Source organism: Roseateles violae (assembly GCF_030410485.1).
Taxonomy (GTDB): domain Bacteria; phylum Pseudomonadota; class Gammaproteobacteria; order Burkholderiales; family Burkholderiaceae_C; genus Roseateles_D; species Roseateles_D violae.
Map to the genome: position 1 here is coordinate 545,028 of NZ_JAUHHC010000004.1, position 110,824 is coordinate 655,851.

Annotated in this window: 106 protein-coding genes, 1 tRNA gene and 1 pseudogene (2 of these 108 only partly in view); 38 read left to right on the top strand and 70 right to left on the bottom strand. The window is 68.0% G+C overall.

What is annotated here, in order from left to right:
- The 6 genes in view from QWJ38_RS16920 to QWJ38_RS16945 are tightly spaced (at most 1 nt apart) and all read right to left on the bottom strand, a layout consistent with a single transcriptional unit that may run on beyond the window.
- On the bottom strand, window positions 1-62 hold the beginning of the coding sequence (locus tag QWJ38_RS16920) for an AMP-binding protein (RefSeq protein WP_290360276.1). It extends 1,561 nt beyond the left edge of the window; only the first 62 of its 1,623 coding nucleotides appear in the window; the start codon lies at window positions 60-62; its stop codon lies off the left edge, out of view.
- Window positions 59-1,198 (bottom strand): acyl-CoA dehydrogenase family protein, encoded by a 1,140-nt coding sequence (locus tag QWJ38_RS16925; protein WP_290360277.1) that lies wholly within the window; start codon window positions 1,196-1,198, stop codon window positions 59-61. The genes QWJ38_RS16920 and QWJ38_RS16925 overlap by 4 nt, the downstream gene beginning before the upstream one ends.
- 1 nt (window position 1,199) lies before the next feature.
- Window positions 1,200-2,039 carry an enoyl-CoA hydratase family protein gene (locus QWJ38_RS16930; protein ID WP_290360278.1) on the bottom strand — a complete coding sequence of 280 codons (840 nt, stop codon included), beginning with the start codon at window positions 2,037-2,039 and terminating at the stop codon, window positions 1,200-1,202.
- On the bottom strand, window positions 2,039-2,512 hold the full coding sequence (locus QWJ38_RS16935) for a MarR family winged helix-turn-helix transcriptional regulator (RefSeq protein ID WP_290360279.1): 474 nt from the start codon (window positions 2,510-2,512) through the stop codon (window positions 2,039-2,041). Before QWJ38_RS16935 ends, QWJ38_RS16930 begins: the two co-directional genes overlap by 1 nt.
- The gene (locus QWJ38_RS16940; RefSeq protein ID WP_290360280.1) at window positions 2,509-3,273 is read right to left on the bottom strand and encodes an SDR family NAD(P)-dependent oxidoreductase; all 765 of its coding nucleotides are present in this window, start codon (window positions 3,271-3,273) and stop codon (window positions 2,509-2,511) included. The genes QWJ38_RS16935 and QWJ38_RS16940 overlap by 4 nt, the downstream gene beginning before the upstream one ends.
- Window positions 3,270-5,603, bottom strand: coding sequence for a bifunctional salicylyl-CoA 5-hydroxylase/oxidoreductase (locus tag QWJ38_RS16945; RefSeq protein ID WP_290360281.1), 2,334 nt, complete (start codon window positions 5,601-5,603; stop codon window positions 3,270-3,272). Before QWJ38_RS16945 ends, QWJ38_RS16940 begins: the two co-directional genes overlap by 4 nt.
- Window positions 5,604-5,787: 184 nt before the next feature.
- On the opposite strand from QWJ38_RS16945, the gene kynB reads away from it, so the two are divergent.
- The 5 genes from kynB to QWJ38_RS16970 all read left to right on the top strand — a co-directional run bounded on the left by kynB (window position 5,788) and on the right by QWJ38_RS16970 (window position 10,847).
- Window positions 5,788-6,411 carry an arylformamidase gene (kynB, locus tag QWJ38_RS16950; protein ID WP_290360282.1) on the top strand — a complete coding sequence of 208 codons (624 nt, stop codon included), beginning with the start codon at window positions 5,788-5,790 and terminating at the stop codon, window positions 6,409-6,411.
- Between the two features lie 13 nt (window positions 6,412-6,424).
- Window positions 6,425-7,723: a kynureninase gene (gene kynU / locus QWJ38_RS16955; RefSeq protein WP_290360283.1), complete on the top strand. Its 1,299-nt coding sequence runs from the start codon at window positions 6,425-6,427 to the stop codon at window positions 7,721-7,723.
- Entirely contained in the window at window positions 7,720-8,574 is an 855-nt protein-coding gene (gene kynA / locus QWJ38_RS16960; protein ID WP_290360284.1) for a tryptophan 2,3-dioxygenase, read from the top strand. The genes kynU and kynA overlap by 4 nt, the downstream gene beginning before the upstream one ends.
- A 53-nt stretch (window positions 8,575-8,627) precedes the next feature.
- The gene (locus tag QWJ38_RS16965) at window positions 8,628-10,445 is read left to right on the top strand and encodes an aminopeptidase P family protein (protein WP_290360285.1); all 1,818 of its coding nucleotides are present in this window, start codon (window positions 8,628-8,630) and stop codon (window positions 10,443-10,445) included.
- Between the two features lie 165 nt (window positions 10,446-10,610).
- Window positions 10,611-10,847, top strand: a complete 237-nt coding sequence (locus QWJ38_RS16970) for a hypothetical protein (protein ID WP_290360286.1) — start codon at window positions 10,611-10,613, stop codon at window positions 10,845-10,847.
- Between the two features lie 15 nt (window positions 10,848-10,862).
- Here QWJ38_RS16970 and QWJ38_RS16975 read toward each other — a convergent pair whose 3' ends face one another.
- The 6 genes from QWJ38_RS16975 to QWJ38_RS17000 all read right to left on the bottom strand — a co-directional run bounded on the left by QWJ38_RS16975 (window position 10,863) and on the right by QWJ38_RS17000 (window position 16,102).
- Window positions 10,863-11,666 carry a LytR/AlgR family response regulator transcription factor gene (locus tag QWJ38_RS16975; protein ID WP_290360287.1) on the bottom strand — a complete coding sequence of 268 codons (804 nt, stop codon included), beginning with the start codon at window positions 11,664-11,666 and terminating at the stop codon, window positions 10,863-10,865.
- Between the two features lie 5 nt (window positions 11,667-11,671).
- Complete coding sequence (locus tag QWJ38_RS16980; RefSeq protein ID WP_290360288.1) at window positions 11,672-12,775, bottom strand: sensor histidine kinase; 1,104 nt, start codon at window positions 12,773-12,775, stop codon at window positions 11,672-11,674.
- Window positions 12,776-12,882: 107 nt separating this feature from the next.
- Window positions 12,883-13,131, bottom strand: a complete 249-nt coding sequence (locus QWJ38_RS16985) for a hypothetical protein (protein ID WP_290360289.1) — start codon at window positions 13,129-13,131, stop codon at window positions 12,883-12,885.
- Between the two features lie 100 nt (window positions 13,132-13,231).
- Complete coding sequence (locus QWJ38_RS16990) at window positions 13,232-14,020, bottom strand: SDR family oxidoreductase (protein WP_290360290.1); 789 nt, start codon at window positions 14,018-14,020, stop codon at window positions 13,232-13,234.
- 4 nt (window positions 14,021-14,024) lie between these two features.
- Complete coding sequence (locus tag QWJ38_RS16995; protein WP_290360291.1) at window positions 14,025-14,918, bottom strand: DMT family transporter; 894 nt, start codon at window positions 14,916-14,918, stop codon at window positions 14,025-14,027.
- A gap of 68 nt (window positions 14,919-14,986) precedes the next feature.
- Complete coding sequence (locus tag QWJ38_RS17000; protein WP_290360292.1) at window positions 14,987-16,102, bottom strand: ABC transporter substrate-binding protein; 1,116 nt, start codon at window positions 16,100-16,102, stop codon at window positions 14,987-14,989.
- Between the two features lie 344 nt (window positions 16,103-16,446).
- Here QWJ38_RS17000 and QWJ38_RS17005 point away from each other — a divergent pair, with 344 nt between their 5' ends.
- The 4 genes from QWJ38_RS17005 (at window position 16,447) to QWJ38_RS17020 (ending at window position 21,232) form a co-directional block, all read left to right on the top strand.
- The gene (locus QWJ38_RS17005; RefSeq protein ID WP_290360293.1) at window positions 16,447-17,496 is read left to right on the top strand and encodes a GGDEF domain-containing protein; all 1,050 of its coding nucleotides are present in this window, start codon (window positions 16,447-16,449) and stop codon (window positions 17,494-17,496) included.
- 107 nt (window positions 17,497-17,603) lie between these two features.
- Window positions 17,604-19,178 (top strand): sensor histidine kinase, encoded by a 1,575-nt coding sequence (locus QWJ38_RS17010; RefSeq protein WP_290360294.1) that lies wholly within the window; start codon window positions 17,604-17,606, stop codon window positions 19,176-19,178.
- Window positions 19,179-19,346: 168 nt separating this feature from the next.
- Window positions 19,347-19,919: a hypothetical protein gene (locus QWJ38_RS17015; protein ID WP_290360295.1), complete on the top strand. Its 573-nt coding sequence runs from the start codon at window positions 19,347-19,349 to the stop codon at window positions 19,917-19,919.
- Complete coding sequence (locus QWJ38_RS17020) at window positions 19,916-21,232, top strand: N-acetylmuramidase domain-containing protein (protein ID WP_290360296.1); 1,317 nt, start codon at window positions 19,916-19,918, stop codon at window positions 21,230-21,232. The genes QWJ38_RS17015 and QWJ38_RS17020 overlap by 4 nt, the downstream gene beginning before the upstream one ends.
- A 67-nt stretch (window positions 21,233-21,299) precedes the next feature.
- On the opposite strand, the gene QWJ38_RS17025 is transcribed toward QWJ38_RS17020, so the two are convergent.
- The 8 genes from QWJ38_RS17025 to QWJ38_RS17060 all read right to left on the bottom strand — a co-directional run bounded on the left by QWJ38_RS17025 (window position 21,300) and on the right by QWJ38_RS17060 (window position 26,662).
- Complete coding sequence (locus QWJ38_RS17025; protein WP_290360297.1) at window positions 21,300-21,479, bottom strand: hypothetical protein; 180 nt, start codon at window positions 21,477-21,479, stop codon at window positions 21,300-21,302.
- A 138-nt stretch (window positions 21,480-21,617) separates the two neighbouring features.
- Entirely contained in the window at window positions 21,618-23,285 is a 1,668-nt protein-coding gene (locus QWJ38_RS17030) for an MFS transporter (protein WP_290360298.1), read from the bottom strand.
- Window positions 23,286-23,494: 209 nt separating this feature from the next.
- Window positions 23,495-24,151 (bottom strand): 2-hydroxychromene-2-carboxylate isomerase, encoded by a 657-nt coding sequence (locus tag QWJ38_RS17035; protein ID WP_290360299.1) that lies wholly within the window; start codon window positions 24,149-24,151, stop codon window positions 23,495-23,497.
- A 30-nt stretch (window positions 24,152-24,181) separates the two neighbouring features.
- The gene (locus tag QWJ38_RS17040) at window positions 24,182-24,430 is read right to left on the bottom strand and encodes a DUF1289 domain-containing protein (protein ID WP_434063991.1); all 249 of its coding nucleotides are present in this window, start codon (window positions 24,428-24,430) and stop codon (window positions 24,182-24,184) included.
- Window positions 24,427-24,951 (bottom strand): YbaK/EbsC family protein, encoded by a 525-nt coding sequence (locus QWJ38_RS17045; RefSeq protein ID WP_290360300.1) that lies wholly within the window; start codon window positions 24,949-24,951, stop codon window positions 24,427-24,429. Before QWJ38_RS17045 ends, QWJ38_RS17040 begins: the two co-directional genes overlap by 4 nt.
- Entirely contained in the window at window positions 24,948-25,442 is a 495-nt protein-coding gene (locus QWJ38_RS17050; protein ID WP_290360301.1) for a LysE family translocator, read from the bottom strand. The genes QWJ38_RS17045 and QWJ38_RS17050 overlap by 4 nt, the downstream gene beginning before the upstream one ends.
- Window positions 25,443-25,576: 134 nt before the next feature.
- On the bottom strand, window positions 25,577-25,984 hold the full coding sequence (locus QWJ38_RS17055) for a VOC family protein (RefSeq protein ID WP_290360302.1): 408 nt from the start codon (window positions 25,982-25,984) through the stop codon (window positions 25,577-25,579).
- 3 nt (window positions 25,985-25,987) lie between these two features.
- The gene (locus tag QWJ38_RS17060; protein WP_290360303.1) at window positions 25,988-26,662 is read right to left on the bottom strand and encodes a TetR/AcrR family transcriptional regulator; all 675 of its coding nucleotides are present in this window, start codon (window positions 26,660-26,662) and stop codon (window positions 25,988-25,990) included.
- A 151-nt stretch (window positions 26,663-26,813) separates the two neighbouring features.
- Here QWJ38_RS17060 and QWJ38_RS17065 point away from each other — a divergent pair, with 151 nt between their 5' ends.
- The 5 genes from QWJ38_RS17065 to QWJ38_RS17085 all read left to right on the top strand — a co-directional run bounded on the left by QWJ38_RS17065 (window position 26,814) and on the right by QWJ38_RS17085 (window position 33,710).
- Entirely contained in the window at window positions 26,814-28,151 is a 1,338-nt protein-coding gene (locus QWJ38_RS17065) for an NAD(P)-dependent oxidoreductase (RefSeq protein ID WP_290360304.1), read from the top strand.
- Window positions 28,152-28,153: 2 nt separating this feature from the next.
- Window positions 28,154-29,458: an NAD-dependent dihydropyrimidine dehydrogenase subunit PreA gene (gene preA, locus QWJ38_RS17070; RefSeq protein WP_290360305.1), complete on the top strand. Its 1,305-nt coding sequence runs from the start codon at window positions 28,154-28,156 to the stop codon at window positions 29,456-29,458.
- A gap of 73 nt (window positions 29,459-29,531) precedes the next feature.
- Window positions 29,532-30,977, top strand: coding sequence for an NCS1 family nucleobase:cation symporter-1 (locus QWJ38_RS17075; protein ID WP_290360306.1), 1,446 nt, complete (start codon window positions 29,532-29,534; stop codon window positions 30,975-30,977).
- Window positions 30,978-30,981: 4 nt separating this feature from the next.
- Window positions 30,982-32,439: a dihydropyrimidinase gene (gene hydA, locus QWJ38_RS17080; protein ID WP_290360307.1), complete on the top strand. Its 1,458-nt coding sequence runs from the start codon at window positions 30,982-30,984 to the stop codon at window positions 32,437-32,439.
- A gap of 11 nt (window positions 32,440-32,450) precedes the next feature.
- Entirely contained in the window at window positions 32,451-33,710 is a 1,260-nt protein-coding gene (locus QWJ38_RS17085; protein WP_290360308.1) for a Zn-dependent hydrolase, read from the top strand.
- A 27-nt stretch (window positions 33,711-33,737) separates the two neighbouring features.
- Here the strand turns inward: QWJ38_RS17085 and QWJ38_RS17090 are convergent, their stop codons facing one another.
- The 4 genes from QWJ38_RS17090 to QWJ38_RS17105 all read right to left on the bottom strand — a co-directional run bounded on the left by QWJ38_RS17090 (window position 33,738) and on the right by QWJ38_RS17105 (window position 36,413).
- Window positions 33,738-34,160 (bottom strand): hypothetical protein, encoded by a 423-nt coding sequence (locus QWJ38_RS17090; protein ID WP_341850505.1) that lies wholly within the window; start codon window positions 34,158-34,160, stop codon window positions 33,738-33,740.
- Between the two features lie 62 nt (window positions 34,161-34,222).
- A complete protein-coding gene (locus QWJ38_RS17095; protein ID WP_290360309.1) occupies window positions 34,223-34,732 on the bottom strand; it encodes a hypothetical protein in 510 nt (169 codons plus the stop codon).
- A 176-nt stretch (window positions 34,733-34,908) separates the two neighbouring features.
- Window positions 34,909-35,490, bottom strand: coding sequence for a M15 family metallopeptidase (locus QWJ38_RS17100; RefSeq protein ID WP_290360310.1), 582 nt, complete (start codon window positions 35,488-35,490; stop codon window positions 34,909-34,911).
- A 2-nt stretch (window positions 35,491-35,492) separates the two neighbouring features.
- The gene (locus tag QWJ38_RS17105) at window positions 35,493-36,413 is read right to left on the bottom strand and encodes a DUF6265 family protein (RefSeq protein ID WP_290360311.1); all 921 of its coding nucleotides are present in this window, start codon (window positions 36,411-36,413) and stop codon (window positions 35,493-35,495) included.
- 112 nt (window positions 36,414-36,525) lie between these two features.
- On the opposite strand from QWJ38_RS17105, the gene QWJ38_RS17110 reads away from it, so the two are divergent.
- Window positions 36,526-37,317 (top strand): ParB N-terminal domain-containing protein, encoded by a 792-nt coding sequence (locus tag QWJ38_RS17110; protein ID WP_290360312.1) that lies wholly within the window; start codon window positions 36,526-36,528, stop codon window positions 37,315-37,317.
- Here the strand turns inward: QWJ38_RS17110 and QWJ38_RS17115 are convergent.
- Genes QWJ38_RS17115 through QWJ38_RS17125 form a run of 3 tightly spaced genes read right to left on the bottom strand, consistent with a single transcriptional unit; the run spans window position 37,314 to window position 39,168 of the window.
- The gene (locus tag QWJ38_RS17115; RefSeq protein ID WP_290360313.1) at window positions 37,314-37,736 is read right to left on the bottom strand and encodes an acyl-CoA thioesterase; all 423 of its coding nucleotides are present in this window, start codon (window positions 37,734-37,736) and stop codon (window positions 37,314-37,316) included. The genes QWJ38_RS17110 and QWJ38_RS17115 overlap by 4 nt on opposite strands.
- Window positions 37,733-38,386 carry a YceH family protein gene (locus QWJ38_RS17120; protein ID WP_290360314.1) on the bottom strand — a complete coding sequence of 218 codons (654 nt, stop codon included), beginning with the start codon at window positions 38,384-38,386 and terminating at the stop codon, window positions 37,733-37,735. Before QWJ38_RS17120 ends, QWJ38_RS17115 begins: the two co-directional genes overlap by 4 nt.
- Window positions 38,386-39,168 carry an SDR family oxidoreductase gene (locus QWJ38_RS17125; RefSeq protein ID WP_290360315.1) on the bottom strand — a complete coding sequence of 261 codons (783 nt, stop codon included), beginning with the start codon at window positions 39,166-39,168 and terminating at the stop codon, window positions 38,386-38,388. Before QWJ38_RS17125 ends, QWJ38_RS17120 begins: the two co-directional genes overlap by 1 nt.
- A gap of 257 nt (window positions 39,169-39,425) precedes the next feature.
- On the opposite strand from QWJ38_RS17125, the gene QWJ38_RS17130 reads away from it, so the two are divergent.
- From QWJ38_RS17130 to QWJ38_RS17140, 3 genes are all read left to right on the top strand, one after another.
- Window positions 39,426-41,114, top strand: coding sequence for an electron transfer flavoprotein-ubiquinone oxidoreductase (locus QWJ38_RS17130; protein ID WP_290360316.1), 1,689 nt, complete (start codon window positions 39,426-39,428; stop codon window positions 41,112-41,114).
- A gap of 235 nt (window positions 41,115-41,349) precedes the next feature.
- Entirely contained in the window at window positions 41,350-43,050 is a 1,701-nt protein-coding gene (locus QWJ38_RS17135) for a diguanylate cyclase (protein ID WP_290360317.1), read from the top strand.
- A 120-nt stretch (window positions 43,051-43,170) separates the two neighbouring features.
- Window positions 43,171-43,392, top strand: a complete 222-nt coding sequence (locus QWJ38_RS17140) for a hypothetical protein (protein ID WP_290360318.1) — start codon at window positions 43,171-43,173, stop codon at window positions 43,390-43,392.
- Between the two features lie 163 nt (window positions 43,393-43,555).
- Here QWJ38_RS17140 and QWJ38_RS17145 read toward each other — a convergent pair.
- From QWJ38_RS17145 to cysS, 6 genes are all read right to left on the bottom strand, one after another.
- Window positions 43,556-43,648, bottom strand: a tRNA-Ser gene (locus QWJ38_RS17145).
- Between the two features lie 57 nt (window positions 43,649-43,705).
- On the bottom strand, window positions 43,706-44,977 hold the full coding sequence (locus tag QWJ38_RS17150; RefSeq protein WP_290360319.1) for an aspartate kinase: 1,272 nt from the start codon (window positions 44,975-44,977) through the stop codon (window positions 43,706-43,708).
- Between the two features lie 100 nt (window positions 44,978-45,077).
- Window positions 45,078-46,358: a tRNA lysidine(34) synthetase TilS gene (tilS, locus tag QWJ38_RS17155; protein ID WP_290360320.1), complete on the bottom strand. Its 1,281-nt coding sequence runs from the start codon at window positions 46,356-46,358 to the stop codon at window positions 45,078-45,080.
- Window positions 46,359-46,368: 10 nt separating this feature from the next.
- The gene (locus tag QWJ38_RS17160) at window positions 46,369-47,340 is read right to left on the bottom strand and encodes an acetyl-CoA carboxylase carboxyltransferase subunit alpha (protein WP_290360321.1); all 972 of its coding nucleotides are present in this window, start codon (window positions 47,338-47,340) and stop codon (window positions 46,369-46,371) included.
- A 51-nt stretch (window positions 47,341-47,391) separates the two neighbouring features.
- Window positions 47,392-48,045 carry a DNA-3-methyladenine glycosylase family protein gene (locus QWJ38_RS17165; protein ID WP_290360322.1) on the bottom strand — a complete coding sequence of 218 codons (654 nt, stop codon included), beginning with the start codon at window positions 48,043-48,045 and terminating at the stop codon, window positions 47,392-47,394.
- Between the two features lies 1 nt (window position 48,046).
- On the bottom strand, window positions 48,047-49,426 hold the full coding sequence (gene cysS / locus QWJ38_RS17170; protein ID WP_290360323.1) for a cysteine--tRNA ligase: 1,380 nt from the start codon (window positions 49,424-49,426) through the stop codon (window positions 48,047-48,049).
- A 230-nt stretch (window positions 49,427-49,656) separates the two neighbouring features.
- On the opposite strand from cysS, the gene QWJ38_RS17175 reads away from it, so the two are divergent.
- From QWJ38_RS17175 to QWJ38_RS17195, 5 genes are read left to right on the top strand one after another with little or no spacing between them, the layout of a single operon-like run.
- Entirely contained in the window at window positions 49,657-50,163 is a 507-nt protein-coding gene (locus QWJ38_RS17175; protein WP_290360324.1) for a tetratricopeptide repeat protein, read from the top strand.
- A gap of 54 nt (window positions 50,164-50,217) precedes the next feature.
- Window positions 50,218-50,790: a peptidylprolyl isomerase gene (locus QWJ38_RS17180; RefSeq protein ID WP_290360325.1), complete on the top strand. Its 573-nt coding sequence runs from the start codon at window positions 50,218-50,220 to the stop codon at window positions 50,788-50,790.
- Complete coding sequence (locus QWJ38_RS17185; protein WP_290360326.1) at window positions 50,787-51,293, top strand: peptidylprolyl isomerase; 507 nt, start codon at window positions 50,787-50,789, stop codon at window positions 51,291-51,293. Before QWJ38_RS17180 ends, QWJ38_RS17185 begins: the two co-directional genes overlap by 4 nt.
- Window positions 51,283-52,074, top strand: a complete 792-nt coding sequence (locus QWJ38_RS17190) for a UDP-2,3-diacylglucosamine diphosphatase (RefSeq protein WP_290360327.1) — start codon at window positions 51,283-51,285, stop codon at window positions 52,072-52,074. The genes QWJ38_RS17185 and QWJ38_RS17190 overlap by 11 nt, the downstream gene beginning before the upstream one ends.
- A 3-nt stretch (window positions 52,075-52,077) precedes the next feature.
- Window positions 52,078-52,836: a M90 family metallopeptidase gene (locus QWJ38_RS17195; protein WP_290360328.1), complete on the top strand. Its 759-nt coding sequence runs from the start codon at window positions 52,078-52,080 to the stop codon at window positions 52,834-52,836.
- Window positions 52,837-52,839: 3 nt separating this feature from the next.
- Here QWJ38_RS17195 and clpA read toward each other — a convergent pair whose 3' ends face one another.
- On the bottom strand, window positions 52,840-55,164 hold the full coding sequence (clpA, locus tag QWJ38_RS17200; RefSeq protein ID WP_290360329.1) for an ATP-dependent Clp protease ATP-binding subunit ClpA: 2,325 nt from the start codon (window positions 55,162-55,164) through the stop codon (window positions 52,840-52,842).
- Window positions 55,161-55,517 carry an ATP-dependent Clp protease adapter ClpS gene (clpS, locus tag QWJ38_RS17205; RefSeq protein ID WP_290360330.1) on the bottom strand — a complete coding sequence of 119 codons (357 nt, stop codon included), beginning with the start codon at window positions 55,515-55,517 and terminating at the stop codon, window positions 55,161-55,163. Before clpS ends, clpA begins: the two co-directional genes overlap by 4 nt.
- 245 nt (window positions 55,518-55,762) lie before the next feature.
- Between clpS and QWJ38_RS17210 the strand changes: the two genes are divergently transcribed.
- A complete protein-coding gene (locus tag QWJ38_RS17210; RefSeq protein ID WP_290360331.1) occupies window positions 55,763-56,020 on the top strand; it encodes a cold shock domain-containing protein in 258 nt (85 codons plus the stop codon).
- A 370-nt stretch (window positions 56,021-56,390) separates the two neighbouring features.
- Here the strand turns inward: QWJ38_RS17210 and icd are convergent, their stop codons facing one another.
- From icd to QWJ38_RS17265, 11 genes and pseudogenes are all read right to left on the bottom strand, one after another.
- A complete protein-coding gene (icd, locus tag QWJ38_RS17215) occupies window positions 56,391-57,644 on the bottom strand; it encodes an NADP-dependent isocitrate dehydrogenase (RefSeq protein ID WP_290360332.1) in 1,254 nt (417 codons plus the stop codon).
- Between the two features lie 84 nt (window positions 57,645-57,728).
- Window positions 57,729-58,430, bottom strand: coding sequence for a sulfite exporter TauE/SafE family protein (locus tag QWJ38_RS17220; protein WP_290360333.1), 702 nt, complete (start codon window positions 58,428-58,430; stop codon window positions 57,729-57,731).
- 19 nt (window positions 58,431-58,449) lie between these two features.
- Window positions 58,450-58,755: a hypothetical protein gene (locus tag QWJ38_RS17225; RefSeq protein ID WP_290360334.1), complete on the bottom strand. Its 306-nt coding sequence runs from the start codon at window positions 58,753-58,755 to the stop codon at window positions 58,450-58,452.
- Window positions 58,752-58,991 (bottom strand): hypothetical protein, encoded by a 240-nt coding sequence (locus tag QWJ38_RS17230; RefSeq protein WP_290360335.1) that lies wholly within the window; start codon window positions 58,989-58,991, stop codon window positions 58,752-58,754. The genes QWJ38_RS17225 and QWJ38_RS17230 overlap by 4 nt, the downstream gene beginning before the upstream one ends.
- 31 nt (window positions 58,992-59,022) lie before the next feature.
- Window positions 59,023-60,462: a cytochrome c oxidase accessory protein CcoG gene (gene ccoG, locus QWJ38_RS17235; protein WP_290360336.1), complete on the bottom strand. Its 1,440-nt coding sequence runs from the start codon at window positions 60,460-60,462 to the stop codon at window positions 59,023-59,025.
- Window positions 60,452-61,378 (bottom strand): cytochrome-c oxidase, cbb3-type subunit III, encoded by a 927-nt coding sequence (gene ccoP / locus QWJ38_RS17240; protein WP_290360337.1) that lies wholly within the window; start codon window positions 61,376-61,378, stop codon window positions 60,452-60,454. The genes ccoG and ccoP overlap by 11 nt, the downstream gene beginning before the upstream one ends.
- Window positions 61,375-61,533 carry a cbb3-type cytochrome oxidase subunit 3 gene (locus QWJ38_RS17245; RefSeq protein ID WP_290360338.1) on the bottom strand — a complete coding sequence of 53 codons (159 nt, stop codon included), beginning with the start codon at window positions 61,531-61,533 and terminating at the stop codon, window positions 61,375-61,377. Before QWJ38_RS17245 ends, ccoP begins: the two co-directional genes overlap by 4 nt.
- 11 nt (window positions 61,534-61,544) lie before the next feature.
- Entirely contained in the window at window positions 61,545-62,168 is a 624-nt protein-coding gene (gene ccoO, locus QWJ38_RS17250; RefSeq protein WP_290360339.1) for a cytochrome-c oxidase, cbb3-type subunit II, read from the bottom strand.
- Window positions 62,169-62,180: 12 nt separating this feature from the next.
- Window positions 62,181-63,620 (bottom strand): cytochrome-c oxidase, cbb3-type subunit I, encoded by a 1,440-nt coding sequence (ccoN, locus tag QWJ38_RS17255; protein ID WP_290360340.1) that lies wholly within the window; start codon window positions 63,618-63,620, stop codon window positions 62,181-62,183.
- Window positions 63,621-63,715: 95 nt separating this feature from the next.
- Window positions 63,716-63,850: pseudogene (ccoS, locus tag QWJ38_RS17260) on the bottom strand (cbb3-type cytochrome oxidase assembly protein CcoS); the annotation flags it as partial.
- Between the two features lies 1 nt (window position 63,851).
- Window positions 63,852-66,080, bottom strand: coding sequence for a heavy metal translocating P-type ATPase (locus tag QWJ38_RS17265; RefSeq protein ID WP_290360341.1), 2,229 nt, complete (start codon window positions 66,078-66,080; stop codon window positions 63,852-63,854).
- A gap of 52 nt (window positions 66,081-66,132) precedes the next feature.
- Here QWJ38_RS17265 and QWJ38_RS17270 point away from each other — a divergent pair, with 52 nt between their 5' ends.
- Window positions 66,133-66,597 (top strand): DUF192 domain-containing protein, encoded by a 465-nt coding sequence (locus tag QWJ38_RS17270; RefSeq protein ID WP_434063992.1) that lies wholly within the window; start codon window positions 66,133-66,135, stop codon window positions 66,595-66,597.
- A gap of 61 nt (window positions 66,598-66,658) precedes the next feature.
- On the opposite strand, the gene QWJ38_RS17275 is transcribed toward QWJ38_RS17270, so the two are convergent.
- Window positions 66,659-67,240: a superoxide dismutase gene (locus QWJ38_RS17275; protein ID WP_290360343.1), complete on the bottom strand. Its 582-nt coding sequence runs from the start codon at window positions 67,238-67,240 to the stop codon at window positions 66,659-66,661.
- Window positions 67,241-67,307: 67 nt separating this feature from the next.
- Entirely contained in the window at window positions 67,308-68,612 is a 1,305-nt protein-coding gene (xseA, locus tag QWJ38_RS17280; RefSeq protein WP_290360421.1) for an exodeoxyribonuclease VII large subunit, read from the bottom strand.
- A gap of 362 nt (window positions 68,613-68,974) precedes the next feature.
- On the opposite strand from xseA, the gene QWJ38_RS17285 reads away from it, so the two are divergent.
- From QWJ38_RS17285 to QWJ38_RS17315, 7 genes are all read left to right on the top strand, one after another.
- Complete coding sequence (locus tag QWJ38_RS17285; protein WP_290360344.1) at window positions 68,975-69,595, top strand: MotA/TolQ/ExbB proton channel family protein; 621 nt, start codon at window positions 68,975-68,977, stop codon at window positions 69,593-69,595.
- 10 nt (window positions 69,596-69,605) lie between these two features.
- The gene (locus tag QWJ38_RS17290; RefSeq protein WP_290360345.1) at window positions 69,606-70,025 is read left to right on the top strand and encodes an ExbD/TolR family protein; all 420 of its coding nucleotides are present in this window, start codon (window positions 69,606-69,608) and stop codon (window positions 70,023-70,025) included.
- Entirely contained in the window at window positions 70,025-71,038 is a 1,014-nt protein-coding gene (lpxK, locus tag QWJ38_RS17295) for a tetraacyldisaccharide 4'-kinase (RefSeq protein ID WP_290360346.1), read from the top strand. The genes QWJ38_RS17290 and lpxK overlap by 1 nt, the downstream gene beginning before the upstream one ends.
- Before the next feature lie 10 nt (window positions 71,039-71,048).
- Window positions 71,049-71,246 carry a Trm112 family protein gene (locus QWJ38_RS17300; protein WP_290360347.1) on the top strand — a complete coding sequence of 66 codons (198 nt, stop codon included), beginning with the start codon at window positions 71,049-71,051 and terminating at the stop codon, window positions 71,244-71,246.
- On the top strand, window positions 71,243-71,995 hold the full coding sequence (gene kdsB / locus QWJ38_RS17305; protein ID WP_290360348.1) for a 3-deoxy-manno-octulosonate cytidylyltransferase: 753 nt from the start codon (window positions 71,243-71,245) through the stop codon (window positions 71,993-71,995). The genes QWJ38_RS17300 and kdsB overlap by 4 nt, the downstream gene beginning before the upstream one ends.
- A gap of 125 nt (window positions 71,996-72,120) precedes the next feature.
- The gene (adk, locus tag QWJ38_RS17310) at window positions 72,121-72,774 is read left to right on the top strand and encodes an adenylate kinase (RefSeq protein ID WP_290360349.1); all 654 of its coding nucleotides are present in this window, start codon (window positions 72,121-72,123) and stop codon (window positions 72,772-72,774) included.
- Between the two features lie 99 nt (window positions 72,775-72,873).
- Window positions 72,874-73,632 carry a 3-hydroxyacyl-CoA dehydrogenase gene (locus QWJ38_RS17315; protein ID WP_290360350.1) on the top strand — a complete coding sequence of 253 codons (759 nt, stop codon included), beginning with the start codon at window positions 72,874-72,876 and terminating at the stop codon, window positions 73,630-73,632.
- Window positions 73,633-73,875: 243 nt separating this feature from the next.
- On the opposite strand, the gene QWJ38_RS17320 is transcribed toward QWJ38_RS17315, so the two are convergent.
- The 13 genes from QWJ38_RS17320 to tadA all read right to left on the bottom strand — a co-directional run bounded on the left by QWJ38_RS17320 (window position 73,876) and on the right by tadA (window position 90,382).
- Window positions 73,876-75,132, bottom strand: coding sequence for a hypothetical protein (locus tag QWJ38_RS17320; protein WP_290360351.1), 1,257 nt, complete (start codon window positions 75,130-75,132; stop codon window positions 73,876-73,878).
- A gap of 71 nt (window positions 75,133-75,203) precedes the next feature.
- Entirely contained in the window at window positions 75,204-75,632 is a 429-nt protein-coding gene (locus tag QWJ38_RS17325; RefSeq protein ID WP_290360352.1) for an ExbD/TolR family protein, read from the bottom strand.
- Between the two features lie 15 nt (window positions 75,633-75,647).
- Window positions 75,648-76,076 carry an ExbD/TolR family protein gene (locus tag QWJ38_RS17330; RefSeq protein ID WP_290360353.1) on the bottom strand — a complete coding sequence of 143 codons (429 nt, stop codon included), beginning with the start codon at window positions 76,074-76,076 and terminating at the stop codon, window positions 75,648-75,650.
- Window positions 76,077-76,101: 25 nt separating this feature from the next.
- Window positions 76,102-76,938, bottom strand: a complete 837-nt coding sequence (locus QWJ38_RS17335; protein ID WP_290360354.1) for a MotA/TolQ/ExbB proton channel family protein — start codon at window positions 76,936-76,938, stop codon at window positions 76,102-76,104.
- Window positions 76,939-77,034: 96 nt separating this feature from the next.
- Window positions 77,035-77,682: an energy transducer TonB gene (locus QWJ38_RS17340; protein ID WP_290360355.1), complete on the bottom strand. Its 648-nt coding sequence runs from the start codon at window positions 77,680-77,682 to the stop codon at window positions 77,035-77,037.
- A gap of 556 nt (window positions 77,683-78,238) precedes the next feature.
- The gene (locus QWJ38_RS17345) at window positions 78,239-78,940 is read right to left on the bottom strand and encodes a 2OG-Fe(II) oxygenase (protein WP_290360356.1); all 702 of its coding nucleotides are present in this window, start codon (window positions 78,938-78,940) and stop codon (window positions 78,239-78,241) included.
- Window positions 78,941-79,040: 100 nt separating this feature from the next.
- Window positions 79,041-81,746 carry a TonB-dependent receptor gene (locus tag QWJ38_RS17350; protein WP_290360357.1) on the bottom strand — a complete coding sequence of 902 codons (2,706 nt, stop codon included), beginning with the start codon at window positions 81,744-81,746 and terminating at the stop codon, window positions 79,041-79,043.
- Between the two features lie 392 nt (window positions 81,747-82,138).
- A complete protein-coding gene (locus tag QWJ38_RS17355) occupies window positions 82,139-83,977 on the bottom strand; it encodes an ABC transporter ATP-binding protein (protein ID WP_290360358.1) in 1,839 nt (612 codons plus the stop codon).
- Complete coding sequence (locus QWJ38_RS17360; RefSeq protein WP_290360359.1) at window positions 83,977-85,431, bottom strand: ABC transporter permease; 1,455 nt, start codon at window positions 85,429-85,431, stop codon at window positions 83,977-83,979. The genes QWJ38_RS17355 and QWJ38_RS17360 overlap by 1 nt, the downstream gene beginning before the upstream one ends.
- A 10-nt stretch (window positions 85,432-85,441) precedes the next feature.
- Window positions 85,442-86,425 (bottom strand): ABC transporter permease, encoded by a 984-nt coding sequence (locus QWJ38_RS17365; protein WP_290360360.1) that lies wholly within the window; start codon window positions 86,423-86,425, stop codon window positions 85,442-85,444.
- Between the two features lie 13 nt (window positions 86,426-86,438).
- Window positions 86,439-88,679, bottom strand: coding sequence for an ABC transporter substrate-binding protein (locus QWJ38_RS17370; protein WP_434063993.1), 2,241 nt, complete (start codon window positions 88,677-88,679; stop codon window positions 86,439-86,441).
- Between the two features lie 147 nt (window positions 88,680-88,826).
- Window positions 88,827-89,801 (bottom strand): LD-carboxypeptidase, encoded by a 975-nt coding sequence (locus QWJ38_RS17375; protein WP_290360361.1) that lies wholly within the window; start codon window positions 89,799-89,801, stop codon window positions 88,827-88,829.
- Window positions 89,798-90,382, bottom strand: a complete 585-nt coding sequence (gene tadA / locus QWJ38_RS17380; RefSeq protein WP_290360362.1) for a tRNA adenosine(34) deaminase TadA — start codon at window positions 90,380-90,382, stop codon at window positions 89,798-89,800. Before tadA ends, QWJ38_RS17375 begins: the two co-directional genes overlap by 4 nt.
- Before the next feature lie 64 nt (window positions 90,383-90,446).
- Here tadA and QWJ38_RS17385 point away from each other — a divergent pair, with 64 nt between their 5' ends.
- Entirely contained in the window at window positions 90,447-91,484 is a 1,038-nt protein-coding gene (locus QWJ38_RS17385) for a DUF72 domain-containing protein (RefSeq protein ID WP_290360363.1), read from the top strand.
- Here QWJ38_RS17385 and QWJ38_RS17390 read toward each other — a convergent pair.
- From QWJ38_RS17390 to QWJ38_RS17410, 5 genes are read right to left on the bottom strand one after another with little or no spacing between them, the layout of a single operon-like run.
- On the bottom strand, window positions 91,475-91,690 hold the full coding sequence (locus QWJ38_RS17390) for a hypothetical protein (protein WP_290360364.1): 216 nt from the start codon (window positions 91,688-91,690) through the stop codon (window positions 91,475-91,477). The genes QWJ38_RS17385 and QWJ38_RS17390 overlap by 10 nt on opposite strands.
- 30 nt (window positions 91,691-91,720) lie before the next feature.
- Window positions 91,721-92,284, bottom strand: coding sequence for a 2'-5' RNA ligase family protein (locus QWJ38_RS17395; protein ID WP_290360365.1), 564 nt, complete (start codon window positions 92,282-92,284; stop codon window positions 91,721-91,723).
- A 9-nt stretch (window positions 92,285-92,293) separates the two neighbouring features.
- Window positions 92,294-93,433: a PepSY-associated TM helix domain-containing protein gene (locus tag QWJ38_RS17400; RefSeq protein WP_290360366.1), complete on the bottom strand. Its 1,140-nt coding sequence runs from the start codon at window positions 93,431-93,433 to the stop codon at window positions 92,294-92,296.
- Between the two features lie 7 nt (window positions 93,434-93,440).
- A complete protein-coding gene (locus QWJ38_RS17405; RefSeq protein WP_290360367.1) occupies window positions 93,441-95,630 on the bottom strand; it encodes a TonB-dependent receptor in 2,190 nt (729 codons plus the stop codon).
- Between the two features lie 9 nt (window positions 95,631-95,639).
- Window positions 95,640-95,891, bottom strand: coding sequence for a hypothetical protein (locus QWJ38_RS17410; protein WP_290360368.1), 252 nt, complete (start codon window positions 95,889-95,891; stop codon window positions 95,640-95,642).
- 153 nt (window positions 95,892-96,044) lie between these two features.
- Between QWJ38_RS17410 and QWJ38_RS17415 the strand changes: the two genes are divergently transcribed.
- Window positions 96,045-97,739, top strand: a complete 1,695-nt coding sequence (locus QWJ38_RS17415; protein WP_290360369.1) for a Na+/H+ antiporter — start codon at window positions 96,045-96,047, stop codon at window positions 97,737-97,739.
- 70 nt (window positions 97,740-97,809) lie between these two features.
- Here QWJ38_RS17415 and QWJ38_RS17420 read toward each other — a convergent pair whose 3' ends face one another.
- Window positions 97,810-100,047: an NADP-dependent isocitrate dehydrogenase gene (locus tag QWJ38_RS17420; protein WP_290360370.1), complete on the bottom strand. Its 2,238-nt coding sequence runs from the start codon at window positions 100,045-100,047 to the stop codon at window positions 97,810-97,812.
- A gap of 267 nt (window positions 100,048-100,314) precedes the next feature.
- Between QWJ38_RS17420 and pepF the strand changes: the two genes are divergently transcribed.
- Both pepF and QWJ38_RS17430 read left to right on the top strand, forming a co-directional pair.
- Entirely contained in the window at window positions 100,315-102,213 is a 1,899-nt protein-coding gene (gene pepF / locus QWJ38_RS17425) for an oligoendopeptidase F (protein WP_290360371.1), read from the top strand.
- Between the two features lie 105 nt (window positions 102,214-102,318).
- Window positions 102,319-103,692: a caspase family protein gene (locus tag QWJ38_RS17430; RefSeq protein ID WP_290360372.1), complete on the top strand. Its 1,374-nt coding sequence runs from the start codon at window positions 102,319-102,321 to the stop codon at window positions 103,690-103,692.
- 35 nt (window positions 103,693-103,727) lie between these two features.
- On the opposite strand, the gene guaA is transcribed toward QWJ38_RS17430, so the two are convergent.
- From guaA to guaB, 3 genes are all read right to left on the bottom strand, one after another.
- Window positions 103,728-105,335, bottom strand: a complete 1,608-nt coding sequence (gene guaA / locus QWJ38_RS17435) for a glutamine-hydrolyzing GMP synthase (protein ID WP_290360373.1) — start codon at window positions 105,333-105,335, stop codon at window positions 103,728-103,730.
- A 4-nt stretch (window positions 105,336-105,339) separates the two neighbouring features.
- The gene (locus QWJ38_RS17440; RefSeq protein ID WP_290360374.1) at window positions 105,340-106,620 is read right to left on the bottom strand and encodes an MFS transporter; all 1,281 of its coding nucleotides are present in this window, start codon (window positions 106,618-106,620) and stop codon (window positions 105,340-105,342) included.
- A gap of 63 nt (window positions 106,621-106,683) precedes the next feature.
- Window positions 106,684-108,156, bottom strand: a complete 1,473-nt coding sequence (guaB, locus tag QWJ38_RS17445; RefSeq protein ID WP_290360375.1) for an IMP dehydrogenase — start codon at window positions 108,154-108,156, stop codon at window positions 106,684-106,686.
- An 84-nt stretch (window positions 108,157-108,240) separates the two neighbouring features.
- Here guaB and QWJ38_RS17450 point away from each other — a divergent pair, with 84 nt between their 5' ends.
- Entirely contained in the window at window positions 108,241-108,780 is a 540-nt protein-coding gene (locus tag QWJ38_RS17450) for a DUF4124 domain-containing protein (protein WP_290360376.1), read from the top strand.
- Between the two features lie 138 nt (window positions 108,781-108,918).
- Window positions 108,919-110,824, top strand: the 5' portion of a protein-coding gene (locus QWJ38_RS17455) for a M13 family metallopeptidase (RefSeq protein WP_290360377.1). Its footprint extends 131 nt past the window's final position; 1,906 of the gene's 2,037 nt are visible here — the first part of the coding sequence; its start codon is at window positions 108,919-108,921; the stop codon falls past the right edge of the window.

Here is a 110,824-nt window from a genome sequence, read left to right on the forward strand (position 1 = left end):
CGCGGCGGCAGATGGTCGTTGGCGAAGCTGTCGACATGGGCACTGCTGCTGGATGGACTCATTTGAGAAGATCCCGACCGATAATCAGTTGCTGAACCTCGCTGGCGCCCTCGTAGATGCGCAGCGCGCGGATCTCGCGGTACAGCGATTCGACGATTTCGCCGCTCCTCACACCGCGGCCGCCATGCAGCTGCACGGCCGCGTCGATGACCTGCTGCGCGCCCTCCGTCGCCATCAGCTTGGCCATCGCCGCCTCGCGCGTGACGCCGCGGCCCTGGTCGCGCTGCCAGGCGGCGCGGTAGACCAAGAGCGCCGAGCTGTCGACCGTGCAGGCCATATCGGCCAGCTTGGCCTGGGAAAGCGGCAGCTCGGCAAGGGTCGCGCCGAACATCCTGCGGCTCTTGGCCTGCTTCAGGCCCTCTTCGAGCGCGCGGCGGGCGAAGCCCAAGGCTGCGGCGGCGACCGAGGTGCGGAACACGTCCAGCGTGCGCATCGCCACCTTGAAGCCCTCGCCGGGCGCGCCGATCATCTGGCTCTTGGGCACGCGGCAGTTGCTGAAGCGCAGCCGGGCCAAGGGATGCGGCGCGATCACATCGATGCGCTCGGCGATCTCGAAGCCGGGCAGTCCGGCATCGACGATGAAGGCGCTGATGCCGCGCGAGCCAGGCGCTTCTCCCGTGCGAGCGAACAGCACATAGAAGTCCGCGATGCCACCGTTGGAAATCCAAGTTTTCTCGCCATTCAGCAGATAGCCGTCACCGTCCTCGGTGGCGCTGCACTGCATCGCCGCCACGTCCGAGCCGGCCTCGGGCTCCGACAGCGCGAAGGCCGCCAGCGCCTCGCCGCGTGCCACGCGCGGCAGATAGCGCTCGCGCTGCGCCGGCGTGCCCATCAGCGAAATCGCGCCGGAGCCGAGACCCTGCATCGCAAAGGCGAAATCGGCCAGGCCGTTGTAGCGCGCCAGCGTCTCGCGCAGGATGCAGATCGCGCGGGTGTCGATGCTGTCGCCCTCGCCGCCGGCGATCGCATGGCGCAGCCAGCCGGCCGCGCCGAGCGCCCTGACCAGGGCCTTGCACTCGGCATCGATATCGTCGCCGTGGCCCTGTGCCAGATGCTCGGCACACCAGGCATCCAGGCTCGCCGCCAGTTCGCGATGCCGGTCTTCGAAGAACGGCCATTCAAGGTGCGTGCCGTGCATCTCAGTCTCCCTTGAACTCGGGTCGCTGCTTCGCCACGAAGGCGTGGTAGGCCCGATGGAAGTCCTGCGTCATCATGCAGATCGCCTGGGCCTGGGCCTCGGCCTCGATCGCCTCGTCCACGCCCATATTCCATTCCTGGTGCAGCATCTTCTTGGTCATCGCGTGGCCGAAGCCGGGGCCGGTGGCGATCTCGCTGGCCCAGCCGACGCTGGCCTCCAGCAAGGCCTCGGGTTCGGCCAGTCGGTTGAAGAAGCCCCAGGCCAGGCCCTCATCGCCGCCGAGACTGCGGCCGCTGTAGAGCAGATCGGAGGCGCGGCCCTGGCCGACGATGCGCGGCAGGATGGCGCAGGCACCCATATCGCAGCCGGCGAGTCCCACGCGGGTGAACAGGAAGGCCGTCTTCGAGCGCGCGGTGCCGACGCGCAGGTCCGAGGCCATCGCGATGATGGCGCCGGCGCCGGCGCAGACGCCGTCGATCGCCGCGATCACCGGCTGGGGGCAGGCCCGCATGGCCTTGACCAGGTCGCCGGTCATGCGGGTGAAGGCCAGCAGGTCCGGCATGCTCATCTGGGTGAGCGGGCCGATGATCTCGTGCACGTCGCCGCCGGAGCAGAAATTGCCGCCCGCGCCCTGCACGACGATGGCACGCACCTCCTCCACATAGCTGAGCCGGCGGAACAGATCGCGCAGCTCGGCATAGGACTCGAAGGTCAAGGGGTTCTTGCGCTCGGGCCGGTTCAGCGTGATCAGGCCCACGGCGCCGCGCTGCTCCCAGCTGAAATGCGTGGCCTGGTAGCCGGCCAGGCTTTGGCGGTTGCCCGCCTCCAGATGCTTGTCCATCAGCTTCTCGTCCTTTGGTGATTCTTCAGCACGGCCAGCAAGTCGTAGACCTGGGCCTTCTGCTCGGCGCTCCAGCCGGCCAGCAGCTCGATCACCCATTGCTCGTGGGTGACCGCCATCTTCTTGAACTGGCGCTTGCCGGCCGCCGTCAGCTTGACGGTGAAGGAGCGGCGGTCGCTCGGATGCGCCTCGCGCACGACCAGGCCCTCCGCCTCCAACTGGTCGGTGATGCCAGTGACATTGCCGCCGGTGACCATCAGGCGTTGCGAAAGCTCCCGCATCGTCAAGCCCTCGGGCGTGCGCTCCAACTGCGCCAGCAGGTCGAAGCGCGGCAAGGTCGTGTCGAATTCCTGGCGCAGGCGGCTGCGGATCTGCGTCTCGACCCGCGTCGTGCAGGCCAGCAGGCGCAGCCAGAGCTTGACCGCCTGGTGGTGGTCGTCGACCACGCGCGATTCCAGGTCCACATCGCTCATCGTTGTGTCTCCCCGCCGCAGACGGCGATCGCCTGGCCGTTGACGGCCGCGCTGCCGCGCTGCACCAGCCAGAGCACGCTGTTTGCCACCTCCTGCGGCTGCACCAGCCGGCCCTGCGGATTGGCGGCGGCGAACTGGCCCAAAGCCTCTTCGGCGCTGCGGCCGGTCTTGGCGACCAGGGTCTCGATCGAGCGCTCGATGATCTCGGTCTCGGTATAGCCGGGGCAGACCGCGTTGACGGTGACGCCCTTCTTCGCCAGCTCCAGCGCCATCGCGCGGGTCAGGCCCAGCACCCCATGCTTGGCCGCGCAATAGGCAGCCACATAGGCATAACCGGTCAGCGCCGCCGTGCTGGCGACATTGACGATGCGGCCGAAGCCGCGCTGGGCCATGCCGGCGGCCACCTCGCGCGAGCAAAGAAAAGTGCCGGTCAGATTGACCTGCAGCATGCGCTGCCAGAGCGCCAGCGAGGTCTTGCCCAGCGGCGCCGTCTCGACCTGGCCGGCGTTGTTGACCAGGATGTCGACCGCTCCGATCGCCGCGAAGGCACTTTGCACGCTGGCCTCGTCGCCGACGTCGCAGGCCTGGATACTCGCGGCATCACCGAGCCGCCGCTGCTGCGCCTGCAGCCGCTCCAGGCTGCGGCCCATCAGCGTGACGTGGGCGCCATCGGCAATCAGCGCCTCGGCAATCGCCGCGCCGATGCCGCTGCCGCCGCCGGTGACGACCGCATGCAGGCCGCTCAGCTTCGACCCGCTCATACGCCCAGCGCCTTGTTCGCCTGCTCGGCCGCCGCAACATTGCCGGCGCGCTGGCGCTCGAACTCGCGCTCGAGCTGGCTCTTGCCCGACAGGTACTGCCTTGGCCATTCGAGGCCCTGCGGACCGGCATAACCGATGCGCGCGGCCTCGCTCAAGGTCCAGGCCGGGTTGGCCAGATGCGGGCGGGCGATCGCGCAGAGATCGGCGCGGCCGGCGGCGATGATGCTATTGACATGGTCGGCCTCGGAGATCGCGCCGACGGCAATCGTCGCGATGCCGACGCGGTTGCGGATCGACTCCGAGAACGGCGTCTGCCACATGCGGCCGTAGACCGGCTTCTGCGCCTTGCTGACCTGGCCCGAGGACACGTCGATCAGGTCGGCACCGGCGGCCTTGAAGGCAGCGGCGATCTCGACCGCGTCTTCCGGCGTGGTGCCGCCAGCCACCCAGTCGTGTGCCGAGATCCGCACCGACAGCGGCCGCTCGGCCGGCCAGGCGGCGCGCATCGCGCGGAAGATTTCGAGCGGGTAACGCAGCCGGTTCTCCAGCGAACCACCGTACTCGTCCTCGCGCCGGTTCGTCAGCGGCGAGATGAAGCTGGAGAGCAGATAGCCGTGCGCGCAGTGCAGCTCCAGCCAGTCGAAGCCGGCCTCGGCCGCGCGCCGCGTCGCGGCGACGAAATCGTCCCGCACGCGGTCCATGTCCGCACGATCCATGGGCTTGGGCGTCTGGCTGACGCCGTCCAGATAGGGCTGGGCCGAGGCGGCCAGCAGCGGCCAGTTGCCGGCCGCCAGCGGCTGGTCTTCACCGCCGCCGTCCCAGGGCACGCGGGTCGAGCCCTTGGGCCCGGCATGGCCCAGCTGCAGCGCGATCTTGGCGCTGCTGTTTGCGTGGACGAAGTCGACGATGCGGGTCCATCCCTGCTGCTGCGCCTCGTTCCACAGCCCCGGGCAGCCGGGCGTGATGCGTGCATCGGGCGAGGGGCAAGTCATCTCGGCAAACACCAGACCGGCGCCGCCCAGCGCCCGTGCGCCCAGATGCGCGAGGTGATAGTCGGCCGGCAGGCCGTCCGCGCAGCTGTACTGCGCCATCGGCGAGACCACGACCCGGTTTTTTAACGTCACACCGCGCAGCTTGAACGGCGTGAACATCGGCGGCACGGCCTTGTCGCCACCGGCCAGCCATTGCTCGAAGGCCTCGACATAGGCGCGGTCGCGCAGGCGCAGGTTCTCGTGCGAGATCCGCTGCGAGCGGGTCAGGAGCGAATAGGCGAACTGCTCGGGCGCCAGGCGGGCGTGGCGCTCGACGTTCTCGAACCATTCGGTCGAGTTGCGCGCGGCGTTCTGGATGCGCAGCACATCGATGGCACGCGTCGCCTGGTAGCGCTGTAGCGCGCCATCCAGGTCGCCGGGCATGGCCGCGATGTCCTGCGCCAGCGCGATCGCGTCCTCCAGCGCCAGCTTGGTGCCGGAGCCGATCGAGAAATGCGCGGTATGCGCCGCATCGCCCATCAGCACGACCGGGATGCCGCGCTCGTTGCGGTGCACCCAGTTCTTGCAGACCACGCGCGGGAAGCGGATCCATTGCGCCGAGCCGCGCAGATGCGCGGCGTTGGACACCAGCTTGTGACCGTCCAGCACCTTGGCGAAGAGCTTTTCGCAGAAGGCGATGCCCTCCTCCTTGCTCATCTGCTCGAGGCCGGCGGCCTGCCAGACCGCCTCGGGCGTCTCGACGATGAAGGTCGAGGTCTGCTCGTCGAAGCGGTAGGCATGGGCCTGGAACCAGCCCCATTCGGTTTGCTGGAAATCGAAGGTGAAGGCCTCGAACAGCTTGGACGTGCCCAGCCAGACGAAGCGGCAGTTCCGCAGGTCGATGTCCGGCTGGTATGTGGCCTGGTATTTGCCGCGCAGCCGGCTGTTCAGGCCATCGGCGGCGATGATCAGATCGGCGGCTATGTCGGCGTCATCCTCGACATTGCACTCGTAGCGCAGCCGGACGCCCAGTTCGGCGCAGCGCGCCTGCAGGATGTTCAAGAGCTTCATCCGGCCGATGCCGCAGAAGCCATGGCCGCCCGAGCGCAGCGTGCGTCCATTGATGTGGACCTCAATGTCGTCCCAGTGCTTGAAGGCGTCGAGGATCTCCTCGGCCGTCTGCGGGTCGGCCTCCCGCAGCGCGGACAGCGTCTGGTCGGAAAAGACCACGCCCCAGCCGAAGGTATCGCCGGGCCGGTTGCGCTCCAGTACCGAGACCTCGTGCGCCGGGTTCTGCTTCTTCATTAGAAGGGCGAAATACAGGCCCGCCGGGCCGCCGCCGATACAGCTGATACGCATGCTCGTTCACTCCGCGTTTGCAGCCAACTTTAGGCATTGATATTTTAGATGTCAATCATTTTTCTTTTGTGCCAAACTCGGGCTTTCCCGCGTTTTCTCCAACCGCTGTAGCTGTTGGGATTAACCGACACCACGGGGTTTTGAGCGCTGCTAAGGTTCGGCCCGCTGTTGATAAGGAGTCCCCATGACACGGCTTTGGGACATCTCCCCCACCGTCTCGCCCGCCTCGCCGATCTTTCCCGGCGACGAGCCCTTCTCGCTGCGCTGGACCGCGCGGCTGTCGCCCGAATGCCCGGTCAATCTGAGCGCGATCACGATGTCGCCCCATGTCGGCGCCCATGCCGACGCGCCGCTGCACTACGGCAATGACCAGCCGAGCACGGCGGAGGTCGATCTGCAGGCCTATCTGGGCCCCTGCCGGGTCATCCACGCGATCGGCTGCGGCCCGCTGATCAAGATCGAGCATCTGCAACATGCCGAGGCGAATCTGCCGGAGAGAGTGCTGGTGCGCTGCTGCGAGCGGGCCGACGAGACCTGGAACCCCGACTTCACCGCCTATGCACCGGAGACGGTCGAATGGCTGGCCGCGCGCGGCGTCAAGCTGATCGGCCTGGACACCCCCTCGGTCGACCCGGCGACGAGCAAGAGCCTGGATAGCCACCAGCAGCTCTTGCGCCTGAACCTGCGCGTGCTGGAGAACCTGGTGCTCGACGAGGTGCCCGAAGGCGATTTTGAGTTGATCGCGCTGCCGCTGAAGCTGGCCGGGGCCTGCGCCTCGCCCGTGCGCGCGGTGCTGCGCTCGCTGTGATGGAGAGAAACGCATGAAGACAAGAGACGACTATCTGGCGCTCGACGCGGCCGACCCGCTGCGCGGCCTGAGAGAGCAGTTCAGCCTGCCCGCCGGGGTGATCTATCTGGACGGCAACTCGCTGGGCGTGCTGCCGAAGGCCACCGCCGCTCGCGTGCAGGACGTGATCACCCGCGAATGGGGCGGCGACCTGATCAAGGCCTGGAACACGGCCGACTGGATGCACCTGCCCGAGCGCGTCGGCGACAAGATCGCCCGCCTGGTCGGCGCGGCGCCGGGCGAGCTGGTCGTCGCCGACTCGACCTCGCTGAACCTCTACAAGGTGCTGGCCGCGGCGATTCGCATCGCCCAACAGGACGCGCCGCAGCGCAAGCTCATCGTCTCCGAGCGCAGTAACTTCCCCACCGACCTCTATATCGCCGAAAGCCTTTGCCAGCAGCATGGCTTCAGCCTGAAGCTGGTCGACAGCGTCGAGGAGATCCCCGCCACGCTGAATGCCGAGCTGGCCGTGCTGATGCTGACCGAGGTCAATTACCGCACCGGCTACAAGCACGATATGGCGGCGCTGACCGCCGCCGCGCAGGCGGCCGGCGCGCTGACCGTCTGGGACCTGGCGCATTCGGCCGGCGCGGTGCCGGTCGACCTGAAGGGCGCGAATGCCGATTTCGCCATCGGCTGCGGCTACAAATACCTGAACGGCGGCCCCGGTGCGCCCGCCTTCGTCTGGGTTCACCCGCGCCATACCGATAGCTTCTGGCAGCCGCTCTCCGGTTGGATGGGCCATGCCGCGCCCTTCGAGTTCACGCCCAGCTACCAGCCGGCGCCGGGCATCCGCCGTTATGTCTGCGGCACGCCCTCGGTGATCGGGGCCTCGGCGCTGGAATGCGGCGTCGACACCGTGCTGGCGGCCGAGGCCCATGGCGGCATGGCCGCGCTGCGCGAGAAGTCGCTGGCGCTGACCGAGGCCTTCGCGGCGCTGGCCGAGGCCCGCTGCGGCGAGTACGGCGTCTACGTCGTGTCGCCGCGCGAGCCGGCACGGCGCGGTAGCCAGGTCTGCCTGGCGCTCAAGAGCCCGCTGCAGGAGGCCGGCTATGCGGTCGTGCAGGCGCTGATCGCGCGCGGCGTGATCGGCGACTTCCGCGCCGGCGATCCCGCGCGGCTGGATCAGGTGCCGCACATCCTGCGCTTCGGCTTCACGCCGCTGTACATCGGCTTCGTCGAGGTCTGGGACGCGGTCGAGCATCTTCGCCAGGTGCTGGCCAGCGGCGAATGGCAAGAGCCCCGTTTCAACACCAAGGGAGCAGTGACATGAGCGGCTGTCCGGTGAACCATGGGGAGAACATCGTCCAGGAAGAAGGCGCCCAGCTCGACTTCTCCAAGGACATGAGCTACGGCGACTACCTGAAGCTCGACCAGGTGCTCAGCGCCCAGCATCCGCTCTCGCCCGAGCACAACGAGATGCTCTTCATCGTCCAGCACCAGACCTCGGAGCTGTGGATGAAGCTGATGCTGCACGAGCTGCAGGCAGCGGTGGCCAACGTGGCGGCCGACCGCCTGCCCGAGGCCTTCAAGATGCTGGCCCGGGTGTCCAGGATCATGGAACAGCTGGTCCATGCCTGGGATGTGCTGGGCACGATGACGCCGCCCGAGTACACGGCCATCCGCCCCTATCTGTCGAACAGCAGCGGCTTCCAGAGCGCGCAGTACCGCCGCATCGAGTTCATGCTCGGCAACAAGAACGCCGCGATGCTCAAGCCCCATGCGCACCGGCCCGACCTGCTGGCCCAGGTCGAGGAGGCCTACCGCGCGCCCTCGCTCTACGACGAGGCGCTGCGCCTGATCGCGCGCCGCGGCATCACGGTGCCGCAAGCCGCGCTGGAACGCGACTGGACCCTGCCCTATGCCGCCGACGAGGGCGTCAAGGCCGCCTGGCTGGAGGTCTACCGGGCGCCCGAGAAGCATTGGGACCTCTACCAGATGGCCGAGGAACTGGTCGATCTGGAGGACGCCTTCCGGCTCTGGCGCTTCCGGCATGTGACGACGGTCGAGCGGGTGATCGGCTTTAAGCGGGGCACTGGCGGCACCGGCGGCGTCAGCTATCTGCGCAAGATGCTCGATGTGGTGCTTTTCCCCGAACTCTGGACCCTGCGGACCGAGCTTTAAAATCCCGCCATACCGCCATCCGGGCTGCCACAAGCGGCCGTACCAGGACCCTCATGGACACTCGCACCTCCACCATCGCCCTGCGCATCGAGCGCCTTCGTGACGCGCTGCGCGCAGCCGGCGCCCATGCCGCCCTGGTGCCCTCGGCCGATCCGCATCTGTCCGAATACCTGCCGCAGCGCTGGCAGGGCCGCCAGTGGCTGTCCGGCTTCACCGGCTCGATGGCAACCCTGGTCGTGACGCTGGACCGGGCCGCCCTGTTTGCCGACAGCCGCTACTGGGCCCAGGCCGAGAAGGAATTGGCCGGCACCGGCATCGAGCTGGTCAAGATCCCGACCGGCGCGGCCACCCACTACATCGAGTGGATCGCCGCCCAGCTGAAGGCCGGCGAGGCGCTGGCGATCGACGGCCAGGTGCTGAGCCTGGCGCTGGCCGGCGCCCTGCGCGCGGCGATGGAGCGCGCCGGCATCGCCCTGCGCACCGATGTCGACGTGGTGCAGTCGGCCTGGGACGGCCGTCCCGGCCTGCCCACGGCCGCCATCTACGAACACCTGCCGCCGCAGGCCACGATCAGCCGCGCCGAGAAGCTGGCCGATGTGCGCGCCGCCATGGCCCGCGCCGGCGCCAGCCACCATTTCATCTCGACCGTCGACGATGTCGCCTGGCTCTTGAACCTGCGCGGCGCCGATGTCGACTACAACCCGGTCTTCCTGGCCCATGTGCTGCTGGATGCGAAGAAAGTGACCCTGTTCGTCGCCGCCGGCAAGGTCTCGGCCGAGCTGCAGGCGCGGCTGGTGCTGGATGGCGTGCAGCTGGCCGACTATGCCCAGGCCCCGCAGGCCCTGGCCGCGCTGCCGGCCGATGCGGTGCTGCTGCTGGACCCCAAGCGCGTCACCCTGGGCCTGCGCGAGGCGGTGGCCAACACCGTGCGCGTGGTCGAGCAGATCAACCCCAGCACCCTGGCCAAGAGCCGCAAGACCGCTGCCGAGGCCCAGCATGTGCGCGAGGCCATGGTGCAGGACGGCGTCGCCATGTGCGAGTTCTATGCCTGGTTCGAGGCGGCCCTGGCCCGCGGCGAGGCAATGAGCGAGCTCACCATCGACGAGAAGCTCAGCGCCGAGCGCGCCAAGCGCCCCGGCTACGTCGGCCTGTCCTTCCCCGTCATCGCCGGCTTCAATGCCAATGGCGCGATGCCGCATTACCGCGCATCGCCCGAGTCCTTCGCCCAGATCGAGGGCGACGGCCTCTTGCTGATCGACTCCGGCGCGCAATACCTGGGCGGCACGACCGACATCACCCGCGTCTGGCCGATCGGCCAGGTCAATGCCCAGCAAAAGCGCGATTACACGCTGGTGCTGAAGGGCATGATCGGCCTGTCGGTGGCGGTCTTCCCGCGCGGCACCCTGAGCCCGATGCTGGACGCGCTGGCCCGCCTGCCGCTGTGGCAGCAGGGCCTGGACTACGGCCACGGCACCGGCCACGGCGTCGGCTACTTCATGAATGTGCACGAGGGCCCGCAAAGCATTTCCAAGGCCGTGCCCGAGGCGACGATGGCGATGGAGCCGGGCATGATCACCTCCAACGAGCCAGGTCTTTACCGCCCGGGCCAATGGGGCGTTCGGATCGAGAACCTGGTCTTGAACGTGCCGCTGGACACGCCGGAAAAGGGCCAGTTCGGCGAGATGCTGGCCTTCGAGACCTTGACCCTGTGCCCGATCGACACGCGTTGCATCGACACCCGCCTGCTGCGCGCGGACGAGCTCGCCTGGCTGAACGACTACCACGCCACCGTGCGCGCCCGCCTCGCTCCGCTGGTCGAGGGTGCGGCGCTGGCCTGGCTGATCGAGCGTACCGAGCCGCTGGCCGCCTGAGCCCGCGACCGGGCTTGCGACGAAGCGACGGAAAGCGCGGTCGAGCGGCGCTTTTCGTGCCCCGGGCCGGCTGGAAGCGCCGACCACCGACGCCTAGACTTTGCTCAGGTACCGGTGCTGTCTGCCGGTGCCGGCAAAGCCGGCCATGCGCCGCAGGAGGCCCTCATGAACAGCCACCGCTTGCTCTCGCTGATCCACCCGTCGCGCGCCCGGACCAGCGACTCGATGGGCCTGCTGCACCGCTTCTCCGACAGCGTGCTGCACACGACCCTGATGCTGGCCCTGGTCCTGCTCGGCGCGCTGGCGCTGTACAAGATCATCGACACGATCACCCTGACCATCTGGCAGCTGGAACCGGTCGTCGTCACCGGCCAGGCCAAGGCCCCGCAGCCGCGCCGCTGAGACGGTTGCCGCCGGTCACATCTGCCTGAACAGGTGCAGATAGCTGCGGCTGACCGGCAGCGACTCGCTGCGGCCGCGCAGATGCAGGTCGGCCGTCTCGTTGGGCCCGCGCGTCAGATGGCTGACCGCGCGCAGATTGACGGCCACCGAGCGGTGGACCTGGACAAAATACTGCGGGTCCAGCTGCTCGATCAGTTCGCGCAAGGGGGTGCGGATCAGCGCCTCGCCCTCGGTCCAGGCGACCAGCGTGTATTTCTCGTCCGAACGCAGATAGGCAATCTCGTCCACCGGGATCAGCCTCAGGCTCGCGCCCACCGATGCGCGTATCCATTGCAGGCGCTCCACCGGTGGCGCCGCTGACAGCGGCGCCACCGCGCCGGGCGCGCGCGACAGGCGCTCCAGCAATTGCGCGATCACCGACTCCAGCGCCGCCGTCGAGGGCGCCGGCCCGCGCCGGCGCTGGTCCAGCCGCTCCTTCAGCCGCTCGACGGTGTCGGCCAGCCGGTCCTCGTCCAGCGGCTTGACCAGATAGTCCAGCGCGCCCTGCTCGAAGGCCTGCAGCGCGTACTGCTCGTAGGCGGTGACGAAGACGATCAGCGCGCGGCGCGCGATCTGCCGCGCCGCCTCCACGCCGTTGAGCCCCGGCATGTGCACGTCCAGGAACACCAGATCCGGTTGCAGGCGCTCGAACTGCTCCAGCGCCTCGCGGCCGTTGCGTGCCTGGGCGACGATCTCCAGCTCGGGCCAGGCCTCTTGCAGCGCGCGTGCCAGGCTGTCGCGCAGCAGCGGTTCATCGTCGGCGATCAGGGCGGTCGGCATGCGCGTCATTCTGCGTTGAATTGGATCTCGGCCCGCAGGCCATGCGGCCGGACCTCGCTCAGTTCCAGCCGCGCCGAGGCGCCCAGATAGAGCCGCAGCCGCTCCCGCAGATTGCGCAGGCCGGTGCCCGAGCCGCCCGACGGCGCCAGGCCGATGCCGCTGTCGACCACCCACAGCCGCAGCAGCGCGCCCTCGCGCGCGCCGCCCAGCTCGATGCGGCCACCCTCCTCGCTCGGATCGATGCCATGGCGCACCGCATTCTCCACCAGGGTCAGCAGCGCCATCGGCGGGAAGCGCAGCCCCTGCAGCTCGGCCGGCACCGCCAGGCTGTAACCGAGCCGGTCCGGCATGCGCAGCTGCATCAGCTCCAGATAGGCGCGCACCAGGGCCAGCTCGTCGCCGAGGCTGGCCGCCTCGTCCTGCAGCCGCGGCATCGCCGCGCGCAGATAGGCGATCAGGCTGCGCAGCACCGGAGCAGCCTGCGGCGAGCCGGTCTCCACCAGGGCACGCACATTGGCCAGGGTGTTGAACAGAAAATGCGGCTCGATCTGGGCCTGCAGCAGACGCAGCCGCGCATCCAGCGCCTGGCGCTCCAGTTCGCTGCGCTCCAGCTCGAAGCGCAGCGCCTGGCTGCGCGCATCGGCATCGCGCTGGCGGTACAGCGCGCCCATCGCCAGCAGCGGCGCGATCACCAGGCCGGTGCCGACGATCCAGAAAAAGCCCAGCAGCCGCGCCTCGTTGTGCCGCAGCGCGCTGAGATCACCGCCGACGGCGACCAGATAGACCAGCAGGGTCGCGACCGGCACGGTCAGCGCAACGACGATCACCTGCAGCAGCCAGCGCGCCAGCCAGTGCGGCAGATGACGCGGCCATTGGCCGGCCGCGGCGAAGGCCAGCAGGCCCAGCATGCCGATGAACAGCGTGCGGCCCAGCAGCACCGCGAAGGGCGTGACGAAGATCGGCGACAGCAGCGCGGCGACCAGCGCCGCCAGCCCCAGCGCGACGGTGACGCGCCGCGGTGTCAGATAGGCCAGAAAGCCCTGCCAGCCCTGGGTAGGGGGCGGTGTCTGGGCTGCGGGATCGGAAGATGGAGAGCTTGCCTTGGGCATGGGCGCCAGCGTAATGGCTGGCGACCCAAGGACCAAGCATCCGGCGGCGCCGGCGCGACGAACGACGGTTTAGCGCCCCCGAACGACGGTCGCGCGAGCCAGCATGATCAGGCCGTCGCGCCGACCCGGCACATCACGACGTCGCGCCCGGCATTGACGGCAAAGCGCAAGGCCTCGGCCGGCGAAGACCAGGCGAAACCGCCGGCCAGGCTCTCGTCGCGGAAGGCTTCCTGGCGCGGTTCGCGGCCGCGCATGCGCACCACCACGACGGCGGCCACATAGCCGAACTGGCGCGGCCGCTCGAGCGCGCCGGCATAGATCCGATAGTCCCCTGCGTCAACTTCGTCGAAATGCATGGTCCAGCTCCAGCGCGGCCGACTACCGCCGCGTGCTGACACTATCGTTGCTGCAGCGCGGAAACGATATACGACCGATGGGGGCCCTCCAAAGGGGGAATCAGAAGGTGCCGGGGTAGGCGCCGCCGTCCAGCAGGATGTTCTGACCGGTCAGATAGCCGGCCTGGGCGCTGCACAGCAGCGCGCAGATCGCGCCGAATTCGGCCGCCGTGCCGAAGCGCTGGGCCGGGATGCCGGCGCGCCGCTTGTCGGCCACGGTCTCCAGCGGCGTGCCGCTCTTGGCCGCACCGGCCGCCAGTGTCTTCTGCAGGCGCTCGGTGTCGAAGGCGCCGGGCAGCAGATTGTTAATAGTCACATTGCGGCCGGCCAGCTGCGGCTGGCGCGCGATGCCGGCGACGAAGCCGGTAAGACCGGTGCGCGCACCATTGGACAGGCCCAGCACGTCGATCGGCGCCTTCACCGCGCCCGAGGTGATGTTGACGATGCGGCCGAAGCCGCGCGCCGCCATCGCGTCGACGGTGGCCTTGATCAGCTCGATCGGCGTCAGCATGTTCGCGTCCAGCGCGGCCAGCCACTCCTCGCGGCCCCAGGCGCGGAAGTCGCCGGGCGGCGGGCCGCCGGCGTTGTTGATGAGGATGTCGATCTGCGGGCAGGCGGCCAGCGCGGCCGTGCGGCCCTCGGCGCTGGCAATATCGCCGGCCACCGCGCGCACCTCGACGCCGGGATTCGCCGCGCGGATCGCCGCCGCCGTCGCCTCCAGCGCCTCGCTGCCGCGGGCGGTGATGACCACGTTGACGCCCTCACCGGCCAGCGCCTCGGCGCAGCCGCGCCCCAGGCCCTTGCTGGCCGCACACACCAGGGCCCAGCGGCCCTTCAATCCCAGATCCATTGCTTCATCTCCATCGAGTCAAAAGCCACACGCCACCGAGCACCAGCACCGTGCCGGCCAGCACCACCGGCGTGAACGGCTCCCCGAGTATCCACACCCCCATCAGGATCGTCGACATCGGGCCGATCATGCCGGTCTGGGCGGCAATGGTCGCGCCGAGCCGCTCGATCGCCATCATCACCATCAGCACCGGCGCGAAGGTGCACAGGCTGGCGTTCAGCAGCGACAGCCAGATCACCTCGGGCGCCACCGTCAATGCCGCCGAGACCGGTCGCAGCAGCAGGAACTGCGCGATGCAGAACAGGCTGGCCACCGTCGTCGCCAGCCCGGTCAGCCGCATCGCGCCCAGGCGCTTGACCTCCTCGCCGCTGTAGACCAGGTAGAGCGCATAGCTGACCGCGCTGCCGAAGACCAGGGCCGCGCCGAGCAGCACATCGCGGCCCTGCAGATGCAGTTCCTGGCCGAAGACCAGGATCACGCCGGCGTAGCTGACGGCCAGCGCCAGCAATTGCCGGCCCGCAACCCGGCGTTTGAACAGCAGCCAGCCCAGGAACAGCACCAGGGTCGGGTTGAGATAGAGGATCAGGCGCTCGAAGCTGGCCGTCACATAGGCCAGGCCGGCAAAGTCCAGGAAGCTGGCCAGGTAGTAGCCCGAGAAGCCCAGGCCCAGCACGGCGATCCAGTCGCGCCGGGTCAAGGCCGGCTGGCCGCGACTGGCCCACCAGCTCAGCAGCAGGAACAGCGGCAGCGCGAACAGCATGCGGTACATGATCAGCGTCACCGCATCGACCCCATGCCGGTAGGCCAGCTTGACGATGATGGCCTTGCCGGAGAACGCGATCGCGCCGAGCGTGGCCAGCAGCAGGCCGGGCCACAGGGGCTTGGGGGCAGCAGTCATTGGCGCCGATTCTAGGCAGCGCTCTCGCCGGCCTGCCTTCGTCAGGGCGCTACACAGCCATCACGGAATCAGCGCCAGAACTTGCCGTCCGGCCCGATGATGGACACGTCGGCGAAGTCCAGTCCGCCGCGCTGCTTGGGTCCGAAGCTCAGCTCCAGCCCGCCCAGATCGAACTGCTGCAGTCCCTCCAGCGCCTTCAGCAGGCCCTCGCGGCTCAGGTCCTTGGCGCTGCGCTTCAGCCCCTCGACCAGCAGCTTGGCGGCGGCGAAGCCCTCGATCTGGGCCGGCGTCAGCTCGGTCTTGCCGCGTGCCTTGGCCAGCGCCTGCGCCTCGCGCACCAGCGGCGTCGCCGAGGAGCGCTCGTAGGGGAAGAGCTGGGTCACGATGACGCCGCGCGCGTTGTCGCCCAAGGCCTTGACGAACTCGGTCGAGGCATTGTTGGACAGGGTCGCCACATGGGCGGTCGAGCCCGCGGCGCGCAGCGCGTTGATGCCCTCGACCACCGCGTAGCCCGGACCGATCAGCAGCACCGCCTCGATATTGGCCTTGGCCACCTGCTGCATCAGCGGCGCCAGCTCGGGCTTGTTGCGGTCGAAGCGCAGATGCGCGGAGGCGCGCATATTGAGCGCCTGCAGGCCGCGCAGCGCGCCAATGCCGGCGTCGTTGCCGAACTCGTCGTTGACCTGCACGATGGTCAGGCGCTTGACGCCGATGCCGGCCAGATGCCGGATCGCCCGCTCGGCCTCGCGCTGGAAACTGGCGCGCAGATTGAACACATAGCCATTGGCCGGCTCGCGCAGCGCCATCGCGCCGCTGCTGGGCGCGACCAGGGCCAGCCGGTGCTCGGCCAGCAGCGGCACGATCGCCTGCGAAGGGGCCGTGCCGCGGCTCAGGAACATCGCCACGACGCCCTGCTCGATCAGGTTCCTGGTATTGGCGGCGCTCAGCTGCGGCTCGTACCTGTCGTCCAGCGAGATCAGCTCGATGCGCTGGCCCTTCAAGCCGCCCTGGGCATTGAAGGCGTCGAAGTACAGCCGCGCGCCCTCCGTCGCCTCCTGCACGCTGGATGCACCAGGGCCGGTGAAGGCCGCCGTCTGGCCGATCTTGATGTCGGCCCGCGCCGGCAGCGCCGCCATGGCGATGAAGAAAAAGGTCCCGATCCAGGTCTTGCGCAGCAGCCCCATCGCTCGTTCTCCTCGGTGATGGACAAGACCTGTCCCCGAGGGGACAGGCGTCGCGATTGTGGCGAGGCGCGGCCCTGCGGTGCGGCCCGGGCGCTCGGTGAAAACCCGGCTCCGGTGGCTGGCGCCGCGGCCGCCTCGGCAATAGTTGGCAAAACTCAAGTCGGCCAGGCCCGCGCTGCGCGATCGGCGCTTCGGTCCGCGGCGGGCCGGCCGATAGAGCCGACAGACAAAACGGAGTGCCGCGGCCATACAGCGGCACCAGGCGGAGGGCGAAGCCTTCGCTGCCGGATCGACAAACGGCAGGGAAGGCACCGGCCGTTCGCGAACGAATGGAGGAGTAGCCAATGAGATACCTGGACAGCAGGGCGCGCAGCGCCGACCATCTGCGCGCCGCCCTGCCCTTGATGACCCGCCAGCGCAGCGCGCTGCACCCAGTCAGCTACGCGGTCTGGTACGAGCATGTCAGCGGGCGCAACCCGACGCTGAGCCGCGAGTTGCAGGCGCTGACCGAGGCCGGCGAGGGACTGGACGAGGCGCAGACCTGGTCGCTGTACCGCCGCCACCTCGGCGAGCTCGACACCGGCGGCGCGCAAAAGCTCAGCGAGGGCTTCAGCCGCGTGCTCGACACCATGGCCGCCAGCGCCGCGCAGGCCGGCGACCAGACGGCGCGCTTCGATTCCTCGCTGTCCAGCTGGGTCGAGCAATTGCTGGCCGATCCGCCGGCGCAGACCCAGGTCGAGGTGCTGCGGGAACTGCTCGCCGGCACGCGCGAGATCCGCGCCGCGATGCGTGATCTGCAGCGGCGCCTGGACAGCAGCCAGGGCGAGATCGGCCTGCTCCGCGAGGAGGTGCAGCGCGCCCGCAGCGAGGCGCTGATCGATGCGCTGACCGGCCTGGCGAACCGCCGCGCCTTCGAGCAGCGGCTCAATGAGTGCGTGGTCGGCGGCGCCGGCGCGGCGGCTGGCGCGGCGGCTGAAGCGCCCTGCCTGGTGCTGGGCGACATCGACTTCTTCAAGAAGGTCAACGACAGCTTCGGCCATTCCTTCGGCGACCATGTGCTGCGCGCGGTCGCCCAGACCCTGAAGGGCGTGGCCGCCGATGCCGCGCTGCCGGCCCGCGTCGGCGGCGAGGAGTTCGCCCTGCTGATGCCCAGGGCCGCACTGCCCGACGCGCAGAAGCTGGCCGAGGCGATGCGCCAGAGCGTCGCAGCCAGCCGTATCCGCCGCGGCGACCGCCTGCAGAGCATCGAGCGGGTGACGATCTCGGTCGGCGTCACGCAGCTGGCCGTCGGCGAAAGCGCCAACGACTTCTTCGAGCGCGCCGACCGTGCGCTCTATGCGTCCAAGCGCAGCGGACGCAACTGCGTCACCGTGCTGGCGGCCCGCGCCGCCTGAGCATCGAGCGGTCCGCCGCGAGCCTCTACACTGGCCGCTGATCCGCTCGTTCGCCACCCCATGTCGATCCGCTCCCTCTCCTCCCCGCCGCCTGCGGGCCTGCCAGCATGTTGAGGCTGCAGCGCAGTTCGCTGCGCTACGCGGTCATGCTGGCGCTGGTGGTCGGCCTGCTGATGCCGACGGCGCTGGTGCTGCTGTACGACTACCAGAAGACGCGCCACGCCGCGCTCGAGGATCTGCGCCGCGAGCTGGCGCGCACGACCGAGGTGCTGTCGCTGTCGCTGGCCGAGCCGGTCTGGCAGGTCTCGCCCGACCTGGCCGAGCCGATGATCAAGGCGCAGTTCGACGACCCGCGCTTCGTCGCGATGCGGGTCGTCGAGCCGTCGACGACCCAGCCCTTCCTGACCCATCAGCGTCCGCAGCTTGAGGGCGAGCAGGAGCTGACCCTCAGCGAGACGCGACCGGTGCTGCGCGATGGTCGCGAGATCGCCAAGCTGACCGTCAGCATGAGCGCCGCGCCGCTGCTCAAGACCAAGGGCGCCGACATGCAGCGCGCGCTCTGGCGCAGCCTGCTGACCCTGACCCTGTCCTCGGCGCTGATCCTGTGGGTGATGCAGGCCTTCGTGCTGCGGCCGATGACGCGGCTGACGCAGGCGGCCGAGGCGCTGGCCGCGGGCCGGCTGGACAAGCCGCTGGAGCTCGGCGGCAGCGACGAGATCGCCCGCGTGGGCCTGGCGATGGAGCGCATGCGCCAGGCGCTGCTGTCGGCCTTCGAGGCGCTGCGCCAGCACGCGAACACCTTGGAGGAGCAGGTCGAGCAGCGCACTGGCGAACTGAGGACCAGCAATGCCGAGCTGTCGCAGGCGCTGGCCCATCTGCAGACGGCGCAGAGCGAGCTGGTCGAGTCGGAAAAGCTCGCCTCGCTGGGCCGGCTGGTGGCCGGCGTCGCGCATGAGCTGAACACGCCGCTGGGCAATTCGCTGACCGTCGTCTCGGCGCTGGAAGACCGCTACAAGCAGCTGGACCTGATGCTGGGCAGCGGCACGCCGATGCGCCGCAGCCAGCTGGAGGAGCTGGTGCGCGACACCCGCCGCGGCCAGGACATCCTGCAGCGCAATGTGCAGAAGGCGGCCGATCTGGTGCGCGACTTCAAGCAGGTGGCGATCGACCAGACCACCGATCTGCGCCGCGACTTCGACCTGACCCAGGTCGTCGAGGACGTGCTGGTGATGGTCGAGCCCAGCTTCAAGCGCACGCCCTTCGTCATCGAGACCGATCTGAACGAGAAGCTGCCGATGAACAGCTACCCCGGCTCGCTGGGCCAGGTCTTGACCAATCTGCTGATGAACGCGCTGGTCCACGCCTTCGAGGGCCGCGACAGCGGCCGCGTCGTCGTGCGCTGCAGCAGCCTGGGCGCCGGCCAGGTCGAGATGAGCGTCAGCGACAACGGCCGCGGCATGGAGGAAGCGGTGCGCCGGCGCATCTTCGACCCCTTCTTCACCACCAAGCTGGGCACCGGCGGCTCGGGCCTGGGCATGCACATCGTGCACAACATCGTGACCAATGTGCTGGGCGGCCAGATCGAGGTGCGCTCCAGCCCCGGCCAGGGCACGCAGATGCTGGTGCAGCTGCCCTGCGTCGCGCCGGTGCGCAGCGGCGACGCGGTCCCGGGCAGGGACTGACCCCCAGCGCGACGATTCATCAATCTTGGGATGTCGCCGCCCGGGCGGCCTCCCTATATTGCTGACAGCCTGCGCGGAGGCAGCGGGCGTCGGCCCTCGACGGCGACGCTCGAACCCAGGTCCGCCGCCCGCTGCGCGTTCGTCAACGCTTAGCTACGAGGAGCCGATATGGCACCGTTCATCATGGCCCTGCTCAGCTCGGGCCTGCGGCTCGTCGCGAATGCCGCCCTGGTCAAGGGCAAGGACTTCATCAAGGAGAAGACCGGCGTCGACCTCGACCAGGCGGCGCTCTCCGAGGCCGACCAGCTGAAGCTGCGCCAGTTCCAGGCCGAGCACGAGGAAGAGTTGCTGCGCCTGCAGCTGGAGGACAACAAGCTCGCCTTCGAGGAGACCAAGGCCTATCTGGCCGATGTCGCCGATGCGCGCAAGAACCAGGCGGCGATCCTGATGAGCGCCGACGCCCCCTGGTACGCGAAGGCGATCCAGCCGGCGCTCGCGGCCTTCGTCGTGTCGGCCGCCGTCGTGCTGTTCTGGCTGTTCTTCCTCTGGGCCGGCAAGAGCGGCGCCGAGGGCGGTCTGAACCCGACGCAGAAGGACATCGTGCTCTACATCCTCGGCGTGCTGTCGGCGGCGGTGACGCAGATCCTCGGCTACTACTTCGGCAGTTCCAAGGGCAGCGCCGAGAAGTCCAAGCAGATCGACGTCGCCCTGGCGCAAAAGGGCGGAGGTGACGGCAAATGAGCCTGCTGACCGAACAGATGTCCTTTCTGAAGGACGTGCGGCGGCTGCTCGACTATGCCGAGCGGCAGCAATTCCTCGTTACCGGCGGCGAGCTCGAGCGCTCGCCGGAAACGCAGGAGATCTATGTGCGCTCGGGCCGCGAGAAGAGCATGGACAGCCCCCATCTGCGCAAATGCGCGATCACGCTGAACCTGTTCCGCGACAGCAACGACCACTTCGAGCTGGTGCAGGACCTGGCCACGCTGGAGCCGATCGGCAAGTACTGGGAAGACCTGGACCCGCGCAACCGCTGGGGCGGCCGGCGCGGCGGCGTGCTGGAGGCGCCGCGCTTCGAGCGCGATCCGGGCGGCTGGCCGAACAGCACGACCGCCACCCTGCTGCCGCCCGATCAGGCGCCGGCGCCGGCCGAGGCGGTCGCGCTGGCCGACGCCAGCCGGCCGGTGGCCGTGGTGCTGCCCCCCTCGCAGGCCGATTCGCCGACGCCCGTGCTCAAGCGCGGTAGCGGCGAGCGCGATGCGATCGGCCGCCTGCAGTCGCTGCTGGTCAAGGCCGGCTTCCTGGACAAGTCCAGCGGCGCCTTCGACGACGAGACCGAGCGCGCGGTGGCCGAGTTCCAGCGCAAGAACAGCCTGGTCGCCGATGGCGTCGCCGGCGAAAAGACCTGGACCACCCTGCTGTCGCAGACCTCGGACGCGCAGCAGCAGATGGCCTCGCGCTTCATCGGCGACGCGGATTTCGAGGCGGCGGCGCGAAGCCTGCAGATCGAGACCGCGGCGATGCGCGCGGTCTACAAGGTCGAGTCCAATGGCAAGGGCTTCATCGGCGACGATCCGAAGATCCTGTTCGAGGGCCATGTGTTCTGGAACCGCCTGAAGCTGGCCGGCCTGCGGCCCGAGACCCTGGTGCGCGGCAACGAGGACATCCTCTATCCGACCTGGACCAAGCAGTTCTATGTCGGCGGCGCCGGCGAGATGCGCCGCCTGCTGCGCGCCGAGGGCATCCAGCGCGAGGCCGCGCGCGAGTCGGCCTCCTGGGGCCTGTTCCAGATCATGGGCTTCCACTGGAAGCCGCTGGGCTACGGCTCGGTGGACGAGTTCGTCGAGCGGATGAAGACGCATGAGCGCGACCAGCTGGAGGCCTTCTGCCGCTTCGTCGCCCGCAACAAGGACCGCAGCGGCCGCACGCTGGCGCAGCTGCTGGCCGAAAAGGACTGGGCCGCCTTTGCCTACGCCTACAACGGCGCCGGCTACCGGCAGAACGCCTACGACGACAAGCTGCGCGCGCAGTACCGCGTCTTTGCCGGCACTGCCTGAGCCGGCGGGCAGCCAGCAAAAAGGCCGGGGCATGCCCCGGCCTTTGTTCGTCTTGCTCGACCGGCCCTCAGCTGGAAGCCGCCGCCGATGCCGGCAGCGCGGCCGCCGAGGCGGCGGGCGCGGAGGCCGCCGGCGCGTGATCGTCGATGCCATGCTTCTCGCCGCTCATATCGATGTCGCCGCCCTTGCTCAGCAGGAACAGCGCCAGCGCAGCGAATACGGCAAAGCCGACCAGGATCTTCCACATGAGCCAATCTCCTTCAGTAGTTGCGTGTCGATTGTCCGCAGGCTTGCTGACGGCAGGCTGATCCAAGGCCCATGAAAAAAAGGCGGTCCCGAGGACCGCCCTTTCCTTCTGCGGCCTCGCGGCCGCGCCCTGCATCAATCAGTCGTGGGCGTAGATGTCCACGTCCTTGGTCTCCTTGACGAACAGCATGCCGACGACGAAGGTCACCGCGGCGATGATGATCGGGTACCAGAGGCCGTTGTACATATTGCCGGTCTGCGCCACGATGGCGAAGGCGGTCGTGGGCAGCAGGCCGCCGAACCAGCCATTGCCGATGTGGTACGGCAGGCTCATCGAGGTGTAGCGGATGCGGGTCGGGAACATCTCGACCAGCATCGCGGCGATCGGACCATAGACCATGGTCACATAGATCACCAGCACCGTCAGGATGGCAACGACCAGCGGCTTGTTGACCTTGGCCGGATCGGCCTTGGCCGGGTAGCCCGCGGCCTTCAGCGCGTCGCCCACCGCCTTCTTGAACTCGGCGTCCTTCTTCTTGGCCTCATCGGCCGGCAGGCCCTTGGAGCTGTAGCCGGTGATGACGGTCTCGCCGATCTTGATCGTCGCGGGCGTGCCCGCCGGAGCCACGGCGTTCTCGTAGCTGACCGAGCCGCCGGCCAGCACCTGCTTGGCGATGTCGCAGGAGCTGGTGAACTTGACCGTGCCGGTCGGGTTGAACTGGAACGAGCACTCCTTCGGATCGGCGGTCACGACGACCTGCGAGGTGGCCTGCGCCTTGGCCAGGTCCGGGTTGGCGGCCTGGGTCAGCGCCTTGAACAGCGGGAAATAGGTCAGCACGGCCAGCAGGCAGCCGGCCATGATGATGGGCTTGCGGCCGATCTTGTCGGACAGCGAACCGAAGATCACGAAGAAGGGCGTGCCGATCACCAGCGACAGCGCGATCAGGATGTTGGCGGTGGCGCCATCGACCTTCAGCGACTGCGTCAGGAAGAACAGCGCGTAGAACTGGCCCGTGTACCAGACGACGGCCTGGCCGGCGGTCAGGCCGATCAGGGCCAGGATCACGATCTTCAGGTTCTTCCACTGGCCGAAGGATTCGGTCAGCGGCGCCTTCGAGGTCTTGCCCTCGGCCTTCATCTTGCGGAAGGCCGGCGACTCGTTCATCGACAGGCGGATCCAGACGCTGATCGCCAGCAGCAGGATGGAGACCAGGAAGGGCACGCGCCAGCCCCAGTCGGCGAAGGCCTCTTCGCCCAGCCATGTGCGGGTGCCCAGGATCACCATCAGCGACAGGAACAGGCCCAGGGTCGCGGTGGTCTGGATCCAGGAGGTGAAGGCGCCACGCTTGCCGTGCGGCGCATGCTCGGCCACGTAGGTGGCCGCGCCGCCGTACTCGCCGCCCAGGGCCAGGCCTTGCAGCAGGCGCAGGCCGATCAGGATCACCGGCGCGGCGACGCCGATCGAGGCGTAGTTCGGCAGCACGCCGACGATGAAGGTGGACAGACCCATGATCAGGATCGTCACCAGGAAGGTGTACTTGCGGCCGATCATGTCGCCCAGGCGGCCGAACACCAGCGCGCCGAAGGGGCGCACGATGAAGCCCGCGGCGAAGGCCAGCAGCGCGAAGATGAAGGCAGAACCGGCGTCCAGACCGGCGAAGAACTGCTTGGCGATGATCGCTGCCAAGGAGCCGTACAGATAGAAGTCGTACCACTCGAACACGGTGCCGAGTGAGGAGGCGAAGATGACCTTCTTCTCCTCGCCCGTCATCGGCGTGTTGGTCGACACAGCAGTTGCAGTTGCCATGTGTGAAGTCTCCACAATGAGTTCTGAAGAACCACCGACCGGTGATTCTTGAGTCGCCACTGTGGACCGGCGCTCTGACCTATCTCTGACGCCGCGCTGAACGCTGGCTGACAAACTGGGCTGCAACCCTAGGGTTTCATTTCTCAATGCGAAATTTCGGCGCCCGCGAGGGTAAGCACCGAGCCGGCCCGCCCGGCGCTCTCATCGCATCAATGCTTGCGCAGCACGCCGGGCCGCGCCACCGCGGCGGCCTCCCAGGCGCCGCTGTCGAACCAGGGCTCACCGTTCAGATAGGCGGCCAGCATGGGCAGCGAGTCCAGGCCCCAGAACAGCCGGCCGTCGACCGCGATCGTCGGCACGCCGAACACGCCCAGCGCGATCGCCTGCTCGGTTGCCACGCGCAGCTGCTCCTTGATCGCCTCGCTCTCCGGATCCTGCTTCGGGGCCAGGTCTTGCTTCAGCGCCGCCAGACGCACCGGATCGTTGGCATCGGCGCCGGCGCTCTGCCAGACATGGCGGAAGATCTTCTCGACCGTCAGCCGGTTCGGCGTGCCTGCCGGCTGGCCGGGTTCGACCGTGGCCCAGGCCAGGCGCAAGAGCGGCAGCGGGTTGAACGGATGGCGGGCCGGCGTGTCCAGCGCGATCTTCAGTTGGTCGGCCAGCCAGGCGACATGGCGGAAGGTCCATTGCCGCTTGCTCTCGATCTCGGCCGGCCCCTTCTGGCCGACCACATGCAGGATGCCGGCGAACAGCACCGGCCGGTACTCGACCTGGTAGCTGATGCCGACCAGCGCCTCGGGCAGGCGCTCGAAGGCCAGCGCGGCATAGGGCGAGACCGGGTCGAAATAGAACTGCAGTGTTTTCATGGGCGATGGTCCTTCCAGCGGATGACGGGTTCAGGGCATGTCCGCCTCGGCGGCGCTGAACACGCCCTGCTCGACCAGCAGCCGGCGCCGCTCGGGCAGGCGCGCCAGGATCTGCAGCCGGGTCGCGTCGTCGGCGCCGCCCCAGGCGGCGATCTCGGCGATCGTGCGCGCACAGCCCTCGCACCAGCCGGTGCCCGCGTGCATGCGGCAGACATTGATGCAGGGCGAATGGACGGCCGGCAGCGGTACGGGCGGCGGCGGGCAGTTCTTCATCGTCATGCGGCCGGCTCCTGCACGACGTCGATCACCGGCGCGCCGGTCAGCCGCTCCAGTTCGGCCGGCGTCATGCGGAACACGCCGTTCGGATGGCCGGCCGCGGCCCAGATCACGTCGAAGCGGAACAGCTCGCGGTCGACGAAGAGCTGCGGCGGCGCCGCGCCATCGGCCGGCGCGAAACCGAGCGGCGAGACCCCGCCGATCGAGAAGCCGGTGCGCGCCTTCACGTAGTCGGCATCGGCGCGCGACAGCGGCCCGGTCAGCGCCTTCAGTTTTTTCTCGTCGACGCGGCGGTCGCCCGAGGCGATCACCAGCACCGCCGCCTCGTCGCTCTTGCGGCGGAACACCACCGACTTGGCGATCTGGCCCAGGCTGACGCCCAGCGCGTCGGCCGCCTCCTGCGAGGTGCGCGCGGCAATCTCCAGCCACAGCGGCGCATGGCCGTGCTGCTTCTCGATCAGCGCGGCGCTGACGCGCTGGAATCCTTCGGGGCGGGACGGTTCCTCATCGATGCGGGCATTCATGGCGTCCATTCTGACGCATCGCCGCACTCAGCCCGCGGCACCGACCCAGCTGCGCCGCGCCTGCTCCAGCGCGCGCAGGCGCTCGCCCAGATAGTCCGACAGCCGCGGCTGCTGGCTGAATACGACGTTGAAGCGCAGATGGCGGTCCGGCTGCGCGGCCTCGCCGGCCTGCGCACTGAAGCTGGCGCCGCGCGCCAGCAGACGATCACATTGCCGGTCAGCCGCCAGGCCAGCCACAGCAGGTACAGCGCGCCGGCGATGCGCAGGCCCTGCTGGGCAGGGGGCCAGGCGGCGAACAGCTGCCCCAGGCCCAGGCAGCTGAGCCAGGTCAGCGCGGCGACGCCGCTGTTGGTGCCGAGGATCTGCGGCAGGGTCGGCCGGTAGCCGTAGTTCGCGCCGGCGGCGGTCAGCAGCACATTGTTGGGCCCGGGCGTGCCCGACATCAGCAGGCAGTAGCTCATCAGCGGCAGCAGTTCGGTGGTCGACATCATGGTCAGCGGGCCTTCGCGTGGCGGATTGGATCAGCCACAGCGTAGGCAAGCTGGCCGGGCGCGAACAGGCACAAGCCGGGCCCCGGCGCGGGACGCTGTACCGCTCGGTCGACCGGTACAAGAGAGCTCGCCGCTCAGCCGGGCGTGGCCGGCGTAGCGGGCGGCCGCGCATAGCTGACCGTCAGCATCTCCCACTGGTGGCCGTCCGGCTCGTTCCAGTAAATCATCCGCCCGCCGTAGTCGGTGTTGATGCGCTGGTCCATGGGCCCGCGCACCTCGGCGCGAAACGGAATGCCGGCCGTGCGGATGCGCGCCAGGATCGCGTCGAACTCGGCCTCGCCGACGCGAAAGCAGAAGTGATAGACCGGGAAATCCTCGTCGGTGTCGATGAAGTCCAGGGTCAGCCCCGCATTGACATAGACCGGCGAGAAGGGCCCCAGGCCCGACTCGGCCCAGGGCACGTCCAGCAGGCCGGCCAGCAGCCGGGCCGCGGCGATCTTGTTGCGCGAGGGCACGATCGTGTGGTCGAGTTCAATGGCCATCGGCTACTCCTTTCGCGGCTCCCTTTTCCGCAGACCGCCGAGCACCAGCTCGGTGATCAAGGTCTGCGCCGCCTCGAAATCGGCGGGCTCCAGTTCGGGCTTGCCCAGCAGGATCGCGAACTGCGGCCCCAGATCGGCATAGGCCTGGGTGCTGGCCCAGATGGTGAACATCAGGTGGCGGAAGTCCAGGCGCGCGATGCGTTTCTCGCGCGCCCAGCGCTCGAAGGTCTTCACGTCGGCATTCAACGCCGGCAGCACCTGCTCTCGAATAGCGTCGCGAAAGCGCGGGGCGCCGGCCATCACCTCCCGGGCGAAGACCTGCGAGCCGGCCGGGCGCTCGCGCGAAAAGCGCAGCTTGGCGGCGATGTACTCGCGCAGCGCCCCCTCCGGATCGGTGCCGCGGACGATGCCGGCCATGCGCGCCAGCCATTCGGCCAGCACGCCGTCCAGCACCTTGCGGTACAGCGCTTCCTTGCTCGGGTAGTAGTACAGCAGGTTGTGGCGGCTCAGGCCCGCCGCCGCGGCGATGTTTTCCAGCGAGGCGCCCTCGAAGCCGTACTGCGCAAACTGGCGCTCGGCCTCGGCCAGGATGGTCGCCTCCTTGCGCAGGCGTGCGGCGCGCGGGCGGGCGGCGCCGGCCGTCTGGCCGCGGCTTGTAGAAAGGCTTGTTTCGGGCATGGGCGGAATCATCGAATCGGGCGGCTGCCGGCGAACCCGCCTATCTCAGCACAGCGCCGCGTGCGGCGAGCAAGGGAATTTACCAACTGGTTGTTTTTTACTGATTAGTAAATTATTCGCCGGTCAGCCACCCAGCGAACGGATTCCCTCGATGGACACCAACACGCCAGGCATTGCGGCCGGTCGCCTCTCGCCGGCCGACTACGCGCGCAACTTCGGCGACGCGCATGCGCCGCTGAAGCGCATCCAGGCCCTGATCGAGGCCGAGCGCTGCTACTACTGCTATGCCGCGCCCTGCCAGACCGCCTGTCCGACCGGCATCGACATCCCCAGCTTCATCCAGCGCATCGCCCAGGACAACACCCGCGGCGCGGCCCAGGCCATTCTGGAGGCCAACCCGCTGGGCGGCATCTGCGCGCGGGTCTGCCCGACCGAGGTGCTGTGCGAGCAGGCCTGCGTGCGCAACACCAACGAAAGCAAGCCGGTCGAGATCGGCCTCTTGCAGCGCTATGCGACCGACGCCTTCTTTGCCAAACCCGGCGCGACGCCGCTGTTCACGCGCGCCCCGGCCACCGACAGAACCGTCGCCGTCGTCGGGGCGGGCCCGGCCGGCTTGGCCGCCGCCCACGGCCTGGCGCGGCGTGGCCACCAGGTTCAGCTCTTCGACGCGAGGCCCAAGCTCGGCGGCCTGAACGAATACGGCCTGGCCACTTACAAGACCGCCGGCGGCTTTGCGCAGCAGGAGGTCAACTGGCTCTTGTCCATCGGCGGCATCACGGTGCAGGCGAACAAGGCGCTGGGCCGCGACATCACGCTGGCCCAGCTGGTGGCCGACTACGACGCCGTCTTCCTGGGCCTGGGCCTGGCCGGCGTCAATGCGCTGGGCATTGCCGAGCCGCAGCTCGAGGGCGTTCGCGCGGCGGTCGACTTCATCGCCGAGCTGCGCCAGTCCGATCCGGCCACGGTGGCGGTCGGCCGCAAGGTTGTCGTCATCGGCGGCGGCATGACGGCCGTCGACGCCGCCGTGCAGAGCAGCAAGCTCGGTGCGCGCGAGGTCACCATGGTCTACCGCCGCGGCGCCGAGAGCCTGTCGGCGTCGGGCCATGAGCAGCAATGGGCGCAGCAGAACGGCGTCACGCTGCGCTGCTGGGCCGCGCCCAAGGAGATCGTCGCCGAGGCTGGCCGCGTCGTCGGCGTGCGCTTCGCCGTTACCGAGGCGCGCGAGGGCCAGCTGGTCGAGACCGGCGAGCAGTTCACCCTGGAGGCCGATCTGGTGCTGAAGGCGATCGGCCAGAGCTTCGAGGCTGGGGCCGTGCCCGAGATCGAGCTGAAGAACGGCCGCATCGCGACCGATGCCAGCGGCCGCAGCAGCCATGCCAAGGTCTGGGCCGGCGGCGATTGCCGCTTTGGCGGCCGTGACCTGACCGTCGAGGCGGTCGAGCACGGCAAGCAGGCGGCGATCGCGATCGACGCCTTCCTGAGGAGCTGATGATGGCCGATCTGCGCAGCGATTTCCTGGGCATCAAGAGCCCCAACCCCTTCTGGCTCGCGTCGGCGCCGCCGACCGACAAGGAGATCAACGTCCACCGCGCCTTCGAGGCCGGCTGGGGCGGCGTGGTCTGGAAGACCCTGGGCGAGGATCCGCCGGTGGTCAACGTCAGCGGCCCGCGCTACACGACCCTGCTGGGACCCGACAGGCGCGTGCTGGGCCTGAACAATATCGAGCTGATCACCGACCGGCCGCTGCGCACGAACCTGGAGGAGATCCGCCGCATCAAGCGCGCCTGGCCCGATCGCGCGCTGATCGTCTCGCTGATGGTGCCCTGCACCGAGGACAGCTGGAAGAACATCCTGGCGATGGTCGAGGACAGCGGCGCCGACGGCGTCGAGCTGAACTTCGGCTGCCCGCATGGCATGAGCGAGCGCGGCATGGGCTCGGCCGTCGGCCAGGTGCCCGAGTACATCCAGATGGTGACGGCCTGGTGCAAGCAGTACTCCAAACTGCCGGTGATCGTCAAGCTGACGCCCAATATCACCGACATCCGCGCGCCGGCCCGCGCGGCGCATGCCGGCGGCGCCGATGCGGTCTCGCTGATCAACACGATCAACTCGGTGATCGCCGTCGATCTGGACCGGATGGTGATGAGCCCGGCCACCGACGGCTGGGGCTCGCATGGCGGCTACTGCGGCCCGGCGGTCAAGCCGATCGCGCTGAATATGGTGGCCGAGATTGCGCGTGACCCGCAGACCGCCGGTCTGCCGATCTCCGGCATCGGCGGCATCGGCAGCTGGCGCGATGCGGCCGAGTTCATCGCCCTGGGCGCCGGGACGGTGCAGGTCTGCACCGCGGCCATGGTCTACGGCTTCAAGATCGTGCAGGAGATGTGCTCGGGCCTGGCCAACTTCATGGACGAGCGGGGCTACCGCAGCATCGAGGACTTCCGCGGCAAGGCGGTGCCCACGGTGAAGAACTGGAACCAGCTGAACCTGAACTACGTCGAGAAGGCGGTGATCAATCAGGACTCGTGCATCCAGTGCGGCCGCTGCCACATCGTCTGCGAGGACACCTCGCACCAGGCGATCTTCGCGAGCAAGGACGGTCAGCGCCACTTCGAGGTCAACGAGGCCGAATGCGTGGGCTGCAATCTCTGCGTCTCGATCTGCCCGGTGCCGGACACGATCACGATGCGGCGCTTGATGCCCGGCGAGATCGACCAGCGCACCGGCCAAATCGTCAGCGGCGAGTACGCGAACTGGACGACCCATGCCAACAACCCGATGCGGGTGACGGGGTAAACCGCATGGCGCGTCGACCCGCCAGGCACAAACATTGCGGCGTTTCGCAGATTCCCCAACAAGGAGCGCCCGCATGACGACCAGTCAGCAGCTTTGGAACGAAGACCTCGCCCCGACCGGCGCCGCGCAGCGGACCTGGCGCTGGTATCACTTCGCCGCCCTGTGGGTCGGCATGGTCATGTGCATTCCCGCCTACACCTTGGCGGCCAGCCTGATCGAGTCGGGCATGAGCGCCGGCCAGGCGGTGCTGACCGTCTTCCTGGGCAATCTGATCGTGCTGCTGCCGATGCTGCTGATCGGCCATGCCGGCGCCAAGTACGGCATCCCCTACGCGGTGCTGGCCCGCGCCTCCTTCGGCACCCATGGCGCGCGGCTGCCGGCGCTCTTGCGCGCGCTGGTCGCCTGCGGCTGGTACGGCATCCAGACCTGGTTCGGCGGCATGATGATCTACACGCTGGCCGGCGTGCTGATCGGCCATCCGCTGGAGAGCAACAAGCTGCCCGGCCTGGGCATCAATATCGCGCAGCTCTTGTGCTTCCTGCTGTTCTGGGCGATCCAGTTCTACTACGTGATCCACGGCATCGACGCGATCCGCAAGCTGGAGACCTACACGGCGCCGGTCAAGATCCTCATCTGCTTCGTGCTGCTGTGGTGGGCCTATGACAAGGCCGGTGGCTTCGGCCCCATCCTGTCGCAGCCGTCCCAGTTCGTCGAAGGCGGCAAGAAGGCCGGCCAGTTCGGCAGCGTGTTCTGGCCCTCGCTCACCGCGATGGTCGGCTTCTGGGCCACCCTGGCGCTGAACATCCCCGACTTCACCCGCTTCGCCAAGTCGCAGAAGGACCAGATCGTCGGTCAGGCCATCGGCCTGCCCGCGCCGATGGGCCTGCTGGCCGCGCTGGCCGTCATCGTCACCTCGGCCACCGTCGTCATCTACGGCAAGGCGATCTGGGATCCGGTCGACCTGTCCAGCCGCATGACGGGCGCGGCCGTCTTGATCGCGCTGATCGTCCTGCTGATCGACACCGTCAGCGTGAACCTGGCGGCCAATCTGGTCGGCCCGGCCTATGACTTCTCCGCGCTGAACCCGAAGGCGATCAGCTACCGGACCGGCGGCTACATCACGGCCGGCCTGGCCATCCTGATGATGCCCTGGAAGATCCTCGAATCGACCCAGGGCTATATCTTCACCTGGCTGATCGGCTATTCGGCGCTCCTGGGCCCGGTGGCCGGCATCCTAATCGTCGACTACTACCTCTTGCGCGGCACCCGGCTGAAGGTCGAGGAGCTCTACAAGGAGCAAGGCGCCTACAGCTACAAAAACGGCTGGAACTGGGCCGCGGTGATTGCCTTCGTGCTGGGCGTGGCACCGAATGTGCCGGGCTTTCTGAACGCCGCCTTCCCGGCCTCCTTCCCGGCGGTCGGCGAGGCGTTCAAGACGATCTACACCTATGCTTGGTTTATCGGTCTGGCCATCGCGGCCATCGTCTATCGCCTGATGATGAAGGTGCAGAAGGAGTGATGCCATGAGCAGCAGCCACACGCTGTTGATACGCGGCGCGACGGTCGTCAATGCCGATCGGGAATTCGCCGCCGACGTGCTCTGCGTAGCCGGCAAGATCGCCGCCATCGGCGCGCGCGCGGCCGAGCTGGCGCCTGCCGGCACGCAGACCTTGGACGGCAGCGGCCAGTACCTGCTGCCCGGCGGCATCGACCCGCACACCCATATGCAGCTGCCCTTCATGGGCACGGTGACGCAGGACGATTTCTTCAGCGGCACGGCCGCGGCACTGGCCGGCGGCACGACGTCCATCATCGACTTCGTGATCCCGAACCCGCAGCAGCCGCTGATGGATGCCTACCAGCAATGGCGCGGCTGGGCCGAGAAGTCGGCGGCCGACTACGGCTTCCATGTGGCGGTCACCTGGTGGAGCGAAGGCGTGCACGCCGACATGGGCCGCCTGGTCGCGGAGGAAGGCATCAACAGCTTCAAGCACTTCATGGCCTACAAGAACGCCATCATGTGCGACGACGAGACGCTGGTGAACAGCTTCAAGCGCGCGCTGGAGCTGGGCGCGATGCCGACCGTCCATGCCGAGAACGGCGAACTGGTCTACCTGCTGCAGCAGGAGGTCGCGCGCATGGGCATCACCGGCCCCGAGGGCCATCCGCTGTCGCGCCCGCCGATGGTCGAGGGCGAGGCGGCCAATCGCGCGATCGCGATCGCCGAGGTCTTGGGCGTGCCGATCTACATCGTCCACGTCAGCTGCATCGAGGCGGCCGAGGCGATTTCGCGTGCCCGCGCCCGCGGCCAGCGCGTCTACGGCGAAGTGCTGGCCGGTCATCTCTTGATCGATGACAGCGTCTACCGCGATCCGGACTTCGCCAAGGCCGCCGCCTATGTGATGAGCCCACCGTTCCGGCCCAAGATCCACCAGGAATTCCTCTGGCGCGGCCTGCAGAGCGGCCAACTGCACACGACGGCGACCGACCATTGCACCTTCTGCGCCAGCCAGAAGGCAGCCGGCCGCGACAACTTCGCCAAGATCCCCAACGGCTGCGGCGGCGTCGAGGAGCGGATGGCGGTCATCTGGGATGCCGGCGTCAACACGGGCCGCCTGACGCCCAGCGAGTTCGTCGCGATCACCTCGGCCAACACGGCGCGGCTCTTCAACATCTATCCGCAAAAGGGCTGCATCGCCGAGGGCGCCGATGCCGACCTCGTGCTCTGGGATCCGCAAGGCACGAAGACGATCTCGGCCGAGACGCATCACAGCCGCAACGACTTCAACATCTTCGAGGGCCGCTCGGTGCGCGGCATCGCCAGCCACACGATCAGCCAGGGCCGGCTGGTCTATGCCGACGGCGATCTGCGTGCCGTCCAGGGCGCCGGCCGCTACATCAAGCGCCCGGCCTTCGGCCCGAACTTCAAGGCCCAGCAATTGCGCACGCAAGACCTGGCCCCGACGGCGATTCAGCGCTGAGGAGTTCCATCATGGACATGAAGACCAAGCCCGCCCTGCAGGACCTGCGCATCAACGGCCAGCGTCTCTGGGACTCCTTGATGGAGCTGGCGAAGATCGGCGCGACGCCCAAGGGCGGCGTCTGCCGGCTGACCCTGACCGATCTGGACAAGCAGGGCCGCGATCTGGTGCTCGGCTGGGCGCGCCAGGCTGGCATGACGGTGACGGTCGACAAGATCGGCAACGGTTTCATGCGCCGGCCCGGCAAGAACAACACCCTGCCCCCCATCGTCACCGGCAGCCATATCGACACCCAGCCGACCGGCGGCAAGTTCGATGGCAATTACGGTGTGCTGGCCGGGCTGGAGGTCGTGCGCACGCTCAACGATCACGGGATCGAAACCGAGGCCCCGATCGAGGTCGCCTTCTGGACCAATGAGGAGGGCTCGCGCTTCGTGCCGGTGATGATGGGCTCGGGCGTATTCGCCAAGGCCTTCACGCTGGAGCATGCCTACGCGGCGACCGACACCGAGGGCAAAAGCGTCAGGGAAGAGTTGGAGCGCATCGGCTATATCGGCGACGAGGAACCCGGCGCCCACCCGATCGGCTGCTATTTCGAGACCCATATCGAGCAGGGCCCGGTGCTCGAAGATCACGACAAGACCATCGGCGTGGTCACCGGCGTGCTGGGCATCAAGTGGTACGACTGCACCGTCACCGGCATGGAGGCCCATGCGGGCCCGACGCCGATGAGCCTGCGCAAGGACGCGCTGCAGGTCGCGACAAGGCTGATGCAGGAGGTCGTCGCCATCGCCCACCGCTACCCGCCGCATGGCCGCGGCACCGTGGGCATGGTGCAGGTGCATCCGAATAGCCGCAATGTGATCCCGGGTCGGGTCAAGTTCAGCATCGATTTGCGCAATGCCAGCGATGCGCTGGTCGAGCAGATGGACGCCGACATCCGCAAGGCCGTGGGCCTGGCCAGCGAGAAGTCAGGCCTGAAGATCGATATCGAGCTGGTCTCGCACTACCCGGCGGCGCCCTTCCACCCGGACTGCGTCAACGCGGTCGCGAAGGCGGCCGAGGCGCTGGGCTACTCGAACATGCCGGCCGTCTCCGGCGCGGGGCACGACGCCGTCTATATGGCACGGCTGGCCCCCGCGGGGATGATCTTCATCCCCTGCAAGGACGGCATCAGCCACAACGAGATCGAGGACGCGAAGCCCGAGCACATCACGGCCGGCTGCAACGTGCTGCTGCACGCGATGCTGGAGCGGGCCGGGCCGGTCTAGCGACCCGCGGCCGCGGGGTCAGGTCAATCAGTCATGGCCCTTGCCATGCCCCTTGCCCTTGCCGCCCTTCTCGCCCTTGTCGTGACCCTTGCCCTTGCCATGCTGCTCCTGGTAGTAGGGCACGTAGTCGCGCTCGTACCAGTCGTCCTTGACGAAATAGACCGGGCGACCGCAGGCGTTGTACTTCTTGCAATGCTTGTCCCAGTGCTTCTCATGGCCCGGCGGGACGCGCAGATACATCGGCGCGCCGACGACCTGGGTCCGGTGGATCACGACCGGCTCGGTGTAGATCAGTTGCGGGCGCATCGTGCCGATATCGATCTGGCCGTAAAAGCCCGGCTGACCGACGCTGATCGACACGCCGACATCGGCGGCGCGCGCCGGGGCGGCGCCCAGCGCCATCATCAGGCTCGTGGCGCATGCCAGGCCCAGCTTCGTCTTCATCCTCATCATCATCTCCTTGTTCTTATCGATCGGCTCACGCGAAGCGAGCGAACCGGGGGGCTTCCACGTCAATCGCGGCCGTGGCCCTCGCCCCGCTTGCCATGACCGTGGCCGTGGCCATTGCCGTTCCCATTACCGTTGCCATGTCCATGATCGCGGTCCCGGTAATCGGGAATGCCATCGTGATCGCGGTCGCGGCGCTGCTCATGCCAGCCCCCCGCATAGTAATGCTCACGGTAGTGCGGCGCATAGGTATTGCGATACCAGTCGTCACGGACGAAATACACGGGGCGGCCGCAGGCGCCGTACTGGCCGCAATAGCGCGCCCAGTTGCGCTCGTAGCCGACGGGCACGCGCAGATAGACGGGGGCCGGCTGCACGGCCACGCGCTCGATGATGACCGGCTGCGTGTAGATCAGTTGCGGCGGCGGCGCATTGCCAAGGTCGATGCGGCCGTAAAAGCCGGGCTGGCCGATGCTGACCGAGACGCCGACGTCGGTATAGGCCGCGGCAGGGCCGGCGACCGTCAGGGCAGCCATGCCCAAGGTGGCGGCAAGAAGAAGATGGGATTTATTCATATCTGAACCTCCTAGTTCTATTTATGTTCTGGCTTGACCTTGCAACGGCCAGGTCACGCCAGCGGTGCACCGGCTGTACCTTTCGATACGCTTTGGCGGGCCTGCGCAGGGCGCCCCGGCGGCCCGACTGGCCGGACAAAGGCATCCGGCGCGGCGCTTTCGAGAAGTCTAGGATTCTAAAAGTGCGGCTCGTGTAGGACGGCACCGTCTCTGCCGTACAGCCAGTGCCAGGGCTCGTAGACATAGCCCGCCGCATTGCCGCGTGGATAGGACAGCGTGAAGCCGAAGGCGCCGGCATGGGCCTGAAGCCAGGCGAAGGCGGCCGTGTCCTCGAAGCGTTCGCTCAGGCCGGGTAGGTCGGGCGTGTCGATGTCGATCGCGCGGCCGGTATGGTGCTCGCTGTAGCCCGGGCAGGCGCTGGACTGGCAGATCTCGGCGATCGCGAGGCCCTGGGCCAGCTCGCGGCGAATCAGCTCGATCTGGTAGTCGAAGCTGCGAAAGGCCGAGACCAGGTGCAGGCGGATGCCCGCGTCGGCCGCCGCCGCGCGCATCCGCTGCCAGGCCGCGCCGGCGGCCGGCACGAGCCGGTGCTCGCGGCCGTCCGCGTCGCGCTGAGCGAGCTGCAGTTCGCGCGCCTCCAGGCACAGCGGCAGGCCGCGCCGTTCATGCGCTCGCGTTTCGATGCCCAGCAGGTGCTGCGCATCGGCGATGCGCCGGCGATAGGCCGCCAGACCCTCTTCTTCTTCGATCAGCATCATGCTCAGGGCCCGGCCTCGGGCAGCTGGTACTCGAAGTCGTAGAAATGCTTGCCGCCCTCGATGCGGATCTGCATCTGGCCCTTCAGACCCTGCAATTGCTCGGTGCCCGAGTCGGGAATGACGCCGATGGTCAAAAAAGGTGTGCCGCGATCCATCGTGCCGCTGTGCTGCAGCGCAAAGCTGCCACGCCGTCCGGCCAGCGTGCCGCTGACCGTCTCGATCGCCACATAGCCGGCCGAGCCCTGTACCGCCGTGCGCAGGGCCAGCATCTGGCCTATGGCGCTGGCCTCCAGCGCGCCGTGATAGCGCTTGTCCAGGCCCATGCGCCCCGGTCCGGCCGCATGGGCCTCGGCCGCCTGCGGCTGCATCGTCACCTCGAACTCGCCGCTGATCTTCATCGTCGTCGTGCTCATCGCCGTTGCTTTCCTCGCTGTTGAATCGCCATCGCAGGCGCTGCGCTGCAGCGCGAAGTCGATCGTGCGCGCTGCACCGCCGCGCTGGCCTTCGATGCGCGCCAGCAGCCGCCCCGGCGCTTCGAGCCGGTAGACGATGCGCTGCGGAAAATCATGCCGCGGATTCTCGAACACGATCTCGTTCTCACCCTGGCGCAGGAGCGCGAAATCGGCCGGCGCCTGGCCCGAGGGCTGGGCGCTGTAGAGCAGACGGCCGTCGCCGCCCAGATGGATGCGCATGAACTCATGCTCGACCGTGCGGCCGCCACGCACCGTGCGCGCCAAGCCCAGCATCGCGCCGCCGGCCGCTGCCGTCCATTGCTCGCCGGAGCCGGCGTCCAGGCCCGGCGCAGCGATGCGCGTCCAGCAGCCGGCCAGCCAGCCCAACCGGCCCAGCGCATCGGCCTGGGCCGAGGCGGCTGCCGGCATCAGCATCAAAGCGGCGGTAAGCAGCAGTCCCGCATCTCGCATGTTCTGAGGTGCTCCTTCATCGAGCGGCCATTGTGCGTGAAGCCACTCGATCGCCGCGGCCCTAGAATGCCGGCCCTTCGCCCGATTCCCGACCCGCTGTTTTTCACTTCTCATGAACATCATCGTCAACGAGGACCTGCGCGCCTATATCGATCCGCTGACGCCGGAGGAACACCAGGCGCTGGAGCGCAGCATCCTGGCCGAGGGCTGCCGCGACGCGCTGGTGCTGTGGGGCGAGATCCTCGTCGACGGTCACAACCGCTACGGCATCTGCCGCAAGCACGGCCTGCCCTTCCAGACCGTGCAGAACACCCGCTTCCAGTCGATCGAGGATGTCCATCTGTGGATGATCGACCAGCACCTGGGCCGGCGCAGCGTGTCGGACTTCCAGCGCGGCGTGCTGGCGCTGCGCAAGAAGGAGATCATGGCCGCGCGGATCAAGGAGGTGGTGCCGGTCGACAGCCCGGCGGCCGCCGTGCCGCCGCCGGAAAAGCTGAATACGCGCGAATCAATCGCGAAGGCCGCGCGCATCAGCAGCGCGGCCGTGCTGCAGATCGAGAAAATCCAGAAGAGCGCCGCACCGGAACTGGTCGAGGCGGTCAAGCAGGGCGCGATCTCGATCAATGCGGCGGCCGTGGTCGCGACCCTGCCGGCCGAAGAGCAACTGGCGGCCGTGGCCGGCGGCAAGAAGGAGTTGCGCGAGGCGGCCAAGCGGGTGCGCGAGGAGAAGAAGCAGTCGCGTCCGCCGCGTGCCGAAGCGGTCGAGGCTCCGGCCGCGATGAACGATGCGGCCGAGTCAGCGCCGGCGGATCTGATCGCGCGGCTGCAGCAGCGCGTCGCCGAGTTGGAGGCCGAGAACGCGGCCCTGAGGCAGCAGCTCGCGGCCGCAACCATCGCGGCCTAGGCGGCCACCAGCTTCAGCAGCCAGTCGGGCAGCGGCGCCGATTTCTGTGCCGGGAAGTCCATCCAGACGGTCGTCGCGCCGCCGGCCGCGTAGATCAGCTCGGGCTGGTCGACGCGTTCCAGCGTGATCCAGGTGTCGAAGCTGGAACGGCCCGGATTGCTGACGTAATGCTTGGCCAGCACCTCGCCCGGGTATTCCAGCTGCTTGTAGAAATTGCAGAAGGCGTTGACGATCACCGGTCCCTGGCCGGCCGGGTTCGGCGCGCCGCCGACGCTGTCCAGCCAGTCGACGCGGATGATCTCCAGGTAGCGGAAATACACCGTGTTGTTCACATGGCCCATCGCGTCCATATCGCCCCAGCGGATCGGGATGCGCATCTGGTGGACCAGCTTCTTCTCGGCCGGGATCTCGAACCTCATGCGATCCCCAGTTCGGCGCTGATGCGCTGCACCAGCGCCTTCAGCTGCTCGAGCTCCTGCGACAGGCGCTGCTGCTCGGCACGCAGAAAGATCAGCTCCTCATCGCGCGAGCCGTCCGCCGGCGCCGCGGCCTGGCCCGGCTGAGGCAGGGCCGCCTCGCCGCACAGCAGATGCGCCCAGCGCGCCTCGCGCGCACCCGGCGCCCGCGGCAGCTTGACCGCCAGCGGCGGGCTGCGCTCGGCCAGCTCATCCAGAAAGCCCTCGACCGAGGACAGGTCGGCAAAGCGATGCAGGCGCTCGGTGTTCAGGCGCAGTTCGGCCGTGGTCTGCGGCCCGCGCAGCATCAGCGCGGTCAGCACGGCAAGCCCCGCCCCCGGCACGCCCAGGCCGCGCGCGCCGTTGTGCTCGAAGCGCACGACCCGGCTGCCGCTGACCTCGTTGACCAGGTGCATGGACTTCAATTCCTCGATCGCGGCCAGCACCTCGGGCTCGCTGGCGTTCATCACCGGATCACGCGCGCTCTTCTGGTTGCAGCCCAGGGTCAGGGAGTTCAGCGAGAGCGGATAGCTGTCCGGGACGGTGGCCTGCTTTTCCACCAGCACGGCCAGCACGCGCGCTTCCAGCGCGTTCAGGGTACGCAGGGAAGCCATCAGACCCCGAATCCGTCGTCGGCCTGGATCACCGCGCCATTGATGAAATGGCTCTCGTTGGCGCACAGCATCAGCAAGGCGGTGTCCAGGTCCTGCGGCTGGCCCACGCGCTTGCGCGGCAGCAGCTCGACGAGCTTCCTGCCCTGCTCGGTACCCCAGTGGTGGTGGTTGATCTCGGTGTCGATATAGCCGGGGCAGATCGCGTTGACGTTGATGCCGTACTTGCCCCACTCGAGCGCCATCGCCTTGGTCATGTGGATGACGGCCGCCTTGCTCATCGAATAGACGCCGATCTGGCTCAGCACGCGCAGACCGGCCATCGAGGCGATGTTGACAATGCGCCCGCCGGTGAAGGTGCCGGGCGCCGCGCCGCGCGCGCGCGCCAGCATGCGCTTGCCGACCTCCTGCGCGACGAAGAAGGCGCCACGTACATTGGTGTCCATCACGAAGTCGTAGTCGTCGGACGTGACCTCGGTCAGCTTCTGCGTCGTGCTGACGCCGGAGTTGTTGATCAGGATGTCCAAGGTGCCGACCTCGGTCTCGGCATGCGCGACCGCCGCCTTGATGCTGTCCAGATCGGTCACGTCCAGCGCCGTCACATGGGCGCTGCCGCCCTGCGCCTCGATCTCGTTGCGCAAGGTCTTCAGCCGCTCGGTGCGCCGGCCGGCCAGCACGACGCAGGCACCGGCGCGGGCCAGGGTCCTGGCGAACTGCGCGCCCAGGCCGCTCGAGGCGCCGGTGACCAGGGCCACCCGGCCTTCCAGATCGATTTGATAGGTCATTTGCTAGGTCCTCAACTGCTGGCGGGAACGATAGCACGCGCCTCCGCCGCGGCGGCGCTGCGTGGGCCGCCGATCGGGGCTTCAATGGGCGGCCGCGGCCGCGCCAGCGCAAGGCGGCGCGGGCCCTCATCGCCGCCATCAGAAAAAAGCACGAGCGTTCGTTTTTCGGCGCCGAGCCCAGTAGAATCCGCCGCAATTTCCTCCAGGCGCGTCGCCCCGGCGAGCCGCCCGGACCGCAGCACAACAAGGACTTGCCGATGACCTCCTACGCAGAACTGATTGCCCAGTACGGCCCGCGCGAAAGCATGGAATACGACGTCGTCATCGTCGGCGGCGGCCCGGCCGGCCTGTCGACGGCGATCCGGCTGAAGCAGCTGGCGGCCGAGAAGGGCCAGGACTTGTCGGTGGTGGTGCTGGAGAAGGGTTCGGAGCCCGGCGCCCACATCCTGTCCGGCGCGGTGATGGACCCGCGCGCGATCACCGAGCTGTTCCCCAACTGGCAGGAGCTCGGCGCGCCGCTGAAGCAGCCGGTCAGCGGCGACGAGGTGCTGTTCCTGTCCGAGACCGGCGCACGCGCGACGCCGAAGTTCCTGATCCCCGCCTGCTTCCACAACCACGGCAACTATGTGATCAGCCTGGGCGCTGTCACCAAGTGGCTGGGCGAACAGGCCGAGGCGCTGGGCGTCGAGATCTTCCCGGGCTTTACCGCGGCCGAGATCGTCTACGGCGAGCAGGGCGAGGTGCGTGGCGTGGCGACCGGCAATGTCGGCATCGGCAAGGACGGCGAACCGACCGAGAACTTCCAGCTGGGCATGGAGCTGCTGGGCAAGTACACGATCTTCGCCGAGGGTTCGCGCGGCCATCTGGGCAAGCAGCTGATCGCCAAGTACCAGCTCGACGCCGGCCGCGACCCGCAGAGCTATGCGATCGGCATCAAGGAGCTGTGGGAAGTGCCGGCCGAGCAGGCCAGGCCCGGCCTGGTCGTGCACACCGCCGGCTGGCCGATGGACAGCGAGACCTATGGCGGCGGCTTCCTCTACCACCTGGAGGGCAACAAGGTGACCCTGGGCTTCGTCACCGGTCTGGACTACAAGAACCCCTGGCTGTCGCCCTTCGAGGAGATGCAGCGCTGGAAGACGCATCCAAGCATCCGCAAGCACATCGAAGGCGGCAAGCGCCTCGGCTATGGCGCGCGCGCGATCACGGCCGGCGGCCTCTTGAGCCTGCCCAAGACGGTGTTCCCCGGCGGCGCCCTGGTCGGCTGCGATGCCGGCTATCTGAATGCGGCCCGCATCAAGGGCAGCCACGCGGCAATCAAGACCGGCATGCTGGCGGCCGAGGCCGCCTTCGAGGCACTGGCCGCCGGCCGCTCGCACGACGAGCTGGCCGCCTACCCGCAGGCCTTCGAGCAGAGCTGGCTGCGCGAGGAGCTGGAGGGCTCGCGCAACTTCAAGCAGTGGTTCAAGAAGGGCTCGCTGGTCGGCACCTTGATGACCGGCATCGAGCAGTGGCTCTTGCCCAAGCTGGGCATCAAGAGCCCGCCGTGGACCATCCACCGTGCCCAGGCCGATCATCTGTATCTGCGCCCGGCCGCGGAAAGCCCCAAGATCGAGTACCCGAAGCCGGACGGCAAGCTGACCTTCGACCGCCTGTCCTCGGTGTTCATCTCGAACACCAATCACGAGGAGAACCAGCCGGCGCACCTGACGCTGAAGAACGACGCCGTGCCGGTGTCCGTCAATCTTGCCAAGTATGCGGGCCCCGAGAGCCGCTACTGCCCGGCCGGCGTCTACGAATTCGTCAAGACCGCCGCCGGCGAGGACCGGCTGCAGATCAATGCGCAGAACTGCGTGCATTGCAAGACCTGCGACATCAAGGACCCGACGCAGAACATCGTTTGGGTCACGCCCGAGGGCGGCGGCGGACCGAACTACGCCGGCATGTAATCCGGAGGTCCGGCGGCGGCGGTGCTCAGCACCCTGCCCCACCGTTCTTCACCACAGCAAGCCCGCACAAGCGGGCTTTTTTCCGCCCCGCCGCGGCCACGGTGTAACAGCCGGCGAGTTCCCCGCCGAGGCCAACCCTACAATCGCGCGCTTTCCGCACGTTCCTGCCGTACACCTCGCCGCCATGCCGTCTCGCCCGTCGCCATTCCTCCTGGCTCGTTGCTGCCGCTCGGTTTTGCTGCTGCTGGCACTGATGGTGGCGCTGCTGCCGCTGTCGGCGCGCGCGGCAGGCAGCGCGGCCCCGCTGGTCCTCGAGGACAAGATCGGGACCCTGCAGACCTGGCCCGCCGTCACCGTGCTAGGTGATCCCGGCAAGCAGATGGGCGTGGGCGAGGCGCTGGCCCGGCTCGACCAGTTCAGGCCGCCGCAGGGCGCCTATGCGACGCTGGGCCTGCGCAAGGAAGCCGTCTGGCTGCACATCCCGGTCGAGGTGCCGGCCGGCTCGGCCGGGCGCTGGGTGCTCGACATCGACTACCCGGCGCTGAACCGCATCGACGTCCATGTCGTGCGCGACGGCCAAGTGCTGCAGCAGGCGCTGCTGGGCAATCTGCAGCCCTATTCGAAGCGCCCGATCGGCAGCCGCTCGCATGCGCTGGGTCTGGAGCTCAAGTCCGGCGCGAAGAGCGAGCTGCTGCTGCGCGTCGAGACCAGCGGCGGCATGATCGTGCCGATCACGCTGAACCGCGCCGCGCCCTTCCATGCGCGCGCGATGGGCGAGCAGATGCTGCAGGGCCTGTTGACCGGGCTCGGCTTCTGCCTGCTGCTCTACAGCCTGGCGCAATGGCTGTCGCTGCGCGAGCCGCTGTTCGCCAAGTACGCGCTGCTGATCTCGGGCAGCCTGCTGTTCTCGGTGTTCCAGTTCGGCATCGGGGCGCAGTACCTGTGGACCGACAACATCTGGTTCGAGTTGCACGCCGGCGGCCTGTCGGCGCTGATTGCCGCCTGCGGCTCCTTCCTGTTCATCGAGCAGGCGCTGTCCGGTCCCGACAGCAACCGCTGGTTCGGCCGGCTGATGAAGGGCGGTGCGGCACTGACGGTGCTCAGCGCCGCCATGTTCGCGCTGGACCTGATCGACACCCATATCGTCACCGCCATCGTCGGCAGCCTGGGCCTGGCGCCGGCGCTGCTGGGCCTGCCCGGCGCGATCCGGCGCCAGCGCCGCGGCGACAGCGTCGGCGGCTATTTCCTCGTCGCCTGGGCCGCCTATTTCTTCTTTACCGCGATCACCGTCGCGATGATCAAGGGCCAGATCGGCGTCAATGTCTGGACCATGCACTCGTTCCAGATTGGCGCCACCCTGGACATGCTGATCTTCATGCGCGTGCTGGGCCTGCGCACGGTGGCGATCAAGGCCGCGGCCCAGCAGGCGGCGCGCGAGCGCGATCTGCTGCATTCGCTGGCCCATACCGATGCGCTGACCGGCCTGGCGAATCGCCGCGGCCTGACGACAGCCTTGAACAGCGCGCTGCTGCATTGCGCGCCGGAGCGCATGGTCGGCGTCTTCCTGCTCGATCTGAACGGCTTCAAGGGCGTCAACGACAGCTTCGGCCACGAGGTCGGCGACGAACTGCTGGTTGCCGTTGGCCGCCGGCTGCAGGCGCGCCTGCATGGCGACGATCTGGTCGCGCGCCTGGGCGGCGACGAGTTCATCGTCATGTGCCGCGATCTGCAGCGCGCCGAGCAGGCCGAGGACCTGGCCCGGCGACTCAGCGAGGCCTTCGAGACACCCTTCCTGGTCGGCGAGCATCAATGCCGGGTCGGCCTGACGATAGGCCACGCGCTGGCGCCGCGCGACGGCCTGGCCGCCGCCGAGTTGATCAAGCGCGCCGACGCGGCGATGTACCGCGGCAAGAAGAACCGGCGCCTGGCGGCTTGATCGGCTGATCGCGCCTGGACCGACTTGCATTGGGGATGCCCCCCAAAAGTGGGCCTCCCTCAGCAGGATAGAAACTGGCCCGGCCATCGGCGAAAGTCTCCCCAACTCAGGAGACCCGCCATGCAAGCTCACAAGCCCGCCGCCCATGCCTTCACCGCCTCCCTGCAGCGCATCCTGCAGCGGACCGAGGCGCTTCTGCAGCGTCGGCCCAACGGCCCCACCTTCGCCGAGACGCCGGCCGACGATGACAGCGACATGCTGGCCGGCTTGGAGGTCTGCGATAGCGATTGGGGCGCCTGGGTTGAGGCGGGCGGCGATCTGCTGATGGGGAAGAACGGCTAGACAGGCGCCAGAAAGGGATCAGCCTTGGCCGGGCCTGCTGCGTTGCGCCGGGCCGAGCCGAGGGAAGCGCAGCCAAGCCTTGGTTGAAGCGCCCACTCCAATGCCCGCTTCTTGCTACGTACCAATGAAAAACGCGCCCGAAGGCGCGTCTTTGCTTGATAGCTGGCGGAGTCGGAGAGATTCGAACTCTCGATGCAGGTTTTGCCCACATACTCCCTTAGCAGGGGAGCACCTTCGGCCACTCGGTCACGACTCCAGCAGAGCCTCGCATTCTATATCAAGAATTCGAGGCCTCGGACAAAAAAAAACAAAGTCAGGCAGCGACTTCCTGGTCCAGGTCGAAGGCCTTGTGCAGCGCGCGCACGGCCAGCTCCATGTACTTCTCGTCGATGACGACCGAGGTCTTGATTTCGCTGGTCGAGATCATCTGGATGTTGATGCCTTCCTCGCTCAGCGCGCGGAACATCTTCGAGGCGACGCCGACATGCGAGCGCATGCCGATGCCGACGATGGAGACCTTGCAGATGCGCGGGTCGCCCATCACCTTGGCGGCATTGGTCGCCGGGCCGACGGTGTTCTGCAGCAGCTCCATCGTGCGCGCATAGTCATTGCGGTGCACGGTGAAGGAGAAGTCGGTCTTGCCGTCCTGCGAGACGTTCTGGATGATGACGTCGATGTCGATATTGGCCTCGGCCACCGGGCCGAGGATCTGGAAGGCGATGCCGGGCTTGTCGGGCACGCCCAGCAGGGTCACCTTGGCCTCGTCGCGGTTGAAGGCAATGCCGGAAACGACGGCTTGTTCCATTTTCTCGTCCTCTTCAAAACTGATCAGGGTGCCGGACTTGGCTTCCTCGGTGATGTCGATGTCCCAGGGCGTAAAGCTGGACAGCACGCGCAGCGGCACGCGGTACTTGCCGGCGAACTCGACCGAGCGGATCTGCAGGATCTTCGAGCCCAGCGAGGCCATCTCCAGCATCTCCTCGAAGGAGATCGTGTGCAGGCGGCGCGCCTCGGGCACGATGCGCGGGTCGGTCGTGTAGACGCCGTCGACATCGGTGTAGATCAGGCACTCGTCGGCCTTCATCGCGGCGGCAATCGCCACGGCCGAGGTGTCCGAGCCACCGCGGCCCAGGGTCGTGATGTTCTGTTCCTCGTCGACGCCCTGGAAGCCGGCGATCACGACGACCTTGCCGGCGGCCAGATCGGCGCGCACCTTGGCGTCGTCAATGCTCTCGATGCGTGCCTTGGTGTGCGAGGAGTCCGTCTGCACCGGCACCTGCCAGCCGGTGTAGCTGACCGCCTCCAGGCCCTCGGCCTGCAAGGCGATCGCCAACAGGCCCACCGAGACCTGCTCGCCGGTCGCGGCGATCATGTCGAGTTCGCGCATCAGCTCAGGGCTCGAACTGGCGGGCGAGAGCTCCTTGGCCAGGCCCAGCAGGCGGTTGGTTTCGCCGCTCATTGCCGAGGGCACGACGACCATCTGATGGCCGGCGCGCGCCCATTTGGCCACGCGCTTGGCGACATTGCGGATACGGTCGGTGGAGCCCATCGAGGTGCCGCCGTATTTGTGAACGATCAAGGCCATAAAGACTTCTGAAAGCGCGGAGTCAAAGGTCCCGGTCGGGAGTGGGTGCGCCGCGGTCGCAATCGATGATTCTAGCGGCGGCGCGCGGGCCCGCCGACGCTCAATCGGTGGCCGGATCGGGCAGCCAGCGCAGCCCGAACTGCGCCTGGCCGGGGGCGGCCAGCATGCGCGCGTCGATGCCCAGGCCGGCGGCGAACAGCAGCCGCTCGCCGGCAAACAGCAGCGGCCCCTCGCGTTGCCAGGCCGGCACGCCGGCCTCCTGATAGGCCTTCTTCAGGCTGCGCGCAGTGCTGCGCGGCGCGCGCTGGAACTGCTCGCCGCCCTGGCGCGCACGCAGGGTCAGGTCTTGCAGCAGACCGGCGGCGACGCCGCCCTGCATCACCGGCTCAACCCGCCAGGCACCGCCCCAGTCGGGCTGCGCATGCATCCCGGCAAAGTCCAGCTTGACGATTTGCGAAGGCGGCGGCGGCGCTGCGGCGCCGTGCGACCAGCTCAGGCGGCCGCGGTAGAGCCGCAGCCAGCCCCCGGCGCAGGGCCAGGCCCCCTGCCCGGCGCGCGCCTCGTCACCGGCGAGCCGGCGGATCAGGCTGGCCGGCGCAATCTGGCCGGTCCGCCGCTGCAGCCAGGCACGCAGCGCATTGCTCGCCCGCGCCGGCGACAGCGCTTGCAGGCCGAGCAGATCGAGCCCCTGGCCCTCGCCAAGCGCCCGCAGATCCTCGTCGGCGATCTCCTGCAGCAAGGCCAGCGCCTGCTGGGCCCAGCCGGCCGATTGCGCCAGGCTCGCCTCGGCCTGCGGGAAGGCGGCGGTCAGCGACGGCCAGACGGCCAGGCGCAGCCGGTTGCGCGCATGGCGCGGGTCGCTGTTGCTGTCGTCCTCGATGTGCTGCAGCGCGTGCTCGGCGATATAGGCCTCGATCGCCTCGCGTGGCTGATCCACCCAGGGCCGCGCCCAGCACAGGCCCTCGCGCCATTGCTGCGCCGGCATGCCGGCCAGGCCGGCCGCGCCGGCACCGCGCAGCGCCTGCAGCAGCAGGGTCTCGGCCTGGTCGCGCCGGTGCTGGGCCAGCAGCAGCAGATCGGTACCGGCCTCGCGGGCCATCTCGGCCAGGGCAGCGTAGCGGCCCTCGCGGGCCCAGGCCTCGATGCTTTCGGCCGCGGCCGGTTGCCCCGTCAGCCGACGCCATTGCAGGCGCAGCGGCAGCCCCTGCGCGACCCAGGCGGCGCATTGCCCTTCGCAATGCAGCAGCCAGGCGTCGGCATGAACGCTCAAGCCATGGTGCACGTGCAGGGCCAGCACCTCGAGGCCCAGTTCGCGGGCCTGCATGGCGGTGGCATGCAGCAGCGCGGTGGAATCGCGGCCGCCGCTGTAGGCGACGGCCACGAGGCGGCGATCAGCGGTCCTTGGTGTCGCCGAAACGCCCATAAGCCTGGATGCGCTCATAGCGGCGGTCCTGCAGCTCCTTGGGCTTCAGATCGCTGACCTGGCGCAGCGCATCGGACAGCGCGCGCTTCAGGTTGGAAGCCATCTGCTTCTGGTCGCGGTGCGCGCCGCCGACCGGCTCGTTGACGATCTTGTCGATCAGACCCATGGCCTTCAGGCGGTGGGCGGTGATGCCCAGCGCGTCGGCGGCATCGGCCGCGCGCTCGCTGCTCTTCCACAGGATGGAGGCGCAGCCCTCCGGCGAGATCACCGAATAGGCCGAGAACTGCAGCATCAGCACCTGGTCGGCCACGCCGATGGCCAGCGCGCCGCCGGAGCCGCCTTCACCGATGACAGTGGCGATGATGGGCACTTCCAGCTGCGCCATCTCGAAGATATTGCGGCCGATCGCCTCGGACTGGCCGCGCTCCTCGGCGCCAATGCCCGGATAGGCCCCCATCGTGTCGATGAAGGTGAAGACCGGCAGGCCGAACTTCTCGGCCAGCTTCATCAGGCGCAGCGCCTTGCGATAGCCTTCGGGGCGCGGCATGCCGAAGTTGCGCAAGGTGCGCTCCTTCGCATCGGCACCGCGCTGGTGGCCGACGACCATGCAGGCCTGGCCGTTGAAGCGGGCCAGGCCGCCGACGATGGCCGCGTCATCGGCGAAATGACGGTCGCCGTGCAACTCCTGGAATTCGGTGAAGACCTCGGCGCAGTAGTCCAGGGTCTGCGGGCGCTGCGGATGACGGGCAATCTGGTAGACCTGCCAGGGCGCCACATTGGCGTAGACGTCCTTGGTCAGCTGCAGGCTTTTCTTGCTGAGCCGGTCGATCTCCTCGGAGATGTCGACGGCGGACTCGCTCTGCACATAGCGCAGTTCTTCGATCTTGGTTTCGAGCTCGGCGATCGGCTGCTCGAATTCGAGAAAATGTTTCTTGCTCATCCTGCGATTGGGTTCCGTTGTTGGGGCTTTTTGAGCCCGGCCCGGGAGTGATCAATACTCCACCGGGAGCGGATCGAGGCTGCACCAAATGTACCATGTGGCCACCGAGCGATAAGGCGCCCAGGCCTCGCCGACCTCGCGCGCCTCGGCCCGCGAGACCGGCTCGCCCGAGAAGTAATTTTCGCTGATGCCCTTGATAAGGCCGACGTCGTCCAGCGGCATCACATTGGGCCGCATCAGGTGGAAGATCAGGAACATCTCGGCCGTCCAGCGGCCGATGCCGCGGATCGCGACCAGTTCCTCGATGATGGCCTCGTCGTCCATCTGCGCCCATTGCCTGACGTGGACGCTGCCGGCCTCGAAATGCTGGGCCAGGTCGCGCAGGTACTCGACCTTGCGCGCCGACAGCCCCGCCCCGCGCAGCGCCTCGACCGTCTGGGCCAGCACGGCGCCCGGCTGCACCCGTGTCGACGGACCGGGCAGCAGGGCGGCGAACTTGTGCCAGACCGATTGCGCAGCCTTGACCGAGATCTGCTGGCCGATGATGGAGCGGGCCAGCGTCGTGAACGCATCGCCGCGCGCCTGCAGCCGCGCCTCGCCGAATTGCGGAATCAGCTTCTTCATCACCCGGTCGCGCTTGACCAGATGGCGGCAAGCCTCGTCCCAGTAGTCCGGGGTCACCCCGGCGGCATTCGCGCGCACCACCTCAGGCCTTCATCCAGGTCGTGCCGGTCGACGAATCCTGCAGGACGATGCCCTGGGCGAGCAGCTCGGCGCGGATGCGGTCGGCGCCGGCAAAATCCTTGGCCGCCTTGGCTGCCGCACGGGCGGCAATCTGCGCCTCGATCGCGGCCGCGTCCAGGCCGGTGCCCGCCTGCAGATACTGGCGCGGCGGCTGTTGCAGCACACCGAGCAAGGCGCCCAGTCGCTTCAGCAGCGCCGCATCCTGCGGGTCGCGCGTGCGGTTCAGCTGGTTGGCCAGTTCGAACAGCACGGCCAGCGCGCCGGGCGTGTTGAAGTCCTCGTCCATCGCCGCCTTGAAAGCGGCCGCCTGGGGCTGGGTCCAGTCGATTGCCGCGCCCTCATCGGCGATCTCGATGCCGTCCAGCGCCGTGTAGAGCCGGCGCAGCGCCGTGCGCGCGTCGTCGAGGCTGGCGTCGCTGAAATTGAAGGGGCTGCGGTAATGGGTGCGCAGCATGAAGAAGCGGATCGCCTCGCCATCGAACTTCTGCAGCACATCGGCAATCGTGAAGAAGTTGCCCAGGCTCTTGGACATCTTCTCGTTGTCGATGTTCAGGAAGCCGTTGTGCATCCAGAGATTGGCAAAGGGCTTGTCGAAGGCGCCCTCGCTCTGCGCGATCTCGTTCTCGTGGTGCGGGAACTGCAGGTCCAGGCCGCCGCCATGGATGTCGAACTGCTCGCCCAGCAGCGCGCAGCCCATGGCCGAGCATTCGATATGCCAGCCCGGCCGGCCTTCGCCCCAGGGGCTGGCCCACTTGGCCTCGGCCGGCTCCTCGGCCTTGGCCGACTTCCACAGCACGAAGTCCAGCGGATCCTCTTTGCCGTCATCAACGGCGACGCGCTCGCCGGCGCGCAGTTGGTCGAGCGACTTGCCGCTGAGCTTGCCGTAGCCGGGGAATTTGCGCACCGCGTAGTTGACGTCGCCGTCGCTCGCTTGATAGGCCAGGCCCTTGGCCTCGAGCTTGCCGATGATGTCCAGCATCTGCGGCACATAGTCGGTCGCGCGCGGCTCGTGCGTCGGGCGCACCAGGCCCAGCGCATCGAAGTCACGGTGCATCGCGGCGATCATCTCGTCGGTCAGCTGGCGGATCGTGATGCCGCGCTCCAGCGCCCGGCGGATGATCTTGTCCTCGATGTCGGTGATATTGCGCACGAAGCTGACGTCGTAGCCGCTGGCCGACAGCCAGCGGTAGACGATGTCGAAGGCCATCTGCGAACGCGCATGTCCCATATGGCAGAGGTCGTAGACGGTGATGCCGCACAGATACATGCGGACCTGGCCGGGCACGAGAGGGACGAAGGGCTGGACCGCGCGGGTCAGCGAGTTGTAGATGCGAAGGGACATGAGCTCTTGGGGGCCGGTCGGCGCGGCAGCGGCAAAGGCTGCCGGACTCCGGGCAGCCGAGCGGCGTGCGCGCCTTAGAATGATTGTCAGTATACCGGCAGGGTGGGCGCGGGCAGCCCCGCAACGGGCCCGCAGCCGCCCTGCTCCACGGTGCTTTTCCGCACAATCCGCCCGCCTACCCGCTTATCGTCCCGCCGATGCAAATCCGCCCCCGTTTCCAAACGCTGCTGTTGACGTTTCTGCTGCTGGCCCTGGCCGGCGGCGCCGCGCGTGCCGGCGATCTGGAGAACGCGCAGAAGCAGTGGCTGGCCGGCCAGCGCGCCCAGGCGGTGGCGACCCTGGAGTCGGCCGTTAAAAAGACGCCCGAGGATCCCAAGCTGCGCTTCGCGCTGGGCGTGATGCAGATGGAGATGGGCCAGCAGGACGCGGCACTGAATCTGTTCACGAGCCTGACCCAGGACTTCCCCGATCTGGCCGACCCCTATAACAACCTGGCCGTCATCCATGCCGGCCGCGGCGAGCTCGACCAAGCGCGCCAGGAACTGGAGCAGGCGCTGCGCCTGCAGCCCGAGCATGCGCAGGCGCAGGAAAACCTCGGCGACGTGCTGCTACGTCTGGCGCTGCGCGCCTACCAGCGTGCGCAGTCGGCGCTGGCCGTGCCCTCGGAACCGCTGGCCCTGAAGCTCAAGCGCACGCAGGACTTGCTGCAGGCGTTGGTACCGGCGCGCAAGCCCTGAGCGACAGCTGGGCGACAATCGTTTTTCGCTTCGTCCAACCACCCCTTACCAACGATGCCGATCACCTCCATCCGCCGTGCCCTGGCCCTTGGCGTTGCGCTGCTGTTCACGGCCGCCGCCCAGGCCCAGGTCGTCAAACTGAGCACCAACCAGGGCGATATCCGCATCCAGCTCGATGCGCAGAAGGCCCCCAAATCGGTCGCCAACTTCATCCAGTACGTGAAGGCCGGCCATTACAACGGCACGGTCTTCCACCGCGTGATCGAGAACTTCATGATCCAGGGCGGCGGCTTCACGACCAAGATGGAACAGAGGCCGACCAAGGCGCCGATCCCGCTGGAGGTCGGCAACGGCCTGCAGAACCTGCGCGGCAGCGTCGCGATGGCGCGCACCGCCGACCCCAACTCGGCCACCGCCCAGTTCTTCATCAACACCGTCGACAACCCCTTCCTCGACGCCGCCAATGCGCGCGACGGCCTCGGCTACGCCGTGTTCGGCCAGGTGATCGAGGGCATGGAGGTGGTCGACAAGATCCGCGCCGTGCCCGTCGGCGACAAGGGCGGTCACCAGAACGTGCCGCTGACGCCGGTCATCATCAACAAAGCCATTGTGGAGTCCAAGAAATGAGCAAATACGTCGAACTGCATACCAACCAGGGCCTGATCAAGGTCGAGCTGGACGAGGTCAAGGCCCCGGTCTCGACCGAGAACTTCCTCGCCTATGTGCGCAAGGGCCATTACGACGGCACGATCTTCCATCGCGTCATCAAGGGCTTCATGATCCAGGGCGGCGGCATGGAAGTCGGCATGAAGCAAAAGCCGACCGATGCGCCGATCCAGAACGAGGCCAACAACGGCCTGACCAACGAGCACTACACCTTGGCGATGGCGCGCACCAATGCGCCGCATTCGGCCTCCAGCCAGTTCTTCATCAACACCACGAACAACGGCTTCCTGAACTTCAAGTCCGAGTCGCCGTCCGGCTGGGGCTATGCGGTGTTCGGCAAGGTGATCGAGGGCAAGGACATCGTCGACAAGATCGAGAAGGTCAAGACCGGCCGCTCGGGCTTCCACGACGACGTGCCGCTGGAAAACGTGATCATCGAGCGCGCGGTCGAAGTTGCTGCCTGATGCCGCAGCGGCAGGGCCCGCCGCCCTGCCCCAGTTTGCCGAGCTGAGGGCACCGGCCGATTGGCGCCGGATCGACCTGCTGTCCGATCTGCACCTGTCGCCCGACACCCCGGCCACCTTCGAAGCGCTGGCCCGGCATCTCGGGGAAACCGCCGCCGAGGCGGTTTTTTTGCTGGGCGACATCTTCGAGGTCTGGGTTGGCGACGACGCACGCCATGACCCCTTCGAGGCGCAATGCGTGGCGCTGCTGCGCACGGCATCCCGGCGGCTGCAGCTCTTCTTCATGGCCGGCAACCGCGACTTCCTGGTCGGGCCGGACATGCTGGCCGACTGCGGCATGCAGGGCCTGGCCGACCCGACCGTGCTGAACGCCTTCGGCCAGCGCTGGCTGCTGACCCATGGCGATGCGCTGTGCCTGGAAGATACGGCCTACCAGGCCTTTCGGGCCCAGGTGCGCAGCCCCGCCTGGCAGGCGGCGCTGCTGGCCAAGCCCCTGGCTGAGCGCCGCGAGATCGGCCGCCAGATGCGGGCCGCGAGCCAGGCCCAGCAAGCCGACCAGGAACTCTGGGCCGACCTCGACGCCGAGGCCTGCCGGCAATGGCTGCGCGCCGCTGGCTGCGCGGCGATGATCCATGGCCACACCCACCGGCCGCGCGAGCATGATCTTGGCGATGGCCTGAAGCGCCATGTGCTGTCCGACTGGGACTTCGAGGCGGAGCCGCCGCGCGGCGACCTGCTGCGACTGCGCCGGGCCGGGCTGCGGCGCATAGCTCTGGCCTGAACGATGATCTCCCGGCTCTGGGCCCGCTGGCGCGAGTCGCGCGCGCTGGAGCGGCACGCGATTCCCGATCCGCTGTGGGAGCTGACGCTGCTGCGCTACCCCTTTCTGGCGCGGCGCAGCGCCGAGGATCAGGCCGAGTTGCGGCGCCTCTCTTCGCTCTTCCTCGCCAGCAAGGAATTCCACGGTGTCGGCGGCTTCGTCGTCACCGACGAGGTCGCCCTGGCCGTCGCCGCCCAGGCCTGCCTGCCGGTCCTGCGCCTGGGCCTGGCCTGGTACGAGGGCTTTGTCGGCATCGTCATGCATGCGGACGAGGTCGTCGCCCAGCGCGAGTTTGTCGACGAGGACGGCGTTGTCCACCAGTACGAGGAGGAACTCGCCGGCGAGGCGATGGAGGGCGGGCCGCTGATGCTCAGCTGGTCGGCGATGGACGGCGACGGGCTGGAGGAGGACACCGTCTTTAACGTCGTCATCCACGAGTTCGCCCACATCATCGATATGCGCGACGGCATCGCCGATGGCGTGCCGCCGCTGGCCTCCGGCGCCGCACGCGCGGCTTGGCTGACGGTGATCGAGGCCGAGTGGCAGGACTTCTGCGAGCGTGTGGACGCCGGCAAGGACACGTTGATCGATCCCTATGGCGCCGAGGCGCTGGAGGAATTCTTCGCGGTGTCGGTCGAGGCCTTCTTCATCGCCCCCGAGGCGATGAAAAAAGAGCAGCCGGCGCTGTACCGGCTGCTCTCGGACTTCTTCAGGCAGGGCTGAAGATCAGCTGGCCGTGGCCGGCTCCGGTTTCGGCTTGTTGGCCTTGTTCGGCTGGATGTCCAGCTGCACCTCGCCCTGATCGTCCACATCGACCGACAGGCGCCCGCCGTCGACCAGACGGCCGAACAGCAGTTCGTCGGCCAGCGCGCGGCGTATCGTGTCCTGGATCAGGCGCTGCATCGGCCGGGCACCCATCAGCGGATCGAAGCCCTTCTTGGCCAGGTGCTTGCGCAAGGCGTCGCTGAAGGCGACCTCGACCTTCTTCTCCTGCAGCTGGCTCTCCAGCTGCAGCAGGAACTTGTCGACCACGCGCAGGATGATCTCCTCGTCCAGCGCGCGGAAGGACACGGTCGCATCGAGCCGATTGCGGAACTCGGGCGTGAACAGGCGCTTGATGTCGGCCATCTCGTCGCCCTGCTGGCGGGCGTTGGTGAAGCCGATGGTCGCCTTGTTCATCGTCTCGGCGCCCGCATTGGTCGTCATGATGATGATGATGTTGCGGAAATCGGCCTTGCGCCCGTTGTTGTCGGTCAGCGCGCCATGGTCCATCACCTGCAGCAGCACGTTGAAGACATCCGGATGCGCCTTCTCGATCTCGTCGAGCAGCAGCACCGCATGCGGCTTCTTCGTCACCGCCTCGGTCAGCAGGCCGCCCTGATCGAAGCCGACATAGCCGGGGGGCGCGCCGATCAGGCGGCTGACCGCATGGCGCTCCATGTACTCGGACATATCGAAGCGGATCAGCTCGATGCCCAGGATATAGGCCAGCTGCTTGGCGACCTCGGTCTTGCCGACGCCGGTCGGGCCGCTGAACAGGAAGCTGCCGATCGGCTTGTCCGGCTTGCCCAGGCCCGAACGCGCCATCTTGATGGCGGCGGCCAGCGCGTCGATGGCCGGATCCTGGCCGAAGACCACGCTCTTCAGATCGCGGTCCAGGCTCTTCAGCTTGCCGCGATCGTCGGTCGACACCGAGGCGGGCGGGATGCGCGCGATCTTGGCGACGATGTCCTCGACCTCGGTCCGCGTGATGGTCTTCTTCTGCTTGCTCTTGGGCAGGATGCGCTGGGCCGCGCCGGCCTCGTCGATGACGTCGATCGCCTTGTCGGGCAGATGCCGGTCATTGATGTACTTGGCCGACAGCTCGGCCGCGGCCTGCAGCGCGCCGAGCGCGTACTTGACGCTGTGGTGCTCCTCGAAGCGCGACTTCAGACCCTTCAGGATCTCGATCGTCTGCTCGACCGAGGGCTCCGCCACATCGACCTTCTGAAAGCGCCGCGACAGCGCCGCATCCTTCTCGAAGATGCCACGGTACTCGGTGAAGGTGGTGGCGCCGATGCACTTCATCGCGCCCGAGCTCAAGGCGGGCTTGAGCAGATTGCTCGCGTCCAGGGTGCCGCCTGAGGCGGCGCCGGCGCCGATCAGCGTATGGATCTCGTCGATGAAAAGAATCGCGTTGGGCTGGTCCTTCAGCTGCTTCAGGACGGCCTTCAGCCGCTGCTCGAAATCGCCGCGGTACTTGGTACCGGCCAGCAGCGCCCCCATGTCCAGCGAATAGACGACGGCCTCGGCCAGCACCTCGGGCACATCGCCCTCGGTGACGCGCCAGGCCAGGCCTTCCGCGATGGCGGTCTTGCCGACACCGGCCTCGCCGACCAGCAGCGGGTTGTTCTTGCGCCGACGACACAGCACCTGCACGACGCGCTCGACCTCCAGCTCGCGGCCGATCAGCGGATCGATCTTGCCGTCCTTGGCCAGCTGGTTCAGGTTCTGCGTGAACTGCTCCAGCGGCGAGCCCTTGCCCTGGCCGCCATCGGCCTCCTCGCGCTCGGTCTCGCTGCCGCTGCCGCCCTCCTGGCCGCCTTTGCTGCCACCTTGCGGCTCCGGCGGCTCGCTCTTCTTGATGCCGTGGGCGATGAAGTTGACGACGTCCAGCCGGGTCACGCCCTGCTGGTGCAGGTAGTAGACCGCGTGCGAGTCCTTCTCGCCGAAGATCGCCACCAGCACGTTCGCGCCGGTCACTTCCTTCTTGCCGCTGCCGGTGGACTGCACATGCATGATCGCGCGCTGGATCACCCGCTGGAAACCCAGCGTCGGCTGCGTGTCGACCTCGTCGGTGCCGCCCACGGTGGGCGTGTTTTCCTTGATGAATTGGGCCAGGCTCTTGCGCAGATCGTCCAGATTTGCGGAGCAGGCACGCAGCACTTCGGCGGCCGAGGGGTTGTCCAGCAGGGCCATCAGCAAGTGCTCGACGGTGATGAATTCGTGGCGCTGCTGACGTGCTTCCACGAACGCCATGTGCAGGCTGACTTCAAGCTCTTGCGCAATCATGCGGCCTCCATAATGCACTGCAAAGGATGGCCGGCTCGCCTTGCGGCGGCCAGCACCAACTCCACCTTCGTGGCCGCGACGTCCTTCGTGAAGACGCCGCACACGCCGCGGCCCTCATGGTGGATTTTGAGCATGATCTGGGTCGCTGTATCCAGGTCATGACGGAAATATTCCTGCAAAACCATCACGACGAACTCCATCGGTGTGAAATCGTCGTTCAGCAACAGCACCTGGTACAGGCGCGGCGGCTCGGTTTTCTGCGGCACCCGCTCGACCGTGGTGACGCCGTCGCCGTCCTCGCGGGCGGGCTTCGGAGCCGCCGGCGACGGCGGTTGTGAGGGCAAATCTGGCATGTTCCGATTCTATCGACAGCGGGTCTGAGCCGCTTGGCGCCGCGCTCTGTTCCATCTGGCGCCGGCCGGCGCGAATACAAGAGCAGCGTCCGCGCCGAAACCGGCCAGCGCACCAACCCAGGGTCTGGCCTTTTTGCCGCCAACCGCGGGTCTCCCCCAACCGGGCAGTTCCCAAATTGACAGGGGATTGACAGGGATTTGAGAATCCGTCCCGGTGCATAAGACACCCGGATGGAGGAGTTGTGATGGCAATTGGGACTGTGAAGTGGTTCAACGACGCCAAGGGTTTTGGCTTCATCGAACCGGAGGCCGGTGGCGACGATGTGTTCGCCCATTTTTCGGCGATACAGATGGAAGGATTCCGCACGCTGAAGCAAGGCAGCCAGGTCAGCTATGACCTGGTCCAGGGGCCCAAGGGCCAGCTGGCGCAGAACATCGTGCAACTGGACACGCCGCCGGCCGCCGCGCAAGCGAGCGCGTCCAGCCTGAGTCAGGCCGCCTGAGCGCCCCGCGCTCGATGAAAAAGGCCCGCGATCTGCGGGCCTTTTGCATTTCCGAAATTTCCGGAATGCCGAGCGAAGCCACCCAAGCGGGCGAGGACATCAGCACCGCGCTGTCTCCATGGTTGGAGACGTAGAGGGAGCCGTCGGCGGCAAGGCGCCACGGCGCGCCCGCGTCGCCCGGCGTAAGCAAGCCGTTCCTCTCGTACTCGAGCACGTACAGGCTACCGTCGGCACCGGACTCCATATCGGTGATATGGATGAGGCCGGTTGCAAACACGGTCGGCGCGCCGCCGCTGGGCTGCCGGCCTCGGCGATATGGAGCCCGAGGCACGGGGCTTGCGGTCGATGGCAGGCGGTGCCGGCCCAGCGCTTACATCTGGTCGATCATCACCTGGCCGAAGGCCGAGCAGGAGACCTGGGTCGCGCCGTCCATCAGGCGGGCAAAGTCATAGGTGACCTTTTTGCTGAGGATGGCCTTTTCCATCGACGAGATGATCAGGTCGGCGGCCTCGGTCCAGCCCATATGGCGCAGCATCATCTCGGCCGACAGGATCTCGGAGCCGGGGTTCACATAGTCCTTGCCGGCGTATTTGGGCGCGGTGCCATGGGTGGCCTCGAACATCGCGACCGAGTCGCTCATGTTCGCGCCCGGGGCGATGCCGATACCGCCGACCTGGGCGGCCAACGCGTCGGAGATGTAGTCGCCGTTCAGGTTCAGCGTGGCGATGACCGAATATTCGGCCGGGCGCAGGATGATCTGCTGCAGGAAGGCATCGGCGATCGAGTCCTTGATCGTGATTTCCTTGCCGGTCTTCGGGTTCTTCAGCTTGCACCAGGGGCCGCCGTCGATCGGCTGGGCGCCGAACTCCTTCTGCGCCAGCGCATAGCCCCAGTCGCGAAAGCCGCCCTCGGTGAACTTCATGATATTGCCCTTGTGGACCAGGGTCACGCTGGGCTTGTTGTTGTCGATCGCGTACTGGATCGCCTTGCGCACCAGGCGCTCGGTGCCCTCGCGCGAGACCGGCTTGACGCCGATGCCCGAGGTCTCGGGGAAGCGGATCTTCTTGGCGCCCAGTTCCTCCTGCAGGAAGCGGATCAGCTTCTTCGCCTTCTCGCTCTCGGCCTCGTATTCGATGCCGGCGTAGATGTCCTCCGAGTTCTCACGGAAGATCACCATGTCGACCTTGTGCGGCTCCTTGACCGGGCTGGGCACGCCGTCGAAATACTGCACCGGGCGCAGGCAGACATAGAGGTCCAGCTCCTGGCGCAGCGCGACGTTCAGCGAGCGGATGCCGCCGCCGACCGGCGTCGTCAGCGGGCCCTTGATCGAGACCACATAGTCCTTGACCGCCTGCAGCGTTTCCTCGGGCAGCCAAACATCGGGGCCGTAGACGCGGGTCGATTTCTCGCCGGCGTAGATCTCCATCCAGTGGATCTTCCTGCGGCCGCCATAGGCCTTGGCGACCGCGGCGTCGACCACCTTCAGCATCACCGGCGTGATGTCCAGGCCGGTGCCATCACCCTCGATGAAGGGGATGATCGGCTGATCGGGCACATTGAGCGAGAAGTCGGCGTTGACGGTGATCTTCTGGCCGCCTTCCGGCACCTGGACGTGTTGGCTCATATCGGGTCTTCTCCGCGGGAACGGGATGGGGATGCTGCTGAAATTTGATTCTATGTCGCCCCCTCGGGGCGACCCGCCGCCCGGTCAACGGCAATAGGGCTCGATCTGCTGCCACAGCCCCTGGCCCAGCGCCCAGGCCGATGCGGCCGCCAGGCCCAGGCCGCCCAGGCGTACCGCCAGGCCGGGCCCCCTATGCGGGCCGATGCCGCTGCGCGCCAGCAGCAGCGGGCCCAGCGCCAGGCCGGCTCCCGAGCACAGCGCGAACGCGCTCATCACGCCGGCACCGGCCAGGGGCCCGGAGGCCAGCGCCGCGACCAGCAGCGCCGATTGCAGCAGGCCGCAGGGCCAGGCGACCCAGGCCAGGCCGATCAGCCCGGAGCGCAGCGAGGCCGTGGACGGCGCCGCCAGCGCCACGCCGCCAGCGCGCAGCGCGGCGGCCGGTGCGCCGAACTGCCGGCTGGCGCCCTGCCCGAGGTTTTCCAGCCAGGCCGGCTGGCGGCCGCGCCACAGCAGCGCCAGGCCCAGCAGCAACGCCGCCGCATGCACCAGCACCCACAGCGGCCGCAGCAGGGCCGAGGCCTCGCCGAGCTGGCCCAGCAGTTGCACGCCGGCGGCCGCGGCGGCGCCGGCGGCCGCATAGCCGAGCAGGCGGCCGAGCTGGAAACCTGCCGACACGCTGCGCCCGCCACCGGCCGCGCTGCAGGCGGCACCGCACATCGCCAGGCAATGCGGCGTGCCCGCCAGCCCCATCAGCGCGGCGGAGGCCGCCAGGCCCAGATCGAGCATGCTCGCCGCTCCCGCCCCGTCAGCGCGGCCATTGCCGCGGGTGCGGTCGCGCCGGTGGGTCGGGCATGGTCACCAGCAGCAGGCTGAGGCTGGCGGCCAGCGAGATGAGCAGCCAGAAGATCAGGAAGCTCAGCGTGTAGATCGCCTGGCGCGGCAGATCGATCGGCGCGCCGCCGAACCAGTTCATATCGCCGGGATCGATGACGGCAAAGACCAGCACCTCCAGCACGCCCGACATCAGGAAGGAGGGCCACAGCACCGCCATTGCCAGCCGCGACAGGCGCGAGGTCGGCCCCGGCTGCAGCGCGCGCTCGTCCAGACTCATTGCTGGCCGCCCGTGGCCGCGTGGTTGCGCGCCTTGCCCGCCGGCAGCTGGGCGGCCGAGGTCTTGGCGGCCGGCTTCTCGTCCAGCACCGGATCCGGATAGCGCAGCGCCAGCACCAGGGTCAGGATGCCGGCAACGACGACCAGCGCCGGCCCTCCGACGACCAGCCACATCGTCGCCTCGCGCCACCAGGGTCGCGGCGTCCCGCCGTCTTGCTGCGCTGTCTGCTGGCTCATGATCTTCTCCTTCCTGCCGCGCCGCCCGGGGCTAGCGCGGCACCACGAATGTCGACTTTTCCTGCGGCCCCTGGGCCGGTCCGCCCTGCCCTGCCTCCAGCGGCTCGAGCCGGAAGCGGATCGTGTGGGCGCCGGCACCCGCCTGGGCCGCCGTCTGCGGCGGCACGCGCACGGCCACCGCGACCCAGCGCGCCTCGGCCGCGCTGAGCGTCAGTTCCATCGGTTTGGCCAGCGCGATGCCCTCCAGGCCCTCGACGCCGATGCGGTAGCGCTGCGCGCGTTCGGTCGCGTTCATCAGCTGCAGCCGGTAGAGGTTCTCGATATAGCCGTCCTCGACCAGGCGGGCCAGCACCGCGCGATCGCGCACCACATCGAGCTTGACCGGGCTGCGCATCAAGAGGCTGGCCAGCAGCGCGGTCGACACGATGATCAGCACGCTGCCGTAGATCAGCACGCGCGGGCGCAGCACGCGCCTGAGCTTCTGCGCGCGGCTCAGGTGCTGGGCCAGGCCGTTCTCGGTGTCGTAGCGGATCAGGCCGCGCGGGTAGCCCATCTTGTCCATCACGCCGTCGCAGACATCGATGCAGGCGGCACAGCCGATGCACTCGTATTGCAGGCCCTCGCGGATGTCGATGCCGGTCGGGCAGACCTGCACGCACAGGGTGCAGTCGATGCAGGAGCCCAGGCCCAGCTCCTTCGGATCGGCCTTCTTCGAGCGCGAGCCGCGCGGCTCGCCGCGTTCGGCGTCGTAGCTGATGATCAGCGTGTCCTTGTCGAACATCGCGCTCTGGAAGCGCGCATAGGGGCACATGTACTTGCAGACCTGTTCGCGCATGAAGCCCGCATTGCCGTAGGTGGCGAAACCGTAGAACAGCACCCAGAACCATTCCCAGGGCCCGAAGCCCAGGGTGAAGGCCTCGGCCCAGAGCTGCTTGATCGGGGTGAAGTAGCCGACGAAGGTGAAGCCGGTCCACAGGCCCAGCGCGATCCAGACCGCATGCTTGCCGCCCTTGCGCCAGAGCTTGTCGAAGCTCCAGGGCGCGGCGTCGAGCTTGATGCGCTTCTGCCGATCGCCCTCGAACAGCTTCTCGATCCAGAGGAAGATCTCGGTATAGACCGTCTGCGGGCAGGCGAAGCCGCACCACAGCCGCCCGGCGACGGCGGTGAACAGGAACAGGCCGTAGGCGGCAATCAGCAGCAGCACCGTCAGGTAGATGAAGTCCTGCGGATACAGCACCAGGCCGAAGATATAGAAGCGCCGACTGGCCAGGTCGAAGAGCACCAGTTGGCGCTCGTTCCACTGCAGCCAGGGCAGGCCGTAGAACAACGCTTGAGTGAACCAGACCAGGGCCCAGCGCCAGTTGGCAAAGCGGCCCGTGACCGAGCGCGGATGGATTTTCTGCTGGGCTTCGTAGAGCCAGATGACCTCGGTCTTGCCCTCGACAGGCGGGCTGGCGTCGCTACTGGCCATTCGCCGCCACGAGCTTGGACTGCGACAGGCTCCAGACATAGGCGCCCAGCAGCTGGATCTGTTCGGGGTTCAGGCGCGTGCCATGGGCCGGCATCTGGTTGTTCTTGCCCTGGTTGATCATCGCGATCACCGCGTCCTCGCCCCAGCCGTGCAGCCAGATCTTGTCGCGCAGATTCGGGGCACCGAGCGCCTGGTTGCCGCCGCCGGTCGGGCCGTGGCAGGCGGCGCAGGCGCCGAACTTGGCCTTGCCCAGCTGGGCCGCGATCGCATTGTGCGGGCTGCCGGACAGGCTCAGCACATAGTTGGCGACATTGCGCACGTCCTCGGCGGTGCCCACCGCCGCGGCCATCGGCGGCATCACGCCGTTGCGGCCCTTGGTGATGGTCTCGACGATGGCCTCGGGCGAGCCGCCGTAGAGCCAGTCGCTGTCGGTCAGATTGGGAAAGCCCTTGCTGCCCTTGGCGTCGGAGCCATGGCAGCCGGCGCAGTTGTTGGCGAACAGGCGCTCGCCGATCGCCATCGCCGAGGCGTCGTGAGCGAGCTGCTCGAAGGGCTTGCCGCTGAACTTCGCGTAGACGACGCTCATTTCCTGGCGCGCCGCGGCCTGCTCGGCCTGGTATTCGCCGGCGCTGCTCCAGCTCAGGCTGCCCTTGGCGCTGCCCAGGCCCGGATAGGCAAACAGATAGACGGCGGCAAACACGATGGTCAGCACGAACAGCACCATCCACCAGCGCGGCAGCGGGTTGTTCAGCTCGCGCAGGTCCTCGTCCCAGACATGGCCGGTGCTGTTGTCGTCGACGCCGGGCACGACCTTGCGGCGGCTGGCGATGATCAGCATCGCCAGGCAGAAGATCAGCGCGGCGACGGTGGCGATCGCCACATACCAGGACCAGGCGCTGGAGAAAAAGTCGCTCATGAAACCCTCCCGTCGGTGTCGTGCTCGTCCAGGGCCAGATGGGCCAGCCGGTCGAAGTCCGCCTTGTTGCGCTTGGAATAGGCCCACAGCACGATGGCCAGGAAGGCCAGCAGCGAGACCAGGGTGACGGCAATGCGCAGGATGTTGATGTCCATTGCGGGCTCCCCTACTTCACCGCGGTGCCGAGCACCTGCAGATAGGCGATCACCGCATCGAGCTCGCTGCGGCCCTTGACGCCTTCAGCGGCGCCGGCGATGTCGGCGTCGCTATAAGGCACGCCGAGGGTGCGCAGCGCCTTCAGCTTCGGCGCCATCTCGCCGGGTTCCAGCAGGCTGCTGGCCAGCCAGGGATAGGCCGGCATATTGGACTCGGGCACCAGATCGCGCGGATTGATCAGGTGGATGCGGTGCCACTCGTCGCTGTACTTGCCGCCGACGCGGTGCAGATCGGGGCCGGTGCGCTTGCTGCCCCACTGGAATGGATGGTCGTAGACGAACTCGCCGGCCGTCGAGTAGTGGCCGTAGCGCAGCGTCTCGGCGCGGAAGGGGCGGATCATCTGCGAATGGCAGTTGTAGCAGCCCTCGCGCACATAGACATCGCGGCCGGCCAGCTGCAGCGGTGTGTAGGGCTTAAGCCCCTCGACCGCCTGCGTCGTCGAGCGCTGGAAGAACAGCGGCACGATCTCGACCGCGCCGCCGACGGCGACCGTCAGCAGCACCAGCACGATCATCAGGAAGTTGCTGGTCTCGATGCGCTCGTGACCGGTCGGTTTGGCGTGACTGTGAGCCATCTCGTTTCCTCCTCAGGCGGCTGCGACGGCCGGGATCGGGGCCGACGCCGGTTTCGATATGCGCATGGTCATCACCACGTTCCAGGCCATCACGACCATGCCGCCCAGGTACAAGAGGCCGCCGAGCAGGCGCACGACGTAGAAGGGGAAGGTCGCCTTGACGCTCTCGACGAAGGTGTAGACCAGGCTGCCGTCGGGGTTGACCGCGCGCCACATCAGGCCCTGCATCACGCCGGCGATCCACATCGCGGCGATGTAGAGCACGATGCCCAGGGTCGCGATCCAGAAGTGCAGCTCGATCGCGCGCACGCTGTACATCTGCGTGCGGCCGTACATGCGCGGGATCAGGTGGTAGAGCGAACCCATCGAGATCAGGCCCACCCAACCGAGCGCGCCGCTGTGCACATGGCCGATGGTCCAGTCGGTGTAGTGCGACAGCGCATTGACCGTCTTGATCGACATCATCGGGCCCTCGAAGGTCGACATGCCGTAGAAGCTCAGCGAGACGATCAGGAACTTCAGGATCGGGTCGTCGCGCAGCTTGTGCCAGGCGCCGCTCAAGGTCATGATGCCGTTGATCATGCCGCCCCAGCTGGGCGCCAGGAGCACCAGCGAGAACACCATGCCCACGCTCTGCGCCCAGTCCGGCAGCGCCGTGTAGTGCAGATGGTGCGGGCCGGCCCACATATAGGTGAAGATCAGCGCCCAGAAGTGGACGATGGACAGGCGGTAGCTGTAGACGGGGCGGTTCGCCTGCTTGGGGATGTAGTAGTACATCATGCCCAGGAAGCCGGCGGTCAGGAAGAAGCCGACCGCGTTATGGCCGTACCACCACTGCACCATCGCGTCCTGCACGCCGGCATAGGCCGAGTAGCTCTTGGTCAGGCTGACCGGCAGCGCGGCGCTGTTGACCACGTGCAGCAGGGCCACGGCAATGATGAAGGCGCCGAAGAACCAGTTGGCCACATAGATGTGCCTGACCTTGCGCATGCCGACGGTGCCGAAGAACACGATCGCGTAGCTGACCCAGACCAGGGTGATCAGGATGTCGATCGGCCATTCGAGCTCTGCGTATTCCTTGCCCGAGGTCATGCCCAGCGGCAGCGTGATGGCCGCGGCGACGATCACCGCCTGCCAGCCCCAGAAGGTGAACCAGGCCAGCTTGGGCGCGAACAGCCGCGTGTAGCCAGTGCGCTGCACGACGTGGTAGGCGGTGGCGAACAGCGTGCAGCCACCGAAGGCGAAGATCACCGCGTTGGTGTGCAGCGGCCGCAAGCGGCCGTAGCTGAGCCAGGGGATGCCGAAGTTCAGTTCGGGCCAGGTCAGCTGCGCGGCGATCAGCGCGCCGACCAGCATGCCGACAATGCCCCAGAGCACCGCCGCCAGCGCAAAAGCGCGTACGACGCCATCCTCGTAACTAACCGCGTCTCTCGACGAAGTCCCAGCTTCCATCGCGCATCTCCCCGGCTCGGTGGCCAATGACGTCAGACCTTGTCGCGATCCCGCTGTGCGCCGGCTACTGCCAGTGCCGCCGCTTCGGGCGCCGCATCGTCCCGCAAGATCCGCGCTCCCTCATGCTCGAGATCGTCGAGCTGGCCGTCGTGGATGGCCCAGCCCAACACGCCAACGATGATAAGGACGAGCAGGACCGAGAGCGGGATCAACAGATAGAGGATGTCCATTTCAAGCCGGCGCTTGCGCTCGCGCAAGCCGCTGTGCATTCAATACAACAAACAGGGAGCTGGCCGCCATGCCCAGGCCCGCGGCCCAGGGCGGCAGCCAGCCCAGCAGGGCCAGCGGGATGCAGGCCGCGTTGTAGGCGGCCGCCCAGCCGAGGTTCTGGCGCACGATGCGGCGCGTGCGCAGCGCCAGCTCGCGCGCCTGCGCGATCTCGAGCAGACGGCCCGAGAGCAGCAGCGCATCGGCGCTGGCGCGCGCCAGCATGGCACCGGAACCCATCACGATGCTGGCATCGGCGCGCGCCAGCACCGGCGCATCGTTGACGCCGTCGCCGACCATCAGCACGCAGCGGCCCTCCCCCTGCAGCCGTGCCACATGGGCCAGCTTGTCGGCCGGGCTGGCATGGCCATGGCTCTCGTCGATGCCGGCCTGACGCGCCAGCCGCGCCGCGCGCGCCGGTGCATCGCCGGACAGCAGCACCGTGAGCAGGCCGAGCCGGCGCAGGCGCTCGACCGCCGCCGCCGCATCGGGCCTCAGGGTTTCGCCGAAGCGCAGCCACAAGACCTGACCCCGCTCCTCGACCGCGGCAAAGGCCATCTGCACGTCCGGCTCGCCGATGCCGACGCCGCCGCCGACCCAGGCCGGCGCGCCGAGCCTCCAACGCCGCCCCTGCGCATCGAGCGCCTCCAGGCCCAGGCCGGGCAGTTCCCGCAGCTCCTGCCAGCCCTCGGCCCGCGCCTCGCCGGCCAGCGCGCGCGCCAGCGGATGCTGCGAATGCGCGGCCAGCGCCCGCGCGCCGGCGAGCAGCGGCGCCGCGTCGGCCGCCGGATCGCCGTCGACGCCGAATTCGAGCAGGTCGATCGTCTCCAGGCTCAGCGTGCCGGTCTTGTCCAGTACCACCGTGTCGATGCCGCACAGCAGCTCCAGCAGTTCGAGCCGGCGCAGCAGCAGCCCGCGTCGCGCCAGCGCGCCGGTGGCGGCTAGCCAGGCGGCCGGGGTGGCCAGCGACAGCGCGCAGGGGCAGGTGACGATCAGCACCGAGACCGCGACCCAGACCGCGCGCGCCGGATCGATCCAGCTCCACAGCAGCGCGCCGCCGGCCGCCAGCAGCAGCACACTCCACAGAAATGGCCCGGCAACCCGCTCGGCCAGCGCCGTCGCGGCCGGGCGCTGCGTCATCGCCTCGCGCACCAGGCGCTGGATCGCCGCCTGCCGCGTGTCCGGCCCGACCCGCAGCACGCGCACCAGCAGCGGTGCCGACAGATTCATGCTGGCGGCGACGACCTCGTCGCCGCAGGCCTTGGCCACCGGCAGCGATTCGCCGCTGAGCAGCGCCTCGTCGGCGCTGCTGGCGCCCTGCTCCACCCGCCCGTCGGCCGGGAAGGCCTGGCCGGCGAACACGCGCACCAGATCGCCGACCTGCAGCCGCGCCGGTACGACCCGGCTGCAGCTGCCGTCGGCTTCGATGCGCTCGACCGACTCCGGCAGGGCCGCGTCGGCCCGCTCCAGCGCCTCGGCCGCGCGGTGGCGCGCGCGCAACTCCAGATAGCGACCGGCCAGCAGGAAGCTGACGAACATCGTCAGCGAATCGAAGTAGACCTCGTCGCCGAAGGGGCCGCCCGGCTCGAACAGCGCGGCGCTGCTGGCGGCAAAGGTGACCAACAGACCCAGCGCGACCGGCACGTCCATGCCCAGCCGACCCAGGCGCAGCTGGCGCCAGGCACTGCCAAAGAAGGGGCCGGCCGAGAACAGCAGCACCGGCAGGCTCAGCACCCAGCTGGCCCATTGCAGCAGGCGCGCCAGATCGGGGCTCAGATCGCCGGGCTCGGCGAAATAGGCCGGCGCCGCCATCATCATCACCTGCATCATCAGGAAGCCGGCCACGACCAGGCGCCACAAGACCTGACGCTGCTCGGCCCGGCGCAGCTCGCGCGCCGGGGCGGCCGCATCGGGGGCCGCGCGATAGCCGGCCTGCTCGATGCGCGCCAGCACGCCGGCCAGGCCGATCTGGGCCGGGCGCCAGCGCAGACTGAGCCGCGCGCTGGCGGCGTTGACGGTGGCCGATTGGACGCCCGGCAGCTCGAGCAAGGCGCTTTCGATGATGCCGGCACAGGCCGCGCAATGCAGGCCGGCGAGCTGGAACTGCGATTCGGCGGCGCCTTCGCCGAGAAAGCGCGAGAACGGGGCCAGCAGATCGAGTTCGTCGCCAGCCAGGGCTTGGGCAGTGCTCATCGTGGTGTCGGCCAAGGCACCATAATGTAGCAAGAGCAGACCCCTCGCCGATATGAAAATTCTCAAGTCAAAGGCCTCGAGCCGACTCCTTCTCATAGCTGCCATGCTGCTGGCTCATGGCAGGGCGCCGGCCCAGGAAGGGCCGCAGCGACTGCCGGCCATCACCCTGGGCGCCGGCATGCACCTGATCCAGGCCGAGGTCGCGCAGACGCAGGAGCAGCGCGCGATCGGCCTGATGCACCGCCCGAGCATGCCCACCAATGCCGGCATGCTGTTCGTCTTCGAGGACGCCGGCCAGCAATGCTTCTGGATGAAGAACACCTTGCTGCCGCTGTCGATCGCCTTCATCGCCGACGACGGCAGCATCGTCAACATCACCGATATGCAGCCGCAGTCGCTGGACTCGCACTGCTCGGCCAAGCCGGTGCGCTATGTGCTCGAGATGAACCAGGGCTGGTTTGCCAAGCGCGGCATCAAGGCCGGCGCCAAGCTGCGCGGCCAGCCTTGGCCGCAGTGAACGGGCAATGAAAAAGGCCGGTCAGTTGACCGGCTTTTTCACAGGGACGGGCGAAGCGCGCTCAGGCGAAATTGGCCTGCGCGAACTCCCAGTTGACCAGGTTGTTCAGGAACACTTCCAGGAACTTCGGGCGCAGATTGCGGTAGTCGATGTAGTAAGCGTGCTCCCAGACGTCGACGGTCAGCAGCGCCTTGTCGGCCGTCGTCAGCGGCGTGCCGGCGGCGCCGGTGTTGACGATGTCGACCGTGCCGTCCGGCTTCTTGACCAGCCAGGTCCAGCCGGAACCGAAGTTGCCGACGGCGCTCTTGGTGAACGCTTCCTTGAAGGCGTCGAAGCTGCCCCACTTGGCGTTGATGGCCTCGGCCAGCGCGCCGCTCGGTGCGCCGCCGCCCTGCGGCTTCATGCAGTTCCAGAAGAAGGTGTGGTTCCAGATCTGCGCGGCGTTGTTGTAGATGCCGCCGCTGGAACTCTTGACGATCTCCTCCAGCGTCTTGTTCTCGAACTCGGTGCCCTTTTGCAGATTGTTCAGGTTCACCACATAGGCGTTGTGGTGCTTGCCGTGGTGGTACTCCAGCGTCTCGGCGCTGTAGTGCGGGGCCAGTGCGTCCTTGGCATAGGGCAAGGGGGGAAGGGTATGTTCCATATCAGCTCCTCGGTACGTTCAAACGAATCGGTGGGTTTCGCTCCGCCGACGATTGTAGGCAGCTTGCTCAGGCGCCGCTGGGCTTGACCTCGGTCACCAGCATCTGCGCCTCGCCGTCGGCCAGCAGGGCACGCACCGGCTCGCCCGGCCGCAGCTGCGCGACCGAGGTCAGCGCCCTGCCCTGGCCGTCGTCCAGCCAGGCATAGCCGCGCGCCAGCACATGCTGCGGATCGAGCGCCGACAGCCGCGCCTGGAGGGCGTCGAGCTGTTGCGCCTGCGCGCGCAAGGCCGCCGGCAGCGCGCGACGGCCGCGCTGCGCCAGGGCGTCCAGGCGCTGCAGCTGCAGCGCCCGCGTGCGCGGCAAGACCTGGCCCCAGCGCTGGGCCAGCAGCGCCAGGCGCCGGCCCTGGCGCGCCAGCAGCTCGCTGGGCCGGGCCAGGCGCTGGGCGAGCCGGTCCAGGCGCTGCTCGGCCAGGTCCAGCCGCTGCTCGAAGCGGCGGCGCAGCAGCGATTGCAGCGCGGCCAGCGCATCCAGATTGGCCTGGCGCGAGGGCGCGGCCAGCTCGGCGGCGGCGGTCGGCGTCGGCGCGCGCAGATCGGCGGCCAGGTCGCACAGGGTGATGTCGGTCTCGTGGCCGACGCCGCAGATCAGCGGCAGCGCCGAATCGGCGACCGCCCGCACGACCCGCTCGTCGTTGAAGGCCCAGAGGTCTTCCAGCGAGCCGCCGCCGCGCACCAGCAGCAGCGCGTCCAGGCCGTCCTGCTCGGCGCGCGCATTGGCCAGCGCCAGGCTGCGCAGCAGCGCGGCCGGCGCCTCGCTGCCCTGCACCAGGCTCGGATAGACGACCACCTCGATATGCGGGGCGCGGCGCGCCAGCGCGGTCAGCACATCATGCAGCGCCGCGCCGGCGGTCGAGGTGATCACGCCCAGCCGGCGCGGGAAGGCCGGCAGCGGCCGCTTGCGCGCCGCGTCGAACAGGCCCTCGGCCTCCAGCCGCGCCTTCAGGCGCAGGAACTGCTCGTACAGCGCGCCGGTGCCGGCCCGGCGCATGCCCTCGACGATGAACTGCAGTTCGCCGCGCGGCTCGTAGACGGCCAGCCGCCCGCGCAGCTCGACCAGGGCGCCATCGGCCGGCGCGAAGTCCAGCAGGCCGGCTGCGCGGCGGAACATCGCGCAGCGCAGGCTGGCCGCCTGGCCCTCGGCATCCTTCAGATTGAAGTAGCAATGGCCGCTGGCGGCGCGGGTGAAGCCGGAAATCTCGCCGCCGACGACGACCACCGCGAAGCGCGCCGACAGGCTGTCGGCGACGGCCGCCAGCAGGCCCGCCACGCCCCAGACCATGCGCTGCGATGCGCCCTGCGGCCGTTCAATCACCGGCAAACCCAGCAAGGACGCGGGTCGAGAATTCCACAGCCGCGCCAGCACTGGGCTGGCGGGCCGTCAGGGCTGTCACGCCACTGTCACACGTGCATAAGCGCTTGTTCTTCAAGTCGTTTTTTCCTGCCCAAGTTTTAAGCAATATGTCCAAAGCCTTGATTTGGCGGGCCCCACCGCGGCGCCGGGGCGGCTTGCCCACAAAGTTATCCACAGCGAAAGTGGATTGTTGCAAGGCCTTGCAAAGCCCCGTCGGACCTGCTGCGCGGCGGCGCCGGAGCGGCCCGCGCTTCGGCCATAATCGCGCGCAAACAAATCCGGCGCATCTCGCGCCGCTCTAGCTACGACGGGGGTTGTCCTTGTTTTCGATCATACAAGCCGCTGGCTGGCCGATCTGGCCCCTGATCCTGTGCTCCATCGTCGCGCTGGCGCTGATCATCGAACGCTTCTCCAGCCTGCGCACCAAGCGCGTCGCGCCACCGCGCCTGCTCGACGACGTGCTGGGCGTCACCAGCCAGCAGCTGCCCACCCCCGATATGGTCAACCGACTGGCCGAGAACTCGCTGCTGGGCCAGGTGCTGGCCGCCGGCCTGCGCGCGGTGACGACCGAGCCGCAGATGCAGGAAGCCAAGCTGCGCCAGGTCTTCGAGCTGGCCGGGCGGCGCGCGATCCACCAGCTGGAGCGCTATCTGAACACCCTGGGCACGATCGCCGCGGCGGCGCCGCTGCTGGGCCTCTTGGGCACCGTGGTCGGCATGATCGAGATCTTCGGCAGCCAGGCGCCGGGCGGCGGCAACCCGACCCAGCTCGCACACGGCATCTCGATCGCGCTGTACAACACCGCCTTCGGCTTGATGGTGGCCATCCCCTCGCTGATGTTCTACCGCTATTTCCGCGGCCGGGTCGAGGAATACATCCTCGAGCTCGAGCAGTCCAGCGACCGCCTGCTGACGCAGCTGCGCCGCTTCACCTCGCCCTGAGAGCCGTGCCATGAAGTTCCGCCAACGCCGCAGCGAGGACCCGGAGATCAATCTGATCCCCTTCATCGACGTGCTCTTGGTGATCCTGATCTTCCTGATGCTGTCGACGACCTACTCGAAGTTCACCGAGCTGCAGGTCGCGCTGCCGACCGCCGACGCCGAGAAGCTGAAGGAACGGCCGCAGGAGATCATCGTCGCCGTCTCGGCCGACGGCCGCTATGTGGTCAATGGCGCGGCCGTCGAGGGCCGCTCGGTCGAGCTGCTCAGCGCCGCGCTGACCCGCGCCGCCGAGGGCAAGCCCGAGACGATGGTGATCGTCTCGGCCGACGCGGCCAGCGCCCACCAGTCGGTGATCAATGTGATGGACGCGGCGCGGCGCGCCGGCCTGTCGCGGCTGACCTTCGCCGCGCAGACCAGCGCGACGAACTGATGGCCCTGGGCGCCCGGCTGCAGGCCGAGTGGCTCACCGGCGGCCCGCTGTCGACCGCGCTGCGCCCGCTGTCCGCCCTCTATGGCGCCCTGCTCGCGCTGCGCCGCTGGCTTTATGCAAGCGGCTGGCTGAAGACCGAGACCCTGCCGGTGCCGGTGCTGGTCGTCGGCAACTGGATCGTCGGCGGCGCCGGCAAGACGCCCACCATCCTGGCGCTGCTGCAGCTGCTGCGCGCGCAGGGCCTGCGCGTTGGCGTGATCTCGCGCGGCTACGGCCGCAGCGGGGAGGCGCCGCAGCTGGTCACGCGCGAAACCAGCGCGCGCGAGGTCGGCGACGAGCCGCTGCTGATCCATCTGCGCGGCGTGGTGCCGGTGGCGGTGGCCGCCGACCGCGTCGCCGCCGCGCGGCTGCTGCTGGACGCCCATCCGCGCCTGCAGCTGCTGCTCAGCGACGACGGCCTGCAGCATCTGCGCCTGCCGCGAAGCTTGAGCGTGCTGGTCTTCGACGAGCGTGGCATCGGCAATGGCCGGCTGCTGCCGGCCGGCCCGCTGCGTCAGCCGCCGAGCGAAAAGCTGGCCGCGAACGAACTGGTGCTCTACAACGCCGCCAGGCCGACGACGGCCCTGCCCGGCTTTGTCGCGCGGCGGCGCCTCTCGGGCGCCAGCAGCCTGGCCAACTGGTGGCTGGGCCAGCCGGCCAGCCCCGAGGCGCTGGCCGCACTGCGCGGCCGGCCCCTGGTGGCGGCTGCCGGCATGGCGCAGCCACAGCGCTTCTTCGACATGCTGGCCGCGCTGGGCCTGAGCTTCACGCCGCTGCCGCTGCCGGACCACCATGATTTCGCCACCCTGCCCTGGCCGGCCGACGCCGCCGATGTCGTGCTGACCGAGAAGGACGCGGTCAAGCTGCAGCCGACGCGCTGCGGCAGCACCCGGGTCTGGGTGGTGGCGCTAGACTTCCAGCCCGAACAAGCTTTTGAGCAGGCGCTGCGCGAACAACTCGCGCCGCTGCTCTAGAAAATTCACCATGGACAACCGACTGCTGGAAATGCTGGTCTGCCCGATTTGCAAGGGCCCGCTGGAACACCGGCGCATTGCCAATGACCCCAAGCAGCGCGAGCTGCTGTGCCACGCCGACCGCCTCGCCTTCCCGGTGCGCGACGGCATTCCGGTGATGCTGGAGCACGAGGCGCGCACCTTCGATCCCGAGACCGAGGCGCCATGAGCTTCAGCGTCATCGTGCCGGCGCGGCTGGCCTCGACCCGGCTGCCGAACAAGCCGTTGGCCGATATCGCCGGCCTGCCGATGATCGTGCGCGTCGCGCGTCGCGCGGCGCTGTCCGGCGCGCGCCAGGTCGTGGTCGCGACCGACTCGCAAGAGGTGCTGCAGGCCTGCGCCGAGCACCAGGTCAAGGCCGTGCTGACCCGCGCCGACCATGCCTCGGGCAGTGACCGCCTGGCCGAGGCCTGCGAGCTGCTGGGCCTGGACGGCGACGATCTGGTCGTCAATGTGCAGGGCGACGAGCCGCTGATTGCGCCTTCCATGATCGATGCCTGCGCCGCGCTGCTGCGCGATCGGCCGCAATGCGTGATGAGCACGGTCGCCCATGCGCTCGACGATGCGAGCGAGTACGCCAATCCGAACGTCGTCAAGCTGGTCACCGATGCGCAGGGGCTGGCGCTGTATTTCTCGCGCGCGCCGATTCCGTTCTGGCGCGATGGCGCTGGCGCCATGCAAGCAGGCACGGCGCTGCGCCATGTCGGCCTCTACGCCTATCACGCCGGCTTTTTGCGCCGCTTCCCGACCTTGGCGCTCAGCCCGCTGGAGCAGATCGAATCGCTGGAGCAGCTGCGCGTGCTTTGGCATGGCGAGAAGATCGCCGTGCATGTCAGCACCGAGCGGCCCGGGCCGGGCGTGGACACGCCCGAGGATCTAGAGCGCGTGCGCGCGCTGATTGCGGCCCAGACACGCTGACGCAGCAAGGCGCCGACGGCCCGGCGCCGTCAGTCCGCCGTAGGCGGGCCATGCTATCCTCGCCCGCAGTTGACAAGGGCGCCTTGCGCGAGCGTGGGCCCTTTTTTTGATATTGAGGAGACCTCGTGCGACTGATTCTTCTGGGCGCCCCCGGCGCTGGCAAAGGCACCCAAGCCGCTTTCATCTGCCAAAAGTTCGGCATTCCGCAGATCTCGACCGGCGACATGCTGCGCGCCGCCGTCAAGGCCGGCACCGAGATGGGACTGGCCGCCAAGAAGGTGATGGACGCCGGCGGTCTGGTCAGCGACGACATCATCATCGGCCTGGTGCGCGAGCGCGTCACCCAGCCCGATTGCGCCAAGGGCTTCCTGTTCGACGGCTTCCCGCGCACCATTCCGCAGGCCGACGCGCTGAAGGCGGCCGGCGTCAAGCTGGACTTCGTGCTCGAGATCGACGTGCCCAATAGCGCCATCATCGAGCGCATGAGCGGCCGCCGCGTCCATGTGGCCTCGGGCCGCACCTACCACGTCAAGTTCAATCCGCCCAAGGTCGAGGGCAAGGACGACGTCACCGGCGAGGACCTGATCCAGCGCGAGGACGACAAGGAAGAGACGGTCAAGAAGCGCCTGGACGTCTACCAGGCGCAGACCCGCCCGCTGGTCGACTACTACTCGCAATGGGCCGCCACCGGCGATGCCGCGGCGCCCAAGTACCGCCGCATCGAAGGCCTGGGCTCGGTCGACGACATCACCCAGCGCGCGCTGGCGGCCCTGGTCTGAGCGGACCGGTCCCCAGATTGCATCCGAAGCCGCGCTCGCGCGGCTTTTATTTGTCTCACAATTGACGTTTACGTCAACGTAACCCGATCAGGAGTATTCATGGACATCGAAGGCAAGGTATTCATCGTCACCGGCGGCGCCTCGGGCCTCGGTGAAGGCACGGCGCGCATGCTGGCGGCCAACGGCGCCAAGGTCGTCATCGCCGACCTGCAGGTCGAGCGCGGCGAGGCGGTCGCCGCCGAACTGGGCGGCGCCTTCGTCAAGGCCGATGTCAGCCAGGAGGCCGATGGCCAGGCCGTCGTGGCCAAGGCCGTCGCCCTGGGCAAGCTGATGGGCCTGGTCAACTGCGCCGGCATCGCGCCGGCGGTCAAGACCGTCGGCAAGGACGGCGCGCACCCGCTGGCCACTTTCAGCAAGGTGATCCAGGTCAACCTGATCGGCAGCTTCAACATGATCCGCCTGGCCGCCGAGGCGATGGCCAGGAACGAGCCGGAAAGCACCGGCGAGCGCGGCGTGCTGATCTCGACCGCCTCGGTCGCGGCCTATGACGGCCAGATCGGCCAGGCCGCCTACTCGGCCTCTAAGGGCGGCGTGGTCGGCATGACCCTGCCGATCGCGCGCGACCTGGCCCGCAACGGCATCCGCAATATGACGATCGCGCCGGGCATCTTCGGCACCCCGATGCTGTTCGGCATGCCGCAGGAGGTGCAGGACGCGCTGGCCGCCAATGTGCCCTTCCCCTCGCGCCTGGGCACCCCCAACGACTACGCGAAGCTGGTGCACCAGATCATCACCAACGAGATGCTCAACGGCGAGGTCATCCGCCTGGACGGCGCGATCCGCCTGGCGCCGAAATAAAGGCCTGCTGAGCTTCGGCACGGCCGGCGCCGCGCAGGAGAAACGGCCTCCGATCGGAGGCCGTTTGTCCTGTCAGCTGTCCTGCCCGGGCCTCAATCGCAGGCTTTCAAGCCCTTGGCTTCCCTGCCCTGCGCGTTCACCGCGATCAAGTGCTTCATCGGAATTCGCTTGTGTGGCTTGCAGATGTGAAAACAGGCCCGTCGCCGGGCCTGTTCGGGTCGCCTGGATGCCAGGCTCTCTCGCTTACTTCTTGCCGCTGCGCGCGTGGATGATCCACAGCCGCGACAGCTCGCCCGAGCCGTCGCTGCCCTTGACCTGCCGCCAGGCGGCCTGCGCCTTGGCCGAGTCGCCGGCGGTGTAGTAGGCCAGGCCCTGGTAGTACTTGGCGTCGTCCGCGCGCTTGAAGTTGCCCTTGGCGATGCCGGCATCAACCAGCTTCAGGCCGCTGGCCTTGTCGCCGCCGAAGACCTGGGCCAGGCCCAGCTTGACGAGTTCGTCGCCGGTCTTGGCCTCGTTGGCGGCCTTCTCGGCCTCGGCGTAACCGGCCTTGGCCTCGCCGATCTTCTTGCCGAGGAAGTCCGACAGGCGCTTGGCGGTGGCGGCCTCGGCGCCCTGGTTCAGCACATTGGCAGCCATGCCCTGCTCGACGACCTTCTTGCCCTCTTCGGGGAAGCCGGCCTGGGCGGCCAGCTGGGCCATCTCGATGTAATCGGGCGCCTTGCTCAAATTGCCGGTGGCCAGCTTCAGGCGGTAGACATCGAGCACGAAGCGATCGGAGAAGCTCTTCTTCTGCTGCAGACCGCCGAGCACCTGAGCCCACAGCTCCTTGCTCGGGTAGTAGTTGATCAGCTTCTCGATGGCCAGGCTCTCGGCGCTCGCGTCACCCTTCTTCTGGGCCGCGTACAGCAGCAGATTCAGCTTGTCCCTGCTCGGGGCGCGGCCGGCCTTCTCGTCGGCCTGCACCTCTTCCAGCGTGTCCTTCAGCACGGCGCTCATGTCGCCGGACTTGAACTGCGCATTGGCCAGGATCTGCTTGGCGGCAGGATCGGTACCGCCGTCCTTCAGATAGCGCTGGGCCCAGTTGGCGGCCTGCGAGGCGTTGTTGGCGCGCAGATAGGTGCCGGCGATCGCCAGCTGGGCCTGCAGCGCCTGCGCGCCGCCGATGCGGCCGGCGGCCTTCAGCGCCTCGAAGCTCTTGGCCATGGTGTCGGCATCGCCGGCGCCCTGGGCGGCCGACAGACGCATGCCTTCGATCGCCGCGTTCTCGCTGGCGGTGCGACCGCTGACGGCTTCCGCGTCACGGATCTTGGCCAGCGCATCCTTGTGCTTACCGGCCTTGATCAGGGCCGAAGCGTCGCGCAGATGCTTGCCCACCTCGGGGCGCACCGCATCGGCCTGGGCCTGGGCCGTGTTCAGCAGGCCCAGCGTGCCCTCGGGCGTGCCGCCCAGGGTCAGCGCCGCCGCGCCCAGAGCCAGGCCGGCCAAAGTCTTCAGCTTCATCTTTTCAATCTCCTGATAACAAAAACGCGCCGCCCTTGCGGGTGGCGCGTCGGTCCTTGCTCAATGCCCGGTCACTTGACGAACTGTTCGTTGCCGACCATGCCCATCTTCTTGACACCGAGACGCTGCGCCGCGGCCATCACATAGGCGACGTTGCCGTATTCGACCAGCTTGTTCGGCTTGATATGCACTTCCGACTGATCGGGTTCGGCGGCCACTTCGGCCAGCTTCGCCTCGACCGCGTGCGGGGCCAGCGCCACGCCGTCCCAGCTGATCGTACCGTCGAAGTCGATGAAGACCTCGTGGACGACCGGCTCCTTCGGCGGCGTCTGGTTGTTCGGCGGGGGCATGTCCAGATTCACCGAGTGCAGCTGGATCGGGATCGTGATGATCAGCATCACCAGCAGCACCAGCATCACGTCGATCAGCGGCGTCGTGTTGACGTCCAGCATCACTTCTGGTTCGTCACCACCCGACGAGCTACCTACATTCATTCCCATGCTTGACTCCTGGCCTCAACCACCACGCGCCGGCGGCTCGGTGACGAAGCTGATCTTCATGATGCCGGCACGCTGGCAGGCATACACCACCTTGCCGACCGATTCATAACGCGCCTTCTCGTCGCCGCGAATATGAACCTCCGGCTGCGGGTTCAGCACCGAAACCTTGCCCAGGCGCTTGACCAGCGCCTCGGTGTCGGGCACCAGGGCGGTGTTCCAGTAGATGTCGCCATCCTTGGTCACCGCCAGTTCGACGTTCTCCGGCTTGGTGACCCGGACGATGTTGGTCTCTTTGGGAAGAGACAGCGTCACCGACTGAGTCACCACCGGGATGGTGATGAGGAAGATGATCAGCAGGACCAACATCACGTCCACGAGGGGCGTGGTGTTGATCGTCGAGACCACTTCATCATCGCCGGAAGAGGATCCGACGTTCATTCCCATGATGGGTTCTCCGAAGGCCTAGCGATTAGCGCTTGGCGACTTGACGGTTGCCCATCAGCACGCCGTGCAGGTCGGCGGCGAAGGCACGCACCTGGCCCATGACGGCCTTGTTGCGGTTGACCAGCCAGTTGTAGCCCAGCACGGCCGGAACGGCCACGCCCAGACCGATGGCGGTCATGATCAGTGCTTCACCGACGGGGCCGGCAACCTTGTCGATCGAGGCCTGGCCGGCGACGCCGATGGCGGTCAGGGCCTGCAGAATGCCCCACACGGTACCGAACAGGCCGATGAAGGGCGAGGTCGAGCCGACGGTGGCCAGGAAGCCCAGGCCGCCCTGGACGCGGGTGTTGACTTCGCCGACGGCGCGGTCGACGTTCATCGAGACCCAGCTGGCGTGGTCGATGTTCTCGGTCAGCGCGCCTTCATGGTGCTCCGAAGCCTCGATCGCCGAAGCGGCGATGTAGCGGAAGGCACCGGTTTCCTTCAGGCTCTTCAGGCCTTCGGCCAGGCTGGCCTTCTTGAAGAAGGTGGCGCGGGCGTCCTTGGCCTCGTTGGCCAGCTTCTGGGTGTCCCACAGCTTGGTGATCAGGATGTACCACGAGCCCATCGACATGATGGCCAGCAGGGCCAGCACGCCCTTGGACACGGCATCGCCGTGGTCGATCATGGCCTTCAGGCCGTAGGGATTGTCTTCCTTCTTCGAGACTTCGGCGGCGGCCGGAGCGGCAGCCGGAGCAGCCGTGTCGACGGCGGCCGAAGCGGCGGCGTCGGCCGGCTTCTGGTCTTGAGCGTGGGCGGGCGAGATTGCCAGGGTCGCGGCAAAAGCGATTGCGGCGAGCAGGCCGGAAATACGAGAGATCATGGAGTCAACTCCTGCGAATGAAATCGAAATCGGTTGGGAGAAACGGTGCCAGGCGGATAGCCCGGCCCGATGTTTTAAAGCTCGTGGCTGGCTTTCTTACTCGATGCGGAACTGGAATTCCTGCTCGAAGATATGGTCGCCCGGGCACTCGTAGGTGCTGGCCAGCGTGTCGTTGACGGCAGCGATCAGTGCGCGCAGCGCCTTGCGATCGACGCCGCTGCGCAGGCTCTGCACCTCGGTGGAGACCACGCGGCCGGCCTTGACCGTCGCCGTGACCTTCAGCAGCGCCTCGCCGCTCCAGTTCACCGACGGCGCTTCCGGCTTGCCCATCTTGGTGCAAACCATGCCGGCGGTGATCTTGGCGGGCTTCGGCGCCGGGGCCGGGGCCGGAGCCGCGGCGGGCGGCGGCGTGGCGGCGACCGTCGTGGTTGCCGGCGGCACCGACGAGGTCGGGGCCTGGATCACGGCCGGCGGTGCCGGTGCCGTCACCTGGAATTCCGGCGGCGGGACGTAGGGCGGCGGCGGGGCCTTCAGATCCGGCGGCGGCGGCACGACCTTTTCGGGCGGCGGCGGCGGCTTCACCTTCTCTTCGATCACCTTGGTCTCGATCGGTCCCTTGACCATTTCGACCGCCTTGCGGGCCAAACCACTGGCCAACGCCCAGATGATCAGCACGTGGATCAGGATCACGATGCCTAAGCCCGTGAAGCGTGACGCCCCTTGCTTTTCCTGCGCAAAGTTCATGCGCGCTCCTTCATAAGACTGCGAAATTCTTTCATCAAGATATGCGGGGATGTTGCCCCTCACAGCGCCTGCTTGGTGAAGCGGCCCTCTCGACCCCGAGCTGGGAGTGACTCTTGCCGGCTGTGCGAACGGTCAGCCGAACTGGGCATTGTGACCGATACAAGACACAAGCCACCCGACTGCGGACTGCAGAATGGAAACAAGTACTCGAAACTCTGGGTACGAAGCGAACCCGATTCAACAAAAATGCCCGCTGGCTTTGGGCCACGGGCCTGACGCGAACTCCCGCCACGGCCCCCACGGACTTGTGACCTTCATTCTTACGCGGCCGTAAGTTTATACGAATTCCGGAACCGCTCTTCATGGGGCTTACCCGAGCGCTCCGGCCTCCGCCCGACCGGGGCCGTGCCTGCAGGGCACGGCGACTCGGCCGCCATGGCAAGCCCGGTAGTTTACTGGTATGGCCCCGGCCGGCCGGGCGGTGCGTCTAGTTAGATACCCCAGGAACAGGCGGTTACCGGACGCGGGACGCCCGCCCGCCGCGAGCCAAGACCGCTCAGGCCGCGATCAGCCAGCCCGTGATCGCATTGCGCTCGCCCTGCGCGAAGGGCGGCACATAGGACACGAAATGCGTCTGCGGCACGGTAAACAGCGACAGCGAGTTGAAGTGCGGATAGAAGGTGTCGGTCACCGCGCCGTCGGGGGCGGAGAAATGCAACAGGCCACCCCAGTCCGGTCGCCATTGGCGGGTCAGATTGATCACATAGGCCAGACGCCGGTCCTCGGCATCCACGTGATCGTCATGGGCGGACAGGAAGTTGCCGCGCGTGTACATCGTCGCCTGCGCATAGACGCGGTTGATCGCCTCGTCGCCGCTGAGCCGGCGCATCACCGACAGGAAGGCGTCGTCGGCCATCCAGCGCATCAGGCGCGCCAGCAGATCGGTGTCGCCGCGCTGGAGTGCCTCGGCCAGCGAGTCGGTGAAGAAGGAAAATTGGAATTCGTGCCGGGCTACATGGGTGATGCCCTCGGACAGCTGCATGCGCTGCTGCGGCGTTAGCGAGCGCAGTTGGGGGCCGCTCAGGCGGCGGTCGCCCTCGGTGTCGCGATAGGTCAGCGACCAGTCGATCGCCTCGACCGTGCGGGCCAGCGACTCGGCCACCTCGGGCACAAAGAAGTCGCGGATCAGCACGCGGCCGTCGCGCTTCAGGGTCTGCTCGATCTGGGCCAGGTCAAGTCGGGGGTTGATGTAGTCCATCGTCGGAGCGCTCTTGTTGGATCGAGCGGAACAGCATCTGAAAAAAAAGCAGGCCCGAAGGCCTGCTTCCGATTGTGGCCGATAAGGCCAATCAAGCCGATCAGAACTTGTAGCTGCCGCGGATGAAGAAGCTGCGGCCCTTGACGTCGGCGTAGGTCGGGTCGAAACCGACCTGGAAGTAGTCTTCCTGCACCGTTGTCGGCGGCTTCGCATCCAGCAGGTTGTACACGCCGGCGGTCAGCGTCAGGTTCTTGATGCCCTTGTACATGCCTTGCAGATTCCACAGGTCGTAGTGCGCGACCTTGCTGACCTTGTCGTAGTCCTGGTAGCCGTTCTGGCGGAAGTAGCGCAGGGTCGCACCCCAGGCACCCGAATCCCAGTCCAGCATATAGGTCTGCTTCATGCGCACGACCGGGCCGGCGACGCGGTACTTGCCGAGCGTGTCCTCGACCTCGCCAGAGACGACATTGCTCTCGCTGCTCGACTGCATATAGGTCGCTTCCCACGACGGCGTGAAGGTGCCGTAGCTGGTGCGCATGCGATAACGGGCCGAGAAGTCGAAGCCGGCGACCTTGGACTCGCCGACGTTCTCGAGCGAGGCGTTGACATAGTCCAGATAGCCGGTGGCCGGGTCCTTGACCAGACGGTTGGCGTAGACCGAGGTGCTGGTCGTCGGGCCGGTCTGGTGGGCGTACCAGTCCTTCAGGATATCGTCGCCGCTCAGACTCTTGATGCCATCGGTCAGCTTGATATTGAAGTAGTCGATGCCGAAGGACAGGTCCTGCATCGGCTCGAACACGAAGCCCACCGAGGCCGTCTTGGACTTCTCGGGCTTCAGGTTCGCGTTGCTGTTGTTGACCGCCGTCAGCTGCGTGTTGCAGTGATCGGTATTCGGCAGGCGCACGCAACCCTGAACGCCACCGAGCGCGTTGATCGCGTTGTAGAACGGATCATCGAAGCTGCCACCGGTGTTGGTGCCGGCCGACGGTGCGTACAGGTCATTCAGGCCCGGGGCGCGGAAGCCCTTGCCGATCGCGCCGCGCACCAGCACCTGCTTGGTCGGCGTCCAGCGCATGCTCAGCTTCGGGCTGGTGGCCGACAGATCGGGCGAGGTGAAGGAACCATCGCGCGAGGAGCCCTTGGTGTCGGTGTAGCGGTCATAGCGCAGGGCCGCGGTCACTTCCACGTCCTTGACGACCGGCATCACCAGTTCGGCGTACAAACCCTGGGTCTTGCGCTCGGCCTGGACCTTGCCGGCATTGCCGGAGCCGCCGACGATGTCGCCCGAACCGGCCAGGTCCGAGTAGCCGTCCAGGTACTCTTCCTTGCGCAGATCCAGACCGACGCCCAGGCCGGCGTTGCCGCCACCCATGGCAAACAGCTCCCGCGAGGCCGAGAAGTCGAAGCTGTCGGTCTTGGTGTGCGACTTGCGGTTGTTGCCCGAGAGCTCGGCCTCATGCAGCAGGGCCAGACCGGCCGCGTCATTCGGACCGAAGGGGTTCACATTGCCGGTCTTCAGCACGCGCACCAGCTCCTTGTCGGAGTAGTTGCCGCTGACGAAGTCCTCGCTGGCCTTGGCCTTGGTCTGGGCCAGCGCCGTCTTGTAGTCCCAGCCGGCCATCGTGCCTTCCATGCCGATCATCGCGCGGGTCATGTCGTTGGTGACCTCGGTCAGGCGCTGACCGCCGTCGACGATACGCCAGGAGATGCGCAGATCGCCGCGATAGCCCGCCTGCACCGCATCGACGGCCGCCGTCGGGTAGTACTTGCCGCCACCCGGGTACAGATAGGCCGGCTTGCCGGTCGTCGTCGAGGGGGTCTGCGAGGAACCCAGCGTGATCTGGTTCTTCGAATAGAACAGTTCGGCGAACAGCAGGTGGTCCTGGGCGATCTGGGCGTTGCCGCGCAGCAGCGCGCCGGTGCGCTCGGAGGCCGGGACGATGTCGATGTAGTGGGTGAAGTCGTAGCGGCAGTTGCTGCTGGAACCGTCGTTGAAGCTGTCCGGCGGCGCGCACTTCGGGAAGCCCGGAGCGCCCGGCACGAACAGGCCAGTCGACGGGATCACCGCATTGGCCGGGAAGGTGTTGCCAGAGGTCTTGACGACGCCGATGTCCGGGCGATTGCCGGTCTGGGCGAAGTCGCGGTCGGCGGCGCGGATCACGTCGTACTTCTGGTAGCCGAAGCTGCCCAGGATGTTGAACTTGTCCTTGCTCAGGTCGCCGAAGCCGGCCGCGCCCTGGATCGAGGTGACCTTGCCACCCTTTTCCTGCGGCTGCTCGTAGCTGGCGCTCAGCTCGCCGCCGCGCAGATCCTTCTTGGTGATGAAGTTCATCACGCCGCCGATGGCGTCGGAACCATAGGTCGACGAAGCGCCGTCACGAACGATTTCGATGCGCTCGACCGCCGACAGCGGGATCGCATTCAGGTCGACGCCGGCGCCGGCGAAGGGGTACGGCGACAGGCGGCGGCCGTTGACCAGCACCAGGGTGCGCTCGCGGCCCAGGCCGCGCAGCGAGGCGCCGGTCTGGCCGGTGGCGGCGGAGTCACCGATGGACTCGCCCATCGAGCGGCCGCCGCCATTGTTGAAGGTCAGGCGGTCAACCAGTTCCTGGACGTTGGACACGCCGGCCTTGTCGATGGCATCACGATTGATGATGGTGACCGGGAGCGCGGTCTCGGCATCGATACGCTTGACGGACGAGCCGGTGATTTCCACCCGCTCGAGCTGCTGCTGCGCCAAGGCCGGGGCTGCGATTCCGCCCAGCGCCACGAGGACGCCGGTGCAGATCTTGGTTTTCTTGAACATAGGATGCTCCTACAGAAGATGTGTCGGTAGACAGGAAGCGTTTCGAGCGCGGAGCCTCTCGCCGGGTAGGCGATCAGCGCTGCCGCTGCGAACGCACCCGGCGCATTTTTCTGTGGGGGGCCGTTCATGAACGCTAGGGAAACTCCCTCGAGCAGCGGCGCGGGGGCACCGGCGGCATTGCGGAGAAACCGCCTGAGCGAGTCGGGCGCCAGCCTACTTTCCCAATGTTGACAAGCACTTGCTGCATTCGCAGGGGGCCTGGCAGCGCCCCAGGTTCGCCTTCCGTACCGATTGTTTGAAGCTTGAAAAGAACGGGCGCATGTCGCACCCCAACAACAGCTTACGCACCGCGTCGATTTGGTCGATAAGCGCCCGTTTCGGGCGCTAAGCGCTCAAATTGGTCTGGGAACCCGCGGCACGGCGGCCAGCAGCGCGCGCGTGTAGTCCTGCTGTGGCGCACCCAGCACCTGGGCGCAACTGCCGCTCTCGACGATGCGGCCCGCCTGCATCACGGCGACGCTGTCGGCCACGTATTCGACGACGCCGATGTTATGGGTGATGAACAGATAGGACAGGCCGCGACTGCGCTGCAGCTCGCGCAGCAGATTGAGGATCTGCGCCTGCACCGACACATCCAGGGCCGAGGTCGGCTCGTCGCAGACGATCAGGCGCGGCTCGACGGCCAGCGCGCGGGCGATCGCGATGCGCTGGCGCTGGCCGCCGGAGAACTCGTGCGGCCAGCGCTCCAGCGCGTCGCGGCGCAGGCCCACCTGCTCGACCAGCGCCTCGATATTGCGCCGGCGCGCGGCGGCATCCAGCTCGGGCCGCAACGCCAGCAGCCCCTCCTCCAGCAGCTCGAACACGCGCAGGCGCGGGTTCAGCGAGGCGAACGGGTCCTGGAAGATGATCTGCACCTGGCGGCGCGCCTCCAGCAGCGCCGCGCCGTCCAGGGCGAACAGATCCTGACCGTCCAGCAGCGCCTGGCCCTCGATCAGGGCCTGGCGGCGCAGCAGCTGGACGATGGCCTTGCCCGAGGTCGTCTTGCCGCAGCCGGACTCGCCGACCAGGGCCAGGGTCCGGCCCGGCTCAATGCTGTAGGAGACGTCGTCGACCGCATCGAAGAAGCGCGGCTTGCCGCCGAAGCGGCCGCCCTTCAACTCGAAACGGACGCGCAGCTTCCGCACGTCAAGCAGCGGCCGCTGTTCCGGCGCAGCTTCGGCAAATGCCGCGGCCGGGCTCGCCGGAGCCGGCTCCACCCGCGGCAGCGCCTCGCCCGGCTCGGTATAGAGCAGGCAGCGGACCTCGTGCTCCGGGCCCTCGACGCTCATCCGCGGCAACGTGCCGGCGCAATGCCGCATCGCGCGGTCGCAGCGCGGCGCAAAGCGGCAGCCCTCGAAATCCAGCCACAGCGGTGGCACCGTGCCGGCGATCGCCGCCAGCGGCTCGCCGCGCTTGGCCGCGTCGGGCAGCGCCTGCAGCAGCAGGCGCGCATAGGGATGCTTGGGAGCAGCGAAGAACTCGGCCGCCGGCGCCGTTTCGATGATCTGGCCGGCATACATCAGCGCAACCCGATGCGCCATGCCGGCGACGACGCCGAGGTCGTGGGTGATCAAGAGCACGCCCAGCGAGCGCTCGCGCTGCAGGTCGCGCAGCAGTTCCAGGATCTGCGCCTGGATGGTCACGTCCAGCGCCGTGGTCGGCTCGTCGGCGATCAGATAGTCGGGCTCGGCCGCCAGGGTCATCGCGATCATCACGCGCTGCTTCTGGCCGCCCGAGAGCCGGAACGGGTATTCGTCGATGCGCCGCTCGGGCTCCGGAATGCCGACTCGGCGCAGCCATTCGATTGCCTTGGCCCGCGCGGCCGCGCCGCGCAGCGGCGTGTGCGCCTCGATCGCCTCGACGATCTGCGCGCCGACCCGCATCACCGGGTTCAGGCTGGTCGAGGGCTCCTGGAAGATCATGCCGATGCGGCCGCCACGCACCGCGCGCATCCGCGCCTCGGGCAGGGCGAACAGGTCCTCGCCGTCCAGGCGCAAGCGCCCGCCGGCGATGCGGCCGTTGTCGGGCAAGAGGCGCATCAGGGCCAGCGCCGTCATGCTCTTGCCGCAGCCCGATTCGCCGACCAGGGCAAAGGTCTCGCCGCGCGACAGCGTCAAGCGCATGCCGGCGATCGCCCGCACTAAGCCGGCGTCGGCGTCCAGCGCCACCTCGAGTTCGTCGATCTGCAGCATCAGGCGGCCTTGCCCTTCTTGTGCAGCACCTGCGGGCGCAGATTGCGCGCACGGGGGTCGAAGGCATCGCGCACGCCGTCGGCGAACAGGTTGGCAGCCAGCACCAGGCTGACCATGAAGCCGAAGGCGGCCGCGAAGCTCCACCAGACGATGGGGTCACGCGACATCTCCGAGCGGGCCAGATTGATCATGCCGCCGAAGCTCATCATGCTCGGGTCCACGCCGACGCCGACATAGGTCAGCACCGCCTCGTAGAGGATCAGCTCCGAGAAGCTCAGGACCACGGTGATCAGCACCAGGTGCATCACATTGGGCACGATGTGGCGGCGCATGATGCGCGCATCGCTGACGCCGAAGGCGGTGGCCGCCTGCACATAGTCCAGCTCGCGCAGCTTCAAGGTCTCGCCGCGCACCAGCCGGCACAGCCCGGCCCAGCCGGTCAGGCCCAGGATCAGGCAGAGCAGGAACATCTTCAGATCGGCGCGCTCGGCGCCGGTCTCGAAGGCTTCCGGGTTCTTGTCCAGGAAGACCTGCACCATCAGCACGCAGGCTGCGATCAGCAGCACGTTCGGCACCGAGGTCAGCAAGGTGTACAGATACTGGATCGCCTCGTCGACCCAGCCCTTGAAATAGCCGGCCAGCACGCCCAGGCCCAGCGCCAGCGGCAGGGTCGCCAGGGTCGACAGCGCGCCGATCACGAAGGCGGTGCGCACGCTCTTGAGCGCCTGGTAGAGCACGTCGTTGCCGGTGCGGTCGGTGCCGAACACATGGTAGTGCGGCATCAGCAGCGCGACCGGCCCGGCCAGCAGCGCGATCACGGCCAGCGTGCACAGCACCGCGCGCAGCGGATAGCGCGTGCGGTCGGCCAGCAGATCGCGCAGCGCCGGCGCGAGGCCGCCATGCCGGCGCGCCAGCGCGGCCGCCGTCGCCAGCATCAGCAGCGCGGAAACGGCGAGGCCCAGGCCCAGGCCGGCCGCCGCGCGGCCCAGCACATCGCCGGCCCATTCGCGCTGCGGGTCGCGCAGATGCGCGCCACCGAACTGCAGGCGCGGATAGTCGCGCCGCAACCCCTCACTCTCGCCCGCCACGTTCTCCTTGTTGAAGCCGCGCCAGGCCAGCGGCTCGGAATAGCTGGTCTCGCGCATCTCGACCTGGCGCGCCAGCAGGCCGTCCAGCAGCGATTCGGTATGCGTGTCGTAGAAGGGCTGCCTGCCGCGCTCGGCCAGCTCGGCCACCGGCAGCGCGCGACGGAAATGCACGCTGTCCAGCAGGGTCACGAGCAGGAACAGCGCCATCACGACCCCCGCGCACAGCGCGACCGGATCGTGCACCACGCGCAGCCAGCTCGCGCGCAGGCCGGCCTGGCCGCGGATGCGCAGCCCATAGAGCAGCAGCGCGGCCAGCAGCGCCCACAGCGCCGCATCGGTCCACAACACAACGATCTTGAAACCCATGGTCCCGTCCTCAGCCCAGCCGCACGCGGGGGTCGACCCAGCTGTAGGCGATGTCGATCAGCACATTGCTGGCGATGTAGAGCGCCGCGCCGAGGAAGACCATCGTGCGCACGATGGCGAAGTCCTGGCCGCTGATCGCCTCGATGACGAAGGCGCCCAGGCCCGGAATGCCGAAGAAGCTCTCGAACACCAGGCTGCCCAGAAAGACATAGGGCAGATAGCTGCCGGCGCTGGTGATGATGGGGATCAGCGCATTGCGCAGCACATGGCGGAACAGCACGATCTGCTCGGACAGGCCCTTGGCCCGCGCGGTGCGCACATAGTCCTTGCCGATCTCCTCCAGGAACATCGCTCGGTACAGCCGCGCCTCGCCGCCCAGCCGCGAGAGCAGCGAGAGCAGGATGGGCAGGACCAGGAACTTGATCGCGTCCAGGCCCGGCGCATAGCCGTTGATCGGCACCAGGCGCAAGAGGCGGGAGAAGAAGTACTGGCCGACGATGATGTAGAAGAGGCTGGAGATCGACAGCATCAGCACGCACAGGACCACGCCCCAGAAGTCGATGCGCGTATTGCGGAAGAACACCAGCAGCAGCGAGAAGGCCACGCTGACGATCACCTGCAGCACGAACAGCGGCAGCGCCAGCTGCAGACTCACGCCCATGCGCGTCTTCACCTCGTGGCCGATGTTGATCGCCTGGCGCGCGTCCGAGCGGCCGAAGTCCAAGAGCATCAGCGAGACCGAGCGCTCCCACAGCACCGTGTGCGTCAGCTTGGCCGCCCGCTGCTGTCGGTCGTCCCAGTAGACCGGCTTGTCGTAGCCGCGCTCGGCCTTCCACTGCTCGATCTGCTCCTGCGTCACCCGCTTGCCGCCGATGTTGAGCCGCGCCATATCGTCGGGCGTGTTGACCGAGAAGAACAGCACGAAGGTCAGCAGATTGACGCCGACCAGGATCAGGAGCCCATAGCCGAGCCGGCGCAGCATGTAGTTCAGCATCGTCGCCCCCGCCTCAGCCCTGGTAACCCGGCGCCAGCGCCTGCTCGCGGCGGCGGTAGCTGCGCCGCGTGCCCCAGGCGATGGCCGCGATGCCCAGCGCCAGCAGCGCCAGCGGCCACCAGATGGGCGAATTCCAGGCGGCGATCTTGCGCGTGCGCTCGGCCGCGTCCACGCGGTAGTAGCGCGCGACGTCGCGGATCACGACGCCGGGCTTGCCGTTGTGCACCCAGGACTGGAAGGCCAGACCCGAGTAGGACCAATAGCCCCAGGCCCAGGGCGCGTCCTCGCGCGCGATCGCGACCATGCGGTCGATCACCTGCTGCTTCTCCGGCCCTTCTTCCAGCGTCTGCAGGCGCCGGTAGAGCCGGTCGAACTCGGGATTGGCGTAATTGGCCGCGTTCTCGCCCTCGTGCAGCGACTTCGCGTTGGGCCCGTAGAGCAGGAAGAGGAAGTTCTCCGCATCCGGATAGTCGGCGAACCAGCCCCACCAGAAGACCTGGTGCTTGCCCTTCAGCACCTTCTCCTGGAACTGGTTGAAGTCGGTCGCTCGCACCTCGAGCTGGATGCCCAGCTTGGCGAACTGCTTGACCATCCAGTCGTTCTCGGCCTTCAGCTCCGGCGTCGGCGTGCGCTGGTAGTCGTAGCTGAGCACCAGCGGCCGGCCGCTCTGCGCGTCGCGGCCCTCCGGATAACCCGCCTCGGCCAGCAGTTGCCGAGCCTCCTCGATCGAGCGGCGCTCGATGCGGCCGTCCACCCGCTTGTGGGTCACCGGGTTGAAGCCCTCGGGCTCGCCCTCGCGCGAGCCGAACACGCCGGGCGGCACCGGGCCGTGAGCGGCGTCGCCGCCCTTGTTGCGGAAGATGCGGCCATAGCCCTCCTCCCAGTCGATCGCGATCGACAAGGCCTGGCGCAGCTTGCGGTTCTTCAGCTGCTGTTCGGGCGTGTCGCCGCGGCCGACCACCGGGTCCAGCCAGTTGAAGCCCAGATACCAGTTGGTGATGTCGACCGCCATCGGGAACTGGTAGCCGCGCTCGTCGAAGCTCTTGCGCACCTCGTCGGAATCGTTCTTGTCGACCATGAACTCGACGCCCCAGTCGGCCCGATCGATCTCGGGCAGGTCCAGATAACCCTGCTTGAACAGCTCCTTGATCGGCACCCGCTCCTTGACGATATTGGCCACCACCTTGTCGACGAAGGGCACGGTCTTGCCGCAGTCGGCCAGGCGGCCGGCGGCCCGGTCGTCCGGCGCGCCCTCGCAGGGATAGTGGTCGACGCGGTAGTTCGGATTGCGCGACATCACATGGCGGCGATCCTGCTGGTACTCCGTCATCATGAAGGGCCCGGTGCCGACCGGCCAGCGGTTCCAGGACAGGCTGGCCTCGCTCATGCCCGGCTGCGCATAGAAGGCGTCGAGCTCCCAGGGCACCGGCGCGAGAAAGGTCGTCGCCATCCAGTAGTTCCACTGCGGGTACTTGCCCTTGATGCGGATGCGCAGCAGGTGCTTGTCGACCGCTTCGGCCCCGGTCAGCGGCCAGCGGCGGAAGTCCAGGAAGGGCTTGTCGGCCAGGGTCTCGGGCAGGCCCTGCAGCTGCTTGGCGCTTTCCCGGCGGATCAGCTCGCCATATTCGCGCAGGCCCAGCACATGCTCGGCGAACAGCGCGAAGACCGGCGCCTCGATGCGCGGCGAGGCATGGCGCTTCAAGGCATAGACGAAATCCTCGGCCTCCAGCTCGCGCGTGCCCTGGACGGCAAAGTCCCAGGGCGAACGCTTGTCGCCCAGCTGGTCCCGGCTCAGCCGGTGGTAGAGGTAGCGGCCCTGCCCGTCCTTGGCAAAGGCCGGATGCGGCGCGTATTTCAGGCCCGGCCGCAGCGGCACCTCGTAGACGCTTTGCGCGATGCGCTCGACCGGCGCATCGTCGGGCAGGCGCTGGCCCTTCTCGTCCAGGTAATAGGGCTTGACCACCTCGGACGCCGCGCGCCCGATCAGCTGGTAGGGCCGCTTCAGGTAGTGGTAGCCGTAGGGCGGCTCGTAGATCTCGTAGGTGTAGGCGCTCTCGGGCGCCGCGTACGAGGAGGTCGGGTCCAGATAGCGCGGCGAGCGTTCGGTGAACGCCATGTAGAGGGTGTTCTCCTTCTCGGCGCCGAGCGGATGCGGGCTGTTGTTGCAGCCGGCCAGCAGCAGGCCGACGCCGGCCAGGAGGCCGGCCAGTGCAGCAGTTGCCGATGTTCGCTTCAGACCGATAAGCCCACGCACGCGAGTTCCCTCAAACCACAGATCTCGCAGTCAACAAACCGGGCGAGACAAAAAGAACGCCTCCGGCGCGAGCCGGCTCGTGACCGGCGCCCAGGAGGCATTGCTTCACATCATAGCCGCTGCCGCGAGGGGCCCGGCCGCGGGCCGTCAATGGGCGTGGTCGTGGCCTTCGTGCGCGTGCGAATGGTGGTGATGGTGCTGAGGGTCGCCCTGCCAGCCGATGAAGGCGTCGCGGCCCTGCACCAGCAGCTCGACCTTGGCGCCGACCGGCAGGCAGACCTTGGTCCGCACATGGCCGAAGGGCAGACCGCTGAGGATGGGCGTCTTGGTGCGCGCGCGCACCGCCTCGATGGCCGACTTCAGCGTGTAGCCGCGGTCCAGCGGCGACTTGCGCCAGGCGCTGAACTCGCCCAGCACGACGGCCTTCTGCGCGTCCAGGATGCCGGCCTGCTGCAACTGCAGCAGATTGCGCTCGACCCGGTAGGGATGCTCGTTGACGTCTTCCAGGAAGAGGATGCCGCCCTTGATCCGCGGCAGATGCGGCGTGCCCAGCAGCGAATTCAGCACGCTCAGATTGCCGCCCCAGAGCTGGCCCTTGACGGCCAGGCCGTCAAAGCCGGCCTCGGTGCGGAAGCCGACCGCCTCCAGCAGGCCGTCCATCGCCTCGGTGAAGCAGTCCTGCGTCACGTCGTCGACACCGCCCTCCTCCTCCGTGCGGCCGAAGTCGTCGCAGGCGAGCGGGCCGGCCCATGTCTGCGGCCCTTGCTGCTTGGCATGGGCCAGCAGGCCCAGCTGCAGCGAGGTCAGATCGCTCTGGCCGACCCAGCGCGTGCCCTGCTCGACGCTCCTGGCCAGCAGCGGCCAGTCGATGCGATCCAGCAGGCGCGTCAGGCCATAGCCGCCGCGCGTGGCCATCGCGATGCTGGGCGCCTCGGCGGCCACGCGGTGCAGCGCGGCCAGGCGCGTCTCGTCGTCGCCGGCAAAACGCTGGTGCTTGGCCAGCGCATCGGCATCGACCTGCACCTCGAAGCCCAGGGCCTTGAGCCGCTTGGCCGCGCGGCGCAGCGGCTGGGCCTGGGCCAGCACGCCGGCGGGGGTGTAAAGGGTCAGCGTCGTCGTCATGGATTCGTCGTGTCGGGATCGAGATGGAGGACCTCGCCGGTCGGGATCGGCTCGGGCTCGGCCGCGGCGCGCAGGGCATCGCGACGCTTGCGGGCGGCATCGCGCCGCTCGGCGAAGAACTCGCGCAGCAGCGCGGCCGAGGCCTCGGCCAGCACGCCGCCGGCGATGCAGGTATGGTGGTTCAGCTGCTTGTGCGCGAACAGGTCGAGCACCGAGCCGGCGACGCCGGTCTTGGGGTCGGGCGCCGCGAAGACCACGCGCTTGAGCCGCGCATGCATCATCGCCATCGCGCACATCGCGCAGGGCTCCAGCGTGACGAAGAGCTCGCACTCGGGCAGGCGGTAATTGCCCAGCAGGGTCGCCGCATGGCGCAGGGCGACGATCTCGGCATGCGCGGTCGGGTCCTGCGTCGTGATCGGGCGGTTGTAGCCGGTCGCGATCACCTGGCCGGCGCGCATGATGACCGCGCCGACCGGCACCTCGCCGACCAGCCAGGCGTTCTGCGCCTGGTCGAGCGCCAGCCGCATCGCGTACTCGTCGGCGGCGCTGGGCGTGGGGGCGGAGAGAGGCTCGTCGGTCATGGGCATGGCAGCGCGGCCGGTCAGTGTATCAAGCGGCCTCGAGCGGGCCGCTATGCTGGCGGCCATGCAAGACGCGCTGTTTCCCGACGACGAAGCGGTGCTGGCCGAGCCCGCGCCGCCCGCGCTGCCTGCGGCCAGGCCGCGCGGCGCCGGCGTGCAGGCCCGGCCCGTCGACGAGGAAGAGCGGGCCCTGGCCGCGGCGCTGCCGCGCGGCCTGCATCTGGGCGGCTCGTCCTGGACCTATCCGGGCTGGGCCGGCCTGGTCTGGGACAAGCGCTATTCCGAGCAGCAGCTGTCCAAGAGCGGCCTGGCCGCCTATGCGCGGCTGCCGCTGCTGCGCGCGGTCAGCATCGACCGCGGCTTCTACCAGCCGCTGACGGCCAGCCAGTACGAGCGTTATGCCGTGCAGGTGCCCGAGGATTTCCGGTTCACCGTCAAGGCGCCGAGCCTGGTCTGCGACGCCCTGCTGCGCGAGGACGGGCGCGGCCTGCGCGCCAACAGCGGCTTTCTCGACCCGGCGCTGGCGCTGCAGGAGTTCGTCGAGCCGGCGCTGGAGGGCCTGGGCGGCAAGATCGGCGCGCTGGTGTTCCAGCTGAGCCCGCTGTCGGCGCCGCTGCGCGAGGACATGGCCGGCGTGCTGCGCCGGCTCGAGCAGATGCTGCAGGCCCTGCCCTCGCTGAAGGCGGTGGCGCCGGACGGCGTCGTTGCCGTCGAGGTGCGCGACCCGGAATTCCTGACGCCCGAGTTCGCGGCCATCCTGCGCGCGGCCGGCGCCACGTATTGCCTGGGCCTGCATCCGAAGCTGCCGCCGCTGGCGCAGCAGCTGCCGATCCTGCGCGCGTTGTGGCCCGGCCCGCTGGTCTGCCGCTGGAACTTGCACCGGCTGCATGGGCCTTATGGCTATGAGGAGGCGCTGAAGCGCTACGGCGAGTTCGACCGCATCGTCGATGCCGATCCGGACACGCATGCGGGCCTCGCAAAGGTGATCCGCGGCACGACGGCCGCCGGCCACAAGGCCTATGTGACGGTCAGCAACCAGGCCGAGGGTTGCGCGCCGCTGAGCCTGCAAACCCTGGCGCGGGCCGTGCTCGATCAGGGCTGAGCCTCGGAGGCGCGCGCGGCGCCCTGCTGCAGCGCCGCGTCGACCTGCTGGCGCAGCTGTTGCGGCAGATTCGTCGCGGCCGGCTCCGAGGCGGCGGCGGGCTGGGCCACCGGCCGGGGCGCCAGGCTCTTCGCCTGCTGCTTCATCATCAGCATCACGATCGCCAGCACGATCACCAGTCCCAGGATACTCAGCGCAGCGCGCATGCTCACACTCCTTGTTCGCGATGTCGGCGCCTAGCCCTGCAGCGGCCAGCGCGCCAGCTTGATATGACGATGCTGGCCGATCAGGCTGTCGACCAGGGCGAATTCCGTGGCGTGCCAGGCCGGTGCCTCGATCGCCTGCGGCGGCACCAGCTCATCGTCGTACATCAGGGTCAGGTGCGGGGTGAAGCGCGGGTCGGTGGCGATGCCCGCCGCGGCCAGCGCCTCGCCGAGGCGCCGGCGGAATTCGCGCACCGCGTCCAGGCCCGCGCCGCCGCTGAGCACCAGCGGCCGGTTCTTCTTCGCGCGGCGCTCGAAGCTCAGCAATTGATCGAAGCGCAGCGCAATCGGCGACTGGCGCAGCGTGGCGGCGGCCCGCTCGGCGCGCTGGCACAGCTCTTCCGGCATGCCGACGAAATCGCCCAGATGGTGGAGCGTGACGTGAAAGCGTGCCAGGTCGTGCGGCCGCCCCTTCAGCCCCAGTTGCAGCTTCAGCCGCGAGGCCAGCGCCGCGATGGGCAGCGCCTGGGCCGTCTCGGGATAGAGGGCAAAGAAAAGCCGGTGGTCCGGCGGGGCGTCGGCGGGCGCTGGGCTCATGCCCGCAGTCTATGCGGTCGCCGACGCTTCCTCGGCCGGGCTGGGCAGCACCTGGCGGCGCTTGCCCAGCCACAGATAGAGACCGCTGCCCAGCACGATGAGGGTGGCGATGTCGAGCAGGGCCCAGATGATCTTCATCGGCATGCCGCCGTAGTCGCCGAAATGCAGGGGCTGGGAGAGCAGCAAGGCGGCCAGATACCAGGGCAGATCGGGCGCGGCCGTCAGCTCGGCGCTGACCGCATCGACCAGCACCGGCTGCAACAGGCGCGAGGTCAGCGGCGTGTTGCCGCGCAGGAAGAAGGTGTTGTGATGCGGGCTCGAGAACGAGGTGCCGGGGAAGGCGATGAAGGACAGCTTCGTGCCCGGCGCCTGGGCCAGCGCCACCTCCAGCGATTGCTGCAGCGGGCCGCGCTGCGCCTCGGCGACCAGGGGCTGATCCTTGTACGGCGCCAGCAGGCTGCTCAGCTGGTCGTGCTGCCAGTACTTGACGACCAGATCGGCCCAGGTATTGATCATGCCGGTGGCGCCGACGACCAAGGCCCAGACCAGGGTCACGATGCCCAAGAGATTGTGCAGGTCCAGCCACTTGATCCGCGTGGACTTCTCGCGCCGCACCTCGCCGAAGGCCAGCTTGCGCATGAAGGGCGCGTAGAGCACGACGCCGGAGACGATGGCGATCAGCAGCAGCAGGCCCATGCCGCCCAGGAACAGCTTGCCGGGCAGGCCGGCGAACAGGTCGACATGCAGGCGCAGCATCAGGTCCATGAAGCCCTCGCCAACCCGGTATTCACCCAGAACCCGGGCCGTGCGCGCATCGACGGCGATGGACTTGAAGTCCTCGGTCGGTGCCGGCGTTGGCGTCAAGGTGACCGACCAGGTCCGGTCATCATCCTCCGGCTGTGAGGCGAACTGCACGATGCGCTCCGGATAGAGCGCCCGCGCGGCGGCAAGCACCTGGTCCAGCGGCGCGCGCGGCGCATCGAGCGCCATCTCCGGCGCCTCGATCTCGTCGCCGAGCAGATGGCCGATTTCGTGGTGGAAGATCAGCGGCAGGCCGGTCAGGCACAGCAGCAGCATGAAGACGGTGCAGACCAGGCTGCTCCATTTGTGCAGCCAGGACCAGCTCTTGATCGCCTTCGGGCTCAGCATCGCAGGATCAGAAGTCGGCGCTGAGGCTGAGGTTGACCGTGCGCGGCGCGCCGATCACCAGATAGCCCTGGTCGGGGTAGCCGCCGGAGGAGGCCCAGTACTTCTTGTTGGCCACGTTGTCGATGCGGGCGCGCGCGGTCAGCAAGGTGCCCTTGAGCTCGAACAGGTAGCGGGCGCCGATGTCGAAGCGGGTCCAGTCCGGCACGGCGATCGTGTTGGCGCTGTCGGCATAGACGCCGCCGGTGTAGCTGAGGCGGCCGTCCAGGGCCAAGCCCGAGATCGCGGCGACTTCCCATTCGACGCCGAGATTGGCCTGCGTCTTCGGGACGCCCAGGGTGCGCTTGCCCTCCGTCGCGGCCGAGCCGGTGTCGCGCTGCGTCGTGTCCAGCCAGGTGATGCCGCCCAGCAGCTTCAGGCCACGGCTCGCCTCGCCATAGACGTTCAGCTCCAGGCCGCGGTGCTCGTCCTCGCCCTGCGGCGCGGCTTGGCCGATGGCCAGCGCGCGCGGCTTGTCGGTGGAGAAGGCGGCGGCGCCGAAGCCGATGCGGCCGGCGTCGTACTTCAGGCCCAGCTCCTTCTGCTTCGACACATAGGGTGGCAGCATGCGCTCGGGCTGGCCGCCGGCGGCGGCGATGGTCGAGCCGCGGCTCAGGCCCTCGATGTAGTTGGCATAGGCCGACAGCTGCCTGCTGAACTTGTAGACGGCGCCGAACACCGGGCTGGTGCGGTCCATGTCGTAGGGCGTCAGCGCCTGCGTGTCGTAGGCGTATTCGTCGACGGACAGCTTTTGGTAGCGCGCGCCGAGGGTCACCAGCAGGCTGCCGTCCAGCAGGGACAGGGTGTCACCCAGCGCGAAGCTGCTCAGCTCCGTGACGGCGGTCAGCCCCGGGTCGGCCAGATTGTTGCCCTTGAAGGCGCCGGCGGTGAAGGCCGGCAGCGGCGAGTAGGTCGGCGCGTAGAGATTGGTCGCCTGGGTGTTGAAGTAGTCCCAGATATAGGCGGCGTGGTTCTTGGCCTTGAAATAGGCCGCGCTGGCGACCCACTCGTGGCCGATGGAGCCGGTCCTGAGCTTGCCGCGCAGGCCGATCTCGCCGGTGCCGATCTGCTCTTGGCGGGTATTGTCGAAGCGCGAGGTGTTGCCGTCGCCATTGGCGGCATTGGTCACGGTCAGATTGGCCAGCGAGTTCGCCTCGTCGTTGCGGCGCATGCCCCAGGCGGCCCAGGCGGTCAGGTCCTGCGCCACATCCCATTCACCGCGCAGGGTGCCGAACACATCACGCTCGTTCGAATAGGTCCAGGGCTGGGCGAAGTTCGAGTCGGCTTCCGGCAGGGCCGGCAGCGCCGTCAGGCCGAAGCCCAGGGTGACGCTGGTACGGCTGCGTTCGAGCTTGTTGTCCTGGTAGCCGATGTCGCCGGAGAGGCGCACATCGCGGCTGCGCCAGTCCATGCCGACCGCAAACAGGCCGAGCTTGTTCTTCTCGTCGGCGATGGCCGTGCCGCCGTCGCGGTAGGCGGCATTGACGCGCAGGCCGGTGGCCTTGTCGGAGCCGAAGCGGCGCGCCACGTCCATCGCGACATTGCCCTGGCCGCCGTCGCCGCCACCGACGGTCAGGCGGGTCAGCGCCTCGTTCGGGGCGCGCTTGGGCAGCAGATTGATATTGCCGCCGATGCCGCCGCCGTTCGGGCTGGCGCCCATCAGGAAGGCGCTGGCGCCGCGCAGCACCTCGACGCGCTCGAACAGCTCGGTCGCGATGTACTGGCGCGGCAGCAGGCTGTAGAGGCCGTTGTAGGCGATGTCGTCCGAGCTGAGGATGAAGCCGCGGACGAAATAGGCCTCCTGGAAGTTGCCGAAGCCGCGGGCGACGCGCACGCTGGCGTCGTTCTGCAGCACCTCGCCGACGCTCTTGGCCAGGCGGTCCTGGATCAGCTCGTTCGTGTAGGCGGTGATCGAAAACGGCGTGTCGAGGTTGTCCTTGCTGCCGAGGATGCCGGCGCGGCCGCCGCGTGCCACCTGGCCACCGGCATAGCTGGGCGACAGGCCCTGGGCCGAGGCGTCGGCGCTGGCATTGATGGTCACCACCGGCAGGGTGGTGACGGCGGCGTTCCTGTCGGCCTCGCTCTGCGCCTGGGCGGCGGACAGCAACACGCAGTTCAGCGCGGCCGCCAGCGCGAGCGCGTTCGGCTTCTTGTTCTTCATGGTGTTTTTCTAGCGTTTCTTGTTGGCGGGAGCACGCAGGCCGAACCAGGCCATCACCAGCACCGGGAAGCCCAGCGCGAACCAGGACCAGACGTCCCCCCAGTGATCGGACACCAGCGCGCTGAGCAGGCCGCTGGCGCTCAGCACGCCGAGGGCCAGCGGCCAGGCCCATAGGCGCAGGCCGGCCGTGAAGGGCCTAGCCCCCGTCGCCGTCTGCGGCGCGGTGTCTGCCGTCGTGGCCGGGTTCGATCTCGCCTGCATGCTCACAAATACAAATAGGAATAATTCTCATTATAAACGTAGACAAGGCTCAGCCCGACCGCTTTGCGGCGATGCAACATCGCGCGGCTGGACGCGCGGGCCGATCTGCGGTCTGCTTCGCAGCTCGTCCGTCGCCGAATTCACCAGCTGTCCATGCACTCGATCGAAGCGGTCCTGACTCTCCTGCTGGCCGTTGCCGCCAGCGGCTATCTGGTCTGGGCCCTGCCCTTCTCGCTGCCCTTGCCGCTGGTGCAGATCGGCCTGGGCGCGCTGATCGCCGGCGTGCTGCACCGCGGCCATGCGCTGGAGCCGGAGCTGTTCTTCCTGCTCTTCCTGCCGCCGCTGCTGTTCCTGGACGGCTGGCGCATTCCCAAGCAGGGCCTGGTGCGCGACCGGCGCGCGATCCTGCAGTTGGCGCTGGGCCTGGTGGTGTTCACCGTCGTCGGCGCCGGCTACCTGATCCACTGGATGATCCCGACCATGCCGCTGGCGCTGGCCTTCGCGCTGGCCGCGGTGGTCTCGCCCACCGATCCGGTGGCCGTCTCCGGCATCGCGACGCGCACGACGATCCCGCCGCGGCTCAAGCACATCCTCGAGGGCGAGTCGCTGCTGAACGATGCCTCCGGCCTGGTCTGCTTCCAGTTCGCCGTCGCGGCGGTGCTGACCGGCGGCTTCTCGCTGCGCGCCGCCGGGATCAGCTTTCTGTGGGTGGCCGGCGTCGGCCTGGCCTGCGGCGTGCTCGCCGTGCGGCTGATCAATCTCGCGCAGGACTGGATCTGGCGCCGCATCGGCGACGAGGTCGGCCCGGCCATCCTGGTCAATCTGCTGACGCCCTTTGCCGCCTATCTGCTGGCCGAGGGCCTGCAGGCCTCGGGCATCCTGGCGGCCGTCGCCGCCGGCATCACGATGAGCTTCATCGAGCTCAGCGGCAAGGCGACCGGCAATCTGCGCGTGCAGCGCGCGGCGATCTGGGACATGGTGCAGTTCAGCTTCAACGGCATCATGTTCGTGCTGCTGGGCGAGCAGCTGCCCGGCATCTGGAGCGCCGCGCTGCAGAGCCTGCCGGCCAGCGGCCGCAGCAGCCCCTGGTGGCTGCTGGCCTATGCGCTGGCGCTCAGCGCCGGCCTGATGCTGCTGCGCTTCGTCTGGGTCTGGGTGTCGCTGCACGGCGTCTCGCTGCTGCAGCGCCTGCGCGGCCGCCCGGTCCTGCTGCCGCCCTGGCAGATCGTGCTCGCCACCGCCCTGGCGGGCGTGCGCGGCGCGATCACGCTGGCCGGCGTGCTGACGCTGCCGCTGGCGCTGCCGGACGGCTCGCCGCTGCCGGCGCGCGCGCTGGTCGTCTTCCTGGCCGCCGCGGTGATCCTGATCTCGCTGGCGGTCGCCACCGTGGCGCTGCCGCGCCTGCTGCAGGGCCTGCAGCTGCGCGAGGAATCGAGCGAGCAGCTGCAGGAGGAACTGGCGCGCCAGCAATCGGCCAAGGCCGCGCTGGCCGCGATCGAGGCGCTGCGCCTGCGCCTGGTCGAAGAGGCGGCCAGCGGGCAAGCCGACGCGGCGCCGGTGCCGCCGGCCCGCGCCGCGGCCGTCTACAACGAGGCCGCCGCCCGGATCGCGCTGCGCTACCAGCACATCGTCCAGCGCGGTGGCACGGCCGGCTCCGGCGAGGGCGAGGAGAACGCGCTGCAGGACCTGCAACGGCTGGAGCAGGCACTGCAGCAGCTGCGCCAGGCCGGCCTGGCGGCCGAGCGCAGCGAGCTGTTCCGGCTGGCGCGGCGCGGCAAGATCTCCGATGCGCTGTCGCGCCGGCTGGTGCGCGATCTGGACCTGCTCGATTCGCGCGAGCAGCGCTGAGCGCCGCCAAAAGAAAAGGCGCGGTGGCCGAGGCCAGCGCGCCTTCCGTCGAGCGGGTCGAGCGAGAGGATCAGCCCTTCATCGCCGCCAGCGCCGCGTTCAGCGTCTTGCTGGGGCGCATCACGGCGGCCAGCTTGTCGGCATCGGGCTTGTAGTAGCCGCCGATGTCGACCGGCTTGCCCTGCACCTCGGCCAGTTCCTTGACGATGGTCTGCTCGTTCTCGGTCAGCGCCTTGGCCAGCGGGGCGAAGCGCTGGGCCAGCTCGGCATCCTCGGTCTGCGCGGCCAGCTCCTGCGCCCAGTACATGGCGAGGTAGAACTGGCTGCCGCGGTTGTCCAGCTCGCCGGTCTTCGGCGACGGGCTCTTGCGGTTGTCCAGCAGCTTGCCGGTGGCGGCGTCCAGCGTCTTGGCCAGGATGGTGGCCTTGGCATTGCCGGTCTTCAGGCCCAGGTCCTCCAGGCTGACCGCCAGGGCCAGGAACTCGCCCAGCGAATCCCAGCGCAGGTGGTTCTCCTCGACCAGCTGCTGCACATGCTTGGGCGCCGAGCCGCCGGCGCCGGTCTCGTACATGCCGCCGCCGGCCATCAGCGGGACGATGGACAGCATCTTGGCGCTGGTGCCCAGCTCCATGATGGGGAACAGATCGGTCAGGTAGTCGCGCAGGATGTTGCCGGTGGCCGAGATCGTGTCCTTACCGCGGATCACGCGCTCCAGCGTGTAGCGCATGGCGCGCACCTGCGACATGATCTGGATGTCCAGGCCCGTCGTGTCGTGCTCCTTCAGATAGGTGTTGACCTTCTTGATCAGCTCGGCCTCGTGCGGGCGGTACGGGTCCAGCCAGAACACGACCGGCATGCCGGAATTGCGGGCGCGGGTGACGGCCAGCTTGACCCAGTCGCGGACCGGCGCGTCCTTGACCTGGCACATGCGCCAGATGTCGCCTTCTTCCACGTTCTGGCTCAGCAGCACCTCGCCGGTGGCCAGGTCGACGATATTGGCGACGCCGGCCTCGGGCACCTCGAAGGTCTTGTCGTGCGAGCCGTATTCCTCGGCCTGCTGGGCCATTAGGCCGACATTGGGCACCGTGCCCATGGTCCTGGGATCGAAGGCGCCGTGCCACTTGCAGAAGTTGATGATCTCCTGGTAGATGCGGGCGAAGGTCGACTCGGGGATCACCGCCTTAACGTCCTTCAGGCGGCCGTCGGCGCCGTACATCTTGCCGCCGGCGCGGATCATCGCCGGCATCGAGGCGTCGACGATCACGTCGTTGGGCGAGTGGAAGTTGGTGATGCCCTTGGACGAATCGACCATGGCCAGCTCGGGGCGGTGCTCGTGGCAGGCGTGCAGATCGCGCTTGATCTCGTCCTGCTTGGCGCTCGGCAGGCTGCTGATCTTGTCGTAGAGATTGGCCATGCCGTTGTTGACATTGACGCCGAGCTCGTCGAACAGCTTGCCGTGCTTCTCGAAGGCTTCCTTGTAGAAGATCTTCACGCAATGGCCGAACACGATCGGGTGCGAGACCTTCATCATCGTGGCCTTGACGTGCAGCGAGAACATCACGCCGGTCTTGTGCGCGTCCTCGATCTGCTGCTCGTAGAACTCGAGCAGGGCCTTCTTGCTCATGAACATCGAGTCGATGACCTCGCCGGCCTGCAGCGCGACCTTGGGCTTGAGCACCGTGGTCTTGCCGCTCTTGCCGACCAGCTCCATCTTGACCTCGCAGGCCTTGTCCAGGGTCATCGACTTCTCGCCGTGATAGAAGTCGCCGTGGAACATGTGCGAGACATGGCTGCGCGAGGCCTGGCTCCATTCGGCCATGCTGTGCGGGTGCTTCTTCGCGTATTCCTTGACCGCCTTGGGCGCGCGACGGTCCGAGTTGCCCTCGCGCAGCACCGGGTTCACGGCCGAGCCCAGGCAGCGGGCATAGCGGGCGCGGATGGCCTTCTCTTCCTCGGTCTGCGGGTTGTCCGGGAAGTCGGGAATCTTGTAGCCCTTGGCCTGCAGTTCGCGGATCGCCTGCACCAGCTGGTTCTGCGAAGCGCTGATGTTCGGCAGCTTGATGATGTTGGCGTCCGGGGTCAGCGTCAGCTTGCCCAGCTCGGCCAGATTGTTCGGCACCCGCTGCTCATCGCTGAGCAGCTCCGGGAACTCGCCCAGGATGCGCGCGGCCACCGAGATGTCGCTGGTGCCGACCTGGATGCCCGCCGGCTCGGCGAAGGCCTGCATGATGGGCAGGAAGGAGCTGGTGGCGAGCAGAGGCGCTTCGTCGGTCAGCGTGTAGATGATGTTCGGCTGCTGGGTGCTCATTGATCGGTGTCCTGGAAATAGATGCCTCGCTGCCGTCGGCACCGGGGCGCGTGATCAAAACAACGCCACGGCCGCGGGCCGGCGCGAGCCGGCGGCCGCTGCCGCAGCGACGCGTGGATTTTCCTGCAATTTAACCCCACCATACGAAAAGTCTTTTTTTGCCGCCCGGCAAGCGCCCGACAAGCGCCCGACGACGCTCCTGCGCCCCTTGCGCAGCGTTCGCGCTGACTACACTGCCCGCTTCCCAATCCCCTGCCTGCCTCGCCGATGAAACTGTCCACCACCGTTGCCGGCGCCCTCTGCGCCGCCGCCGTCCTGGCCGCCCATGCGGCCGGGGAGAAGCCCGCCACCCAGGTCCGTGCCGAGATCCCGGCCGAATTCCGCTGGGACTTCGGCGCCATCTATCCGAACTGGGAAGCCTGGGAGGCCGGCATGCAGGACATGCAGCGGCAGATGGACGCCTTTGCCGCGCTCAAGGGCAGCCTTTCCAGCGGACCGGCCGCGGTGCTGAAGGCCTACCAGGCCTTCGATGCGATCGGCAAGCTGCAGTACCGCCTCTACCGCTACCCGCAGCTGCAGCGCGATGTCGACACGCGCGAGCAGGCGGTGGCCGGCCGCTTCCAGCGCATGAATGCGCTGTTCGCCAAGTTCGACACCGCCACCGCCTGGTTCACGCCCGAGCTGCTGGCCACGGTGCCGGAGGCGACGATGCAGAGCTGGCTGCGCGAGACGCCGGCGCTGGCGCCCTATCGCCACACCATCCTCGACAACTACCGCAAGCAGGCCCATGTGCTGGACGAAAAGGGCGAACAGCTGCTGTCGCTGGCCGGCCCGCTGAACCAGGCGCCGCGCAATATCTATAGCGAGCTCAGCACCTCGGACATCAAGTTCCCCAGCATCAAGACCGCCGACGGCAAGGAGGTCCGGCTGACCCCGGGCAACTACGCCGCCCTGCTGGAGACCAATCCGCAGCAGGCGGATCGCGCCGCCGCGGCGGCGGCCCATCTGGCCACCTACGGCGCCCAAGCCAACACCTACGCGGCGATCTACGCCGGGCTGCTGCAACGCGACTGGTTCCTGGCCCAGGCGCGCAAGTTCCCCAGCACGCTGGACGCGGCGCTGAACGAGCACAACATCCCGCGCGCCGTGGTCGAGAACCTGATCGAGGCCGCGCGCGCCGGCAGCGCGCCGCTGCAGCGCTATGCGCGCCTGCGCCAGCGCCTGCTGGGGCTGGACAGCTACCACCTCTACGACGGCTCGGTGCCGATCTTCCGCAGCGAGCAGCGCTATCCCTTCGCCAAGGCGCGCGATCTGGCGATCGCCTCTGTGGCGCCGCTGGGGGCCGACTACCAGGCCAAGTACCGCCGCTTCTACGACAGCGGCCATGTCGACGTCTACGAGAACGAGGGCAAGCGCAGCGGCGCCTATGTGGCCGGCGTCTACGGCGTCGGCCCCTATATGCTGCTGAACCACAACGACACCCTGCGCGCCGCCTTCACCGTCGCACACGAAGGCGGCCATGCGATGCACACGGTGCTGTCCTACGAGAACCAGCCCTTCGTCAGCGCGGACTACACGATCTTCGTCGCCGAGGTCGCCTCCACCACCAACGAGCGCTTCCTGCTCGATCATCTGCTGAAGAACACCAGTGACCCGCAGGAGCGCTTCCTGCTGCTGCAGCATGCGGTGGACGGCATCGTCGGCACCTTCTACACCCAGGTGCTGTTTGCCGATTTCGAGCTGCAGGCCCACCAGTTGGTCGAGCGTGGCCAGGCGCTGAACACCGAGACGCTGAACAAGCTCTATGCCGGCGTGCTGAAGACCTACTGGGGCGATGCGGTGGCGACGGACGACTTCTACAAATACACCTGGGCGCGCATCCCGCACTTCTACAACACGCCCTACTACGTCTACCAGTACGCGACCTGCTTCGCCTCCTCGGCCCAGCTGTTCAAGGCGATGACCGAGGGTGATGCCTCATCCAGGAAGGCCGCCACCGAGCGCTACCTGACCTTGCTGAAGAGTGGCGGCAACGACTATCCGATGGCCCAGCTGAAGAAGGCCGGTGTCGACCTGACCCAGCGCGCGACGATCCAGGCCGTGGTCGACCAGCTCGACGCGCTGGTGACGCAGATGGAGACGGAGGCGGCGCGGATCAGGCGCTGAGTCGGCGCGGCCGGCGCCGGAGATGCCGCGGATGGGGGACGCTGCCGCTTTCATTGCGCGCATCGCTTCCTAAACTTGTAGTCTGTTTCCGTGCAGGAGACCGACATGCGCAAGATCATGCTGCTGCGAGCCGGCCTGTTGGCCGCCTCGCTGCTGACCGTCGGCGCCCCGTCCTCGGCCAGCAGCCGCAACAACGGCGCCAACGGCTATGCCGACCAATCCCTGATCGTGGCGCCGGTCGGCGTGCCGTCCGGCGCGGTCCTGGTCCCCTTTGCCGGCCAGTACCACTCGGCCCTGGTGACGCGCAGCGGGCGGATCTGGGACGTGGACCTGGCCAATCTGATCAACGAGAGCTGGCTGCTTCCGCTCGATACCGGCTATGCCCAGCTGAACATCCACATGGCCCAATGCTTCGGCGGCGGGTTCATCGACGAGCTGGACCATGGCACCACGCTGTTTCCAGGCGCCATCCCGCGGCTGAGCATCAACACGGCGGCGCGCTGGGACAAGAAATCGATCGGCGTCGAGGGCGCCGATCCGCGCAACCGCTACAGCTTCGCCTGGTGGTTCGAGCAGGATGCCGGCATCGCCAACAAGGCCATGCTGAACGCCTACACGACGGCGCTGAGCAACCAGACCTATCCCGCTGCCGTGCGTGCGGCCGAGTTACCGCAGTACTTCAGCGCCCCCGATGCGCAGGACGCCTCGCTGCTCGGCAGCGGGCCCGACAAGAAGGTGGCGCTGCTGTTCGTCGGCGACGACCGCGACCGCACGGCCGCCGGCATCGTCCGCAATCAGCGCCACTACCGCGATGCGCTGCGCATGTACGGCACGCTGCGCAACAACTTCGGCTTTGCCGCCGCCGACATCCGCGTCTACTACCACGATGGCACGGCGCCGGCCGGTGCGCCGGCCGGCCTGCCGATCGACGGCGCCGCCACCGAGGCCAATTTCAATGCCTTCTTCGCCGCGCCCCCGCAGCCCATCGCCGGCGGCAACGACGAGATCTTCATCTGGACCTCGGACCATGGCGCGCTGCGCTTCGCGCTGGCCGGTCAGGTCCAGCTGCTGCCGGACGCCGGCGTGCAGCTGGCGCGGCTGGACTTCCAGCTGACGCCCGAGTACCTGACGGCGCTGAACACCACGGACTTCGACCCGCAGCTGTTCGGCCTGCCCAGGCTGGACATCGCGACGCTGAACAACCCCGGCAATGCGCCGGTCAGCGTCCTGCTGAACGGCCACGCGCTGGGCGTTGCCCGGCTGGCCGGCGACGGTTTCGATCTCGACCCGGCCTGGCTGTCCAGCAGCAACACGCTGAGCTTCCAGACCAGCGGCGGCGGGTCGGTCGTCGTGGGCGACCTCTCGCTGAGCTTCGTGGCCCCCAACGAGATCGGGCCGGTGCCCGAGCCGGCCAGCGCCTGGCTGCTGGGCCCGGGCCTGCTGCTGGTCTTCAGCTTCGCGGGGCGCCGTGGCCGGTAAGCGCCAGCGCGCGAATCAGCGCCGCAGCCGCGGGCTCACTCCCACTCGATCGTCGCCGGCGGCTTGCTCGACACGTCGTAGGTGACGCGGTTGATGCCGCGCACCTCGTTGATGATGCGGCCCGAGCAGCGCTTGAGCAGGCTGTAGGGTAGCTCGGCCCAGTCGGCCGTCATGAAGTCGCTGGTCTGCACCGCGCGCAGGGCGACGACGTAGTCGTAGGTGCGGCCGTCGCCCATCACGCCGACGCTCTTGACCGGCAGGAAGACGGTGAAGGCCTGGCTGGTCAGCTCGTACCAGGTCTTGCCCGTGGCCTCGTCGCGGGTGTTGCGCAGCTCCTCGATGAAGATGGCGTCGGCGCGGCGCAGCAGATCGGCGTAGTCCTTCCTGACCTCGCCGAGGATGCGCACGCCGAGGCCGGGGCCCGGGAACGGGTGGCGGTAGACCATCTCGGGCGGCAGGCCCAGGGCCACGCCCAGCTCGCGCACCTCGTCCTTGAACAGCTCGCGCAGCGGCTCCAAGAGCTTCAGGCCCAGCTGCTCGGGCAGGCCGCCGACATTGTGATGGCTCTTGATCGTCGTCGCCTTCTTGGTCTTGGTGCCGCCGCTCTCGACCACGTCCGGATAGATCGTGCCCTGGGCCAGGAAGGTCGCGCCCTTGTGGCCCTGGCCGCTGGCCTTGAGCTTCTCGGCCTCGGCCTTGAACACGTCGACGAACAGGCCGCCGATGATCTTGCGCTTCTTCTCCGGGTCGGTCACGCCGGCCAGTTGGCCGAGGAAGAGCTCGCTGGCGTCGACGCGGATCACGCGCGCATGCAGCTTGCCGGCGAACATGTCCATCACCATATCGCCCTCGTTCAGGCGCAGGAGGCCATGGTCGACGAAGACGCAGGTCAGCTGGTCGCCGATCGCGCGATGAATCAGCGCGGCGGCCACGCTCGAATCGACGCCGCCGGACAGGCCCAGGATCACCTCCTCGTTGCCGACCTGCTCGCGGATCTTCTGGACGGCTTCCTCGATGTAGTCGCCCATGATCCAGTCGCCCTTGCAGCCGGCGATCTCGCGGACGAAGCGGTGCAGCATCGCCTGGCCCTGCTGCGTGTGCGTGACCTCGGGGTGGAACTGGACGGCGTAGTAGCGCTTGTCCTCGTTGGCCATGCCGGCGATCGGGCAGCTGGGCGTCGAGGCCATCAGCTTGAAGCCCTCGGGCAGGGCCGTGACCTTGTCGCCATGGCTCATCCAGACCTTCAGCATGCCGTGGCCTTCGGCGGTCGTGAAGTCGGCGATGTCCTTCAAGAGCGCCGTGTGCCCATGCGCCCTCACCTCGGCATAGCCGAACTCGCGGTGGTCGCTCCACTCGACCTTGCCGCCCAGCTGCACGGCCATGGTCTGCATGCCGTAGCAGATGCCCAAGACCGGCACGCCCAGATCCCAGACCGCCTGCGGCGCGCGCAGCTCATGGTCCTCGTAGGTCGAGGCATGGCTGCCGGACAGGATGATGGCCTTCGGCGCGAACTCGCGGATGAAGGCATCGGACACATCGTTCGGATGGATCTCGCAATAGACATGGGCCTCGCGCACGCGACGCGCGATCAGCTGCGTGACCTGGGAGCCGAAGTCGAGGATCAGGACTTTGTCGTGGTGCATGGCATCAAGCTTCAAGAGAGGTGGAGGCGGCGGCGGGCTCGTCGTGCCGCGACTGCAGCGCGAAATAGCGCGAGGCGAAGTACAGCGACAGCGCCTGCAGGACGGCGATGAAGAAGAAGGGCGCGCCGATGCGCAGATCTGACTTGGGCAGCTCGGCCACCAGATACATCAGCCCCAGGCCGACCGGCGGCGCCACGACGGCCATCAGGCTGTTCAGCGCGGCGACGGCACCCATGGTCTCGCCCTGGTTGCTGGCGCTGGCCGCCTTGGAGATCTGGCTTTGCAGGGCCGGGCCGATCGCGTAGCCCAGACCGCCGATGACGATGCAGGCATAGACCATCCAGCCCTGGGTGGCGAAGCCGATGCCGGTGTTGGTCAGCACCGAGATCGCCAGACCGGTCAGCACCAGGCGGTTCAGCGCTACATGCTTGAGCAGCGGCTTCAAGAGCACACCCTGCATCAGCACCGACATCGCGCCGACGGCCAGCAGCGACAGGCCGTTGTCCAGCGGGCCCCAGCCGAGCCGATGGCCGGTGTAGAGCACCCAGCAGCTTTGCACGATCATCTGCGCCAGGCCGCTGAAGCAGATCACATAGATCAGCGGGCCGACGCCGCGCAGCGCCCGCACGCGCGAGAACGCGGCCAGCGGATTGGCCTTGCGCCAGTCGAAAGGCCGGCGGTGTTCGAGGCTCAGCGACTCAGGCAGCACGAAAAAGCCATAGCACCAGTTCAGGATGGCCAGACCGCCGGCGACGAAGAAGGGCAGGTGCAGATCGATATGGCCCAGCAGGCCGCCGAGCACCGGTCCGAGGATGAAGCCCATGCCGAAGGCCGCGCCCAGCTGGCCGTAGCGCTGCGCGCGCTGCTCGGGCGGCGTGATGTCGGCCACATAGGCATTGGCGATCGCGATATTCGACTGCATCGCGCCTGAAAAAAGACGCACGACGACGAGCATCCACAGCGCCGTCGCCATCGCCGTGACGAAGAAGGACAGCGCCAGGCCCGAGAAGCCGATCAACATCACCTTGCGGCGGCCGTAACGGTCGGACAGGCCGCCGAGGATGGGCGAGGACAGGAAGTTGGCGATGCAGAAGGCCAAGGTCACCGCCAGCTGGGCCAGCGTGTGCTCGGATTCGCCCGTCGTGAAGGTGCCGACCAGCGGCGGCAGGACCGGGATGATCAGGCCGATCGAGATCATGTCGATCAGCACGGCCACCATGATGAAGCCCATGCCGGCCGCCTTGGCCGGGCGCTGGGGCGCTTTGCTATCGCTGCTGCTGCTCACTGCTGCAAATCCTTGAGAAAGAACGAACGGGGCCGAGGCCCCGTTCATCAAGCAGGCCGAGTCTTACTCGGCACGGTAGTTCGGCGCTTCCTTGGTGATCTGCACATCGTGCACATGGCTCTCGCGGATGCCCGCGGCCGTGATCTCCACGAACTCGGCCTTCTCGTGCATGTCGGCGATGCTGGCGCAACCGCAATAGCCCATCGAGGCGCGCACGCCGCCGGCCATCTGGTGCACGATCGCGACCATCGAGCCCTTGTAGGGCACGCGACCCTCGATGCCTTCCGGCACCAGCTTGTCGGCGTTGGGGTTCGTGGTCTCGTCGTTTTCCTGGAAGTAGCGGTCGGCCGAGCCGGCCTTCATCGCGCCGATCGAGCCCATGCCGCGGTAGCTCTTGTAGCTGCGGCCCTGGAACAGGATCACCTCGCCGGGTGCTTCCTCGGTGCCGGCGAACATGCCGCCCATCATCACCGTGCTGGCGCCGGCGGCGAGGGCCTTGGCGATGTCACCGGAGTAGCGGATGCCGCCATCGGCGATCAGCGGCACGCCGCTGCCCTTCAGCGCGCTGGCGACGAAGTCGATCGCGGCGATCTGCGGCACGCCGACACCGGCGACGATGCGGGTCGTGCAGATCGAGCCGGGGCCGATGCCGACCTTGACCGCATCGGCACCCGCTTCCACCAGGGCCAGCGCGGCCGCACCGGTGGCGATATTGCCGCCGATCACCTGCACCTGCGGGTAGTTCTTCTTGACCCAGCGCACGCGCTCGATCACGCCGGCGCTGTGACCATGGGCGGTGTCGACGACGATCGCATCGACGCCGGCCTTGACCAGCAGCTCGACGCGCTCCTCGGTGCCCTCGCCCACGCCGACGGCGGCGCCGACGCGCAGCTTGCCGTGCGAATCGCGCGCGGCGTTCGGGAAGTTCGTCTGCTTGGTGATGTCCTTGACCGTCATCAGGCCGCGCAGTTCGAAGGCCTCGCTGACGACCAGCACGCGCTCGAGCTTGTGCTTGTGCATCAGCGCCTTGCCCTCGTCCAGCGAGGCGCCTTCGCGCACGGTGATCAGGCGCTCGGCCGGGGTCATGATCTCGCTGACCGGCGCGTCGTTGCGGGTCTCGAAGCGCAGATCGCGGCCGGAGACAATGCCGACCACCTTCTTGCCCTGCAGCACCGGGAAGCCGGAGATGCCATGCTGTTCGCTCAAGGCCTTGACCTGGCGCACCGTCGTCTCGGGCGTGATCGTGATCGGGTCGCGCAGGAGCCCCGACTCGTAGCGCTTGACCCGGGCGACCTCGGCGGCCTGCTGGGCCGGCGTGAGGTTCTTGTGGACGATGCCCATGCCGCCCTCCTGGGCGATGGCGATCGCCAGGCGGGCCTCGGTCACGGTGTCCATCGCGGCGGAAACCAGGGGCAGGTTCAGCCGGATATCGCGGGTCAGCTGGGTGGCAAGACTGGTGTCGCGAGGCAACACCTGGGAGAAGGCAGGCACCAACAACACGTCGTCGAAGGTGAGTGCTTTTCCAAGAAGGCGCATGAGGGAAGCTCCAGACGCAAAGCGGCATTATACGGAAGGCCGCAATTACCTTTGGTCACCAGGGGCCGCCGCTACACTCGAACGATGCCTATGCCCACCGCCCGTCCCGTCTCCGTGCAACGCCTTGCCCGCCCGGGCCTGATCGGCCTGCTGCTGCTGGGCCTGGCCCTGTCCGCCCAGGCGCAATGGAAGTGGAAGGACGCCAGCGGCAAGATCCAGTACAGCGATCTGCCGCCGCCCAGCGGCACGCCGGACAAGGACATCCTGCAGCGCCCGACGCCGCCCAGGCTGCAGATCCAGGTCGTGCCCAGCGGCGGCGCGGCCTCGGTGCCCGAGTCGCCGGCGCGCGCGGCCAGCACGCCGAGCCGGGCCGAGCTCGAGCAGCAGGCGCGCCAGAAGCAGCAGGAGCAGGAGGCGCTGGCCAAGGCCAAGGAAGAGGAGCGCCGCATCGCCGCGCAGCGCCGCGACAACTGCGCCCGTGCGCAGGACAACCTGAAGTTGATCGAGAGCGGCGTGCGCCTGGGCCGGCCCAACGAGCGCGGCGAGAATATTCCGATGGACGACAAGCAGCGCGCCGACGAGTTGCAGCGCACCCGCGCCGTCATCGCCAGCGAATGCCGTTGAGCGCATAAAAACAAGCTCCGCCCATGGCGGAAGTCATGTTGCCGCCCCCGGCGCCATGCACTACCCTTCGCCGTTCTGGGCCCGCCCGAGTTCTCTTGCGCGGGCCTTCCTCATTGCGGTTTGATTGAAGGTTCTTGCATGAAGCTGATGAACAAGGGTTTGCCGCGCGGTTTGCGGCTGGCGCCACTGGCGCTGTTGCTGGCCCTGTCCGGCCAGGCGCAGGCGGCGCCGAGTTCGGGTCTGGATGTGGGCGGATTCGACAAGTCGGTGCGCGCCCAGGACGATCTATTCCGCGCCGCCAACGGCCAATGGATCGCCAGGACCGAGATCCCGGCCGACAAGGCCGATTACGGCAGCTTCATCATCCTGGCCGATCAGTCGGACAAGCAAGTGCGCGCCATCGTCGAGGAGCTGGCCGCCCGGCCCCAGCAGGCCGGCAGCGTCGAGCAGAAGATCGCCGCCTTCTATGCCGCCTACACCGACACCGCCGCGATCGACAAGGCCGGCCTGGCGCCGCTGCAGCCGCGCCTGGCCAGCATCGCCGCGATCAAGACGCGGGCCGAACTGGCGGCCTGGCTGGGCAAGGCCCAAGGCGAGTTCAGCACGCCGGTGCTGCTGAGCGTGCAGCCCGATTCCAAGGACCCGACGACCCATCTGGCGCTGACCTGGCAGGGTGGCCTGGGCATGCCCGACCGCGACTACTACCTGAAGGACGACGAGCGCCTGGCCAAGGCGCGCGCCGCCTACGAGCTCTACCTGACCCGGCTCGCCCAGCTGTCCGGCGACAAACAGGCGGCCGCCACCGCCCGGACGGTGCTGGCGCTGGAGAAGCGCATCGCCGAGGCGCACTGGCCCAAGGTCGAGCTGCGTGACCCGGTCAAGACCTACAACCCGATGACGCCCGCCGAGCTGGCCGCCGCGGCGCCGGGCATGGACTGGGCGGCCTTCCTGGCCGCCGGCCAGCTGGGCGGCATCCAGCGCTTGTCGGTCTCGCAGCCGAGCCTGGCGACCGGCGTCGCCAAGCTGGTCGCCGAAGTGCCGCTGGAGCAATGGAAGGCCTATCTGCGCCTGCGCGTGCTCGACGAATCGGCCGACGTGCTGCCCAAGGCCTTCCGCGAGGCGCGCTTCGCTTTCAAGGGCACGGCGCTGACCGGCGCCAAGGAAGAGAAGCCGCGCTGGCAGAAAGGCATCGACGAGGTCAATAGCGCCCTGGGCGAGGCGGTCGGCAAGGTCTATGTCGAGCGCCATTTCCCGCCGGCCTACAAGGCGCGCATGCAGGAGCTGGTCAAGAACCTGCTGGCCGCCTATGGTGAGTCGATCGACGGCCTGGCCTGGATGAGCCCCGAGACCAAGGCGCAGGCCAAGGACAAGCTGTCCAAGTACATGAGCAAGATCGGCTATCCGGACGTCTGGCGCGACTATTCCAAGCTCGAGGTCAAGGCCGGCGACGCCGCCGGCAACCGCGGTCGCTCCAGTCGCTTCGAGTGGGCGCGCATCGCCCAGCGCGCCGGCAAGCCGGTCGACCGTGCCGAATGGGAGATGACGCCGCAGACGGTCAACGCCTACTACAACCCGCCGCTGAACGAGATCGTCTTCCCGGCCGCGATCCTGCAGCCGCCCTTCTTCGACATGGCCGCCGACGATGCGGCTAACTACGGCGCGATCGGCGCCGTGATCGGCCACGAGATCAGCCACGGCTTCGACGACCAGGGCAGCCAGTTCGACGGCGACGGCAAGCTGCGCAACTGGTGGACCGAGGCCGACCGCAAGGCCTTCGATGCGATCGGTGCGCAGCTGGTCGCGCAGTACGGGGGCTACGAGCCGCTCCCCGGCAAGCAGCTGAACGGCAAGCTGACCCTGGGCGAGAACATCGCCGACCTGAGCGGCCTGCAGATCGCCTACAAGGCCTACAAGCGCTCGCTGGGCGGCCAGCCGGCGCCGGTGCTCGACGGCTACAGCGGTGAGCAGCGCTTCTTCCTCGGCTGGTCGCAGGCCTGGCGCGAGAAGGTGCGCGAGGAGCGCTCGCTGCAGTTGCTGACGATCG

Bases quoted from the DNA above. Each gene is read 5' to 3' on its own strand.
- QWJ38_RS17120 (WP_290360314.1), bottom strand. From the start codon at position 38,386: ATGGCTTCCCTGCGTACCCTGAACGCGCTGGAAGCGCGCGTGCTGGCC.
- QWJ38_RS16995 (WP_290360291.1), bottom strand. From the start codon at position 14,918: ATGACTGCTGCCCCCAAGCCCCTGTGGCCCGGCCTGCTGCTGGCCACG.
- QWJ38_RS17005 (WP_290360293.1), top strand. From the start codon at position 16,447: ATGAGATACCTGGACAGCAGGGCGCGCAGCGCCGACCATCTGCGCGCC.
- QWJ38_RS17160 (WP_290360321.1), bottom strand. From the start codon at position 47,340: ATGAGCAAGAAACATTTTCTCGAATTCGAGCAGCCGATCGCCGAGCTC.
- QWJ38_RS17275 (WP_290360343.1), bottom strand. From the start codon at position 67,240: ATGGAACATACCCTTCCCCCCTTGCCCTATGCCAAGGACGCACTGGCC.
- QWJ38_RS17375 (WP_290360361.1), bottom strand. From the start codon at position 89,801: ATGACGACGACGCTGACCCTTTACACCCCCGCCGGCGTGCTGGCCCAG.
- QWJ38_RS17115 (WP_290360313.1), bottom strand. From the start codon at position 37,736: ATGAGGTTCGAGATCCCGGCCGAGAAGAAGCTGGTCCACCAGATGCGC.
- QWJ38_RS17335 (WP_290360354.1), bottom strand. From the start codon at position 76,938: ATGATCTCTCGTATTTCCGGCCTGCTCGCCGCAATCGCTTTTGCCGCG.
- QWJ38_RS16975 (WP_290360287.1), bottom strand. From the start codon at position 11,666: ATGCCGACCGCCCTGATCGCCGACGATGAACCGCTGCTGCGCGACAGC.
- QWJ38_RS16925 (WP_290360277.1), bottom strand. From the start codon at position 1,198: ATGCACGGCACGCACCTTGAATGGCCGTTCTTCGAAGACCGGCATCGC.
- kynU (WP_290360283.1), top strand. From the start codon at position 6,425: ATGAAGACAAGAGACGACTATCTGGCGCTCGACGCGGCCGACCCGCTG.
- QWJ38_RS17300 (WP_290360347.1), top strand. From the start codon at position 71,049: ATGGACAACCGACTGCTGGAAATGCTGGTCTGCCCGATTTGCAAGGGC.
- QWJ38_RS17095 (WP_290360309.1), bottom strand. From the start codon at position 34,732: ATGAATAAATCCCATCTTCTTCTTGCCGCCACCTTGGGCATGGCTGCC.
- QWJ38_RS17035 (WP_290360299.1), bottom strand. From the start codon at position 24,151: ATGAAAACACTGCAGTTCTATTTCGACCCGGTCTCGCCCTATGCCGCG.
- QWJ38_RS17105 (WP_290360311.1), bottom strand. From the start codon at position 36,413: ATGCGAGATGCGGGACTGCTGCTTACCGCCGCTTTGATGCTGATGCCG.
- QWJ38_RS17100 (WP_290360310.1), bottom strand. From the start codon at position 35,490: ATGATGCTGATCGAAGAAGAAGAGGGTCTGGCGGCCTATCGCCGGCGC.
- QWJ38_RS17065 (WP_290360304.1), top strand. From the start codon at position 26,814: ATGGACACCAACACGCCAGGCATTGCGGCCGGTCGCCTCTCGCCGGCC.
- QWJ38_RS17000 (WP_290360292.1), bottom strand. From the start codon at position 16,102: ATGGGGCTGCTGCGCAAGACCTGGATCGGGACCTTTTTCTTCATCGCC.
- pepF (WP_290360371.1), top strand. From the start codon at position 100,315: ATGAAACTGTCCACCACCGTTGCCGGCGCCCTCTGCGCCGCCGCCGTC.
- QWJ38_RS17230 (WP_290360335.1), bottom strand. From the start codon at position 58,991: ATGAGCCAGCAGACAGCGCAGCAAGACGGCGGGACGCCGCGACCCTGG.
- QWJ38_RS16985 (WP_290360289.1), bottom strand. From the start codon at position 13,131: ATGCATTTCGACGAAGTTGACGCAGGGGACTATCGGATCTATGCCGGC.
- guaB (WP_290360375.1), bottom strand. From the start codon at position 108,156: ATGCGCCTTCTTGGAAAAGCACTCACCTTCGACGACGTGTTGTTGGTG.
- QWJ38_RS17140 (WP_290360318.1), top strand. From the start codon at position 43,171: ATGCAAGCTCACAAGCCCGCCGCCCATGCCTTCACCGCCTCCCTGCAG.
- QWJ38_RS17110 (WP_290360312.1), top strand. From the start codon at position 36,526: ATGAACATCATCGTCAACGAGGACCTGCGCGCCTATATCGATCCGCTG.
- QWJ38_RS17245 (WP_290360338.1), bottom strand. From the start codon at position 61,533: ATGGACATCAACATCCTGCGCATTGCCGTCACCCTGGTCTCGCTGCTG.
- QWJ38_RS16970 (WP_290360286.1), top strand. From the start codon at position 10,611: ATGAACAGCCACCGCTTGCTCTCGCTGATCCACCCGTCGCGCGCCCGG.
- QWJ38_RS16930 (WP_290360278.1), bottom strand. From the start codon at position 2,039: ATGGACAAGCATCTGGAGGCGGGCAACCGCCAAAGCCTGGCCGGCTAC.
- ccoP (WP_290360337.1), bottom strand. From the start codon at position 61,378: ATGAGCGACTTTTTCTCCAGCGCCTGGTCCTGGTATGTGGCGATCGCC.
- QWJ38_RS17315 (WP_290360350.1), top strand. From the start codon at position 72,874: ATGGACATCGAAGGCAAGGTATTCATCGTCACCGGCGGCGCCTCGGGC.
- QWJ38_RS17395 (WP_290360365.1), bottom strand. From the start codon at position 92,284: ATGAGCCCAGCGCCCGCCGACGCCCCGCCGGACCACCGGCTTTTCTTT.
- QWJ38_RS17400 (WP_290360366.1), bottom strand. From the start codon at position 93,433: ATGCTGAGCCCGAAGGCGATCAAGAGCTGGTCCTGGCTGCACAAATGG.
- QWJ38_RS17355 (WP_290360358.1), bottom strand. From the start codon at position 83,977: ATGCTGCAGATCGACGAACTCGAGGTGGCGCTGGACGCCGACGCCGGC.
- QWJ38_RS17025 (WP_290360297.1), bottom strand. From the start codon at position 21,479: ATGTGGAAGATCCTGGTCGGCTTTGCCGTATTCGCTGCGCTGGCGCTG.
- QWJ38_RS17350 (WP_290360357.1), bottom strand. From the start codon at position 81,746: ATGTTCAAGAAAACCAAGATCTGCACCGGCGTCCTCGTGGCGCTGGGC.
- ccoG (WP_290360336.1), bottom strand. From the start codon at position 60,462: ATGGCCAGTAGCGACGCCAGCCCGCCTGTCGAGGGCAAGACCGAGGTC.
- QWJ38_RS17060 (WP_290360303.1), bottom strand. From the start codon at position 26,662: ATGCCCGAAACAAGCCTTTCTACAAGCCGCGGCCAGACGGCCGGCGCC.
- QWJ38_RS16945 (WP_290360281.1), bottom strand. From the start codon at position 5,603: ATGCGTATCAGCTGTATCGGCGGCGGCCCGGCGGGCCTGTATTTCGCC.
- QWJ38_RS17330 (WP_290360353.1), bottom strand. From the start codon at position 76,076: ATGGGAATGAACGTCGGATCCTCTTCCGGCGATGATGAAGTGGTCTCG.
- QWJ38_RS17185 (WP_290360326.1), top strand. From the start codon at position 50,787: ATGAGCAAATACGTCGAACTGCATACCAACCAGGGCCTGATCAAGGTC.
- icd (WP_290360332.1), bottom strand. From the start codon at position 57,644: ATGAGCCAACACGTCCAGGTGCCGGAAGGCGGCCAGAAGATCACCGTC.
- QWJ38_RS17050 (WP_290360301.1), bottom strand. From the start codon at position 25,442: ATGATGTCGACCACCGAACTGCTGCCGCTGATGAGCTACTGCCTGCTG.
- QWJ38_RS16980 (WP_290360288.1), bottom strand. From the start codon at position 12,775: ATGCCCAAGGCAAGCTCTCCATCTTCCGATCCCGCAGCCCAGACACCG.
- QWJ38_RS17055 (WP_290360302.1), bottom strand. From the start codon at position 25,984: ATGGCCATTGAACTCGACCACACGATCGTGCCCTCGCGCAACAAGATC.
- QWJ38_RS17220 (WP_290360333.1), bottom strand. From the start codon at position 58,430: ATGCTCGATCTGGGCCTGGCGGCCTCCGCCGCGCTGATGGGGCTGGCG.
- QWJ38_RS17210 (WP_290360331.1), top strand. From the start codon at position 55,763: ATGGCAATTGGGACTGTGAAGTGGTTCAACGACGCCAAGGGTTTTGGC.
- QWJ38_RS17410 (WP_290360368.1), bottom strand. From the start codon at position 95,891: ATGCAGGCGAGATCGAACCCGGCCACGACGGCAGACACCGCGCCGCAG.
- lpxK (WP_290360346.1), top strand. From the start codon at position 70,025: ATGGCCCTGGGCGCCCGGCTGCAGGCCGAGTGGCTCACCGGCGGCCCG.
- QWJ38_RS17130 (WP_290360316.1), top strand. From the start codon at position 39,426: ATGACCTCCTACGCAGAACTGATTGCCCAGTACGGCCCGCGCGAAAGC.
- QWJ38_RS17390 (WP_290360364.1), bottom strand. From the start codon at position 91,690: ATGCGCGCTGCGCTGAGTATCCTGGGACTGGTGATCGTGCTGGCGATC.
- QWJ38_RS17125 (WP_290360315.1), bottom strand. From the start codon at position 39,168: ATGACCTATCAAATCGATCTGGAAGGCCGGGTGGCCCTGGTCACCGGC.
- hydA (WP_290360307.1), top strand. From the start codon at position 30,982: ATGAGCAGCAGCCACACGCTGTTGATACGCGGCGCGACGGTCGTCAAT.
- QWJ38_RS17090 (WP_341850505.1), bottom strand. From the start codon at position 34,160: ATGAGGATGAAGACGAAGCTGGGCCTGGCATGCGCCACGAGCCTGATG.
- QWJ38_RS17010 (WP_290360294.1), top strand. From the start codon at position 17,604: ATGTTGAGGCTGCAGCGCAGTTCGCTGCGCTACGCGGTCATGCTGGCG.
- QWJ38_RS17420 (WP_290360370.1), bottom strand. From the start codon at position 100,047: ATGAGCACCCAGCAGCCGAACATCATCTACACGCTGACCGACGAAGCG.
- QWJ38_RS17405 (WP_290360367.1), bottom strand. From the start codon at position 95,630: ATGAAGAACAAGAAGCCGAACGCGCTCGCGCTGGCGGCCGCGCTGAAC.
- QWJ38_RS17075 (WP_290360306.1), top strand. From the start codon at position 29,532: ATGACGACCAGTCAGCAGCTTTGGAACGAAGACCTCGCCCCGACCGGC.
- QWJ38_RS16965 (WP_290360285.1), top strand. From the start codon at position 8,628: ATGGACACTCGCACCTCCACCATCGCCCTGCGCATCGAGCGCCTTCGT.
- QWJ38_RS17290 (WP_290360345.1), top strand. From the start codon at position 69,606: ATGAAGTTCCGCCAACGCCGCAGCGAGGACCCGGAGATCAATCTGATC.
- kynA (WP_290360284.1), top strand. From the start codon at position 7,720: ATGAGCGGCTGTCCGGTGAACCATGGGGAGAACATCGTCCAGGAAGAA.
- QWJ38_RS16940 (WP_290360280.1), bottom strand. From the start codon at position 3,273: ATGAGCGGGTCGAAGCTGAGCGGCCTGCATGCGGTCGTCACCGGCGGC.
- QWJ38_RS17030 (WP_290360298.1), bottom strand. From the start codon at position 23,285: ATGGCAACTGCAACTGCTGTGTCGACCAACACGCCGATGACGGGCGAG.
- guaA (WP_290360373.1), bottom strand. From the start codon at position 105,335: ATGCACCACGACAAAGTCCTGATCCTCGACTTCGGCTCCCAGGTCACG.
- QWJ38_RS17360 (WP_290360359.1), bottom strand. From the start codon at position 85,431: ATGGGTTTCAAGATCGTTGTGTTGTGGACCGATGCGGCGCTGTGGGCG.
- QWJ38_RS17270 (WP_434063992.1), top strand. From the start codon at position 66,133: ATGAAAATTCTCAAGTCAAAGGCCTCGAGCCGACTCCTTCTCATAGCT.
- QWJ38_RS17085 (WP_290360308.1), top strand. From the start codon at position 32,451: ATGGACATGAAGACCAAGCCCGCCCTGCAGGACCTGCGCATCAACGGC.
- QWJ38_RS17415 (WP_290360369.1), top strand. From the start codon at position 96,045: ATGCACTCGATCGAAGCGGTCCTGACTCTCCTGCTGGCCGTTGCCGCC.
- QWJ38_RS17015 (WP_290360295.1), top strand. From the start codon at position 19,347: ATGGCACCGTTCATCATGGCCCTGCTCAGCTCGGGCCTGCGGCTCGTC.
- QWJ38_RS17045 (WP_290360300.1), bottom strand. From the start codon at position 24,951: ATGAATGCCCGCATCGATGAGGAACCGTCCCGCCCCGAAGGATTCCAG.
- QWJ38_RS17180 (WP_290360325.1), top strand. From the start codon at position 50,218: ATGCCGATCACCTCCATCCGCCGTGCCCTGGCCCTTGGCGTTGCGCTG.
- QWJ38_RS17150 (WP_290360319.1), bottom strand. From the start codon at position 44,977: ATGGCCTTGATCGTTCACAAATACGGCGGCACCTCGATGGGCTCCACC.
- clpS (WP_290360330.1), bottom strand. From the start codon at position 55,517: ATGCCAGATTTGCCCTCACAACCGCCGTCGCCGGCGGCTCCGAAGCCC.
- clpA (WP_290360329.1), bottom strand. From the start codon at position 55,164: ATGATTGCGCAAGAGCTTGAAGTCAGCCTGCACATGGCGTTCGTGGAA.
- QWJ38_RS17340 (WP_290360355.1), bottom strand. From the start codon at position 77,682: ATGAACTTTGCGCAGGAAAAGCAAGGGGCGTCACGCTTCACGGGCTTA.
- QWJ38_RS17345 (WP_290360356.1), bottom strand. From the start codon at position 78,940: ATGGACTACATCAACCCCCGACTTGACCTGGCCCAGATCGAGCAGACC.
- QWJ38_RS17020 (WP_290360296.1), top strand. From the start codon at position 19,916: ATGAGCCTGCTGACCGAACAGATGTCCTTTCTGAAGGACGTGCGGCGG.
- QWJ38_RS17320 (WP_290360351.1), bottom strand. From the start codon at position 75,132: ATGAAGCTGAAGACTTTGGCCGGCCTGGCTCTGGGCGCGGCGGCGCTG.
- QWJ38_RS17385 (WP_290360363.1), top strand. From the start codon at position 90,447: ATGCAAGACGCGCTGTTTCCCGACGACGAAGCGGTGCTGGCCGAGCCC.
- QWJ38_RS17040 (WP_434063991.1), bottom strand. From the start codon at position 24,430: ATGACGATGAAGAACTGCCCGCCGCCGCCCGTACCGCTGCCGGCCGTC.
- tadA (WP_290360362.1), bottom strand. From the start codon at position 90,382: ATGACCGACGAGCCTCTCTCCGCCCCCACGCCCAGCGCCGCCGACGAG.
- ccoO (WP_290360339.1), bottom strand. From the start codon at position 62,168: ATGGCTCACAGTCACGCCAAACCGACCGGTCACGAGCGCATCGAGACC.
- QWJ38_RS17430 (WP_290360372.1), top strand. From the start codon at position 102,319: ATGCGCAAGATCATGCTGCTGCGAGCCGGCCTGTTGGCCGCCTCGCTG.
- QWJ38_RS17450 (WP_290360376.1), top strand. From the start codon at position 108,241: ATGCCTATGCCCACCGCCCGTCCCGTCTCCGTGCAACGCCTTGCCCGC.
- QWJ38_RS17325 (WP_290360352.1), bottom strand. From the start codon at position 75,632: ATGGGAATGAATGTAGGTAGCTCGTCGGGTGGTGACGAACCAGAAGTG.
- QWJ38_RS17265 (WP_290360341.1), bottom strand. From the start codon at position 66,080: ATGAGCACTGCCCAAGCCCTGGCTGGCGACGAACTCGATCTGCTGGCC.
- QWJ38_RS17365 (WP_290360360.1), bottom strand. From the start codon at position 86,425: ATGCTGAACTACATGCTGCGCCGGCTCGGCTATGGGCTCCTGATCCTG.
- QWJ38_RS16990 (WP_290360290.1), bottom strand. From the start codon at position 14,020: ATGGATCTGGGATTGAAGGGCCGCTGGGCCCTGGTGTGTGCGGCCAGC.
- QWJ38_RS16935 (WP_290360279.1), bottom strand. From the start codon at position 2,512: ATGAGCGATGTGGACCTGGAATCGCGCGTGGTCGACGACCACCACCAG.
- kdsB (WP_290360348.1), top strand. From the start codon at position 71,243: ATGAGCTTCAGCGTCATCGTGCCGGCGCGGCTGGCCTCGACCCGGCTG.
- preA (WP_290360305.1), top strand. From the start codon at position 28,154: ATGGCCGATCTGCGCAGCGATTTCCTGGGCATCAAGAGCCCCAACCCC.
- cysS (WP_290360323.1), bottom strand. From the start codon at position 49,426: ATGTCCCTTCGCATCTACAACTCGCTGACCCGCGCGGTCCAGCCCTTC.
- kynB (WP_290360282.1), top strand. From the start codon at position 5,788: ATGACACGGCTTTGGGACATCTCCCCCACCGTCTCGCCCGCCTCGCCG.
- ccoN (WP_290360340.1), bottom strand. From the start codon at position 63,620: ATGGAAGCTGGGACTTCGTCGAGAGACGCGGTTAGTTACGAGGATGGC.
- QWJ38_RS17195 (WP_290360328.1), top strand. From the start codon at position 52,078: ATGATCTCCCGGCTCTGGGCCCGCTGGCGCGAGTCGCGCGCGCTGGAG.
- QWJ38_RS17225 (WP_290360334.1), bottom strand. From the start codon at position 58,755: ATGAGTCTGGACGAGCGCGCGCTGCAGCCGGGGCCGACCTCGCGCCTG.